The sequence below is a fragment of the Stenotrophomonas sp. GD03680 genome, assembly GCF_029844625.1.
In the GTDB taxonomy this organism is placed as follows: Bacteria; Pseudomonadota; Gammaproteobacteria; order Xanthomonadales; family Xanthomonadaceae; genus Stenotrophomonas; species Stenotrophomonas maltophilia_P.
This window is the reverse complement of sequence record NZ_JAOCKC010000005.1, coordinates 173,015-280,149: the sequence shown is the minus strand read 5'-3', so window position 1 is coordinate 280,149 and position 107,135 is coordinate 173,015. Positions and strand designations below refer to the sequence as shown.

At 64.9% G+C, this 107,135-nt stretch carries 124 protein-coding genes, 6 tRNA genes, 1 pseudogene and 1 riboswitch (1 of these 132 cut by a window edge); of the genes and pseudogenes, 32 read left to right on the top strand and 99 right to left on the bottom strand.

Annotated features, from left to right (window positions below):
* The 9 genes from ubiB to rlmE form a co-directional block, all read right to left on the bottom strand.
* Window positions 1–774 carry the start of a 2-polyprenylphenol 6-hydroxylase gene (gene ubiB / locus N5J29_RS09570; protein ID WP_164152275.1) on the bottom strand. 909 nt of this gene lie to the left of the window's left edge, so 774 of the gene's 1,683 nt are visible here — the first part of the coding sequence; its start codon is at window positions 772–774; its stop codon lies off the left edge, out of view.
* A gap of 34 nt (window positions 775–808) precedes the next feature.
* Window positions 809–1,303: a CinA family protein gene (locus tag N5J29_RS09565; RefSeq protein WP_053520002.1), complete on the bottom strand. Its 495-nt coding sequence runs from the start codon at window positions 1,301–1,303 to the stop codon at window positions 809–811.
* A 120-nt stretch (window positions 1,304–1,423) separates the two neighbouring features.
* Window positions 1,424–2,734 carry a ribosome rescue GTPase HflX gene (gene hflX / locus N5J29_RS09560; RefSeq protein WP_065174932.1) on the bottom strand — a complete coding sequence of 437 codons (1,311 nt, stop codon included), beginning with the start codon at window positions 2,732–2,734 and terminating at the stop codon, window positions 1,424–1,426.
* A gap of 14 nt (window positions 2,735–2,748) precedes the next feature.
* Window positions 2,749–3,024 carry an RNA chaperone Hfq gene (gene hfq, locus N5J29_RS09555; RefSeq protein WP_004152891.1) on the bottom strand — a complete coding sequence of 92 codons (276 nt, stop codon included), beginning with the start codon at window positions 3,022–3,024 and terminating at the stop codon, window positions 2,749–2,751.
* A 96-nt stretch (window positions 3,025–3,120) separates the two neighbouring features.
* Window positions 3,121–4,074, bottom strand: coding sequence for a tRNA (adenosine(37)-N6)-dimethylallyltransferase MiaA (gene miaA / locus N5J29_RS09550; RefSeq protein ID WP_164152240.1), 954 nt, complete (start codon window positions 4,072–4,074; stop codon window positions 3,121–3,123).
* Window positions 4,074–4,970 (bottom strand): dihydropteroate synthase, encoded by an 897-nt coding sequence (gene folP / locus N5J29_RS09545; protein WP_164152238.1) that lies wholly within the window; start codon window positions 4,968–4,970, stop codon window positions 4,074–4,076. The genes miaA and folP overlap by 1 nt, the downstream gene beginning before the upstream one ends.
* 159 nt (window positions 4,971–5,129) lie before the next feature.
* On the bottom strand, window positions 5,130–5,315 hold the full coding sequence (locus N5J29_RS09540) for a hypothetical protein (protein WP_164152236.1): 186 nt from the start codon (window positions 5,313–5,315) through the stop codon (window positions 5,130–5,132).
* A gap of 102 nt (window positions 5,316–5,417) precedes the next feature.
* Complete coding sequence (gene ftsH / locus N5J29_RS09535) at window positions 5,418–7,355, bottom strand: ATP-dependent zinc metalloprotease FtsH (RefSeq protein ID WP_053519737.1); 1,938 nt, start codon at window positions 7,353–7,355, stop codon at window positions 5,418–5,420.
* A gap of 66 nt (window positions 7,356–7,421) precedes the next feature.
* Window positions 7,422–8,054 (bottom strand): 23S rRNA (uridine(2552)-2'-O)-methyltransferase RlmE, encoded by a 633-nt coding sequence (gene rlmE, locus N5J29_RS09530; protein ID WP_065181256.1) that lies wholly within the window; start codon window positions 8,052–8,054, stop codon window positions 7,422–7,424.
* Window positions 8,055–8,119: 65 nt separating this feature from the next.
* On the opposite strand from rlmE, the gene yhbY reads away from it, so the two are divergent.
* Window positions 8,120–8,425, top strand: a complete 306-nt coding sequence (gene yhbY, locus N5J29_RS09525) for a ribosome assembly RNA-binding protein YhbY (protein ID WP_053519735.1) — start codon at window positions 8,120–8,122, stop codon at window positions 8,423–8,425.
* A 13-nt stretch (window positions 8,426–8,438) separates the two neighbouring features.
* The gene (locus N5J29_RS09520) at window positions 8,439–8,813 is read left to right on the top strand and encodes an Mth938-like domain-containing protein (protein ID WP_053519734.1); all 375 of its coding nucleotides are present in this window, start codon (window positions 8,439–8,441) and stop codon (window positions 8,811–8,813) included.
* A 116-nt stretch (window positions 8,814–8,929) separates the two neighbouring features.
* Here N5J29_RS09520 and N5J29_RS09515 read toward each other — a convergent pair whose 3' ends face one another.
* Genes N5J29_RS09515 through surE form a run of 4 tightly spaced genes read right to left on the bottom strand, consistent with a single transcriptional unit; the run spans window position 8,930 to window position 11,787 of the window.
* Complete coding sequence (locus tag N5J29_RS09515; protein WP_164152234.1) at window positions 8,930–9,703, bottom strand: peptidoglycan DD-metalloendopeptidase family protein; 774 nt, start codon at window positions 9,701–9,703, stop codon at window positions 8,930–8,932.
* Window positions 9,700–10,314, bottom strand: a complete 615-nt coding sequence (locus N5J29_RS09510; RefSeq protein ID WP_053519732.1) for a YqaA family protein — start codon at window positions 10,312–10,314, stop codon at window positions 9,700–9,702. Before N5J29_RS09510 ends, N5J29_RS09515 begins: the two co-directional genes overlap by 4 nt.
* Window positions 10,315–10,333: 19 nt before the next feature.
* Window positions 10,334–11,011: a protein-L-isoaspartate(D-aspartate) O-methyltransferase gene (locus tag N5J29_RS09505; protein WP_053519731.1), complete on the bottom strand. Its 678-nt coding sequence runs from the start codon at window positions 11,009–11,011 to the stop codon at window positions 10,334–10,336.
* Window positions 11,008–11,787 carry a 5'/3'-nucleotidase SurE gene (surE, locus tag N5J29_RS09500; protein ID WP_053519730.1) on the bottom strand — a complete coding sequence of 260 codons (780 nt, stop codon included), beginning with the start codon at window positions 11,785–11,787 and terminating at the stop codon, window positions 11,008–11,010. Before surE ends, N5J29_RS09505 begins: the two co-directional genes overlap by 4 nt.
* A 209-nt stretch (window positions 11,788–11,996) precedes the next feature.
* On the opposite strand from surE, the gene N5J29_RS09495 reads away from it, so the two are divergent.
* Window positions 11,997–12,536, top strand: coding sequence for a Smr/MutS family protein (locus N5J29_RS09495; RefSeq protein ID WP_065181254.1), 540 nt, complete (start codon window positions 11,997–11,999; stop codon window positions 12,534–12,536).
* Between the two features lie 10 nt (window positions 12,537–12,546).
* Here N5J29_RS09495 and truD read toward each other — a convergent pair whose 3' ends face one another.
* The 9 genes from truD to N5J29_RS09450 form a co-directional block, all read right to left on the bottom strand.
* Window positions 12,547–13,578 (bottom strand): tRNA pseudouridine(13) synthase TruD, encoded by a 1,032-nt coding sequence (gene truD / locus N5J29_RS09490; RefSeq protein ID WP_164152232.1) that lies wholly within the window; start codon window positions 13,576–13,578, stop codon window positions 12,547–12,549.
* Window positions 13,575–14,072 (bottom strand): 2-C-methyl-D-erythritol 2,4-cyclodiphosphate synthase, encoded by a 498-nt coding sequence (gene ispF, locus N5J29_RS09485; RefSeq protein ID WP_164152231.1) that lies wholly within the window; start codon window positions 14,070–14,072, stop codon window positions 13,575–13,577. The genes truD and ispF overlap by 4 nt, the downstream gene beginning before the upstream one ends.
* 34 nt (window positions 14,073–14,106) lie before the next feature.
* Complete coding sequence (ispD, locus tag N5J29_RS09480; protein WP_074901198.1) at window positions 14,107–14,805, bottom strand: 2-C-methyl-D-erythritol 4-phosphate cytidylyltransferase; 699 nt, start codon at window positions 14,803–14,805, stop codon at window positions 14,107–14,109.
* Window positions 14,802–15,155, bottom strand: coding sequence for a cell division protein FtsB (gene ftsB, locus N5J29_RS09475; RefSeq protein WP_053519725.1), 354 nt, complete (start codon window positions 15,153–15,155; stop codon window positions 14,802–14,804). The genes ispD and ftsB overlap by 4 nt, the downstream gene beginning before the upstream one ends.
* A 4-nt stretch (window positions 15,156–15,159) precedes the next feature.
* Entirely contained in the window at window positions 15,160–16,452 is a 1,293-nt protein-coding gene (gene eno / locus N5J29_RS09470; protein WP_053519724.1) for a phosphopyruvate hydratase, read from the bottom strand.
* Window positions 16,453–16,703: 251 nt separating this feature from the next.
* Complete coding sequence (locus tag N5J29_RS09465) at window positions 16,704–17,051, bottom strand: hypothetical protein (protein WP_164152229.1); 348 nt, start codon at window positions 17,049–17,051, stop codon at window positions 16,704–16,706.
* Window positions 17,048–17,878, bottom strand: a complete 831-nt coding sequence (gene kdsA, locus N5J29_RS09460; protein ID WP_053519722.1) for a 3-deoxy-8-phosphooctulonate synthase — start codon at window positions 17,876–17,878, stop codon at window positions 17,048–17,050. The genes N5J29_RS09465 and kdsA overlap by 4 nt, the downstream gene beginning before the upstream one ends.
* Window positions 17,879–17,968: 90 nt before the next feature.
* The gene (locus N5J29_RS09455) at window positions 17,969–19,633 is read right to left on the bottom strand and encodes a CTP synthase (protein WP_065174923.1); all 1,665 of its coding nucleotides are present in this window, start codon (window positions 19,631–19,633) and stop codon (window positions 17,969–17,971) included.
* A gap of 413 nt (window positions 19,634–20,046) precedes the next feature.
* Window positions 20,047–20,280: a hypothetical protein gene (locus N5J29_RS09450; RefSeq protein WP_053519720.1), complete on the bottom strand. Its 234-nt coding sequence runs from the start codon at window positions 20,278–20,280 to the stop codon at window positions 20,047–20,049.
* Between the two features lie 160 nt (window positions 20,281–20,440).
* On the opposite strand from N5J29_RS09450, the gene parE reads away from it, so the two are divergent.
* From parE to N5J29_RS09435, 3 genes are all read left to right on the top strand, one after another.
* Window positions 20,441–22,330 carry a DNA topoisomerase IV subunit B gene (gene parE / locus N5J29_RS09445; RefSeq protein ID WP_053519719.1) on the top strand — a complete coding sequence of 630 codons (1,890 nt, stop codon included), beginning with the start codon at window positions 20,441–20,443 and terminating at the stop codon, window positions 22,328–22,330.
* Between the two features lie 151 nt (window positions 22,331–22,481).
* Window positions 22,482–23,060 (top strand): GNAT family protein, encoded by a 579-nt coding sequence (locus N5J29_RS09440; RefSeq protein WP_065174922.1) that lies wholly within the window; start codon window positions 22,482–22,484, stop codon window positions 23,058–23,060.
* Between the two features lie 110 nt (window positions 23,061–23,170).
* The gene (locus N5J29_RS09435; protein ID WP_164152227.1) at window positions 23,171–24,667 is read left to right on the top strand and encodes a S10 family peptidase; all 1,497 of its coding nucleotides are present in this window, start codon (window positions 23,171–23,173) and stop codon (window positions 24,665–24,667) included.
* Between the two features lie 247 nt (window positions 24,668–24,914).
* Here the strand turns inward: N5J29_RS09435 and N5J29_RS09430 are convergent, their stop codons facing one another.
* A complete protein-coding gene (locus N5J29_RS09430) occupies window positions 24,915–26,036 on the bottom strand; it encodes an inorganic phosphate transporter (protein ID WP_053519810.1) in 1,122 nt (373 codons plus the stop codon).
* Window positions 26,037–26,049: 13 nt separating this feature from the next.
* Entirely contained in the window at window positions 26,050–26,676 is a 627-nt protein-coding gene (locus N5J29_RS09425) for a DUF47 family protein (RefSeq protein WP_004152833.1), read from the bottom strand.
* Between the two features lie 292 nt (window positions 26,677–26,968).
* On the opposite strand from N5J29_RS09425, the gene N5J29_RS09420 reads away from it, so the two are divergent.
* Together N5J29_RS09420 and N5J29_RS09415 are read left to right on the top strand one after the other, a co-directional pair.
* On the top strand, window positions 26,969–28,273 hold the full coding sequence (locus N5J29_RS09420; RefSeq protein WP_065181250.1) for a hemolysin family protein: 1,305 nt from the start codon (window positions 26,969–26,971) through the stop codon (window positions 28,271–28,273).
* Window positions 28,257–28,910, top strand: coding sequence for an exopolysaccharide biosynthesis protein (locus tag N5J29_RS09415; RefSeq protein WP_053519808.1), 654 nt, complete (start codon window positions 28,257–28,259; stop codon window positions 28,908–28,910). The genes N5J29_RS09420 and N5J29_RS09415 overlap by 17 nt, the downstream gene beginning before the upstream one ends.
* Before the next feature lie 10 nt (window positions 28,911–28,920).
* Here the strand turns inward: N5J29_RS09415 and N5J29_RS09410 are convergent, their stop codons facing one another.
* The 4 genes from N5J29_RS09410 to N5J29_RS09395 all read right to left on the bottom strand — a co-directional run bounded on the left by N5J29_RS09410 (window position 28,921) and on the right by N5J29_RS09395 (window position 31,832).
* A complete protein-coding gene (locus N5J29_RS09410) occupies window positions 28,921–29,418 on the bottom strand; it encodes a pyridoxamine 5'-phosphate oxidase family protein (RefSeq protein WP_053519807.1) in 498 nt (165 codons plus the stop codon).
* A gap of 68 nt (window positions 29,419–29,486) precedes the next feature.
* Window positions 29,487–30,482: an LLM class flavin-dependent oxidoreductase gene (locus N5J29_RS09405; RefSeq protein ID WP_164152225.1), complete on the bottom strand. Its 996-nt coding sequence runs from the start codon at window positions 30,480–30,482 to the stop codon at window positions 29,487–29,489.
* Window positions 30,483–30,630: 148 nt separating this feature from the next.
* Window positions 30,631–31,398, bottom strand: a complete 768-nt coding sequence (locus N5J29_RS09400; RefSeq protein WP_053519805.1) for a sulfurtransferase — start codon at window positions 31,396–31,398, stop codon at window positions 30,631–30,633.
* 68 nt (window positions 31,399–31,466) lie between these two features.
* Window positions 31,467–31,832, bottom strand: a complete 366-nt coding sequence (locus tag N5J29_RS09395; protein ID WP_164152223.1) for a DUF6164 family protein — start codon at window positions 31,830–31,832, stop codon at window positions 31,467–31,469.
* A gap of 69 nt (window positions 31,833–31,901) precedes the next feature.
* On the opposite strand from N5J29_RS09395, the gene N5J29_RS09390 reads away from it, so the two are divergent.
* Together N5J29_RS09390 and N5J29_RS09385 are read left to right on the top strand one after the other, a co-directional pair.
* Window positions 31,902–32,336 (top strand): FKBP-type peptidyl-prolyl cis-trans isomerase, encoded by a 435-nt coding sequence (locus tag N5J29_RS09390; protein ID WP_053519803.1) that lies wholly within the window; start codon window positions 31,902–31,904, stop codon window positions 32,334–32,336.
* The gene (locus N5J29_RS09385; RefSeq protein ID WP_164152221.1) at window positions 32,323–33,570 is read left to right on the top strand and encodes a TIGR03862 family flavoprotein; all 1,248 of its coding nucleotides are present in this window, start codon (window positions 32,323–32,325) and stop codon (window positions 33,568–33,570) included. The genes N5J29_RS09390 and N5J29_RS09385 overlap by 14 nt, the downstream gene beginning before the upstream one ends.
* 50 nt (window positions 33,571–33,620) lie before the next feature.
* Here the strand turns inward: N5J29_RS09385 and N5J29_RS09380 are convergent, their stop codons facing one another.
* From N5J29_RS09380 to N5J29_RS09365, 4 genes are all read right to left on the bottom strand, one after another.
* Entirely contained in the window at window positions 33,621–34,082 is a 462-nt protein-coding gene (locus N5J29_RS09380; RefSeq protein WP_164152219.1) for a GNAT family N-acetyltransferase, read from the bottom strand.
* A 22-nt stretch (window positions 34,083–34,104) separates the two neighbouring features.
* On the bottom strand, window positions 34,105–35,727 hold the full coding sequence (locus tag N5J29_RS09375; RefSeq protein WP_164152217.1) for an FMN-binding glutamate synthase family protein: 1,623 nt from the start codon (window positions 35,725–35,727) through the stop codon (window positions 34,105–34,107).
* Window positions 35,728–35,782: 55 nt separating this feature from the next.
* Window positions 35,783–37,069 carry a nucleotide sugar dehydrogenase gene (locus tag N5J29_RS09370; protein WP_065181245.1) on the bottom strand — a complete coding sequence of 429 codons (1,287 nt, stop codon included), beginning with the start codon at window positions 37,067–37,069 and terminating at the stop codon, window positions 35,783–35,785.
* A 135-nt stretch (window positions 37,070–37,204) separates the two neighbouring features.
* The gene (locus N5J29_RS09365; RefSeq protein ID WP_053519798.1) at window positions 37,205–37,639 is read right to left on the bottom strand and encodes a BLUF domain-containing protein; all 435 of its coding nucleotides are present in this window, start codon (window positions 37,637–37,639) and stop codon (window positions 37,205–37,207) included.
* 131 nt (window positions 37,640–37,770) lie between these two features.
* Between N5J29_RS09365 and N5J29_RS09360 the strand changes: the two genes are divergently transcribed.
* Together N5J29_RS09360 and N5J29_RS09355 are read left to right on the top strand one after the other, a co-directional pair.
* Window positions 37,771–37,857, top strand: a tRNA-Leu gene (locus tag N5J29_RS09360).
* Between the two features lie 152 nt (window positions 37,858–38,009).
* Complete coding sequence (locus tag N5J29_RS09355) at window positions 38,010–38,984, top strand: site-specific integrase (protein ID WP_279924334.1); 975 nt, start codon at window positions 38,010–38,012, stop codon at window positions 38,982–38,984.
* A 455-nt stretch (window positions 38,985–39,439) separates the two neighbouring features.
* On the opposite strand, the gene N5J29_RS09350 is transcribed toward N5J29_RS09355, so the two are convergent.
* Window positions 39,440–39,568, bottom strand: a complete 129-nt coding sequence (locus tag N5J29_RS09350; protein WP_279924333.1) for a hypothetical protein — start codon at window positions 39,566–39,568, stop codon at window positions 39,440–39,442.
* Between the two features lie 177 nt (window positions 39,569–39,745).
* On the opposite strand from N5J29_RS09350, the gene N5J29_RS09345 reads away from it, so the two are divergent.
* Window positions 39,746–40,627 carry a hypothetical protein gene (locus N5J29_RS09345; protein ID WP_154582387.1) on the top strand — a complete coding sequence of 294 codons (882 nt, stop codon included), beginning with the start codon at window positions 39,746–39,748 and terminating at the stop codon, window positions 40,625–40,627.
* 758 nt (window positions 40,628–41,385) lie between these two features.
* Here N5J29_RS09345 and N5J29_RS09340 read toward each other — a convergent pair.
* The 3 genes from N5J29_RS09340 to N5J29_RS09330 form a co-directional block, all read right to left on the bottom strand.
* Complete coding sequence (locus tag N5J29_RS09340; RefSeq protein ID WP_279924332.1) at window positions 41,386–41,895, bottom strand: hypothetical protein; 510 nt, start codon at window positions 41,893–41,895, stop codon at window positions 41,386–41,388.
* A gap of 218 nt (window positions 41,896–42,113) precedes the next feature.
* The gene (locus N5J29_RS09335) at window positions 42,114–42,935 is read right to left on the bottom strand and encodes a DUF4760 domain-containing protein (RefSeq protein ID WP_279924331.1); all 822 of its coding nucleotides are present in this window, start codon (window positions 42,933–42,935) and stop codon (window positions 42,114–42,116) included.
* A gap of 97 nt (window positions 42,936–43,032) precedes the next feature.
* Complete coding sequence (locus N5J29_RS09330) at window positions 43,033–43,653, bottom strand: hypothetical protein (RefSeq protein WP_279924330.1); 621 nt, start codon at window positions 43,651–43,653, stop codon at window positions 43,033–43,035.
* A gap of 843 nt (window positions 43,654–44,496) precedes the next feature.
* On the opposite strand from N5J29_RS09330, the pseudogene N5J29_RS19270 reads away from it, so the two are divergent.
* Window positions 44,497–44,616: pseudogene (locus N5J29_RS19270) on the top strand (SOS response-associated peptidase); the annotation flags it as partial.
* A gap of 27 nt (window positions 44,617–44,643) precedes the next feature.
* On the opposite strand, the gene N5J29_RS09325 reads toward N5J29_RS19270, so the two are convergent.
* The 27 genes from N5J29_RS09325 to N5J29_RS09195 form a co-directional block, all read right to left on the bottom strand.
* Complete coding sequence (locus N5J29_RS09325) at window positions 44,644–45,381, bottom strand: hypothetical protein (protein ID WP_279924329.1); 738 nt, start codon at window positions 45,379–45,381, stop codon at window positions 44,644–44,646.
* A gap of 10 nt (window positions 45,382–45,391) precedes the next feature.
* A complete protein-coding gene (locus N5J29_RS09320) occupies window positions 45,392–47,002 on the bottom strand; it encodes a WD40 repeat domain-containing protein (RefSeq protein WP_279924328.1) in 1,611 nt (536 codons plus the stop codon).
* On the bottom strand, window positions 46,950–47,336 hold the full coding sequence (locus N5J29_RS09315; RefSeq protein ID WP_279924327.1) for a hypothetical protein: 387 nt from the start codon (window positions 47,334–47,336) through the stop codon (window positions 46,950–46,952). Before N5J29_RS09315 ends, N5J29_RS09320 begins: the two co-directional genes overlap by 53 nt.
* The gene (locus N5J29_RS09310; protein WP_279924326.1) at window positions 47,333–47,983 is read right to left on the bottom strand and encodes a hypothetical protein; all 651 of its coding nucleotides are present in this window, start codon (window positions 47,981–47,983) and stop codon (window positions 47,333–47,335) included. Before N5J29_RS09310 ends, N5J29_RS09315 begins: the two co-directional genes overlap by 4 nt.
* Window positions 47,980–50,499, bottom strand: a complete 2,520-nt coding sequence (locus tag N5J29_RS09305; RefSeq protein WP_279924325.1) for a hypothetical protein — start codon at window positions 50,497–50,499, stop codon at window positions 47,980–47,982. Before N5J29_RS09305 ends, N5J29_RS09310 begins: the two co-directional genes overlap by 4 nt.
* Window positions 50,496–50,822: an NlpC/P60 family protein gene (locus tag N5J29_RS09300; RefSeq protein WP_279924324.1), complete on the bottom strand. Its 327-nt coding sequence runs from the start codon at window positions 50,820–50,822 to the stop codon at window positions 50,496–50,498. Before N5J29_RS09300 ends, N5J29_RS09305 begins: the two co-directional genes overlap by 4 nt.
* Window positions 50,819–51,298 carry a DUF1833 family protein gene (locus tag N5J29_RS09295; protein WP_279924323.1) on the bottom strand — a complete coding sequence of 160 codons (480 nt, stop codon included), beginning with the start codon at window positions 51,296–51,298 and terminating at the stop codon, window positions 50,819–50,821. The genes N5J29_RS09300 and N5J29_RS09295 overlap by 4 nt, the downstream gene beginning before the upstream one ends.
* 1 nt (window position 51,299) lies before the next feature.
* Window positions 51,300–51,725, bottom strand: a complete 426-nt coding sequence (locus N5J29_RS09290; protein WP_279924322.1) for a hypothetical protein — start codon at window positions 51,723–51,725, stop codon at window positions 51,300–51,302.
* Window positions 51,718–54,525 carry a phage tail tape measure protein gene (locus tag N5J29_RS09285; protein WP_279924321.1) on the bottom strand — a complete coding sequence of 936 codons (2,808 nt, stop codon included), beginning with the start codon at window positions 54,523–54,525 and terminating at the stop codon, window positions 51,718–51,720. The genes N5J29_RS09290 and N5J29_RS09285 overlap by 8 nt, the downstream gene beginning before the upstream one ends.
* Before the next feature lie 2 nt (window positions 54,526–54,527).
* Window positions 54,528–54,827 (bottom strand): DUF1799 domain-containing protein, encoded by a 300-nt coding sequence (locus tag N5J29_RS09280; protein ID WP_279924320.1) that lies wholly within the window; start codon window positions 54,825–54,827, stop codon window positions 54,528–54,530.
* Between the two features lie 8 nt (window positions 54,828–54,835).
* Complete coding sequence (locus tag N5J29_RS09275) at window positions 54,836–55,144, bottom strand: phage tail assembly chaperone (protein WP_053519619.1); 309 nt, start codon at window positions 55,142–55,144, stop codon at window positions 54,836–54,838.
* Window positions 55,144–55,803 (bottom strand): phage tail protein, encoded by a 660-nt coding sequence (locus tag N5J29_RS09270; RefSeq protein WP_279924319.1) that lies wholly within the window; start codon window positions 55,801–55,803, stop codon window positions 55,144–55,146. Before N5J29_RS09270 ends, N5J29_RS09275 begins: the two co-directional genes overlap by 1 nt.
* A gap of 71 nt (window positions 55,804–55,874) precedes the next feature.
* Window positions 55,875–56,231: a DUF3168 domain-containing protein gene (locus N5J29_RS09265; protein WP_279924318.1), complete on the bottom strand. Its 357-nt coding sequence runs from the start codon at window positions 56,229–56,231 to the stop codon at window positions 55,875–55,877.
* Window positions 56,228–56,731 carry an HK97 gp10 family phage protein gene (locus N5J29_RS09260; protein WP_279924317.1) on the bottom strand — a complete coding sequence of 168 codons (504 nt, stop codon included), beginning with the start codon at window positions 56,729–56,731 and terminating at the stop codon, window positions 56,228–56,230. The genes N5J29_RS09265 and N5J29_RS09260 overlap by 4 nt, the downstream gene beginning before the upstream one ends.
* Complete coding sequence (locus N5J29_RS09255; RefSeq protein WP_279924316.1) at window positions 56,728–57,078, bottom strand: head-tail adaptor protein; 351 nt, start codon at window positions 57,076–57,078, stop codon at window positions 56,728–56,730. The genes N5J29_RS09260 and N5J29_RS09255 overlap by 4 nt, the downstream gene beginning before the upstream one ends.
* Window positions 57,078–57,386: a head-tail connector protein gene (locus N5J29_RS09250; protein WP_279924315.1), complete on the bottom strand. Its 309-nt coding sequence runs from the start codon at window positions 57,384–57,386 to the stop codon at window positions 57,078–57,080. The genes N5J29_RS09255 and N5J29_RS09250 overlap by 1 nt, the downstream gene beginning before the upstream one ends.
* Window positions 57,386–57,865, bottom strand: coding sequence for a hypothetical protein (locus N5J29_RS09245; protein ID WP_279924314.1), 480 nt, complete (start codon window positions 57,863–57,865; stop codon window positions 57,386–57,388). Before N5J29_RS09245 ends, N5J29_RS09250 begins: the two co-directional genes overlap by 1 nt.
* 66 nt (window positions 57,866–57,931) lie before the next feature.
* Window positions 57,932–59,143, bottom strand: a complete 1,212-nt coding sequence (locus N5J29_RS09240) for a phage major capsid protein (protein ID WP_279924313.1) — start codon at window positions 59,141–59,143, stop codon at window positions 57,932–57,934.
* Window positions 59,140–59,787, bottom strand: a complete 648-nt coding sequence (locus tag N5J29_RS09235; protein ID WP_279924311.1) for an HK97 family phage prohead protease — start codon at window positions 59,785–59,787, stop codon at window positions 59,140–59,142. Before N5J29_RS09235 ends, N5J29_RS09240 begins: the two co-directional genes overlap by 4 nt.
* Window positions 59,780–61,039, bottom strand: coding sequence for a phage portal protein (locus N5J29_RS09230; RefSeq protein ID WP_279924310.1), 1,260 nt, complete (start codon window positions 61,037–61,039; stop codon window positions 59,780–59,782). The genes N5J29_RS09235 and N5J29_RS09230 overlap by 8 nt, the downstream gene beginning before the upstream one ends.
* The gene (locus N5J29_RS09225) at window positions 61,036–62,904 is read right to left on the bottom strand and encodes a terminase TerL endonuclease subunit (protein ID WP_279924309.1); all 1,869 of its coding nucleotides are present in this window, start codon (window positions 62,902–62,904) and stop codon (window positions 61,036–61,038) included. Before N5J29_RS09225 ends, N5J29_RS09230 begins: the two co-directional genes overlap by 4 nt.
* Complete coding sequence (locus N5J29_RS09220; protein ID WP_053519629.1) at window positions 62,876–63,154, bottom strand: hypothetical protein; 279 nt, start codon at window positions 63,152–63,154, stop codon at window positions 62,876–62,878. The genes N5J29_RS09225 and N5J29_RS09220 overlap by 29 nt, the downstream gene beginning before the upstream one ends.
* A 282-nt stretch (window positions 63,155–63,436) precedes the next feature.
* On the bottom strand, window positions 63,437–63,775 hold the full coding sequence (locus tag N5J29_RS09215; RefSeq protein WP_279924308.1) for a hypothetical protein: 339 nt from the start codon (window positions 63,773–63,775) through the stop codon (window positions 63,437–63,439).
* A gap of 662 nt (window positions 63,776–64,437) precedes the next feature.
* On the bottom strand, window positions 64,438–64,800 hold the full coding sequence (locus N5J29_RS09210) for a DUF1064 domain-containing protein (protein WP_279924307.1): 363 nt from the start codon (window positions 64,798–64,800) through the stop codon (window positions 64,438–64,440).
* A 166-nt stretch (window positions 64,801–64,966) separates the two neighbouring features.
* The gene (locus N5J29_RS09205; protein ID WP_279924306.1) at window positions 64,967–65,482 is read right to left on the bottom strand and encodes a Rha family transcriptional regulator; all 516 of its coding nucleotides are present in this window, start codon (window positions 65,480–65,482) and stop codon (window positions 64,967–64,969) included.
* A 223-nt stretch (window positions 65,483–65,705) separates the two neighbouring features.
* The gene (locus N5J29_RS09200; protein WP_279924305.1) at window positions 65,706–65,993 is read right to left on the bottom strand and encodes a hypothetical protein; all 288 of its coding nucleotides are present in this window, start codon (window positions 65,991–65,993) and stop codon (window positions 65,706–65,708) included.
* Window positions 65,969–66,397 carry a hypothetical protein gene (locus N5J29_RS09195; RefSeq protein ID WP_279924304.1) on the bottom strand — a complete coding sequence of 143 codons (429 nt, stop codon included), beginning with the start codon at window positions 66,395–66,397 and terminating at the stop codon, window positions 65,969–65,971. Before N5J29_RS09195 ends, N5J29_RS09200 begins: the two co-directional genes overlap by 25 nt.
* 77 nt (window positions 66,398–66,474) lie before the next feature.
* Here N5J29_RS09195 and N5J29_RS09190 point away from each other — a divergent pair, with 77 nt between their 5' ends.
* Window positions 66,475–66,705 carry a hypothetical protein gene (locus tag N5J29_RS09190; protein ID WP_279924303.1) on the top strand — a complete coding sequence of 77 codons (231 nt, stop codon included), beginning with the start codon at window positions 66,475–66,477 and terminating at the stop codon, window positions 66,703–66,705.
* A gap of 2 nt (window positions 66,706–66,707) precedes the next feature.
* Here N5J29_RS09190 and N5J29_RS09185 read toward each other — a convergent pair whose 3' ends face one another.
* From N5J29_RS09185 to N5J29_RS09175, 3 genes are read right to left on the bottom strand one after another with little or no spacing between them, the layout of a single operon-like run.
* The gene (locus tag N5J29_RS09185; protein ID WP_279924302.1) at window positions 66,708–66,878 is read right to left on the bottom strand and encodes a hypothetical protein; all 171 of its coding nucleotides are present in this window, start codon (window positions 66,876–66,878) and stop codon (window positions 66,708–66,710) included.
* Window positions 66,875–67,189, bottom strand: coding sequence for a hypothetical protein (locus tag N5J29_RS09180; protein WP_032129818.1), 315 nt, complete (start codon window positions 67,187–67,189; stop codon window positions 66,875–66,877). Before N5J29_RS09180 ends, N5J29_RS09185 begins: the two co-directional genes overlap by 4 nt.
* Complete coding sequence (locus tag N5J29_RS09175) at window positions 67,186–67,683, bottom strand: glycoside hydrolase family 104 protein (protein ID WP_279924301.1); 498 nt, start codon at window positions 67,681–67,683, stop codon at window positions 67,186–67,188. The genes N5J29_RS09180 and N5J29_RS09175 overlap by 4 nt, the downstream gene beginning before the upstream one ends.
* 179 nt (window positions 67,684–67,862) lie before the next feature.
* Here N5J29_RS09175 and N5J29_RS09170 point away from each other — a divergent pair, with 179 nt between their 5' ends.
* Window positions 67,863–68,075, top strand: a complete 213-nt coding sequence (locus N5J29_RS09170; protein ID WP_279924300.1) for a hypothetical protein — start codon at window positions 67,863–67,865, stop codon at window positions 68,073–68,075.
* Window positions 68,076–68,158: 83 nt separating this feature from the next.
* Here the strand turns inward: N5J29_RS09170 and N5J29_RS09165 are convergent, their stop codons facing one another.
* From N5J29_RS09165 to N5J29_RS09145, 5 genes are all read right to left on the bottom strand, one after another.
* On the bottom strand, window positions 68,159–68,644 hold the full coding sequence (locus tag N5J29_RS09165) for a hypothetical protein (protein WP_279924299.1): 486 nt from the start codon (window positions 68,642–68,644) through the stop codon (window positions 68,159–68,161).
* Window positions 68,641–69,600, bottom strand: coding sequence for a hypothetical protein (locus N5J29_RS09160; RefSeq protein WP_279924298.1), 960 nt, complete (start codon window positions 69,598–69,600; stop codon window positions 68,641–68,643). Before N5J29_RS09160 ends, N5J29_RS09165 begins: the two co-directional genes overlap by 4 nt.
* A gap of 238 nt (window positions 69,601–69,838) precedes the next feature.
* Window positions 69,839–71,272, bottom strand: coding sequence for a replicative DNA helicase (locus N5J29_RS09155; protein WP_279924297.1), 1,434 nt, complete (start codon window positions 71,270–71,272; stop codon window positions 69,839–69,841).
* Window positions 71,272–72,015, bottom strand: a complete 744-nt coding sequence (locus N5J29_RS09150) for a helix-turn-helix domain-containing protein (protein ID WP_279924296.1) — start codon at window positions 72,013–72,015, stop codon at window positions 71,272–71,274. The genes N5J29_RS09155 and N5J29_RS09150 overlap by 1 nt, the downstream gene beginning before the upstream one ends.
* Entirely contained in the window at window positions 72,012–72,221 is a 210-nt protein-coding gene (locus N5J29_RS09145) for a hypothetical protein (protein ID WP_279924295.1), read from the bottom strand. Before N5J29_RS09145 ends, N5J29_RS09150 begins: the two co-directional genes overlap by 4 nt.
* Window positions 72,222–72,878: 657 nt before the next feature.
* Here N5J29_RS09145 and N5J29_RS09140 point away from each other — a divergent pair.
* Together N5J29_RS09140 and N5J29_RS09135 are read left to right on the top strand one after the other, a co-directional pair.
* Complete coding sequence (locus N5J29_RS09140) at window positions 72,879–73,598, top strand: helix-turn-helix domain-containing protein (RefSeq protein WP_279924294.1); 720 nt, start codon at window positions 72,879–72,881, stop codon at window positions 73,596–73,598.
* Window positions 73,586–74,569 carry a hypothetical protein gene (locus N5J29_RS09135; RefSeq protein WP_279924293.1) on the top strand — a complete coding sequence of 328 codons (984 nt, stop codon included), beginning with the start codon at window positions 73,586–73,588 and terminating at the stop codon, window positions 74,567–74,569. The genes N5J29_RS09140 and N5J29_RS09135 overlap by 13 nt, the downstream gene beginning before the upstream one ends.
* Window positions 74,570–74,625: 56 nt before the next feature.
* Here N5J29_RS09135 and N5J29_RS09130 read toward each other — a convergent pair whose 3' ends face one another.
* The 3 genes from N5J29_RS09130 to N5J29_RS09120 form a co-directional block, all read right to left on the bottom strand.
* Window positions 74,626–75,132, bottom strand: a complete 507-nt coding sequence (locus N5J29_RS09130) for a hypothetical protein (protein ID WP_279924292.1) — start codon at window positions 75,130–75,132, stop codon at window positions 74,626–74,628.
* A 12-nt stretch (window positions 75,133–75,144) separates the two neighbouring features.
* Window positions 75,145–75,564 carry a helix-turn-helix domain-containing protein gene (locus tag N5J29_RS09125; RefSeq protein ID WP_279924291.1) on the bottom strand — a complete coding sequence of 140 codons (420 nt, stop codon included), beginning with the start codon at window positions 75,562–75,564 and terminating at the stop codon, window positions 75,145–75,147.
* Between the two features lie 272 nt (window positions 75,565–75,836).
* Window positions 75,837–76,142, bottom strand: coding sequence for an Arc family DNA-binding protein (locus tag N5J29_RS09120; protein ID WP_279924290.1), 306 nt, complete (start codon window positions 76,140–76,142; stop codon window positions 75,837–75,839).
* A 307-nt stretch (window positions 76,143–76,449) separates the two neighbouring features.
* Between N5J29_RS09120 and N5J29_RS09115 the strand changes: the two genes are divergently transcribed.
* The 6 genes from N5J29_RS09115 (at window position 76,450) to N5J29_RS09090 (ending at window position 78,926) form a co-directional block, all read left to right on the top strand.
* Complete coding sequence (locus N5J29_RS09115) at window positions 76,450–77,199, top strand: phage antirepressor KilAC domain-containing protein (RefSeq protein ID WP_279924289.1); 750 nt, start codon at window positions 76,450–76,452, stop codon at window positions 77,197–77,199.
* 243 nt (window positions 77,200–77,442) lie between these two features.
* Window positions 77,443–77,640: a carbon storage regulator gene (locus tag N5J29_RS09110; protein ID WP_229978716.1), complete on the top strand. Its 198-nt coding sequence runs from the start codon at window positions 77,443–77,445 to the stop codon at window positions 77,638–77,640.
* 72 nt (window positions 77,641–77,712) lie between these two features.
* A complete protein-coding gene (locus tag N5J29_RS09105) occupies window positions 77,713–78,096 on the top strand; it encodes a hypothetical protein (RefSeq protein WP_279924288.1) in 384 nt (127 codons plus the stop codon).
* The gene (locus tag N5J29_RS09100) at window positions 78,089–78,340 is read left to right on the top strand and encodes a hypothetical protein (protein ID WP_279924287.1); all 252 of its coding nucleotides are present in this window, start codon (window positions 78,089–78,091) and stop codon (window positions 78,338–78,340) included. The genes N5J29_RS09105 and N5J29_RS09100 overlap by 8 nt, the downstream gene beginning before the upstream one ends.
* Window positions 78,337–78,597 (top strand): hypothetical protein, encoded by a 261-nt coding sequence (locus N5J29_RS09095; RefSeq protein WP_279924286.1) that lies wholly within the window; start codon window positions 78,337–78,339, stop codon window positions 78,595–78,597. Before N5J29_RS09100 ends, N5J29_RS09095 begins: the two co-directional genes overlap by 4 nt.
* A complete protein-coding gene (locus tag N5J29_RS09090; protein ID WP_279924285.1) occupies window positions 78,594–78,926 on the top strand; it encodes a hypothetical protein in 333 nt (110 codons plus the stop codon). Before N5J29_RS09095 ends, N5J29_RS09090 begins: the two co-directional genes overlap by 4 nt.
* Before the next feature lie 418 nt (window positions 78,927–79,344).
* Here the strand turns inward: N5J29_RS09090 and hemN are convergent, their stop codons facing one another.
* Entirely contained in the window at window positions 79,345–80,754 is a 1,410-nt protein-coding gene (hemN, locus tag N5J29_RS09085) for an oxygen-independent coproporphyrinogen III oxidase (RefSeq protein ID WP_164152215.1), read from the bottom strand.
* 44 nt (window positions 80,755–80,798) lie between these two features.
* Window positions 80,799–81,239, bottom strand: coding sequence for a group III truncated hemoglobin (locus N5J29_RS09080; protein WP_164152213.1), 441 nt, complete (start codon window positions 81,237–81,239; stop codon window positions 80,799–80,801).
* A gap of 180 nt (window positions 81,240–81,419) precedes the next feature.
* On the opposite strand from N5J29_RS09080, the gene N5J29_RS09075 reads away from it, so the two are divergent.
* Complete coding sequence (locus N5J29_RS09075; RefSeq protein WP_053520310.1) at window positions 81,420–81,707, top strand: hypothetical protein; 288 nt, start codon at window positions 81,420–81,422, stop codon at window positions 81,705–81,707.
* On the top strand, window positions 81,704–82,750 hold the full coding sequence (locus N5J29_RS09070; RefSeq protein WP_164152211.1) for a 4Fe-4S dicluster domain-containing protein: 1,047 nt from the start codon (window positions 81,704–81,706) through the stop codon (window positions 82,748–82,750). The genes N5J29_RS09075 and N5J29_RS09070 overlap by 4 nt, the downstream gene beginning before the upstream one ends.
* Before the next feature lies 1 nt (window position 82,751).
* Here N5J29_RS09070 and N5J29_RS09065 read toward each other — a convergent pair whose 3' ends face one another.
* On the bottom strand, window positions 82,752–82,988 hold the full coding sequence (locus N5J29_RS09065; RefSeq protein ID WP_019337197.1) for a hypothetical protein: 237 nt from the start codon (window positions 82,986–82,988) through the stop codon (window positions 82,752–82,754).
* A gap of 349 nt (window positions 82,989–83,337) precedes the next feature.
* Window positions 83,338–83,547, bottom strand: a complete 210-nt coding sequence (locus N5J29_RS09060) for a hypothetical protein (RefSeq protein ID WP_053520301.1) — start codon at window positions 83,545–83,547, stop codon at window positions 83,338–83,340.
* Between the two features lie 111 nt (window positions 83,548–83,658).
* Here N5J29_RS09060 and N5J29_RS09055 point away from each other — a divergent pair, with 111 nt between their 5' ends.
* Together N5J29_RS09055 and crcB are read left to right on the top strand one after the other, a co-directional pair.
* The gene (locus N5J29_RS09055) at window positions 83,659–84,060 is read left to right on the top strand and encodes a hypothetical protein (protein ID WP_053520302.1); all 402 of its coding nucleotides are present in this window, start codon (window positions 83,659–83,661) and stop codon (window positions 84,058–84,060) included.
* 22 nt (window positions 84,061–84,082) lie between these two features.
* Window positions 84,083–84,146: riboswitch (Fluoride riboswitch) on the top strand.
* Window positions 84,147–84,227: 81 nt separating this feature from the next.
* Complete coding sequence (gene crcB, locus N5J29_RS09050) at window positions 84,228–84,620, top strand: fluoride efflux transporter CrcB (protein WP_053520303.1); 393 nt, start codon at window positions 84,228–84,230, stop codon at window positions 84,618–84,620.
* Window positions 84,621–84,624: 4 nt separating this feature from the next.
* Here crcB and N5J29_RS09045 read toward each other — a convergent pair whose 3' ends face one another.
* Entirely contained in the window at window positions 84,625–85,458 is an 834-nt protein-coding gene (locus N5J29_RS09045) for an AraC family transcriptional regulator (RefSeq protein ID WP_065175878.1), read from the bottom strand.
* Between the two features lie 133 nt (window positions 85,459–85,591).
* Between N5J29_RS09045 and N5J29_RS09040 the strand changes: the two genes are divergently transcribed.
* Entirely contained in the window at window positions 85,592–86,086 is a 495-nt protein-coding gene (locus N5J29_RS09040) for a DUF6265 family protein (protein ID WP_164152209.1), read from the top strand.
* Window positions 86,087–86,159: 73 nt separating this feature from the next.
* Window positions 86,160–87,239: an alpha/beta hydrolase gene (locus tag N5J29_RS09035; RefSeq protein WP_164152207.1), complete on the top strand. Its 1,080-nt coding sequence runs from the start codon at window positions 86,160–86,162 to the stop codon at window positions 87,237–87,239.
* Here the strand turns inward: N5J29_RS09035 and N5J29_RS09030 are convergent.
* The 19 genes from N5J29_RS09030 to N5J29_RS08940 form a co-directional block, all read right to left on the bottom strand.
* Window positions 87,236–87,505 carry a hypothetical protein gene (locus N5J29_RS09030; protein WP_053520307.1) on the bottom strand — a complete coding sequence of 90 codons (270 nt, stop codon included), beginning with the start codon at window positions 87,503–87,505 and terminating at the stop codon, window positions 87,236–87,238. The genes N5J29_RS09035 and N5J29_RS09030 overlap by 4 nt on opposite strands.
* A 189-nt stretch (window positions 87,506–87,694) precedes the next feature.
* Window positions 87,695–87,768, bottom strand: a tRNA-Cys gene (locus N5J29_RS09025).
* 67 nt (window positions 87,769–87,835) lie between these two features.
* Window positions 87,836–87,911 (bottom strand) — tRNA-Gly (locus N5J29_RS09020).
* Window positions 87,912–88,066: 155 nt separating this feature from the next.
* Window positions 88,067–88,142, bottom strand: a tRNA-Gly gene (locus tag N5J29_RS09015).
* 55 nt (window positions 88,143–88,197) lie between these two features.
* Window positions 88,198–91,509, bottom strand: coding sequence for a hypothetical protein (locus N5J29_RS09010; protein ID WP_164152205.1), 3,312 nt, complete (start codon window positions 91,507–91,509; stop codon window positions 88,198–88,200).
* 155 nt (window positions 91,510–91,664) lie between these two features.
* A tRNA-Gly gene (locus tag N5J29_RS09005) sits at window positions 91,665–91,740 on the bottom strand.
* A gap of 180 nt (window positions 91,741–91,920) precedes the next feature.
* Window positions 91,921–91,996 (bottom strand) — tRNA-Gly (locus tag N5J29_RS09000).
* A gap of 113 nt (window positions 91,997–92,109) precedes the next feature.
* Window positions 92,110–92,739 carry a CDP-diacylglycerol--glycerol-3-phosphate 3-phosphatidyltransferase gene (gene pgsA / locus N5J29_RS08995; protein ID WP_053519958.1) on the bottom strand — a complete coding sequence of 210 codons (630 nt, stop codon included), beginning with the start codon at window positions 92,737–92,739 and terminating at the stop codon, window positions 92,110–92,112.
* Between the two features lie 18 nt (window positions 92,740–92,757).
* Window positions 92,758–94,602 (bottom strand): excinuclease ABC subunit UvrC, encoded by a 1,845-nt coding sequence (gene uvrC / locus N5J29_RS08990; protein WP_053519959.1) that lies wholly within the window; start codon window positions 94,600–94,602, stop codon window positions 92,758–92,760.
* The gene (locus tag N5J29_RS08985) at window positions 94,599–96,011 is read right to left on the bottom strand and encodes a hypothetical protein (protein WP_164152698.1); all 1,413 of its coding nucleotides are present in this window, start codon (window positions 96,009–96,011) and stop codon (window positions 94,599–94,601) included. Before N5J29_RS08985 ends, uvrC begins: the two co-directional genes overlap by 4 nt.
* On the bottom strand, window positions 96,008–96,496 hold the full coding sequence (locus tag N5J29_RS08980; RefSeq protein WP_065175871.1) for a low molecular weight protein-tyrosine-phosphatase: 489 nt from the start codon (window positions 96,494–96,496) through the stop codon (window positions 96,008–96,010). The genes N5J29_RS08985 and N5J29_RS08980 overlap by 4 nt, the downstream gene beginning before the upstream one ends.
* Window positions 96,493–97,266 (bottom strand): 3-deoxy-manno-octulosonate cytidylyltransferase, encoded by a 774-nt coding sequence (gene kdsB / locus N5J29_RS08975; protein ID WP_111186050.1) that lies wholly within the window; start codon window positions 97,264–97,266, stop codon window positions 96,493–96,495. Before kdsB ends, N5J29_RS08980 begins: the two co-directional genes overlap by 4 nt.
* Window positions 97,267–97,341: 75 nt before the next feature.
* On the bottom strand, window positions 97,342–98,361 hold the full coding sequence (lpxK, locus tag N5J29_RS08970) for a tetraacyldisaccharide 4'-kinase (RefSeq protein WP_053519963.1): 1,020 nt from the start codon (window positions 98,359–98,361) through the stop codon (window positions 97,342–97,344).
* Window positions 98,361–100,109 carry a lipid A export permease/ATP-binding protein MsbA gene (gene msbA / locus N5J29_RS08965; RefSeq protein WP_053519964.1) on the bottom strand — a complete coding sequence of 583 codons (1,749 nt, stop codon included), beginning with the start codon at window positions 100,107–100,109 and terminating at the stop codon, window positions 98,361–98,363. Before msbA ends, lpxK begins: the two co-directional genes overlap by 1 nt.
* Window positions 100,106–100,528 (bottom strand): biopolymer transporter ExbD, encoded by a 423-nt coding sequence (locus N5J29_RS08960; protein ID WP_065181236.1) that lies wholly within the window; start codon window positions 100,526–100,528, stop codon window positions 100,106–100,108. Before N5J29_RS08960 ends, msbA begins: the two co-directional genes overlap by 4 nt.
* Window positions 100,529–100,531: 3 nt before the next feature.
* On the bottom strand, window positions 100,532–101,200 hold the full coding sequence (locus tag N5J29_RS08955) for a MotA/TolQ/ExbB proton channel family protein (protein ID WP_053519966.1): 669 nt from the start codon (window positions 101,198–101,200) through the stop codon (window positions 100,532–100,534).
* Between the two features lie 3 nt (window positions 101,201–101,203).
* Window positions 101,204–103,603, bottom strand: coding sequence for a DNA internalization-related competence protein ComEC/Rec2 (locus tag N5J29_RS08950; protein WP_164152700.1), 2,400 nt, complete (start codon window positions 103,601–103,603; stop codon window positions 101,204–101,206).
* Window positions 103,604–103,662: 59 nt separating this feature from the next.
* Entirely contained in the window at window positions 103,663–105,006 is a 1,344-nt protein-coding gene (locus N5J29_RS08945; protein ID WP_053519968.1) for a HAMP domain-containing sensor histidine kinase, read from the bottom strand.
* A gap of 1 nt (window position 105,007) precedes the next feature.
* Complete coding sequence (locus N5J29_RS08940; RefSeq protein WP_065175867.1) at window positions 105,008–105,679, bottom strand: response regulator transcription factor; 672 nt, start codon at window positions 105,677–105,679, stop codon at window positions 105,008–105,010.
* Between the two features lie 137 nt (window positions 105,680–105,816).
* Between N5J29_RS08940 and N5J29_RS08935 the strand changes: the two genes are divergently transcribed.
* Together N5J29_RS08935 and N5J29_RS08930 are read left to right on the top strand one after the other, a co-directional pair.
* The gene (locus N5J29_RS08935; protein ID WP_164152702.1) at window positions 105,817–106,584 is read left to right on the top strand and encodes a MipA/OmpV family protein; all 768 of its coding nucleotides are present in this window, start codon (window positions 105,817–105,819) and stop codon (window positions 106,582–106,584) included.
* 28 nt (window positions 106,585–106,612) lie between these two features.
* On the top strand, window positions 106,613–106,897 hold the full coding sequence (locus N5J29_RS08930; RefSeq protein WP_164152704.1) for a hypothetical protein: 285 nt from the start codon (window positions 106,613–106,615) through the stop codon (window positions 106,895–106,897).
* A gap of 84 nt (window positions 106,898–106,981) precedes the next feature.
* Here N5J29_RS08930 and N5J29_RS08925 read toward each other — a convergent pair whose 3' ends face one another.
* Window positions 106,982–107,122 carry a hypothetical protein gene (locus N5J29_RS08925; RefSeq protein ID WP_164972405.1) on the bottom strand — a complete coding sequence of 47 codons (141 nt, stop codon included), beginning with the start codon at window positions 107,120–107,122 and terminating at the stop codon, window positions 106,982–106,984.
* Between the last annotated feature and the right edge of the window lie 13 nt (window positions 107,123–107,135).

The following is a 107,135-nucleotide window of genomic DNA, read 5'->3' as shown; positions in this document are numbered from 1 at the left end:
ATCGCGGCCCGGAATGCCGTCCACGAAGTCCTGCACGTTCAGGCTTTCGCAGGTCCACTGCCAATGCACGCCGGGAACAAGGATGTCGTCGCGACCTTCAAAGTTGCGTGCGATGCGCTCCGCGTTGCGGCATTCGGCCGCGAAATCGAGTTCGCGCCGCAGCGATACGGTGAACTGCTGCACCACCTCTGCCGGCCGGTAACGGCGCAGATCCGGAAGACGCGCCTCGACGATTTCGGCCAGCCGTGCCAGCAGGCGCAGGTCGGCTTCGACCACGTCACGGATGCCGGGACGACGCACCTTCAGCACCACTTCGCGGCCGTCCAGCAGGCGCGCGCGATGGGCCTGCGCCAGCGAGGCCGCCGCCATCGGTGTTTCGTCGAGGAAGGCGAATACCTGCTGCGGAGGCGCGCCCAGATCGGCCTCCAGCTGCGCGCGGATCTGCGCATAAGGAAGGGCCGGTACCGCATTCTGGAGTTCGGAAAGCTCGGCGATCCACTCCGGCGGCAACAGATCGACACGGGTCGCCAGCACCTGTCCGAGTTTGACGAACGTCGGGCCGAGGTCCTGCAGGGCGCTGCGCACCCGCACCGGCGCGGTCATCCGCAGCAGATGCTGGCGGTCCTCGTTCCAGTGCAGCAGGCGCCCGGCACGCTCCAGCACCGTGGCCAGGCCGATCCGGCGCACCACGTCGCCGAAGCCATAACGGATCAGGACCGCTGCAATTTCCTGCAGCCTCCCCAGGTCACGGACGGTGCCCAGCGTTTCCCACATCATGCGTGCTCCGGACGATTACCGCAGCAGCATGTCACAGCTGGGCGTCGATACCGTGCAATGCCGCAGCGACGGTTTGCCTGCGGATGGCTTCGCGGTCGCCATCGAACTGGAACAGTTCCGCCCGGGCGTATCCGCCGCGGCGCTTCCAGCCGATCCAGACGCTGCCGACCGGCTTGTCCGGGCTGCCGCCACCAGGACCGGCAATGCCGGTAACCGCCACCGCGATGCCGGCACCAGAGTTGATCAGGGCGCCGGACACCATCTCCAGCACCGTTTCGCGGCTCACCGCACCGAACTGCTCCAGCGTCTGCGCACGTACCCCCAGCAGGCGCTGCTTGGCTTCGTAGCTGTAGACCACCATGCCGCAGTCGAAAAACGCCGAGGAACCGGCAATGTCGGTCATGGTCTTGGCGATCCAGCCGCCACTGCAGCTTTCAGCCGTCACAAGCTGCAGCGAGGCCTGCTGCAGGCGCTGCCCGAGTGCGGCAGCTTGGGCGTTGAGGTCGGCGTCGGTAGGGATGGACATCGAGATGACAGTGGGGTGAAGAACCCGCCTGTTGTACCGCAGATCGCAGACGCGTGTCGCGTCCCGGCCGGTACGCGCCCGACTACGCAGCGGCGCGCACCGGGATTGTGCGGCGCTATCTCACCATTCCGGCAGCTTTTCCGGCAGCAGGGCACGGATCGGCCCGCCATCAATGCCCGCCGCGAGTTTTTCGGCTTCGGCAATCGGAAGATCGACCTGCAGCAGCCAGCCCTCCTCGTCTGCCTGCTCGCTGCGGATCACTTCCAGCTGATGCAGGCGCGCGCGCAGGCGGCCCGCATCCGGCGGCAGGCGCAGCTCCCCGGTCACATGCTGCAACCCCAGGCGCTTGCCCAGCACCGCCTGCAACAGCTCCAGGCCCTGCCCGTCACGCGCGGAGATCCAGACCCGCTCGCGGCGCGACTCGTCCGGCACGCCATCCTGACCATCGTGGCGCACTTCGGCGCCCTCGATACGGTCGATCTTGTTGAACACCAGCAGCTGCGGCAGATCACCCGCACCGACCGCAGCCAGCACCTCGTCGACCTGGGCGATGCGCTCCTCGCGGTGCGGATCGGCCGCATCGACCACGTGCAGCAGGAAATCGGCCTCGCGGGCCTCGGACAGGGTCGAGCGGAACGCGGCCACCAGGTCGTGCGGCAGGTCGCGGACGAAGCCGACGGTGTCGGCCAGCACGACGTTGCCACCCGGCACAGCGATGCGGCGCACCGTCGGGTCCAGGGTCGCGAACAGCTGGTCGGCCGCATAGGCCTCGGCGCCGGTCATCGCGTTGAACAGGGTCGACTTGCCGGCATTGGTGTAACCCACCAGGGCCACACGCGGCAGTTCGCTGCGCACGCGCGCACGGCGCATCTGGGTGCGCTGGACTTCGACCTTCTCCAGCCGCTTCTGCAACTGCTCCACCCGCTTCTGCAGCAGACGGCGATCGGTTTCCAGCTGGGTTTCGCCCGGGCCGCGCAGGCCGATCGAACCACCGCGCTGGCGCTCCAGATGGGTCCAGCCGCGCACCAGCCGCGTCGCAAGGTGGCGCAGCTGCGCCAGCTCGACCTGCAGCTTGCCTTCGTGGCTGTGAGCGCGCTGCGCGAAGATGTCCAGGATCAGCCCGGTACGGTCGATCACCCGGCGCTCCAGGAAGCGTTCCAGGTTGCGTTCCTGGCCGGGGCTCAGCGCATGGTTGACCAGCACCAGATCGGCGCCGGTGGCGTCGGCTGCTGCCTTGATCTCATCCAGCTTGCCGCTGCCGATCAGGGTCGAGGGATTGGGACGGTCCAGGCGCGCGGTGATCGTGGCAGCGATGCTGGCCCCTGCCGAGCGGGCCAGATCACCGAACTCTTCCAGCACGTCGTCTTCCAGCTTGCCGAAGTGCGGCTGGATCAGCAGGGCATGTTCACCCTTTTTCGAGCGGTCAAACATTCACCGCTCCGGTCTTACTCGTCTGCTTCATCACCTGCCTGACCACCTTCACCCGACTGCACATAACCACCGCCCGGCCCAACCTTCACATTGCGTGCCGGCACCACGGTGGAGATCGCATGCTTGTAGACCATCTGGCTGACCGTATTGCGCAGCAGGACCACGAACTGATCGAACGACTCGATCGTGCCCTGCAGCTTGATGCCGTTGACCAGGTACACCGAAACCGGCACGCGCTCGCGCCGCAGTGCATTCAAGAAAGGATCCTGCAGCGATTGCCCCTTGGACATTGCTCACTCCTGATTATTGTTCTTATTGGGTTGCCGGCGGCCGCCGCGGCCCCCGAGCCGCCCGCCGGACAGTGATGTTACACGGCTGGCGGCGGTTCAGCGTGCGACGAAGGTCGACACCGCGTCGGCCAGCCGCTCGTGGTCGATATGGGGGTCGAACCAGCGCGCATCAAGCTCACTGCGCAGCCAGGTCAGCTGCCGCTTGGCCAGCTGGCGGGTGGCGAAGATCGCCTTGTCGCGGAAGCCGCCGGCATCGATCCGGCCGTCCAGATGCTCCCAAGCCTGGCGGTAGCCGACCGCACGCACCGCCGGCAGGTCCAGCGGTGCCGCGACAGCGGCCATTTCCGGCATCGCGCGCAGATCGCGCACTTCGTCGAGGAAGCCCTGGGCCAGCATGGCATCGAAGCGGACCTCGATCCGCCGGTGCAGGATTGCCCGGTCGTGCGGCGCCAGGACCAGCTTCAGGGTGCGTACCGGCAGCGGCGCCACGCCGGGCCGGCGCTGCCACTCGCTGATCGGCATTCCCGTCAGTCGATAGACCTCCAGCGCCCGCTGGATCCGCTGTGGGTCTGTCGCATGGATGCGGGCAGCAGCGGCGGGGTCCACCTTCGCCAGTTCGGCATGCAACGCGGCCCAACCGCGCTCGGCGGCCTCGGCTGCCAGCGTGGCGCGCAGGGCCGGGTCGGCCTCCGGCATGGGCGACAGTCCCTGCAGCAGGGCGCGGAAGTACAGGCCGGTGCCCCCGGCCAGGATCGGCATCCGTCCACGCGCAACGATGTCGGCGACGACGCGGCCGGCGTCGGCGGCGAACTCCGCCGCTGAGTAGGTCTGCCACGGATCACGCAGGTCCAGCAGATGATGCGGCGCCTGTGCGCGCTCGGAAACGTCGGGCTTGGCCGAACCGATATCCAGATGGCGATAGACCAGCGCCGAGTCAACGCTGACGATCTCGCCATCCAGCTGCCGGGCCAGGGCGATCGCGGTGGCCGTCTTGCCACTGGCGGTCGGCCCCATCACGGCAATCGCCAGCGGCCGCCGGTCAACCCCCATCAGTCTTCGTCCGGCCAGCTGATCGTCGGCCGGGTGTCATCGCGTGGCGCCGGCACGGCGTCCACCGCCTGCCAGATCTTCAGTGCATCGACGGTGGCGGCGACGTCATGCACACGCACGATACGCGCACCGCGCTGCACGGCAATCAGGTGCGCGGCCACCGACGCCGCCACCCGCTCGGCCGGCGCGTCACGCCCGGTCAGCTCGCCAAGGCTGCGCTTGCGCGACAGGCCCGCCAGCATCGGCACACCCAGTTCCAGAAAACGCTCCGAACGCGCCAACAGGGTCATGTTGTGCGCGGTGTTCTTGCCGAAGCCGAAACCCGGATCGATGACCAGATGCTTCTTCGCGATGCCGGCCATCTCGGCGGCGAACAGGCGCTGCACGAGAAACCCGTGGACTTCGGCAACGACGTCGTCGTAGTGCGGATCGGCCTGCATGTTGCCCGGCTCGCCCTGCATGTGCATCAGCACCACCGGCACGTTGGCCGCAGCGGCCGCTTCCAGCGCGCCGTCCTGGCGCAGGCCGAAGATGTCGTTGATCATGCCGGCGCCGGCGGCCACCGCCGCGCGCATCACCTCAGGCTTGAAGGTATCGATGCTGATCGGCACGGATGTACGCGCCGCAAGCTGCTCGATGACCGGAACGATGCGGCGGAGCTCTTCCTCCACCGATACCGATGCAGCGCCGGGACGGGTCGATTCACCCCCGATGTCGAGCAGGTCGGCGCCCTCTTCCACCAGCTTCAGGCCATGCGCGACCGCGGCTTCCGTGGTGTCATGGTGCCCGCCGTCAGAGAACGAATCCGGGGTGACGTTGACGATGCCCATGACCCGGGCACGGTCCAGGCGCAGGATGCGACCGGCGCAGTCGAGCTGGGGCGAGGTATCGAACATGGGCAATCCTGCAGGGACAACGGCGGGTAGTTTAGTTCGGCAGGGCTGCGCCCTGCACCCGCAGAGGCCAGGGCGACAACAACAGCCAGAGCAACAGCGGGTTTGCTGATGAAAGGCGGGGCCGGTCCGGTTGCAGGGCGTCAGCCCTGCCGACACCCCTCAACGGCGGCGGCGCTTGCGGTCCACGTAGAGGGTCCTGGCAACGCTCAGCACGATGCCGACCGCAATACCCACCACGCAGCCCAGCAGCAGATTGTCGGCCCCCAGGCCCACACCCACACCGACCACGGTGGCGATGACCATCTCGACGGTGTGGGAAATCGGTTCGGGCTTCGGGGCGGACATGCGGGCTCCAGCGTCAGATCGGTTCTTCGGGGTGGGCCGAGGGCCCGGAAACGACGAAGCCGGGTTGCCCCGGCCTCGTCTGATGTCACGTGCAGCGGGCCGTCAGTGCGATTCGGCCGGGCCGGCGATCGGCGGCAGCGGGCGAGCATCACCGCCCTTGTCGTTGCTGCCACCGTCCTTGTTCGACTTGTTCCAGCCCGCCGGCGGCGGCGGCTCGCGACCTTCCATGATGGCATCGATCTGCGGCGCGTCGATGGTCTCGTACTGCAGCAACAGCTGCGACATCGTGTGCAGCTTGTCGATGTTGTCGGTCAGCAACTGGGTGGTGCGGGCGTAGGCCTTGTCGAGGATGTTGCGCACTTCCTCGTCGATGCGGCGCGCGGTGTCGTTGGACACGCTCTTGTGCTGCGTCACCGAGCGGCCCAGGAAGACTTCGTCGTCCTCCTCGCCATAGGCGATCGGACCGAGTTCTTCGGACAGGCCCCACTTGGTGACCATGTTGCGGGCCATCTTGGTGGCGCGCTCGATGTCGTTGGACGCACCCGTGGTGACCTTGTCGGTGCCGAAGATCAGCTCTTCGGCGACGCGGCCGCCGTACAGCGAGCACAGCTGCGACTGGATCGCCACGCGGTTCATCGAGTACTTGTCGCCCTCAGGCAGGTACATGGTCACACCCAGGGCGCGGCCGCGCGGAATGATCGTGACCTTGTAGACCGGGTCGTGCTCGGGCACCAGGCGGCCGACGATGGCATGGCCGGCTTCGTGGTAGGCAGTGAGCGTCTTCTCCTCCTCGCTCATGGCCATCGAACGGCGCTCGGCACCCATCAGGATCTTGTCACGGGCACGGTCGAAGTGGTCCATGCGGACTTCCTTCTCGTTGCCACGCGCGGCAAACAGGGCTGCCTCGTTGCAGAGGTTGGCCAGGTCCGCGCCGGAGAAGCCCGGGGTACCGCGTGCGATCACCAGCGGCTCGACGTCGTCGGCCAGCGGCAGCTTGCGCATGTGCACCTTCAGGATATGCTCGCGGCCCTTCACGTCGGGCAGACCGACCACCACCTGGCGATCGAAGCGACCCGGGCGCAGCAGCGCCGGGTCCAGCACGTCCGGACGGTTGGTCGCGGCGATCACGATCACGCCTTCGCCACCCTCGAAGCCATCCATCTCGACCAGCAGCTGGTTCAGGGTCTGCTCGCGCTCGTCGTGACCGCCGCCCAGGCCGGCACCACGGTGACGGCCGACGGCATCGATCTCGTCGATGAAGATGATGCACGGGGCGTGCTTCTTGGCCTGCTCGAACATGTCACGCACGCGGCTGGCGCCGACGCCGACGAACATTTCCACGAAGTCCGAACCGGAGATCGAGAAGAACGGCACCTTCGCCTCACCGGCGATGGCCTTGGCCAGCAGCGTCTTGCCGGTACCCGGCGGGCCGACCATCAGCACGCCACGCGGAATCTTGCCGCCCAGCTTGGTGAACTTGGACGGGTCGCGCAGGAAGTCGACCAGTTCGCCCACTTCCTCCTTGGCCTCGTCGCAGCCGGCGACATCGGCGAAGGTGACCTTGATCTGGTCCTCGCCCTGCAGCTTGGCGCGCGATTTGCCGAAGGACATCGCGCCCTTGGCGCCGCCGCCGCCGCCCTGCATCTGGCGCATGATGAACAGCCAGAAGCCGATGATCAGGATGACCGGCAGGAAATTCATCAGGATCGCGCCCAGGGAGATGCCGCTGGAGGGCTCCTCCTGCACGATCTCGACGTTCTTGGTGCGCAGCACGTTGATCAGGTCGCGATCGAACGGCGCGGTGATGGTGGACGACTGTCCACCCCGGGTGGTGTAGGTGATCTGGCTGGTGCCGCCGCGCATGTCGCCGCCGAAGGCGACCTTCTGCACGTTGCCGCTGTCCACCTGGTCCAGGAACTGCGAATAGGACGCACCCTGCGCACCGGCCCCGGAGGACTTGGGCGAGAAGCTCTGGAAGACCACCATCAGCACGACGGCGACGACCACCCATAGCAGGAGGTTCTTGGTCAAGTCGTTCATCCTCATTGGCTCCGGTGTTCCTCTCAGTGCGGGCGTTGCGTTGGGGTTGAAACTTACGTTGCGAGCTTACTTCATGTGGGCGCGTTTGCCCTGACCCAAGGCGTACACCTCGGGAGAGCGTTTGCGCGACGCTTCCGGCTTGCGGATGGAGACCTTGTCGTAGCGACGGCGCATTTCACGCACGTAGTCGTCAAAGCCCACACCCTGGAACAGCTTGATCAGGAACGCCCCGCCGGTCTTCAGGTGGTTGTCGGCGAAGTCCAGCGCCAGCTCCGCCAGATGCATCATCCGCGGCTGGTCGACCGCGTCCATGCCACTTTTATTGGGGGCCATGTCCGACAGCACAAGGTCCACCGGCTCGTCCCCGAGCATGGCTTCAAACTGAGATAGGACGGCTTCTTCCCTGAAGTCACCGTGAAGGAACTCCACACCCGCCAGCGGCGGCATCTCCAGGATGTCCAGCGCCAGCACGCGGCCGGTGTCTCCCATCTGTCTCCGAACCTGCTGAGACCATCCGCCAGGGGCGGCACCGAGGTCCACCACGACCATGTTCCGCTTCAGCAGGCGGTCACGTTCAAGCAACTCTTCAAGCTTGTAGGCCGCCCGCGAGCGCATGCCTTCGGCCTGCGCCTTCTTCACGAAAGGGTCGGAGAAGTGTTCCTTGAGCCAGCGCTGGCTGCTTTTGCTGCGGGTTGCCATTGGAAATAGGGGCTGATGGGGCCGTCATGATACCCTGATCCCCCCATTCAACCGTCTTTTCCTGCATGTCCATCGCCCTGACCGCCTCCCAGACCCGTTTCCTGCGCGGCCAAGCCCACGACCTGAAGGCCCTGCTGCAGACCGGCGGCAAGGGAGTGACCCCGGCCTTCATCGCGGAGCTGAACGAAGTGCTGGAGCGCCACGAGCTGGTCAAGGTCAAGGTCGCAGCCGAGGACCGCGAGGCCCGGGACGCGATGATCGGCGAGATCGTCGAAGCCACCGACAGTGCGCTGGTGCAGCGCATCGGTCACGTTGCCGTGCTGTATCGCCCGAGCAGGGAGCAGCGCCAGATCGTGCTGCCGCGCGGCTGATCGCGCTACCGCCATGCAGCTGAACCACGAGCCGCCCGATTACGCCTACAGCCTGCGCGCTGCCGATGGCCGCTCGGCCAAGGTCAATGACACGGTGCTGGCCAGCAGCTTTCTGCTGACGCCGGACCAGCTGGTCGAACATTGGCCTGTCGCCGATGCGGCGGCGCTGACGGTGGCCGACCTGGAACCGGTGCTGGCACTGAGTCCTGCATTGATCGTGCTGGGAACCGGCGAGCGGCAGGTGTTTCCGTCGGCTGCGGTAATGGCCGCCTGCCTGTCGCGCGGGATCGGCCTGGAAGTGATGAACAACCCTGCCGCGGCGCGCACCTTCAACATCCTTGCCGGCGAAGGCCGCAAGGTGGCGGCCGCGTTCATCCTGGAAGGTTGAGGACCACCGCCGGGCATGGCCCGGCGCTACCTTGATGCGCATACGCCGGGCATGGCCCGGCGCTACCTTGATGCACGTACGCCGGGCATGGCCCGGCGCTACCGTACCTGCCTGCGCTAGCGCGCTGGCAGGTACTGCTGCGGATCGACCGGCTTGCCGTTGTAGCGGATTTCAAAGTGCAGCATGTCGCGATTCGCGCCGGTGCGCCCCATCTCGGCAATCTGCTCACCCGCCTTCACGCTCTGTCCCTCGTTGACCAGGCGCTTGCGGTTGTGGCCGTAGGCCGACAGCCACTGGTCGCTGTGCTTGATGATGATCAGCTCGCCATAGCCGACCAGTCCGGCGCCCGAGTACACCACCACACCGTTGGCGGTGGCCTTGACGGCCTGCCCGCTGGTGCCGGCAATGTCGACGCCCTGCTTGGTTGCGTCGCCTGCCACGTAGCGGCCCACGATCGCGCCATCGGCTGGCCAGCGCCAGGCGATGTTGCTCTTCACCGGACCGGCCGGTGCCGTGGCCGGTGCCGTGCTGCCGCCGCTGCGCGGCGCGGTGACCACGGTGGTCGGTGCGCGGCCGCTGCTGGCCCCCGGCGGATACAGGCGGATGACCTGCCCCGGATAGATCGTCGACGGGTTGTCCAGGCTGTTCCACGCGATCAGATCGGCCGGGGTGATGTCGTGGATGCGGGCCAGCGCGTAGATCGTGTCGCCCTTGCGCACGACCACGGTCTGCCCCGGCTTGGCCACCGAAGTCTTGGGCGTAGTGACCGCCGCCCCGCCACCACTGCCATTGGGCCGCACCACCGTGGCAGTGCCACAGGCAGCCACGCCGGAAACCAGCAGCACCAGCGCGCCGACGCGCACTCCCTTGCTCAGACGATCAGCACTCATGCGAACTTCGACCTCCATACAAGCCAGGCGATCAGCACCACCACCAACGCGGTGGCGATCCAGCCCAGCGGTTCAATCCAGCGACGCAGCGCCGCTTCGGCGCGCGCTCCACCGATGCGGATCACGGCAGCGAGCACATACACCCGCTTGCCGCGTCCGATCAGCATGCTCAGCAGGTACTGCGGCATCGGTACGCCGACGATACCCGATGCCCACGTGAAGACCTTCATCGGGATCGGCATGAAGCCGCCCAGGACCAGGAACGTGAACACCGCCCACGGCGATTCGGCCATCTTCTCCTGCACGGTGGTGATGCCCTGTTCGATTGCCGGCAACATGCCCAGCACTTCGAACAACGGCTTGATCGCCTCGAATGCGAAGTGACCCAGCGCATAGCCGACCACGGCACCGACCATCGAACCGGCCAGGCTGAGGGTCGCGAACCACCACCCGCGCCGGGGTTGAGCCACGCACATCGGGGCCAGCATCACTTCCGGCATCACCGGAAAGATGATCGCCTCGAAAAAACTCAGCACCGTCAGGTAGGTCGGCGCGCGTTCGTGCGCCGCCCACTTCATCGCCCGCTCGTACAGCGGTCCGAAAATCTTCATGCAACCCTGCTCCGTGGATTCAATCCAGCATGCCAGACAGCAGCGGCACGAAGGTGACCGGTGCCAGCACGCGCTGTTCGACGCTGCCGTCGGCCCTGCGGTCCAGCTGCACCAGCGACTGTGCACTGGCACCGCCGACCGGCGCCACCAGCCGGCCACCTTCGGCCAGCTGCTCGATCAGTGCGTCGACCAGCGCCGGGGCCGCAGCTGTGACGACGATGGCATCAAACGGGCCGTGCTCCGCCCAGCCGACACGGCCGTCATCGTGCTTGGTGCGGATGTTCATGCCGAGTGCGCGGAACCGCTTGCGGGCCTGCCGCAGCAGGTCGCCGATGCGCTCCACGGTGTAGACCTCCAGGCCCAGTGCACCAAGCACGGCGGCCTGGTAGCCGGAGCCCGTCCCCACCTCCAGCACCCGCTTGGGCGCCACCTGCACGACCGCTTCGGTCATCCGGGCCACCACCCAGGGTTGCGAGATGGTCTGGCCGTGGCCGATCGGCAGCGCGGTGTCTTCATAGGCCCGCGAGGCCAGGGCCTCGTCGATGAACAGATGGCGGGGCACCACCCGGATCGCGTTCAGCGTGGACTCGTCGACGATGCCGGCTTCGCGCAGGCGATCGACCAGACGATCGCGGACGCGCTGTGACGTCATGCCGATGCCGACGGCTTCCGGTTGCAGGCGAAGGCGTGGGCTCATGCCGGCTGGTCCAGCGCGGCGCTGAGACCGCCGACCCAGCTGGCCACTTTCTCAAGCGCCTGATAGCGGGTCAGATCCACCTGGATCGGGGTGATCGAGATATGCCCGGTACGCACCGCGTGGAAGTCGGTGCCGGGGCCGGAGTCCTGCTCGCGGCCCGCCGGACCGATCCAGTACACCTCGTTGCCGCGTGGATCCTTCTGCGGGATGCAGCCTTCGGCGCGATGGCGGTTGCCCAGCCGGGTGACTTCGAAACCCTTGACCTCGGTCCACGGCAGGTCGGGCACGTTGACGTTGAGGATGGTGTCCGCCGGCAGCGGGTCGGCCTTGAGGCGGGCGACGATTTCCACGGCGGCACGCGCCGCGGTCTCGAAGTGACGGGGATCGTGATTGCGGGTCACCAGGGACACCGCCACCGCGGGCAGGCCGAGGAAGCGCCCCTCCATCGCCGCCGAGACGGTTCCGGAATAGATCACGTCGTCACCCAGGTTGGCGGCGTTGTTGATGCCCGACACGACAATGTCGGGTTCGAACTCCAGCAGGCCGGTCAGCGCCAGATGCACGCAGTCGGTGGGCGTGCCGGCCACCGACACGGTGTAGTGATCGATGCGCTTGAGCCGGATGGGCAGGTCCAGGGTCAGTGAATTGCTGGCGCCTGAGCGATCGCGGTCGGGTGCGACCACCGTCACTTCGTGGCCGGCGTCACGCAGTACCGAGGCAAGCATCCGGATACCTGCGGCGTCGACGCCATCGTCGTTACTGACCAGAATTCGCATCTTCGATTTAACCGCTTGATTTTCCAAGAATTCGATTCCGTCACCGTGCGGTGTTGGCGGGACCGTCGTGCTTCCCTGCGGAAGCCGACGACCCTGCAGGGGCATCGTCTATTGTGCCGCATGCGAGCCGCAGGTCCTACCCTGCCGGCGGTCACGACTGGCCTCGCATTGCGATAGGCAGGCCCGCCTCACCGGTTTACCCTGTGCGCATGTCGCATCCAGAAGACGAAGACCCTGCCGCGCTCTTCCGCGCGGCCATCGGCGAAGTGACGCCGCTGCGCAAAGAGGCCGAACCCGCGCCGGCCGCTGCCCGGCCGAAGCCGCGCGCGCGCATGGCCGAACGCGACGAGGCCGAGGCCGCCGGCGAGTTCGCCCGGCTGTTGCGCGACAGCGCACCGCTGGAAGCCGGGGATGTGGCCAGCTACCGGCGCGACGCCCTTCCGCCGCGGCTGTTCCAGCGTCTCAAGCGCGGCCAGTACTCGGTGCAGGACGAGCTGGATCTGCATGGCGCGACCGCAGCGCAGGCCGAGGCCATGCTGCGCCAGTTCCTGCTGGAGGCGCACGCACATGAGTATGGCTGCGTGCGCATCATCCACGGCAAGGGACTGCAGTCCGACGGTGGTGCGCCGGTCCTGAAGAATCTGGTCGACCGGCTGCTGCGCCTGCGCAACGATGTGCTTGCCTTCCATTCGGCGCCGACCAGCCAGGGCGGAACCGGTGCCGTACTGGTGCTGCTGTCCCGGCGCTGATGCAATCCGCTCAGGACTGCGCGGCGTCCTCGACCGGTCCGAGCTCGTGCAGGACCGCGGTGGCGTAGCAGCCCGGCGGCAGCGCGAACGACAGCTCAAGCACATCTTCCGCCAGCCACTGGTGCTGCAGCAGCGCAGGACGCAGGCGCAACGCGCGGCGCTCCTGCTTCAGCCGTGCCTCTTCCAGTCCGGCACGCAGCGCCTTCGATTCCTCGTCGTCGAGCGCGCGCAGTTCGAGCTCGCGGGCTGCGCCGGTACTGCGCAGCTCGCCCTCTCCCCACAACGGCGCGCTGGGATGGATATCGAACCCGGCCAGCCGCGCTGCCAGTGCATCGGTGTAAGGCTCCGGACCAAACACGCTGCGGCTGCCATCCAGCATCCACACCTCACCGTCCAGCGGCTGGTCCCAGACACCCTGCTCCACGCGTGCGGCAAGCACGCGATTGAACAGTGCTGAACGCGCAGCCGACAGCAGCAGCGAGCGCTGGTCCTTGCGCATGCGGCGGCCACCGAACATCGCCAGCGCTGCCGGAACGTTGCCGCCATCGCGGCCGAAACGCTGCTCGCCGAACCAGTTCGGCAAACCACGATCGGCAATCTGCTGCAGGCGTTCGCTGATTGCGACCGCATCGCCGCGTACCTGGCGCAGCACCAGCCTGAAACGATTGCCGGCCAGCGCGCCACGCTGCAGCTTGCGGTTGTGCCAGGTTGCATCGAGCACTTCGATATCATCGCTGGCCAGCAGCGCCAGATCCGGCGCGACGCGCTTGGGCAGATGCACACTGAAGCGCTGGGTGGTGACCGCGTGGCGATCCTTCATCCCGGCATAGCTGACCGCCATCTCCGGCAAGCCAGCCCACTTGGCCAGCACCTTGGCCACATGCACGGTGTTGGCACCGCGCTTGCGGACATGCAGCAGCAGATGCTCGCCCTCGCCCGTGGCCTCAAAGGCCGGCAGCTCGTCGACCTGGAAATCCTCCGGCGTGGTGCGGATGCGCGCCTGCAGCAGCGGCGCACCGAAGGCGAGCGGCAGCGGAATCATACCGCCACCAGCAGGACCACAGCCTGTGCCGCGATGCCTTCACCGCGACCGGTGAAGCCAAGCTTCTCCGACGTGGTGGCCTTTACGCTGACCGCATCCAGTGGCAGCTGCAACAGTGCCGCGATGCATTCACGCATTGCCAGCGCATGCGGCCCGACCTTCGGTCGTTCACAGATCACGGTGACATCAGAGTTGCCGACGCACCAGCCACGCTCACGCAGGAGAGCGTCGCAGTGGCGGACGAAGTCGCTGCTGTCGGCCCCCTTCCAGCGATCATCGCTGGGCGGAAAGTGCTGGCCGATGTCGCCCAGCGCCAGCGCGCCGAGCATGGCGTCACACAGCGCGTGCAGGATCACGTCGCCATCGCTGTGCGCGAGCACACCGTGGCTGTGCGGCACGCGCACGCCTCCCAGCATGATGTGGTCACCCTCACCAAAGGCGTGGACGTCGTAGCCCTGGCCGATGCGGACGGGCGGGAACGGAGCAGTGCTCATGGATGCAACCCTTGCAGCAGGGCCGCGCGGGCGTTCAGCCGGCGCGGCGGGAAAGTACGAATTCGAAGCGGTCCAGGTCGGCGGGCGTGGTGACCTTGAAGTTGTCCTCGCTGCCTTCAACCAGCAGCGGGCGCTGGCCCTGGCGTTCCATGGCCATGGCTTCGTCGGTGACGTCCACGCCGGACGCAGCGGCGTCGGTCAGCGCGCGGATCAACTGATGGCGGCGGAACAGCTGCGGGGTCAGCGCGCGCCACAGGCGCTCGCGGGGCTCGGTGCCGTCGATGCCACCATCGTCACCGGCCCGCTTCAGGGTGTCGCGTACCGGCGCGGCAAGAATGGCCCCGACCGGATCGGTACGGCCAACCTCCAGCAGGCGGCCCAGGTCGGCCAGCGACAGATTGGGCCGCGCGGCATCGTGCACCAGCACGAACTCATCGGCGCGGACGCTCTCCGGCAGCGCAAGCAGGCCGGCCAGCACGGAGGCGGCGCGGGTCGCCCCGCCCGTGCAGGTCAGCACCGGCTTGCCTGCCCATTCGCTCCAGCCCGGCCAATCCGCGTCATTCTCGCCGATCACCACCATCGCGCCGGCAACGGCCGGGTGGGCCAGCAGTGCCTGCAGGGTGTGGGCCAGCAGCATCTGCCCGCCCGCCTGCAGATACTGCTTGGGCAGTGGCGCACCGAAGCGGGCGCCACGACCGGCAGCGGGAACGACCACCCAGATCGCCGCGCTCATGGCACGTCCGCCGGGTGGTCGCCCGCCTGTTCGGGCATCGGCACCGGCGGCTGCGCCGGACGAACCGGCGCGTCGTCGACCACCCGGTAGAACTTCTCGCCGGGCTTGATCATGCCCAGCTCACTGCGTGCGCGCTCTTCGATGGCGGACTGGCCTTCCTTGAGGTCCTTCACTTCGGCAGCCAGCGCATCATTGCGCTGCTGCAGACCTTCGTTGTCCCGTTCCTGGCCGGCAACCTGGGCTTCGAGCATCATCACTTCCCCCGAATTGCCCGGGCCGAACCAGAAACGGTACTGCAGCCATGCCAGCAGCAGGGCCAGCACCAGCAGCAGCCAGCGCCAATCGCGCATGGCCTCAGCGCTTCAGCGAAACGAACGCGTCACGACCGGCGTAACGCGCGCCGGCACCGAGGGCTTCCTCGATGCGCAGCAGCTGGTTGTACTTGGCCACGCGATCGCTGCGGCACAGCGAGCCGGTCTTGATCTGGGTGGCAGTGGTCGCCACGGCGATGTCGGCGATGGTGGTGTCTTCGGTTTCACCCGAACGGTGCGAGACGACAGCGGCATAACCGGCACGGTCAGCCATGGCAATCGCTTCCAGGGTTTCACTCAGGGTGCCGATCTGGTTGACCTTGATCAGGATGGCATTGGCAGTACCGGAGTCGATGCCCTCCTGGAAGATCTTCGGATTGGTCACGAACAGGTCATCGCCCACCAGCTGCACCTTCTTGCCGATGCGATCGGTCAGCAGCTTCCAGCCCGCCCAGTCGTTCTCGGCCAGGCCGTCCTCGATGGTGATGATCGGGTACTGCGCGGCCCAGTCGGCAAGGAAGTCGACGAACTGCTCGGAGGTCAGGCGCTTGTTCTCGCCGACCAGGTTGTACTTGCCGTTCTCGAAGAACTCGCTGGAGGCCACGTCCAGACCCAGCAGCACGTCCTCGCCCGCGGTGTAGCCGGCCTTGCCGATCGCTTCGAGAATGGTGTCCAGCGCCTCGACGTTGCTGCGGAAGTCAGGCGCGAAGCCGCCTTCGTCACCGACCGCGGTGCTCAGGCCATGCCCCTTCAGCACCGACTTCAGCGAGTGGAAGATCTCGGTGCCGGCGCGCAGCGCTTCGGAGAACGAGGTGAAGCCGACCGGCAGCACCATGAACTCCTGGAAATCGACGTTGTTGTCGGCATGCGCGCCGCCGTTGATGATGTTCATCATCGGCACCGGCAGCGACGGGGTCACGCCGGTCCTGCCGGCCAGGTACTGCCACAGCGCCTGCTTGCTGGATGCTGCGGCGGCGTGCGCGGCCGCCATCGAGACACCGAGCAGCGCGTTGGCGCCCAGACGGCCCTTGTTCTCGGTGCCATCAAGGTCGATCAGGCGGCGGTCCAGGCCGGACTGGTCGGTGGCCTCGAAGCCCTTCAGCGCGGCAGCGATGGTCGTGTTGACGTTGTCGACAGCCTTGCGCACGCCCTTGCCCAGGTAGCGGGTCTTGTCGCCGTCACGCAGCTCGACCGCTTCCTTTGTGCCGGTCGAGGCGCCGGAGGGAACCGCGGCACGACCGAACGAACCGTCCTCCAGGGTGACTTCGGCTTCCAGCGTGGGGTTGCCACGGCTGTCGAGGATTTCACGGGCGTGGATGCTGCGGATCGTACTCATGGTCGGGCCGGTTACCTGTATGGAGAGGGGGCGACAAAACGAATGCCGCGTGATTATCCCCGGCTGCCCGCCCGTTGCCAAATGGCGCGAACGGCGTCAGCCCCGGCTGGCCCCCGCCCCGGCAGCAGCAGCGATACCAGGAGCACCCGCAAAGCAGCGGCCATGGCCGGACAGACGGTGCCATGCCTGCGTCGCCAGCCTGAGCGCGATCAGGCCCTTGGGCCAATCGCGTGCAGACGTGCTCGTATTCATCACAGCATCCCGTAGGACAGCGCACCGAGCCACAGCGAAAGCAGGACAACCGCCAGCCCGGCGGCCACCTTGCCGCGATTCAGGCGCCAAGCCAGCACGGCGGCAGCGATGCAGCCGCCGGCAGTCAACAGTTCGCCAGCCAGCAGCGCCATGAAGTACGCCCGCAGATTGAGCACGCTGCTGCCATCACCCGGGGACCGCACGGACGCTGCGCCGATCAGCACCAGACCGAACACGCCCGCCGTGAACAACCCCGCCAGGCCCAGTGCGATCAGGCCCCACGGCCACTGTTTCCAGTGCCGGCGGCGACGCTGGGTTTCCAGCGCCGTCCATGGGTCAGACTTCACGCGAAGCGTGAGAAACCGTGCTTCTTGGTCACCGCATCGAGCTCCATCAGCGTTTCGAGCAGTGCTTCCATCTGGTCCAGCGGCCATGCGTTGGGACCGTCGGAGAGGGCCTTGGACGGGTCAGGATGGGTCTCGGCGAACAGACCGGAGATACCCACCGCCACCGCGGCCCGGGCCAACACCGGCACATGTTCGCGCTGGCCGCCGGAGCTGGTGCCCTGCCCACCCGGCAGCTGCACCGAATGGGTGGCGTCGAACACCACCGGGCACCCGGTCTCGCGCATCACCGCCAGCGAACGCATGTCGCTCACCAGATTGTTGTAGCCGAAGCTGGCACCGCGTTCGCAGACCATGATCTGATCGTTACCGGTCGCCTTGGCCTTCTCCACGACCGGCTTCATGTCCCAGGGCGCCAGGAACTGGCCCTTCTTGATGTTGACCGGCTTCCCGGCCGAGCACACCTTGCGGATGAAGTCGGTCTGGCGAACAAGGAATGCCGGGGTCTGCAGCACATCCACGACCGAAGCCACTTCGTCCATCGGGGTGTACTCATGGACGTCGGTCAGCACCGGCACGCCGATCTGCTTCTTGACCTCGGCCAGGACTTTCAGCCCCTCCTCCATGCCCGGGCCGCGGAAAGCGGTACCAGACGTGCGGTTGGCCTTGTCGAAGCTGGACTTGAAGATGAAGTTCACACCGAGCTTGCCGGTGATCTCCTTCAGCTTGCCAGCGGTATCGAGCTGCAACTGCATCGACTCGATCACGCAGGGGCCGGCGATCAGGAACAGGGGCTGGTCCAGCCCCACTTCGAATCCACACAGTTTCATGGCGTTTCCTTAGAGTTGTCCGCTACATCGAACGGGCCGATGCACTTGGTTCAAGCGAGCAAGATGGGGCCTGGCGGGCCCCATCGCAAGTCAGGCGCGCGCTTCCTGCAACAACTGGCCACCGGCCTTGCGCTCGCGTGCGGCGCGGATGAAGCCGATGAACAGCGGGTGGCCGTCACGCGGCGTGGACAGGAACTCCGGATGCGCCTGGCAGGCCAGGAACCAGGGATGCGCATCGCGCGGCAGCTCGACCACTTCCACCAGGGTGTCATCCATCGACTTGCCGGCGATCACCAGGCCGGCGTCCTCCAGCTGGGTGCGGTAACGGTTGTTGAACTCATACCGGTGGCGGTGGCGCTCGGCCACCACGTCCTTGCCATACAGCTCACGCGCCAGCGTGCCCGGCTTCAGGCGCTGCTCCTGCAGGCCCAGACGCATGGTGCCGCCCAGGTCACTCTTGTCGTCGCGCTTCTCGACGTCACCGGCAGCGGTGCGCCACTCGGTGATCAGGCCGATCACCGGATTTGGCGACTGGCGATCATTCTCGGTGCTGTTGGCACCTTCGAGGCCGACCACGTTGCGCGCGTAATCGACCACGGCCGCCTGCATGCCGTAGCAGATGCCGAAGTACGGCACCTGGTTCTCGCGGGCGAACTTCGAGGTCAGCACCTTGCCTTCGAAACCACGGTCGCCGAATCCGCCCGGCACCAGGATGCCATCGACATCGGCCAGCGCGGCCATGTCCGTGCCTTCCAGGTCCTGCGCTTCCAGCCACTTCAGATTGACCCGGGTACGCTGGCGCAGGCCACCATGCTTGAGTGCTTCGCCGACCGACTTGTATGCATCCTGGTGGTCGACGTACTTGCCGACCACGGCGATGGTCACCTCGTCGAGCGGATGCAGCGTGGCGTCGACCGCGTCCTCCCACACCGACAGATCGACAGGACCGGCCTTGTCGGCCAGCTTCAGCTGGTTGACGACAATCTCATCCAGGCCCTGCGCATGCAATCCCGAAGGGATGCGATACAGCACATCCACGTCCGGCACGCTGATCACGGCGCGTTCGGAAACGTTGGTGAACTGGGCGATCTTGCGACGCTCCGAATCGGGCACGGCCTGCTCCGAACGGCACAACAGCACATCCGGCTGGATGCCGATCGAACGCAGCTCCTTCACCGAGTGCTGGGTCGGCTTGGTCTTCAGTTCGCCGGCCGCGCCGATGTACGGCACCAGGGTGAGGTGCATGAACAGCGCCTTCTCCGGACCACGCTCGGTACGCACCTGGCGGATCGCCTCCAGGAACGGCAGCGATTCGATGTCGCCGACGGTGCCACCGATCTCGACCAGGGCGACGTCATAGCCTTCGGTGGCTTCGTCGATGCAACGACGGATCTCGTCGGTAATGTGCGGAATGACCTGCACGGTCGCGCCGAGGTAATCGCCGCGACGCTCCTTGCGGATCACGTTCTCGTAGATGCGACCGGTGGTGACCGAATTCTTGCGGCTCAGGCGCGTCCGCACGAACCGCTCGTAGTGGCCCAGATCGAGATCGGTCTCGGCACCGTCGTCGGTGACATAGACCTCGCCGTGCTGGAACGGGCTCATGGTGCCCGGATCAACGTTGATGTAGGGGTCGAGCTTCATCATCGTGACCTTCAGGCCACGGGCTTCGAGAATGGCGGCCAGCGACGCAGCGGCAATGCCTTTGCCGAGCGAGGACACCACGCCGCCGGTTACGAAAATCAAGGGAGTCATGGCTGCAAGCATCCTGTCTGGAAATGGAAAACGACAGCGCCACGCACGCCCTGGGGGCGGACATGGCGCTTGAAGGGGGTTTTCCGGTTCGCTGGGGCAGCGAGGGAGGTGCCGATCCGTGCGGCGGCTGGCGCCAGACGGCAACCATCGCGCGAGGTCGGGGCAACCGCGCCGGTCACATCGACCGTCACCTGCGACCCGCATTGCTGGAGGCCACGCATGGCCGTGCCAGCCCATTCGCAAATGGTGGACACGCACTACTCCCGGAAAGCCATAGTTTACAGATAGATGGCCGCCAACCCAAGAGGCTTGTGCAGGCCGACCGAACGAAAAACGCCCCCTTGCGGGGGCGTCGCGTCTCCAGAAGCCCGCTTCTACAGGGCTTCCGTGGGAAAGGGAGGGTGCGCGTGCGCTCAGCGCTTCTTGCGCGCCTCTTCCTCTTCTTCCTGCTGCGGAACCGGCTGGCCCTTGGCCTTCAGCTCCGCATTGGCCTGCGCGCGGCGCTTGGCCTTGGCGTCGGCTTCGGCCTGTGCCTTGTCGGCCTGGTCACCCTGCTGCGGGGCCGGCTGGCCGGCGTTCTGCGCCATCACCAGCGGCACCGCAACGGCGGCAGCGGCCAGGATCGCAATGGTCAGCAACTTCTTCATGGAGTCCTCCTCGCGGTATGGCTGGGACATGGGGACGCTGGCGTCCGGATTCCAGCGGCTGCCATTTTACCCCCTCCCCGGTGGCGAGGCTGAACCGCAGGCGTGCAAATTCGCCGCCCAGACCGCACACTTGCGCGTCGCTCCGCGCTTTAGAACATAGATGAACGCCCGCTATAACGCCGCCGATATTGAAGTCCTGTCCGGCCTTGACCCGGTCAAGCGCCGTCCCGGCATGTATACCGACACCGCGCGCCCCAACCACCTGGCGCAGGAAGTGATCGACAACTCGGTGGACGAGGCCCTCGCCGGCCACGCCCGCTCGATCGAGATCACCCTGTACAAGGACGGCAGCGTGGAGGTCAGCGATGACGGCCGTGGCATGCCGGTGGACATCCATCCGGAAGAGAAGATCCCGGGTGTCGAGCTGATCCTGACCCGCCTGCACGCGGGCGGCAAGTTCAGCAACAACAACTACACCTTCTCCGGCGGCCTGCACGGCGTCGGCGTCAGCGTGGTCAACGCGCTGTCGACCCTGGTGGAGGTGCACATCAAGCGTGAAGGTGCCGAACACCGCATCACCTTCCGTAACGGTGACCGCGCCACGCCGCTGGAAGTGGTGGGCACGGTCGGCAAGAAGAACACGGGCACCCGCGTGCGCTTCTGGCCCGACCCGAAGTACTTCGATACGCCGAAGTTCGCGGTGCGCGCACTCAAGCATCTGCTGCGCGCCAAGGCGGTGTTGTGTCCGGGCCTGACCGTGAAGCTGACCGACGAAGCCACCGGCGAAGTCGACACCTGGTACTACGAGGACGGCCTGCGCGACTACCTGAAGCTGGAGCTGGGCGAGCGCGAAATGCTGCCGGCCGACCTGTTCGTCGGCAACCTGAAGAAGGACACCGAAGTGGTGGACTGGGCCGTGGCCTGGCTGCCGGAAGGCGAGCTGGTCCAGGAAAGCTACGTCAACCTGATCCCGACTGCCCAGCACGGTACCCACGTCAACGGCCTGCGCACCGGCTTGACCGAGGCGCTCCGCGAGTTCTGCGACTTCCGCAACCTGCTGCCGCGTGGCGTGAAGCTGGCGCCGGAAGACGTGTGGGACCGCGTGTCGTTCGTGCTGTCGCTGAAAATGACCGATCCGCAGTTCAGCGGGCAGACCAAGGAACGCCTGTCCTCGCGGCAGGCCGCCGGTTTCGTGGAAGGTGCCGCGCACGATGCATTCAGCCTGCTGCTGAACCAGAACGTGGAACTGGGCGAGAAGATCGCGCAGATCGCCATCGAGCGCGCCAGCGCACGCCTGAAGACCGAAAAGCTGGTGGTCCGCAAGAAGGTCACCCAGGGCCCTGCCCTGCCGGGCAAGCTGGCCGACTGCATCAGCCAGGACCTGTCGCGTACCGAACTGTTCCTGGTGGAAGGTGATTCGGCAGGCGGCAGCGCCAAGCAGGCACGCGACAAGGATTTCCAGGCGATCATGCCGCTGCGCGGCAAGATCCTGAACACCTGGGAAGTCTCCTCCAACAGCGTGCTGGCCTCGGAAGAAGTGCACAACCTGGCCATCGCCATCGGCTGCGATCCGGGCAAGGATGACATCAGCGGCCTGCGCTACGGCAAGGTGGTGATCCTGGCCGACGCCGACTCGGACGGCCTGCACATCGCCACCCTGTTGACGGCGCTGTTCCTGAAGCACTTCCCGGCGCTGGTCGACGCCGGCCACGTGTTCGTGGCAATGCCGCCGCTGTTCCGCATCGACGTGGGCAAGCAGGTCTTCTACGCGCTGGACGAGGAAGAAAAGCGCTCCATGCTGGACAAGATCGAGCGCGAGAAGATCAAGGGCGCGGTCAATGTGACCCGGTTCAAGGGCCTGGGCGAGATGAACCCGTCGCAGCTGCGTGAGTCCACCATCCACCCGGACACCCGTCGCCTGGTGCAGCTGACCGTGGACGATCGCGAGCAGACCCGTTCGCTGATGGACATGCTGCTGGCCAAGAAGCGGGCGTCTGACCGCAAGGGCTGGCTGGAGACCAAGGGCGATCTGGCGTCGCTGGAAGTCTGACCCCAGCGCGGGCCGGGGCCGTTTCCTGTCGGGAAACGGCTCTGGCTGCATGGCCTGGCAGTACCGCTTCAGGCCGCCCACCGGGGCATTACACCCCCATCGGCAAACCCTGCGGGTGCATAATGCGCGCTCATCCGCGTGGACCACCGCATTGCCCAGCCACTCGCTGCTGTTCCCCGGCCTGCCCCTGCACAGCACGCGGCTGGTCCTGAGCCCGATCCGTCGTGATGACGCTGCTGCGTTGTTCACGCTGCAATCCAACCCGGCGGTGATGCGCTGGTGGAACCATCCTGCCTGGACACGGCCGGGCGAAGCCCGCGAACAGATCGACGACGACCTCGCCGCACACGCCATCGGCACCCAGCTCAAGCTGGCCGTGCGCGAATCGCTGGAAGGGCCGTTGCTGGGCATCTGCGTGGTGTTTGCCGTCGATCGCGATGCTGCGCGTGCCGAGATCGGCTATCTGCTGGCACCTGAGGTCCAGGGCCGGGGCTACATGCATGAGGCGTTGCAGCAGGTGCTGGCCTACCTGTTCCGGACGCTGCGCCTGCATCGCGTCGAAGCCGAGATCGATCCGCGCAATGCGGCCTCCGCGCACGTGCTTGAACGCCTCGGCTTCCATCGTGAGGGCCTCCTGCGCCAACGCTGGCGCATCCAGGGCGAGTTGGCCGACTCGGCTGTGTACGGGCTGCTGGCCGATGACGAAGCCGCGACCGCCCTGCCCACTTGACCCAATCTGGCCGCAACCGACGACAACGCCCGGCCATGGCTTTGGACACATACGGCGCGGCACCCTGGAGGCCTAGCATCGAAACCCCCTTCCGCTGCCGATCCGGTGCCATGAAGTTCCTGCTGCACACTGCCGCGCTCTGCGTCGGCCTGCTCATCGCTCCTGCCAGCGTGCTGGCCGCGCCCGCCGCCGAGTCCAAGCCCGATGCCAGAGACGACAGGGCCGAAGCACCTGCGCCGCCGGCCGACGCCTCCACCCGCCAGAGCATCCGCCTGGCAGGCCGCACGCTCGACTACACCGCCACCGTAGGGACCCTGCCGGTACGTGACGAGAAGGGCAAGGTGATCGCCGATGTAGTGTTCACCGCCTACACGATGCCCGGCAAGGACCGGCCGGTGACCTTCGCGCTCAACGGCGGGCCCGGCGCGTCCTCGGTGTATCTCAATCTGGGCGCCATCGGCCCGAAGGTCGTGACCTTCGGCTCGGAGGGCGACAGCGCGTCGGCGCCGGCCACGCTGCACGACAATCCGGGAACGTGGCTGGACTTCACCGACCTGGTCTTCATCGACCCGGTCGGCACCGGCTTCAGCCGTGCCCGCATCGGCGATGACGAAGCCAAGAAGGCACTGTACAACCCCAGTGCCGACATCGAGTACCTGTCGCGATCGATCTACGACTGGTTGCTGCGCAACCAGCGCATGGCGTCGCGCAAGTATCTCACCGGTGAGAGCTACGGTGGCTACCGCGGCCCACGCATCACCCACTACCTGCAGACGCGGCTGGGCGTTGCGATGAACGGCCTGGTGCTGGTCTCGCCGTACCTGAGCCCGACCCTGGAAGACAACGCCGACGTCTCGCCGATGGCGTGGATGCAGACCCTGCCGTCGATCGCAGCGGCGCACCTGGAGCGCCAGGGCCGCCTGACCGACGCGGCGATGCGCGAGGTGATCGAGTACACCCGCGGCGATTACGCCACCGCCCTGATGAAGGGCCGCAGCGATCCGCAGGCCACCGAGGCGATGCTGCGCCGGGTCACCGAGCTGACCGGGCTGGACCCGCAGTTCGTGCGTCGTGCCGGCGGCCGCCTGGAAACCCAGGCCTATCTGCGCGAAGTGTTCCGCGACAAGGGCACGCTGGGCAGCCGCTACGACTCGAACGTGACGGCGTTTGATCCGTTCCCGAACGATCCGGAACAGCGCGCCAACGATCCCCTGCTCGACAGCATCATCGCGCCGACCACCACCGCGATGGTCGACTTCGTCACTCGCGTGGTGGGCTGGAAGGTCGATGCGCGCTACCAGGCATTAAACTACGAGGTGAACCGGCTGTGGGACCGCAACGGGGACCTGCGCCAGGGTGCGGTGACCCAGCTGCGCCAGGCGGTGGCGATCGATCCGAATCTGCAGGTGCTGATCGCGCACGGCTGGAATGACCTGTCATGCCCGTTCATGGGCTCGATCCTGACCGTGGACCAGATGCCGGCGATGGGCAGCAACCCGGACCGCGTGCAGGTGCGCAGCTACCCGGGCGGGCACATGTTCTACAGCCGTGCCGACAGCCAGGCGGCATTCCGCAAGGATGTGCAGGCACTGTTCCAGCGCAACTGAGGGGTTCGGCCGCGCCTGCGGCCCGGCGCCCGCTGACGGCAACGGCAACGGCAACGGCAAAAGCCGGGTTTCCGTGGGCTGGCGAGGTTCCTGCTGCTGTTGGTGGGTGTCGACCTTGGTCGACACGCTGGATACGGAAAAACGATCTGACCATGAAAAAAGCCCGCCGGAATCCGGCGGGCTTCTTCATTTCCGGGGTCAGATCCCTATCTGCAGGGAAAGGGCTCTGACCCCAGGGTTGCTGGCATCAGGTCCAGCCGAACAGCTCGAACAGCTTCAGGATCAGGTACGCACAGCCGCCTGCCGCCGGGATGGTCAGGATCCAGGCCCAGACGATGCGCTCGATCACGCCGAACTTCAGCGAACGCGGATTCTTGGCAAAGCCCACGCCCATGATCGCGGTGGAGATGCTGTGCGTGGTCGAGACCGGCATGCCGAAATGGGCGGCCAGGGTCAGGATGGTGGCCGAGCTGGTCTCCGCCGCGAAGCCGTGGATCGGATGCAGTTTGACCATCTTGTGGCCCAGCGTCTTGATGATCTTCCAGCCACCCGAAGCGGTACCGGCGGCCATCACCACCGCACAGGTCAGCACGATCCACATCGCGATGCCGTCACCGGCCTGCGCATCCGGGTGCATGAAGGCCAGCCAGGACGGCAGGTTGTCCAGTGCACCGGTGGCTTCGGCACCGATCAGGGTCATGGCGATGATGCCCATGGTCTTCTGTGCGTCGTTGTGCCCGTGTGCGAAGCCCATGTAGGCGGCCGAGACGATCTGCGCCTTGCCGAAGAAGGCATTGACCCAGCGCGGACGGGCCAGGCGGCCAATCGCACCACCGATCCTGGCCAGACCGGCAATCAGGCCCCACAGCAGCACCATCACCACGATGCCCAGCAGGAAGCCGGCAATCGGCGAGGTGATCATCGGCACGAACACCTTCCACAGCAGGCCCTTGTTCTGCGCCCAGCTGCCGAGCCGTTCGGACCAGATCAGCGCATCCCAGTTGTTGTGGGCGGCCGCCAGGCCGGCGCCGCACAGGCCGCCGATCAGCGCGTGCGAGGACGAGGACGGCAGCCCCTTCCACCAGGTGATCAGGTTCCAGATGATGCCGCCCAGCAGGGCGCACAGGATCACCTGCGGGGTGACATCGACCACGTTGGTGTTGAGCAGGCCCGACGCAATGGTCAGCGCGACCGCGGTACCGGTCAGGGCACCGATCAGGTTCATGAAGGCGGCGAGCATCACCGCCCAGCCGGGCGAGAGCACCTTGGTCGCCACCACGGTGGCGATGGAGTTGGCGGTGTCGTGGAAGCCGTTGATGAACTCGAAGACGAGCGCAGCCAGGATCACCACCAGGACGAGGGTCAACATGCGGCGGCGTCCGTCAGCTGTTCTTCAGCACGATCTGGTACGCCACCACGCCGGCCTCGCGGCAGCGGTCGATGGCTTTTTCCAGGATCTCGAAGAATTCCTTGAGCAGGAACATCTGCAGGTTGTCCAGGCGCCCGGAATAGATGTCACGGTACAGCTCCAGCATCAGCCGGTCGGCCTCGTTCTCCAGCGAGCGCAGCTTCTCGTTGAGCGCGGTCATCCGGTCCAGGTTCATGTGGCGCAGGTCGGCCACCATCTCCACCACCACGCCGGCGGCCTGCTCCAGCATCGCCGCGCGCGGCGCGAAGTCGATGTGCTCCAGGTGGGTCGTGGCCAGCGAATAGCGATCGGCGAACTTCTCGATCTGCTTGGGGATCTTGTACAGCGCCGACCCCAGCGCTTCGATGTCTTCACGCTCGATCGGCGTCATGAAGCTGTCCACCAGCGCCTGGCTGATCTTGTCCGACGCCGCACGCTCGCGCAGGCGGGCCAGCTTGAAGGCGTCCAGCGCGGGCTGGCGGTCGGCCTCGCGCAGCATGGAATGCAGCGCCTTGGCGGCGTCGGAGGCCGCGACGGCAGCCTCATCGAGCAGGGTGTAGAACTGTTTGCCGGAACCGAAAATGGTCTGCAGAGAGAACATTGAGAAACCTGTCAGCCGTCGCGGGAAGGACGGCACCGGACGGAATTATGACGGCTAGATGACCATCTCGGGTATCCCCGCCCCCTTTCCGGGGGTGGAACCCGCCAACCTGAACAGGCAGTTGCCACCTTGCCACGGCCCTTTGCTAAGATGCCAGCGCGCCCTCGGGCGCACCTTATGGACGACGACCCTTATCCCCCAGCGCCGCGCCGGACTCTGCTCCTGAGCGCCTGCCGCCATCGCAAGCACCCGCCCTCCCTGCCACCAACCGGGGACGACGCCCGTGTTTGAAATGATCTTGATTGTCTTCGCGCTGGTTCTGTTGAACGGCTTCTTCGCCATGTCCGAGATGTCGGTCATGACCTCGCGCAAGAGCCGTCTCAAGCAGATGGCCGGCAGCTCCAAGCGCGCCGCCAAGGCCCTGGAGCTGTCCGAAAAGCCCGAGAGCTTCCTGTCCACGGTCCAGATCGGCATCACCGTCATCGGCGTGCTGACCGGCTACCTGGGCGGCGACGCCATCGGCGACGCCATTGCCGGCTGGCTGCAGGGCCTGATGCCCGGCTTCACCTACGCCTCCCAGGTCGGCACCACGCTGGCCGTGACCCTCATCACCTTCGTGACCCTGATCTTTGGTGAGCTGGTGCCCAAGCGGCTGGCCCTGACCCGCTCCGAGACCATTGCCAGCCTGGTGGCCATGCCGATGAGCTGGCTGGCCAAACTGGCCCTGCCCTTCGTCTGGCTGCTGTCCAGGACGACCCAGCTGGTGCTGAAGGCACTTGGCCTGGGCAAGGACGAAGCCGCCTCGGTGACCGAAGAGGAGATCCGCATGCTGGTGGCCGAAAGCCACGAGGCAGGTGTGATCGACACCCATGAGCGGGACATGATGAACCGCGTGATGCGGCTGGGCGATCGCACCGCCGACAGCCTGATGACGCCGCGCAACCGGATCGCCTGGCTGGACACGCAGGCCGGCCTGGACCGCAACCTGGAAATCATGGCCGAGCATGAGTTCTCGCGCTATCCGGTCTATCGCGACAACGACATGGATGTGGTTGGTGTGCTTGAACTGAAATCGCTGGCGACCCGCATGGCACGCGGCGACAACGCGCTGTTCCAGACCCTGCGCGAGCCGTTGTACGTTTCCGAGTCCACCCATGCGATGAAGCTGCTGGAGATCTTCCGGGAAGAACAGCAGTCGATGGCGCTGGTCGTCGACGAATACGGCGAGATCCAGGGACTGGTCACCATCAGCGACCTGATGGGCGCAGTGGTCGGCCGCCTGCAGGCGGTGGAGAATGCCGACGAGGACGCACTGGTGGTGACCCGTGAGGACGGCTCGCTGCTGGTGGACGGCTCGCTGCCGGTGGACGACCTCCGCGAGCTGATCGGCAGCAACGAGCTTCCCGACGCCGAAGAGGGCGACTACTACACCCTGGCCGGCATGTGCATCCACTACTTCGGCCGCATCCCGCACGCGGGCGAGTACTTCGACTGGGCCGGCTGGCGCTTCGAGATCGTCGACCTGGACGGTGCACGTGTGGACAAGCTGCTGCTGCGCACGCTGTCGGACGAGCAGGCCGATGAGCTCACCGCCTGAGTCCGGCCCGCGCGACGCAGCACCTGCCTATCGCAACGAAGGCATCCGCACGCTGCTGGAAATGTTCGCCTGGGGTGATCCGGCCCAGCACATGAAGCTGGGCCAGATCCTGCAGGATCTGCAGCAGAGCGCCTTCGGCGTTTTCCTGTTCGTGGCGATCCTGCCATCGTTCATCCCGATTCCGGGGCTGGGCGGTGCGGTCAGTGGCCCCCTGGTGATCCTCATCGGCCTGCAGATGCTGTGCTGCATGCGGCGCCCCTGGTTGCCGGGCTTCATCGCCCGCCGCGGGCCGAAGCGCGGCACCATGCACCGGTTCCTGGACCGCATCGACCGCCCGCTGCGGCGCTTGGACCGCATGCTCAAGCCACGCCTGCCGCAGCTGCTCAAGCCGCTGCCGGCTCACGCGTTCACCGGCGCACTGCTGGTCCTGCTGGGCATCCTGCTGTCGCTGCCGATCCCGTTCACCAACTATCTGTTCGGCTTCCAGCTGCTGCTGTTCTCCCTGGCCCTGCTCGAGCGCGACGGCGCGCTGATGCTGGTCAACTGGATCGGAGCATTGGCGGCAATCGCGTTCTTTGGTTTCAGTTCCGGCCAACTGGTGAGCTACACCGTCGAACTGTTCCAGCGCTGGTTCTGAACCGGGCCCATCAACGCAGGTCGACGAAACCGTTGTCGGCAAGCTGGCCTGGCTCATCCTGTACCGCAGACAGCACGAACGTCAGCGCCCTGCCCAGCAGCGTGCCCGGTCCATCCCAGTACTCGGCCGATTCAGCCTGCACGTGGATGAGCCGAAGGTTCGGATCGTCCTTGCCGCCGGGGAAGAACAGCTTCATCGCTGGCGACCACAGCGCTTCCACCTTGGCTCGATCGTCGACGATGCGCGCATTGCCCGCCACCGACACATAGGTGTTCTTCGACGTCGAGGCGTAGGCCACGTTGACCCGCGGATTGAGTGCGATCTCCGCCACCTTCGGGCTGTCGGCTGCGGTAGCGAACCAGAGGTCACCATCGAAGGCGACCTGCTGGGTACCAAGCGGACGGCTGTACAGGCGACCATCGACACCGACCGTGGTGAACATCGCCACCTCCACGTCCTTGATCAGTTCGGCCAGTTGGGCGATGTGTTCTGCGCGGGAATCCGACATGGGGAGCTCCAGGGGTAGGGAGCCCCCATCAGACGCGGAAGGTCTGCAATGCGCCGTGATGCAATCGTTCAGCCCGCGTGGCGATCGTGCCACGCCCGCATGGTCAGCTCGAACGAGCGCAGCCTCGCGCGATGGTCATACAGATTGGCGGTGAGCATCAGTTCGTCAGGTCGATGGCGTTCGACGAACGCGGCGATACCCTCGGCCACCTGCTGCGGATCACCCAGCACCGTGCACTCCAATGCCCGCTCGACACCCAGTTTCTCGTGCGGCTCCCAGAACGATTCGATGTCGTCGATCGGTGCCGGGATCTTGCCGGGACGCCCCCGGCGCAGATTGACGAAGCTCTGCTGCTGGCTGGTGAACAGGCGGCGCGATTCGGCTTCGCTGTCGCTGGCCACCACGTTCAATGCCAGCATCGCGTGCGGTTGCTTCAACGTGGCCGAAGGACGGAATTCGCGGCGGTAGACTGCCAGCGCCTCATCCATCGCGTCCGGGGCGAAGTGCGAGGCGAAGGCGTACGGCAGCCCCATCGATGCCGCCATGCGCGCACCGAACAGGCTGGAACCCAGGATCCACGTCGGCACCCGCAGGCCGCCGCCAGGCACGGCCTGCACCGCCTGACCGGGCTGGACCGGCTCGAAGTAATGCAGCAGCTCACGCACATCCTGCGGGAACTGGTCAGCGCTGTCGAAATAGCGCCGCAGCGCGCGGGCGGTCGGCTGGTCGGTGCCGGGCGCCCGCCCCAGCCCCAGATCGATGCGGTCCGGATAGAGCGAGGCCAGCGTGCCGAACTGCTCGGCCACCTGCAGCGGCGCATGGTTGGGCAGCATGATGCCGCCTGCACCGACACGGATGCGCTGCGTGCCACCGGCAACGTGCCCGATCAGCACGGCGGTGGCCGCGCTGGCGATACCGGGCATGTTGTGGTGTTCGGCCAGCCAGTAGCGGCGGTAGCCCAGCGCATCGGCATGCTGGGCCAGTTCCAGCATGTTGGAGAAGGCGGCGGTGGTATCGCTGCCCTCGCAGACCGGGGCCAGGTCGAGGATCGACAACGGGATCATCAGGCGGTTTCCGTCAAAAGATCCCCTCTGCATGGGGTCGGCCCGGCACGGCGGCCAGTGCCGGTGGCGGGACGCTGATTCCTGCCGGGCGGGTCAGCTCCCCAGGTGGACCGGACAGCCGTGCACGACCGGCGCCCGGGACAGCCGCTCAGAAGGCGCTGGGGCGTGGTTCCGGCAGCGGCTCATCCACCAGCGGCCTGAGCTCCGCATCCAGCGCCACCCGTTCGTCGAACACGAAACAGCGCCCGTCGTAGCCCTCGCCGCCCACCTCTTCGAAGTAGCCGAGAATGCCGCCATCGAGCTGCAGCACGTTGTCCATGCCGTCATTGAGCATCCACAGTGCGGCCTTCTCGCAGCGGATGCCACCCGTGCAGAAGCTGACCACGGTGCTGTCCTTCAATGCGTCGCGGTGCGGCGCCAGGGCCTCCGGCAGATCGGTGAACTTGTGGATCGGCAGCACCAGCGCGTCCTTGAACGTGCCGTACTCCACCTCCTGCAGATTGCGGGTATCGAGCATCACCACCGGCTTTCCCGCATCGTCGTGGCCCTGCCGCAACCAACGCTGTACGGTGGCCGGATCGACCGCCGGCGCGCGTGGATAGGCCAGCGGCTGGCCGTCATCGCGGCGGAAACTGATGATCTCCGGCTTCACTCTGGCCTTGAGCCGCGCGAAGGGCTGATGCTCGCTGAAACTGGTCTTGACCCGCATTCCGGCCAGACGCGGATCCTCACGCAGCGCCGCGTAGAAGCCCTCGATGGCGGCCGGGGCGCCCGCCAGGAACAGATTCAGGCCCTCGCCCGCCACCAGGATCGTGCCGCGCAGCCCAGCCGCTTCGGCACGCGCCAGCAGTTGGTCGCACAGAACCTCGGGGGCGTCGATGGCGGTGAAATGATAGGCGGCGGTATTGGCGATCATCCGCGCATTTTAGCGCCTGGCCGCCACCGGGTCAGGCCCCGACGTCGATGATCGGCGGCTGGAGCGCCCTACCCCCGCAGCAGCATGAACGGCAGCAGCACCAGGGCAGCAGCGCCCAGCATCGCCAGCAGTACCAGCACGACATACAGCGGCCGGCGCCGCAGCAGGCTGCCGAAGGTCTCGGCCGTGCCATCACGCAGGGCCTGCTCACGCTCGGCCCGGATGCGTGGCGCGCGCTCGGCCTGGTACTCGGCCATCAATGCCTTGGCGTGCGCATGATCGCCGTCCTCGCGCAGCCACAGCCCGCCATTGGAAATGCCCCAGGGACTGGGCTCGGTGCGGTACCAGGCGATGCCGTGGCGATCCAGGAGCGTGCAGACGTCGGCGTATTCGTCATCGCCGACATTGCGCAGATTGAGCAGGAGTTTGGCCATGGCGCCATGATACCCGGCGCCGATGCGCTACCCTTGCCGCCCTCGCCCTGCGCCCGACGGAGATGCCCGATGCGCCGACTGCTGCTTCCCCTGTTGCTGTCCCTTGCTGCTGCCGGCTGCTCGATGGAGCCGTCCGGCCCACCACCGGGAGGCACGCTGACCACCTTCGAGCGCATCGACACCCAGCCCGGTACCGGGGCCGAAGCGGTGGCGGGACGGAAGGTCACCGTGCACTACACCGGCTGGATCTACGACAACCGCACCGAGAGCAAGCATGGCAAGACATTCGACAGCTCGGTCGGACGCGGCCAGCCGTTCACCTTCGTGCTCGGTGCCGGCCAGGTCATCCGCGGCTGGGATGAAGGCGTGGCCGGCATGAAGGTCGGCGGCAAGCGCACCCTGATGATCCCCCCGGACCTGGGCTACGGCAGCCGTCGCGCCGGCCCGATCCCGCCGGGCTCCTCGCTGGTGTTCGATGTCGAGCTGCTCGATGTCCAACCCTGATCGACATGCACCGCGCCGCGTGGCTGTCGTCGGTGGCGGCCCGGCAGGGCTGTTCGCTGCCGAGCGCCTGCGCGCCGCCGGCCTGGAGGTGGACCTCTATGAAGCCAAGGGTTCCCCCGGTCGCAAGTTCCTGATCGCCGGCAAGGGCGGGCTCAACCTGACCCACTCCGATGCGCGCCCACTGTTCGACAGCCGCTACCGCGAGCAGGCCGGTGAAGTCGGCCGCTGGCTGGACGGGTTCGACGCGCAGGCACTGCGCGACTGGGCCGCCGATCTTGGCGTGGAGACCTATGTCGGCAGTTCCGGCCGCGTGTTCCCGGTCGATCGCAAGGCTGCGCCCCTGCTGCGCGGCTGGGTGCGCCGCTTGAAGGAGCAGGGCGTACGCCTGCACGTGAATCACCGCTGGTGCGGATGGGCCAGCGACGGCGCGCTGCGCTTCAACACCCAAGACGGCCACCTCGACGTGCACGCTGATGCCACCGTGCTGGCGCTGGGCGGCGGCAGTTGGCCGCACCTCGGCAGCGACGGTGCCTGGGTGGCACCGCTGCAGGCACGCGGCGTGGACATCGCACCGTTGCAGGCCGCCAACTGCGGATTCGACGTTGACTGGACGCCCCTGTTCGCCCAGCGCAATGCCGGTGCCCCCTTGAAGCCAGTGGTGGCGCACTGGATCGACCTGACAGGCCAACCACGGTCACTGCAGGGCGAATGCGTCGCCAGCGACTATGGCATCGAAGGCAGCCTGATCTACGCGCTGGCGGCCGACCTGCGCGAAACCATCAACCGCAAGGGTTGTGCGCCATTGTGGCTGGACCTGGCGCCGGGTCGCGATGAAGCACGCCTGCTGGCCGATCTGTCGCGTCCACGCAAGGGCCGCAGCTTCGGTGAACACCTGCGCCGCCAGGCCGGGGTGGACGCAGTGAAAGCGGCACTTGTGTTCGAGCACCTCGGCAAGGATGCGGGCCAAGATCTTGCAGCGGTCGCAGCGACGCTCAAGCGCCTGCCGCTGAAACTGCTGCGCCCGCGGCCGATGGCCGAGGTGATCAGCACGGCCGGAGGGGTAAGGCTGGACGCGCTCGACGCAGGGCTGATGCTGCGTGCCCTGCCCGGCGTGTTCTGCGCTGGCGAAATGCTGGACTGGGAGGCGCCGACCGGCGGCTACCTGCTGACGGCCTGCTATGCCAGTGGCCTGCGCGCCGCCGAAGGCGTGATCCAGTGGTTGGCCACACGCTGAATCGCCTGTGGTAGCAGCGGGCGGGGCTCGGCGCTACCGGAAGCAGCGCCTCACCACGGCCTTCGCATGCGTACAGAGGCGAGTGGTACCCCGCTGGGATGGGGATAGATTTCCTCGCGTTCGCGGATGAAACCCTGCCGCTGATAGAAGGACACGGCATTGAGCGAGGCCGACAGCACCACCTCGCGCCCCGGATCGGCCAGCGCCAGCAGACGCTGCATCAGCGCCTGGCCGATACCCTGTCCGCCACGATCCGGATCGACGAACAGCGCATCCACCTCATTGCCATCGATATCCAGCACGCCAAAGCCGAGCAGCTCGCCCTGCCCGCCTTCGGTCACCACGCAGCCGCCCTGCGACAACAGCCGCGGATACTGCGCCGGCGGCGGCGACGCCGCCCAGGGTGCGATCACCTCCGGCGGATAGTGACTGCTGCAGGTCTCGCGCACGCACCGCGTGCGCAGGGCCCACAGCGGCGTGACATCGTCGATCGTCCCGGTCCTGAACTGCATGCAACCTCCGTGTGGAATCCCATCACCGCGACTTGCTGGCTCTCAGCGCCTGGATCCGCGCCGGCGGCTGGAATGAATCACTGCGCGCATCTGCCCAGAACGCATGGAATACCGCGTGATCCGGCACCCGCCGCAGCAGTTCTCCCGGCTCCAGATAGCGATACAGCGTCGCCAGCGAGCGGATCTCCACCGGCGACACGCGGCGCAGGATGTGCTCCGGCCCCAGTTCGGCCGGATCATTCAGGCCGGCCGCGCACAACAGCTCCTTCAGGGCATGCAGCGTGTGCTCGTGGTAGCTGTGCACGCGCGTGGCCTTGTCAGGCGCGTCGAGGTGCTTCCAGCGCGCCGGGTCCTGCGTGGCGATGCCGGTCGGGCACTTGTCGGTGTGGCAGCTCAACGACTGGATGCACCCCAGTGCGAACATGAAGCCACGACCGGCATTGCACCAGTCCGCGCCGAGCGCGATGGTCCGGGCAATGTCGAATGCGCTGGTGATCTTGCCGGCCGCACCGATGCGGATGCGCTCGCGCAGTTCCAGCCCGACCAGGGTGTTGTGGACCAGCAGCAGCGCCTCGTGCATCGGCACGCCCACATGATCAACGAACTCGGCCGGTGCCGCGCCCGTGCCGCCCTCGGCGCCATCGACAACGATGAAGTCCGGCAACAGGCCGGTCTCCTGCATCGCCTTGGCGATGCCGAACCACTCCCAGGGATGGCCGATGGCCAGCTTGAAGCCGACCGGTTTGCCACCGGACAGTTCGCGCAGGCGGGCGACGAACTGCAGCAGTTCGACCGGCGTGGAAAACGCCGAGTGCCGCGACGGAGATACACAGTCCACCCCCATCGGCACGCCACGGGTCACGGAGATCTCGGCCGTCACCTTCGGCGCGGGCAATACGCCGCCATGACCGGGCTTGGCCCCCTGGGACAGCTTGATCTCGATCATCTTCACCTGGTCATGGGTGGCGTTGGCGACGAACCGCTCTTCGCTGAAACCGCCCTTCTCGTCGCGGCAACCGAAGTAGCCCGAGCCGATCTCCCAGACCAGATCGCCGCCCATCTCACGGTGGTACGGCGAGATCGAGCCTTCGCCCGTATCGTGATAGAAGCCGCCACGGCGTGCGCCTTCGTTGAGCGCGCGGATCGCGTTGGCCGACAGCGAGCCGAAGCTCATCGCCGAGATGTTGAACACACTGGCCGAATAGGGCTTGGCGCAGCCTGCGCCGATCAGCACACGGAAATCGTGCCGGGCGATGGTGGTCGGTGCCAGCGAATGGTTGATCCATTCGTAGTCCACCGCATATGCACTACGCAGCGTGCCGAACGGCACCGTATCCATCTCGTTCTTGGCACGCTGGTAGATCAGTGCACGCTGCTGGCGCGAGAAGGGCACGTCTTCCAGATCACTCTGCACGAAATACTGGCGGATCTCCGGGCCGATCGATTCCAGCCCGTATCTGAAGTGCGCCATGACCGGATAGTTGCGGCGCAGGGTGCTGCGCTTCTGCAGCAGATCCCAGGTCCCCAGCGCCACCATCGCGGCGGTCAGACCGACGCCCCAGTACCAGGCAGGCCATATCGTGGCCAGCCACAGGCAGACGGGGAACATCAGGATGGCGAGCAGGTAGACGATATACCGGTGCATGGCGTTCCTTGGTTGCAACTGCAGCCGAGTCTACCGCGCCCGCCATCATCAACGCCTACAGGCGATCGTCGACCACGCTGCGCGGCCAGGCCGATTTCACGTCATACACCAGGCCGCCGGGCGCCAGCAGGCCGCGGATGCGGGCTTCATCCATCGCCTTGAAACTGGCATGCGCCACTGCCAATACGACCGCGTCGTAACAGCCGGCCTTCGGCTCGGCCAGCCACCGCACACCGGCATCGGCCAAGGCCGCCGGGCCCACCCATGGATCGCTGACATCGACCTGGGCGCCTGCGTCTGCCAGGCGCTGCGCCAGCTCCAGCGCACGACTGTTGCGCAGATCGGGGCAGTCTTCCTTGAAGGTGACGCCCAGCACCAGCACGCGCGCCTGGGCCGCGGTCCGCCCGCGCTCGGCCAACATGGCCAGGACGCGCATGGCCACGTGCTCGCCGACACGGTTGTTGACCTGCCGCGCGGTGTGGATGAGGTCCGGGTGGTAACCCACACTTTCCGACTTGTGCAGCAGGTAGTAGGGATCCACGCCGATGCAGTGGCCACCGACCAGACCGGGACGGAACGGCAGGAAATTCCACTTGCTGCCCGCGGCGTCCAGCACGTCCTGGGTATCGATGCCGAGACGGTCGAAAATCAGCGCCAGCTCGTTGACCAGGGCGATGTTGACGTCGCGCTGGATGTTCTCGACCACCTTGGCCGCTTCGGCAACGCGCATCGATGGCGCCGGGAAGGTGCCTGCGTCGATGATGCGGCGGTACAGCCCATCGACCACCGACGCCACCTCCGGTGTCGAACCCGACGTGATCTTGCGGATATCCGCCAGACGGCGCTGGCGGTCCCCCGGGCTGACCCGCTCCGGACTGTAGCCGCAGTAGAAATCTTCGTTGAATCGCAGGCCCGAACCCTGCTCCAGCAAGGGCACGCAGACTTCCTCGGTCGTGCCGGGATAGACCGTGGACTCGTAGATCACCAGATCGCCGGCGCGCAGATGGCTGGCGATCAACCGCGTCGCCGAGCGCAGGGGTTCCAGATCAGGCTGCTCGTAGGCATCGATGGGCGTCGGCACGGTGACGATGTACACGTTGCACTCGTCCAGCCGCGCAGGGTCGCTGCTGTACTCCAGCTGGCGTGCAGCGGCGAGTTCCCCGGCCTCCACCTCCAGCGTGTGGTCCTGGCCCGCGCGCAGCTCGGCGATGCGTTCGGGGTCGATGTCGAAGCCGAGCGTCCGCTGTTCCCGGCCGAAGGCCACGGCCAGTGGCAGGCCCACGTAACCCAGACCGATCACCGCGAACCGAGGCGCTTCCGCCGCCGACACCGGCACGCTCATCAATGTACCCGCCATGCCGGCAGCGACGGATCGCCCACTGCCGCCGCTTCGGCCATCACGCTCATTCGCTGCCCACTCCGGGAAGTCTTCGCAAGAGGGCTACAGCGTAACGGTGTCAGGACCTTGTCGCCAAGGTCAGGAGCCCAGTGCGACCGCGGCAGGCTCCAGCTCGCCATCGGCCCCGGTCCAGGCCTGCAGCAGGTGCTCGAACCCCACGCTGCCCAGCGTCAACCCCGGCCACGCCTCACCGACGATCTGTGCCAGCAGCTCCGCCTCGATGCGTCGCGTCCCCATGTTCCAGCGGGGGAACGCCCGCTGCGGCACGGGCGCCCGGCACAGCACCTTCAACTGGGTATGGCTGCGGGCATTGAGGATGCGCGGGAACACCGAATCGATACCATCCTGCGGACCTTCGAGATACTGCAGGAAGCGCGCACCGTCGAACATCAGCACCCCGGTGACGCCAGCCACGCGATTGAACGCCGTGGCATCGGCCAGCAGGCGGTCAAGATCGGATGTCCGCAGATCGGCGCGGGCATCGCTGACGTAGGCGATCGCGTAGAGCGACATCAGGTGGCTCCCCCCCTGGGAACGATGGTCGGGACTATGGCATGAATGGGCGCTACAGTTAAGCGCGCCGTGCGATGCCCGGCCGCCGGTGCTGGAGCCCCCGCTGGGCTACAATCGGCGCCGCACTGCAGGCCCGGATGGCGAAACTGGTAGACGCATCGGACTTAAAATCCGCCGACCGCAAGGTCATGCCGGTTCGATTCCGGCTCCGGGCACCATCGCACGTTTCGGGGAGCCGACGTGTTCGCCACGATTCACCCCGATTCGGCGCGCAATCAGGCACTTAGGGTGATCCGAACTTCCGCGATCACCACGATTTGCCCGGACTTGCCCGGCTACTCTCCCCAAAAATTCCCCATATGATGCGGCCATGGCCAGCATCCAACGATCGGGGAACAAGTGGCGCGTGCAGGTGTACGTGGCAGGCGTTCGCGACTCGACTACCAAGCACACGAAGCAGGAAGCTGCGAAGTGGGCTCTTGAGCGAGAGGCGGAGCTTCGAGGTGGGAAGCTGCCAGACAAGTCACTGCGCGAAGCGATGCGCCGCTACGTCAAGGAAGAGGCGCCCAAGCGAGCTGGCGAACGGTGGGAGGCGGTCCGCATCGCTGCTTGGGAACGGGCGCTTCCGCTCCTGGACCGGCGCATCGCGGCGATCGACAGTTCGGACATCATCGCTTGGCGAGATGGAAGACTGAAGCAGGTCAAGCCTGGGACGGTTGCTCGCGAAATGAACCTGATGCGGTCCGTATTCGAGACGGCGCGCCGGGAATGGAAGTGGATCAAGCAAAACCCCATGTCGGACGTTCGCTGGCCGCAACAGCCTAAAGGCCGCGCGCGACGCGTATCTCCCACTGAGGAAGCCGACCTGATCGCAGCGTTCGGGCTCGAGACGGGTCTGTCGGCGGAAACGGCCACCCAGCGGACGGGCTTGGCGTTCCTTCTAGCGCTTGAGACCGCAATGCGGTCAGGTGAGATCCTGTCGCTGACTTGGCCGAACGTGCATCTTTCCGAGCAGTACGTGCACTTGCCAAAAACCAAGAACGGCGACGCGAGGGATGTACCGCTCAGCCGGCGGGCCTGCGAGATCCTGAGAGCACTTCCCCTTGGCTTCGGGCCCGTCTTCCAGCTCAAGTCTGCCGTGCGAGATGCGCTCTGGCGAAAAGTTCGAGACTCGACGGGCCATCGCGAAGTGCACTTCCACGACAGCCGAGCCGAGGCCATCTGGAGGCTCTCTAAGAAGTTGGATATCTTGCAGTTGGCTAGAATCATCGGACATCGAGACCTCAAGTCTTTGATGATCTACTACCACGAACCTGCCTCTGAGATCGCCCGCCAGCTGGGGTAATGTTCGGCCTCGATACTACCGGGCGACCTTGCCTTATGAGGGAGTGACATGTCCGTGTACAGCAATGTTCTCGAGACGAACTGCGCCTAAGCCATGCCAGGTCACCTCGCAACCACCACACACACTTTTAGCTCTAGACAAGCTTTTACGACACGCAACTGTCCATCAATCTGGCGCCTGTTGTGCGCCCGATCAGCCTCCGACGCCCACCCCGTCCACGCAATGGCTTACGGGGGCAGGGTCGCGACGAAGTAGTCGGGCTTCCCAACCGTGCCCCACTGGCGGACGGCCAGGCGGACCAGGTCCTTTGCGCGCATAGCGTCGACGGGGGAGGTTCCACTGTGGACGTAGTAATCGACCCACCCATACTCGTTCAACGGCTCCACGTCGCACGACAGGTGCAGCAGGAAGTCGGCATCCTCCCGCTCGTCATCCGGTGGCTCGATCCCCAGCCGCTAGCGCAGTTCGTGGGCCAAGCGCCGTGCCGGCGTCCTCATGGTGTCAACCACGACGATCCCGTGGGCCACCAGGTCGTCGGCGATCATCGTCGTGGAGTGCGGAGAGCGGAAAACTGGAATCTTCATGCGACCGCCATTGCTGGGAGGGTGGACTGAATCGTGCCCTTTCGCTATCCCACAGCCTGAGACACCTGGGGTCCGGAAGCTCCAAGCGCTACCCATCAAAAGTTGCTACCTCATACGCATCGAAGGCATGATGATCGGCCACCAAAGGCCGGTGCGAATGATACAAGGAGTAGTAGCTTGCGTATTGTAGGAATGGTTCTTGCTCTATGTGCAGCAATGACAAGTGGTCAACTGATGGCGCAGACAGGGCTACCAGAGATCACGATGTGTGACGGATGTCCGGTTAGCCAGAAGCTGCAACTTGCCAGAGAGAAGTCGCAGGGTCTCGGGTTTGAGTTGATCGGAGATCGCACTACCGGTGAGGTCAAAGGCTGGATCGTCAACCATATCGATCCCGCAGGCGGTATACCGCTCGGCGTCCATCCCGCCGATCACCAGATTTCAGAGGCGGTGAAGCGTCAGTTTGCGGCCTACTCAGCTGTCTATCGTGAGCGACAGAACACGGCGCCCATTGAGATCACTGTGAACCTCGCCAACGCGCGTGTTGCGAGCCGAGCAATGGTCGTGACAGCTGCCGATTTGCCAGCCGCGTTTCCAGACTCGGCATTCGACGTGACCGAAGACGGTGCTGCGCGCGCCAGCCTGATCAATTGGATGAAGGACACCAACAACTGGGAGAACAACCTCACCTCGCAGGCTATTCTTTACGCGCGCATGACGTTGCTAGAAGGCCGCGCATGGTATTCCGGCCTAGACTACCAAATCACCATCACCGCCAATTTTGCTGATGGCGGCAAAGTGGTTCTTAGGTACAACTCTACAACCCAGCAGGTCGAGTTCGTGGAGGCAAGAGACTCGGTCGGCAACCTTCTCTCGATCGTCTCTGATCAACCTGTTCCGGTTGACTACTCCTGGTACAACCGACCTGAAGCTAAGAATCAGCCTGACTACCACCGGGGCATTCAGTGGCTAAACGCGCGCGGAGTGATATCTAGCGGTGGAACTGTGCGTACAGGAACCGTGATCGTCGGCGGCGTGGTCAAAGTCCAGGAGAAATGACCTGATGGCGTCGTCAGCTTCAAGACTGATCCCCTATCTGCCATTCGCACTGGCCCTGGTCTGTTCAGCAGCAGCTGGCGGCGCCGGTTCTCTAGGCGCCTTCTACTATGCAATCGGGTTTGTGATGTTGCTCATTGGGCAACTTATATGGGTCAGGGCTCATTCCCCTACATCTTATGGTAGAGCGTTCACGCTGTTCGCATTTATCTGCATAGCTTCCTTGGCTTACTTCCTACCCTCGCTCCCGAAAGGGACGTCACAAATCACCCAGTCGCAGCTTCTGTCAACTGGATTGTGGGCGGGGACGTCTGTAGTGATCGTTCTGCTCGGTCAGATGCTTGCGAGGCGAATGAACTGGAGGCGAGGAAATTGTATAGCCCTGATCACTGTTCTCGCCGCCTTTTTGAGTGTAGGAGTGGCATGGATCCACACGCCCTCACAAAAGCCGCCGATCAGTGCTGCGCTGCTGCCTGTCGCAGGCTTCTGGCCCGGTGTTGCCGACGCGATCGGGGGAGACCCCATCGAAGTTGACTTACCGCGACGGCATCAGCCGGTCGAGTAATCTGAAAGCTCGGGCAACAAATTCCAGTCGAGCTTCCGCGACTGGGGGCAGAGACGACCGACCACGCCAACGAGGTGGTGGGATGGCGCCGACACATGCCAGCAGGAACAAGGCGGAGGCGGCATATCGCCGCGGGCAGCTTCTAGACAAGCGCCGCCCACTCAGGGAGGAATGGGCAGCGCACTTCGGCCTCAGCTCAAACGCCGCGCCGTAGCTGCTGCAGCGCCGCCCTAACCCGCAGCTTCTGAGGATCCCTCGCCCTGGGCTTGGTAGCTGCCGGCGGATTGCGCGGCTCCAGCGCCTCTTTGATTCGTGTCAAATCCAGCACCCCAGACTCAGCCAGGCACCGGGCCTGTTGCTGCTGCGCGCGCGTAGGCGGCAGGCCGGGCAGTGGCGGGGGCAGCCGGATCGGGGTGCTATCCGTCAGCCGGGCGACGGCCTCGCGCAGGGGCAGCTCGGGATAGAGCCTGGCCGCGCACCAACGCTCGGCGTACCGCTTCGCCTGCCGGACGCTCGCCGCGCGCACTTCCTTTACCTGCCACATCTTCTGGCCTTCCATCCACAGGCGTACGCCGGACCCGCCATCAGCGATGACGCTCGCTGTCTCCCGGCCGTTGTACCAGAGCGCCCAGCGCTCACCGGTCTGGACCCAGCCAGAGGGGATCGGGGTGGTGCGGAAACCGTGGTGGCCGTGCGAAGCAAGCATGGCCGGAAGGATACGACCGGCGGTCGCAGCTGCTGCGACTTACATCAGCCGCCGCATGAACTAGTCATGCAAGCTGGTCCACAGCTCAGTAAAAGCAATGGCCCCGACATGCGGGGCCATTGCGGTTGAAGGACAATTCCTCTTTACCAGCCGTTCTTGTCATTCATAGTGCGCTCCTACTTCCACGGGGGTAAAAATCTATGATGTTCGTCGCTACGTCAGCCACCCGGAACAACACTCTGGATGCCGTTAGCGGCATCCCTATTGAGCTTCGCGTTCGCTTCTTTTGTGTCTTCGGCTTTGCGTCGCTCAGTCCAACTTCCAGCAATCCGCTCCAACTCTACGTAGGTGCGGAAATCCTCGGTCTCCTTCCTCGTTGCGAGGATGTACGGCTTGAAGACCGCCCAAGTTCGGATGATACGGGTTGCTTCTAGGCCATAAGCATAGTCTTCATTCAGAAGTTTTGCGTGAATTGCGCCGCAAAATTCCTCGAACTCATCCAAATACTGGGCTACAACGGCATCGTGGTTAGGCGACCTCTTGATGCATTTGACCGCATTGTCGTCCATCGGTTCCCCCTTCTTCCGGGCATCGCTGAACCCGCAAGTGTTGGACACATGGCTCAATTGCCGGCGAACCTGAACGGTGATCAGGTCGCCGAAATACTGATGGTAGGTAAGCGCACTGTTGATCGCTGCCGTGTGAGCGGCCTGAGCGGCCGTCGTCCTGATCTGGCGAGCGATCAGAACCAGTGATAGCAGACCCACAACCACCGCACCGGTTTGGACCACAGACATTGCAGCCGATACTGAACGCTGTTCAGATGGGATCATCCAGATGACTACGCCCACCACTACCGCGACGCAAAACGCGAACACGGTGGCGAAGCCCTTCATCTCAGACACAGATGAGATCCACTGAAAGAATCCGCCGCTGGCTACTCGAACTTCCTTGCTCACAACGACACCGTCCATTTTTGTGAACGCGACATTAACACAAAACACGCCGTCTGCAAGGTCGTTAGCGGCGAGTGCGCTCACGACTTTGGAGGTAGCCGTCAACCAGGATCCACGTGATCAAACCCTCCGTTCCGATACTTTAAAGCCATGTGTGGCCGACTCGTGTAGCCCTCAGCGCCTAGTCTCCGATCGGCCCGAGGTCCTTCACTACTGCCTGGCCCTTCTGCAGGAATCCGAGTAAGAGCCGGCCACCGGCCACCCGCCGCCCTTCAACTGCGTTGAGGTAGCTCGCCTGTAGGCGGCCGGCCGCCAAGATCTCTGCTTGAGCCATGCTCGGGGTTAAGCCTCTGAGCGGCTCACCTGGCGACGCCAGCTGACCAGTGATCGGCTGTACTGTCGCCGGTCGACCGTCGGCATTCTTCAGGTGCGCGGTCGCCACCATCCGGCTTTGCTGTGGCGACCACCCGCCCAGGACGATCTCCGTCCCCAGCCGCTCAACAGAGAGACCGGCCTCGGCCACCGCCTCTTCGTACTTGGGCCACAGCTGGTCGATGACCGAGCCGAGCTCAGTACTCAGCTTTTCCAGCGTGAACTCCGCCCGGAAGCTCGCCTGCAGAGCCAGCTCGTAGATCCGGAGAAAGAACTGGGTAGATCCCCTCGCCGCCAGCAGGAGGTTGTGCTGTGGGATCAGCAACATCTTGGCGCCAGCCGACTGAACGCCGGTGAGAGCGTCCTCGGCAAGCGTATCAACTGCAACGACCATCTGCTCGCGACTGAGTAAGACGTTGAGGATGCTCATAGGGTGATCCACTGGCGTTACAGAGGACTATGGGGGGAAGGTAGACCCAAGTCCATCTAAGGGCAGACGCAAGGCGTGAAGGGGGGCGCAAAGCGCGGCATGATAGGCGTCACACCCCCACCCATTCAAAAACAAATGCCGAACACTGGACTGTTCCAGCTCAACTCAGTCGAGGGAGTCAGGGACGAAGATGGAGCTTTGATCCAGGTCACTCGCATCGACGCGACTTGCATGCAGTGCGGAAGATGGTTCGCAGCAACAACCGAACGCAATCTGGAGGACGTCAATGGAGCGGCGATCCTCAGCTGCCCAGCTTGCAATAATCGGCAGGCGATAAGCCGCGACCGCCTGCAAGACTTTCAGTAACCCTAGTTGGCGGGCCGCATGCCCGAGCTATTCGGAAGACTCCCCGCCCCGATGCACGCGTGATATGCGCCAGCCACCATGCGACTTGAAGTAACCGGTGTCCCCGGTAAGCGAGTATCTGAGTCCCACCCACGCCGAGGTAAGGACTGGTGTATGCCAACCGCGTGCCTTCCGATAGGCATAGCGAAACGCGTCCATCACCGGAGACTCAATCGTCGGATGCGACGGCTAGCCAGGGATTTGCATCCCCAAACGATTGCATGGACGAGAGCAAGCAATGCACCTGCGGCCAACGCCGGGCCGGCGAGGGAAATGAGAAGATTCACGGCGGCGGTCCTACAAGCCCGTGGGGGGAGTGAGCACGGCCAAACGCCCGGGCATTGAGCGTCCAGCAGTCCCCCTACCGCTCTGCTTCAAACATCGCTGCCCAGGCGTGAGCGCGGCGTGAATTCCCAGTAGTCAAAGCCGCGCGGCTCGCACAATGCGATGGCGATGCTGCTGGCCAGCGAGCCCCCATCCATGGAGGCCTACCGGGTCAGTCGGGCGGTCAACACGCCCAGGAACAACCGCGAGGATCTGCTGCAGCCGGTGGCGTGAGCCAGCCCCGCGCCGAGGCCGCTACGGTCAGATGTCGATGCCGCTGGTCGCCAGCGATGCCTTGACCGAGGCGTACATGTTCTGGATCGTGGCCTGCGCCAGCACCCGGTCGAACCAGTAGGCCGACAGCGCGCCGCGCACGCTCTGGTTCAACGTGCCCGCCGAAGCGCCCAGGATTCGATGCGTGGCGATGCTGGCCGGCAGGGTCGCGTTGGTCACCTCCGCCATGCTGCCCGTGCGCGGCCGGTACAGCCGCAGGATGCTGGCACCTGCACCGGGACGGTTGTCGAAGGTGCCGACCACCATCTCCCAGCGATCACCGCCATCCTTGGGCAGGCTGGCCGCGTAGTTGGTGCTGCCGGCGCGCGCCAAGGCGACCAGGTTCCCGCCGCTGCTGACACCGATGCCGGCGGAGTCACCGCCCGAGGTGTTCGCGTTGCCCATCAGCGTCTGGTTGACGCCGCCGGCGGTCTGCCGGAACACGGACATGAACGACAACGGCAGGTTTGCGGCCGCAGGCACGTACAGCGCAGTGCCAGTGGCCACCGAGACCGATTGCGAGTCGACCTCGTAGGAACCCCCGTTCGAGAGCTGCGCATCCAGCCCGGCCGCGATGCGGTTGTTCAACGTGAAGTTCAGCGTCTTGGCCAGACGGAAGTGGCCGTCCGGCACCACGCCACCCCAATCGATCGGCGGTTCCAGGTCGAGGATGATCGTGTCCGGGAACGAAGCCGGCGCGGCGTACTGGCGAATGATGGTGGGCATTGGGTCGTCCTCACAGATAGTTGTACTTGCAGGCCAGGGCCAGCGGCGGGTTGGCGGAAAGGTGGAAGCCGCCGTCGTTGACGGTCAGCAGGCTCTTGGCGTCCGGGTCGTACCAGATGCCCTCGATCGACTGCGAGCCCTTCAGCGTGTGCGTTTCCAGCAGGTCCATCGTGTCGGCGTCGTAGACCAAGGCCTGGCCGTCCACGCCATTGGCGCCCACCGTGGCCCACAGGCGGTTTCGTCCCTGTTCGTAGTGCAGCTGGTCGGCCTGCGGGTGGATGCCCGTCTGGGTGCGAAGCACCGACCCGTCCGCGCACGACACCAGCCGGATCGTGTTGGTGCCCTCGTCCGGGGTGTAGATCGCATCCAGGTCGGGCCGGTAGGCGATGCCGTTGAGGGTGTGCGACACCACGATCTCGTCCAGCAGCTTCACGCCGGCCAAGGAGATGTGGCGGATGATCTTGTTCGTCTTGTCGGCAAACCAGATCGTGTCGTCGGAGGTGTCCCAGGCCACGCCCTGAATCGACTGGATGCCCGGGAAGGCAGCTGTGTTGCAGGGAATCTCCCAGAGGATCCGCCGCATGTCCGGCGAGGTGCACACGATCGAGCACAGGAACGGCGCCGTCTGGCCACCCGAACTCCCCTCATAGGCGCGACCGTCGTTGCCGACCAGCCTGCAGCCCAGCCACTTCCCCGTGCTGATCACGTCCAGGCCGGTGCAGGTCCAGCCGCCGCTGGCATTCTCTCCCTGCGCGCCGTTGGGGAGCGATGCCTGATCCACCAGCACGAACTGCGTTGGCTCGGGCGTACCGCTCGGCCACTGGGAACCATCGGCCCAGAGAATCCGGCCCACTCGCCCTACACTGTCGATCTCCACCAGCAGCGCGTTCGCCAGGTAGCCCGCCAGCCCCTGCGCCCACTCCTGGTAGTTCCCGTGCCAGTCGATGCGACCGTCCACCGCCGCGGTGCTGGAGTCCACCATCGCCACCGTCATTCCGCCCACCTTCGTTCGAAGAAATTCCCGGGTGCCATCGGCATGCACGGCAAATGCAACATTTGCCTCCGGATCCTGGTCGATTTCCAGATAGCCCCCCGGCACCGTTGAGACGAACCGACCCGCGATCGCTTCCACTTCGGCCTTGCTCGCCTTGGACGCCAGCACATTGGCGGACAACCACTCCCAGCCGTCCGGATCAGCCGTCCTTTTCACGTATCGTCCGGCATTCGGCACGATCTGGCCGCCCGGCTTGATGGGGTCCACGTGCGACCCTGAATCAGTCTCGGGCGAAATGTCGGCTCCAGTACCGATCGCAGCAGCGGTGCCCGGCAGCTCCGTGATCAATCGCTGCCACGTCGACTCCGCGATGACTCCACCGCTCTGCCCTGCCTTCAACGCGTCAATGTCGGCCTTTGCCGATTTGGGCAGCGGCAGCTCGCCAACCGGGAACACGGCCAGTTTCCGCCCTGGCGTCGCGCCGACCAGTACATCATCCACTCCGGCCAGCCGCCGCGGGAGGTCCGCCGCCGGAATGACCTGCCGCCCGTCAATTGTCGTCATCGTGCAGTTCTCACAGTACGGCCGAGGCGTCGACGGCCCCGGTGTTGAAGTTGGCCAGCGCAAGCGCCTGACGAATGCTCACGTCCAACAGCACCTGGTCGGACCACATCACCAGCTGTGGCGTCTCTCCCAGCAGCGCGAGCAGCACGTCACGGGCAACTTCATCTGCCTTCGCTGGGCGCGGATCACTGTGCTGGAACTCGCGCTCGATTGCCTTGCCGTCGGCGCCGACCAGCGGCATCCCTGCCGCGCTGACGGCGCGAGCACGACCGCGGAAGAGAATCTGCCCGCCCTGCAGCGTGCGGGTACAAATCACGGCCACCAGGTCCCCGGTGTCCAGCTCGACCACGGTCTGGCCGGCGTCGACGGGAACACCCTCCTTTTTCACATAGCTCATATCGGTTGCTCCTCGAATGCCGGGTTCTTCGCTCCACCACTACCGCCGCCGCCGCCGATGCTGCCGCCACCACTGCCAGAAGACCCGGCAGGTGGGAACGTGATCTGCAGGGCGGTGATCGCCACGTTGCCGTTGGTGTTGGCCGTCTCCACGATGTTGGTCGTCACTCGCAACTGCCGGCTTCCGCCCTGCAGCTGCGGGTCGTAGTAGTAGAGATAGACGGTGACCTTCTGCCCTGCTGCGCCGGTCAGGCTGGCGCTGCTGGCCGCGTAGGCCACCTGCACCGAGCCGATGACCAAGGTGCCGGCCGTGACGCTGATGGTGGCCACCGACGCGCCTTCAGCATCGCTGGACGCGGCGAAGGTCACCGATGTGGTCATGTCCCACATCGACTGCTGATTCCCAATGTTGGGCAGAGCCGCCGCACCGACGCGGTTGGTGTCTGGCACGTTCACTTCCACGTCCACCCAGTCCGACGCACGACCATTCACCCCTATGGAGCGCATCTGCAGCTCGTAGGGCGTACCTCGCTGCAACTCTCGGACCACAAACACCTGACCGGCCACCTGGCTGCGGTACTGCCAGGCGGTGTCCGGTGCGCCCACCTCTCGAACGCGGAGCTCGTACGACGCGATAGGGACCGTCATCGCGCCATCTCCACCGTGTTGTAACCGTGGCTGGGGGCAGTGCCGATTCTGACCACCGCGGTCGGGATGCCCGCATCATCGACTTCGTCATTGACCGGATCCGACACCGCCACGGTCACCTTGGGAGCCGCCGGCACGCCGTAGTCGCGGCCGCTGATCTCGCTGACGATCGACTCCGGCGGGTTCTTCCAGTACGGGTCCACACGCGGGTCATAGGCCACGGCGGTGAAGGAGGACGAAAGATCCTCGGCATAGCGGACACCTGTCACGATCAGGGTTGCCATCTCCACGCCGCGCTCGCCAAGCACAACGCGGTCACCGGCCACGATGCCCGCTGGGCGGCTGTCCAGGTAGAAGATGTCGCTGAACGGACTGTGCGGACGGCAGTTCACCTTCCGCTTCCCGCCACCGGAGGTACGGGTCTGGATGCCATAGAGCTTGGTCGGATCGGTCTCGATCTCGGTGTCCAGCACCAGCGTTGCGCCCGACCCGTCCGGTGTGCCATCGACCAGGCTGACCACGCGGCCCCAGCCCGTCCCCCACTCTGCCACGTCATGAGCCACGTCAATCACGTCGCCGCGGACGATTCCCAACCCCGAGATGTCGGTGGTGAAGCTGTAGACGGTACTTCTGAACTCTCCCTGCGCCAGGTGATACCGCCCGATGCACCACGCTTGCTTCGCGAGCATGGCCCAGTCCAGCCGAAAGGTCTCAAACAGCGTCGCGGCAGGATCGCTGGACGGGTTGCCTCTGGCGTCCTTACCACGATAGCTGTAGCCGTCCCGCGCCACGATGATTTCATCGTCCTGCCAGTCTGCTTCCGGATTCTTGAACTGAACCCGCAGCGCGTGCGGCAGATCGATGAACTGGCGGCTGGCGCTGAACGACGTGATATCCAGCGGGGAGAGCTCGGCGGTGGCTTCGGAGACGTTGCGATCGAACACCACACAGTAGCGCCCATCACGGTTTCCCAAGTCCCCGAGGCCAGCGCTCAGAACCTTCTTCAACAGGTCATGGGCGGTGATCGGCGCATCCACCACCATTCGGCATTCCAGTCCGTTGGTGTAGCAGTGAGCCGCGAAGTCCGCAAACGAGTTGAGGTCGATGCGCGATGCCGGCACATGCTCGGACAGCGCGGGCGACTGGGTCATGAGCCAGTAGGCGATCCACGCCGGGTTCCGCGTCTTCTGGTTCGACCACGTGTTGGTGCCGCGGTTGTAAACCGGGATCGTCGTCTGGGCCAGCACGCTGAACGTCTGCAGGGTGCCCGACAGCTGATCGGTGCCCAGCACCCGCACGTTGAGTTTCAGCGTCCCGGTGGTGCTCGGATCGGTGTAGCGGATGCTGCGGAACGAGGTCCAGATTGCGCCGTCGGCCCAGGTCCGGGTCGTCTGGTTCTTGCGCTCCACGCGCGTTACCCGCACCTCGTACTGACCCGTGTCCACGTCCCAGGCGATGCCGGAGGCGAAGGGATCGCGCGTCTGATCCCAGCTCAGGAACAGGCCGGGTGCAGGCGCGGTGGTCGGATACTCGCTGGCACCGGGCGTCCAGGTGCTGAGCAGCTTCGAAAGACGCGGCGAAGCAGGAGCCAGCCACGTCGAGCCGCCCACCGGGCGGTACTCAACCCGCCACAACACCCACATCGGCCAGCCCTTGTCCAGCGAGTCGCCGAACACCTTCAGGCCGTTGGAGAACAGCAGGTCCAGGCTGATGGCGTCCACGCCAGGCGCCGTCGTGCGGGTCACCTGGTCGCCCTCGGTGTTCATGGTCGCATTGACCGCCTGCTCGTCAATGTCGTTGGTGTACAGCTTGGCCGGCGCCGAGCCCGGCCAGCTCAGTTCCCACCAGAACGAGTTGTAGCTGCTGACAGGGGTGTCCCCAATCCGCATATCCGACACCGTGATAACCCCGAAGCCGAGATCGAACATGCAGCACTGGTAGGCGTTGTGTCCCACCACATCGGTGTACGGCATGGCCGCGTGGGGCGGATACAGCCGGTGCTCGCCAAGCACCAGAGGAATGACCCCATAGGGATTGATCTGGTTCGAGCTGCCGGTCAAGGCGTTCCAAGTCTTCGCCGACTCCGATCCACCGCCTGACGTCATCGGCACCGACACGAGCGCATTTACTGCCAAGGAGGCAGCAAGGGTGATTCCGGATGCGATCGCGTTACCCGCAGCGGCACTCCAGCCGGCTCCCTTGGCGAGCGCAGCACCCCAGCCCGGGGCGTAATAGGCGACCACGATCATCGCCACCGCCGCCAAGATCTGGCGCGCGCCGCCCTTGGCCAGGCCCTGCCGCAAGACATCAATGCGGGCGCCGGGCTTGGGTCGCACTCGGCCCCAAGCGTGGCGAGGAATCACGTACCCTCCCACCCTGACGACCACGTCGGGCGATATCCGCGCACCGCTGGCCACTTCCTCCAGCATCTGCTGTAGCGACTGCCCTGCCGTAGCAAAGGAAATCCCCGGCACGGCGAACTCATGAGCACGCAGATGCAATTGCGTCTGGCTCATCCATAACCTCCTACATAGCGATAGAAGCCCGAAATACGGGCCTCCCACAACGGCGAACCCAGGCGCTCGACGCGGCTGGTCATGCCCTCCTCCACGTGCAGGAAGTCGCCACTACCCAGACAAACGCCCACATGCCACGGCCGGCCGGCGTTGTTGAACACCACCACGTCCAGTCGCTCCGGCACTTCAACCCTTACCCACCCTCTCGCATCCTCGGGCGCGTCCACGACTGGCATAGGGATGCCATGCTCGGCCATCACCTGCCGGACGAACTCCCGACAGAACTTCTCGCCCTGGTAGGGAATTCCAACCCAGCGCCTCATACGAACAGCCCCGGAGAGGTGGAGGGGGTATACGTCTGCGCCGGAACCCCCTGATTGAGGAAGTCCTCCTGGTAGCCGAGCTGTACCTCCAGTTCCATCAGGTCGAAGTCGACCTGCAGCACCGAGAAGGTGAATGGCCCCATCTCAACCACGCTGGGCTGGCTCGCCAGCACGGCTTCGAGCCGTACCTGCGGGCGGGGGCCCTGTAGCGTCTTGATTTGCCGAGTAATCTCGCGGTCCACGTTGTCAATCCGAAGAGCGACCTTCGGCGTCGCATCATCGGTGTCGTCCGGGAACGACGCCTCAAAGGAGCAGGGATTCCACACAGCACTGCCGCGCACCACCGGTTCGGTATTGTTGACGATGCGGATCGTCTGCAGATCCGGGTGCGTAATGGTCAGTAGACACAGCCAAGCCTCGGCGGTCTCCTCGGCCAAGATCGATTGAGCTGCAAGTGATGAAAGGATGCGAGGCATGTCAGGTCGCCGGCCAGTTCTTGTTGTCGTAGAAGTCCAAGGGGAAATGACCATCGACTCTAGAGAAGCGCTCCAGCACCAATGCGACCTCCCAATAATTCGCACTCACCGGCCTCGCTGTTGGCTTGCCCATGAAGCGGTAAACAGCGACGTTGTCTGCGGACTCAGGAATGCGAAAGTCACGCCAGATGAAGCGCGCGGTCCTCCTAAGCGTCGTGAGGTAGAACCCGTTGAGAACCTGAAACTGTGCTCGGGTCAGGAGGAGCGAAACCTTCACCGCATCGGGAACCAGGGTGACGCGGGGCCGGCGCTTTGCCGGCCCCGCTTGCATCGTCGTGGAGATCACGCCTTCGTCGCCGTCGTCCTCCGAGTAGCCTTCGACCAATGGCGATGGAAGGCTCGACGGCCATCGCGCAAGTTCAGCCACGGCTTACCCCCTTGCGGCGCAGCCCAAACGCCTGCTCCTGGGCTTTTGCTACGGCGCCACCGCGCGCAATATCGCGGGCGACGATGGATATCACCCACTTCTCTCCATCGAACTGCACGTCCTGTGGCTGGACGTCCATCTGGCTCCCTCCCTCGTTGATGACGTTGATCTTGATGTTCGGCGCCTGGCTTCCCGCCAGGCCGGCTCCCACGTGCGCCGATACGCCAAGTCGACCGTCTGGTCCTCGCCGCAGTGGCATGATCGCTTCCGGCCCCGCCTCGCCAAACACGCCTGCACCTTTGGCGAAAGCGAATAGCTGCGGAGAGCTGTACACACCTCCTGAGTAGGAGGACAGGCTGGGCGATGTGTAGACGCCGCCCAGCGCGTTGCGTCCGATGTTTGCAAGAAGGCCGGCGTTGATCTGCTGGGTTCCTGCGGTTACCGCTGCGCCGCCAGCTGCGGTAACTCCTCCACCCCAAGCCCCAGAGAACAGGTTTGCGATGCCTACCACCGCCTGCTTTGCCGCGATACGCGTCAGGTCGGCGATGATCGAGTTAGCAAGATCGGAGAACCTCAGCTTGCCCGTCATCGCGAACTGCACCAGCGCATCCTCTGCCCCTTGGAAGGCGCTGGTGAACGCTGACTGGCTCTGTGCAGCGGCGTTGCTCGCGTCGTTGGCGTAGTCCTCGAACGCAGCGCGCGCGCCGTTTCTCCAGTCTCCCATTGCCGCAAGCCGTCGTGCCTGATACTCATCCTCAAGCCGGAGTTGCCGGTCACGGTGGTCGGCCGCGTTCGCAGCGAGCTTGTCCCACTGATCCTGATCGGTGGCCACCTGGCGGTCGCCCAAGCGCTTCAGCTCGTCCTCATACTCCCGCTGCACGTCCATCTGTCGGCGCAGCTGGGCAACGGCGTCCTGGCCTCGGCCGTAGCTCATCAAGTCCAGCTCGTTGCCCCGTCGCCGCGACTCTGCCTGCTGGTCGAATATGGCCTGCTGACGGGTGAGAGCCTCCAGCGTCTTCTTCTGCTTGTCCTTGGCCTCGACCAGGTCGCCGGTAGTCTTCAGCTCCTCCAGCATCGTCCGGATGCGCTTTCGATCCGCCTCCGGAATCTTGCTCCCCAGCCGGTCCAGCTCCTCCAGCACCTGCACCCGCAGTCGCTGACTGACGGTGAGCTTCTCCTCGCTGCCGGCCTGCTCCTTGTTCAGTGCTACCTGCTGCTGGATCCTCGCAACGATTGCTGTGGCCGGATTCGTCTTGGAGCCGCCAACGCGGCGAGCCTCAGCCTCCTGGAACTGCTTTCGCGATGCGGCGACTTCGCGGTCGATGTCGGCCTGATCCTTGCCGAGCTTCTTGCCCAGAGCAACGATGCGCGCCTCTTCTGCGAGCTGTTTCTGCCGCTTGGAAAGATTCTGTCCTGCAAGCCGGTCCCACTCCTCTTGCGCCTTCTTGCGCTCCTTAATCGCCTTAGATTCGGCTGCGCTATCGATGGCCTGCTCAGCGCCATCAGCGTAGATCCCTGCCATTCGGACTGTGGGCTTAGAGGCCAGGCCCCAGTAGCGCTCGGCGAAGCTGTTCGCAGCACCAAGCAGATCAGCGGCAATTCGGAACTGCCCCATCACTGGTGTGACCACGGCCGCGCCCTTGGCAACGGCACCCTTGTCTGTGCCGACATACCTGGTTGCGAGGCGGTCCGTCAGATCGATGTAGCGCCCAAGTTCATTGAATGCTTCGCTCGTGCTCTTCTTGACCTCCTGCCACCATAGGGACGTTGCCGAAAGTGAATCACGCGCCCTCGTGGCCACATCATCAAGGTTGTCGTAGTAGATGCGGACGGCGGCCGACACGGCCTCCTGCTGCCTTCCCTCCTCCTGAAGGGCGGTCACTCGATCCAATTGAGCGCGCGTGAGGAAATGCTCGGCCTCGTTGAGCTTGAGCAGACCCTTCACTGGATCCTTTGCCAGCTCCTCGAACTTCGCAATGGTGGTGTCTATGCTTTGTCCGGTGGCGCCCTCCATTTCGGCTGCAGATTTCGACACCAGTTGGAACTGTTCGCCGGTGAACCGGCCCGACGCGGCCACCTGTGTCAGAGCCGCTAGAGCTTTGCCCCGCGTGACGCCACCCAAGTTATCCATCTGCCGCGCGAGGACGGCGATCTGATCGGCGCTGGTTCCGGCGTAGTTTCCAGTCGTGATGAGAGCAAGCTCTGCTTGCCTCTGGGCCTCCCCGACCTGATACCAGGCAACACCTAGCGCGGCCGTTGCAGCGGCCGCAGCAGTGAGCGGGTTGATCATCGACAGCAGCTGCGAAGCCAAGGCCGCCGCTGCCGGCCGGATCCCGCCGAACATGTCCTTTAGCTGGCCCCCCTGTTGCAGGAACACTGTCAGCGGGTTCTGGCCACCCTGCAGGCTGACAGCAATGTCCGTGATCTGCGCCGGCACACCACGCATGGCGGCGGCCTGCTGGGCTGCGCTGACGCCGTACGCGTTCAGTTCCTTGCCGGAGCGCTTGGCCGCCGCTTCCGCGCGGGCGAGCTTCTGCACAATTTCATCCAGCACCGGCCCGCTGGTCCGCAGCGCGGCGTTGTAGGCCAATTGCTGGGACCGGGTCATGCCCAGCGTATTGGCCTGCCGCACCAGCGTATCGACCCGCGCCCGCTCCGCGCGGGACAGCTGCTGATACTGCTCCTGAGCGCGGCTCGACATGTCGGCAACACCACGCTGTGCTGCCGTGATGGCACTGTCAAACTGCGCAGTATCGACCACCAGGTCGATCCGGGCTGCGCCCAGTGATGGCTCTGCCATGATCAGTCCTTGTTGATTTCGGCCAGGGCTGCGCCCTCAATAATGCGCATTGCGGCCATGACCTCGGCCCGGCGATCACCGATCAACCCTTCGCGGTCCAACTCTTGGAACACGACGTTGTAGTCCAGGCCAAACGGCCCTCCGGCGCTTGCACGCCACTGGGTGGAGACCCGGGAGAAGATTTCGATAGGCAGCGAGCACTCGGGCCACAGCTGCACCTCTGGCGGCTGGTAGTGCTTCGCTTTGAGGCCGACTTGTGCGAGCTCGGCCTCGGTGGGGGCGCGCCAGTACAGCGCCCCCACCGCCTCGATCAGTTTCCCTTGCGGGCCACCTGGATCGCCTGCGCGTAGCCGGTGATGATCACCGCATCCAGGCCGATCTGCTGCTGCAGGGCCTCATCCACGCCGGCCGTATCCAGCGCCACGTCGGCGTCCCACTCAGCCACCATGTCGAGGATCGCCTGCGTGGGCGTGGTCTCCTGTGCAGCCAGGCGCTGCAGGAGCGCGGTGTAAGCCTCCTGCGTCATGTGCCGGTAGCTCAGGTTGAGCTTCTGCTCGCGACCGTGGCCGACGATGGTCAACGATGCCTTGAAGGTCTCCGGAGCCTTTACCTTGAACATCAGGCGCCCTCCACCAGGATCGAGTCAGCCAGGGCCGTGAACGTTGCGGTGGTCCCCATCGGGGTGTTGGCGGTCATGGTCGGGTCGCCGTCGTAGCTCAGGTAGCCATACCAATACAGCACATCGCCGCCGAGCAGCTTCGCACGCAGGACCACCGGTTCTCCCTTGGCGTCGGCGGTCTTGAGGGCCGGATACCAGGGCTTGGAAGGGTCGTAGTACAGCGGGATGGTGATGGTCTTGGCGTTCTTGAAGGTCGGGATCTGGATCTGACGGCCGGTCGGATCCTCCAGCAGCGTGCCCGTCCAGTACTGCTGCTCGCCGCCGGCAGTCGTCGGGTCTCCCTGCTGGTCCAGGTCGATGAACTCGCCCGCTTTACGCAGGGTGCCAGCGCCGCTGGTTCCCGGATAGATGACCGTATCAGTGGTGTCAGTTCCAAGCAGCTCGATGGCATCGGCCAACTCGGCACCGGCACGGGTCACTCGATTGTTGAGGGCTGGCCAGCCGGGGATCGCCAGCACGACCACGTCGTCGGTGTCCACCGAGTTCGCCGGAATGCTTGCCAGTGCCGGGGATGCCTTGGAGATACCGGTGGTCGCGATGGCTGCGGGAACCACGGGTGCGAAGCCGAACTGGGTTCCCTTCGGGAGCTTGAGTGCCATGTGTTGTGTTCCTCTGGTTGAAAACGAAAAGCCCGGCACGTGGCCGGGCGGATGCGGGTTTAAGGCAGTTGCTACGGATCAGGGAACCAGAGCCCGAAGTCGATGCGCGCTCCGTAGGCCTTGATGGACGGCTCGTACATGGCGACTGCGGCACCGTAGGGCTCACAATGCGGCACACCGGTGCAGACAGCGTCCTCTATTCTGCGGATCAGCGTATTTGCTTCGGGCCGGGACTTTGACCATACGGTTATCTGGACCCGCGCATGCTTATGGTCCGGCATCGATCCTTCAAGGAACCACAGCGCCTGGCCGCCGACCTGCTGATAGAGCGCCAACGGGAAGACCTGCTGGTCTGGCGGCACATCGGGGTAGAAGCGTCCTTGCACCAGGGGGGCGATCAGCGCATGCAGGGACGGTTCGTAGCTCATGGACCTCCCCCTCGCGCTTCGCGCAGCAGTTCGGGAAGCCTCTCCCGCCCTCTTTCCAGCATCGCTGCCTGCGCGCGCGCCAGGGATGCCTCATACCCTGGTCGCACGAAGGGCTTGGCCGGCACCCACTTTGGCTGCGCCAGCAGCGCGCCGAGCGTCCAAGAGCCGTCCTTGTCCTTGTAGACCGCGTGCGTCTGCCAGTGTCCAAACTCGACCAGATGCCCGTGCGGCGCCTTCTTGGCGTTCCAGGAGACGGAATACACCTGCTGGACGTCTGTGGAGCGGCCGTCGCGGTACGCCAGATAGATCGCGTCGCGGAGGCTGCCGGGCCGCAGGCTCCCGCCCTCCTCCGTACCGACCGGCGCGCGCAGCTTCACCTCGTCCCGAATGACTTGGCCGCCGGCAACACCCATGGACCGCGCAAGGCCGATACGAGCCTCGAGCAGCGCCTCCAGCCCCTTGACCGCCTCGGAGAAGTCCACGTTCGCCTTGATGCTCATCCGCTGTTCCCTCCCTGCTCGGTGATGATGAAGGCGCGATCCTTGCGACGGAGGTCACGAGTGATTCCCTTGACCTCAAACACGAGTCCCTCGTAGAGGATCCGCATGGTCGCGTCGATCCCCAGCTCCTTCACGGTCTGATACCTGGCCATGAAGCTGTATCGGGAGATTGACGCCGGCACTCCGCCCTGGAGCCCGGATCGGATGGCTCCAAGGCCGGTCTCACCAGCGATGCTGACCATGATCTCGTCCACAAGCTCCCAGCCTTGGACGGGTTGACCCCAGTCATCAGTGCCGGAGGCCGGCCGCTCGACGCGAACCTTTCGATTGAGTAAACCGGCGCGCATCAGAATGACTTCCTGTACCAGAGGAGCCGCTCAACACCGAACTGCACGTCATTCGATACCTCGCCGATCACAACCGCCTCTCGGTTGGCGACCCAGTGGCCCACCAGCAGAAGTGCAGCTTGCACCACGTCCGGCGCCAGGTTCATCTCATCCGGCCCGGCTGGCTCACCCTCGACCAGCTTCCGGTCACAGTGCTGCTCGATGTGGGCCAACGCGGCCGCCACATACTGCTGCAGCAGGACGTCGTCCACGTCGGCAACGATGTTGCACTGCTTGCGCACCAGATCCAGGTCGAGGGTGACGGCCATTAGGCGGGATCCTTGTTCTGGGCTTCGGCCAGCACCGCTGCCAGGCGAGCAACGCCCCAGCGGCGATCGAACTCGACGCCGGCGGCCTCCAGCTGCTGGATCAGGAGCGCTCTTTCATCAGCGCCGACCTGATCGGTTGCCGGGCTGCCTGCGGCGGCATCGGCTACAGCGCCGGCCGTGCCAGCTTCACCAGATGCAGCACCATCGCCCGCCGGTGCGCCTGTGCCTGGACCTGCGTCGGTACTGGTAGCTCCGCCCACACCGTCGCCCTCGCCAGCCTTCAGTTCGCTGGGCTTGGCCGGCTTCGTCTCCTGCGGTGCGGCACCTTCGTGGACCTGCACCACCAGGCCCTTGCCGACCAGCGCGTGTCCGTATTCCGGATCCACGCCGTCGAACACGTCGCCGGCCTTCACATCGGCGGACTCGGCGTTGAGCTTCGGGGCGTCGCCGCGGAAGCCCCATTTGGCTTTGATCTTCATTTTCCTGCTCCGTATAGAAAGAGAGAGGCCGGCGCGCGGCCGGCCTCGTCCGGGATCAGCTCGCTATTACGCCTGCGGCTTGAAGCGGCCCTTCACGAATGCCTCGACGCGGCGCTTGGCCAGGCCCAGGCGCTCCTCCACCAGCAACACGCGCTGGTTCTTCACGAAGTCGTCGTTGATCAGGCCGACCTTGAACAGGAAACTCATGCGGTCGTAGATCGTGGCGCCGCGCTGGAAGTTGGCGACCAGGAACTCGCCACCGGTGGTGGCGCCATCGCCTTCGTCCATGCTGTCCGAGGCCACGACCGGCCGGCCCCAGAGGATCGGGGTCACGAAGCCCTGCAGGTTAGCGAACAGGTAGCGGTTCTGGCTGTCCTTCTCCAGTTCGATGTTCATCCAGTCCAGCTCGGTCATCACCGTGGCGTCTGCCGACAGCTTCGACTGCTTGCGCACCTGGTAGATCGCGCGGCGAATGGTGTCGATCGACGTGTCGTTTGCCTTCGACAGGTCGTCATCGAAGACCGTGGCATCGGTCATCAGGCCCGGCAGATTGTTGCCCAGGCCATCACCCTTCAGGATCTGCGCCTCCTCTTCCAACTTCAGGTCATAGCGCAGCAGCTGCTGGAAGTAGCCGAACATCTGCGGCACGTCGTCCAGGGTCTCGTCGGTAACCGGGATCCAGACGGCCAGCTTCTTCACCAGGTCGGTCTTCTGCTCGAAGGTGACGTTGCTCTGCGGCTTGGCCGAGCCTTCACCGACCGGGCCCGCGCCGCGGGTATGCAGCAGCTCGCGGAAGTAGGTGTAACTCTGGCCAGTGACCGAGATAGACGGGATCAGGTCACGGATGCGCAGTTCCTGGCGGATTCCAGCCTGGATCGTCGGGTCGTAGTTCGGCACGACGATGCCGGCGCTGGTGACCGCCTTGGTCTCCTGCATCGCGGCAAGATCGTCCTTCTTGATCTCGATCTCCGCTGCCGACTTCTCCCGACCCATCAGCGACTTGTACTCGTCGTTGCCCTTGATGAAGTCGATGAAGCCCTTCTTCTGGCCCGGCTGGCTGTTCAGGCCGACGCCCTTCTCTTCCAGCTTCAGCACCTTGTCCACCACCTTCTGAATCTCGTCGGTGGCGGTCTGGATCTGCTTCTTCAGATCCGTGGTGACCTGGTTGCCCTTCTCGATCTCGGCCGAGGCGCTGTCGTACTTCTTCTGCAGGCCGGCGAAGCCTTCCTTCAGCTGCTTCTCCAAGCCCTCGCGGATCTCGATGATGTTCTCGCTCATGGGTTCATACCTTTGAAAATGGATTCGATGGATGTGCCGAGTTGCTTCAGCTGCTGCACGGTCTCCGTGTCCCCGATGCCACCGTCACGGTGGATCGCGGGAAAGCCGAGCGAGGCGACGGCCGCCGCCTCTTTCTGGGACAGCCCCATGCGTTCGCGCAGGGCCGATTCAAAGGCGCGAACGTCGGATTTGACGCTCATCACCTGGGCTTCCGGGTTCATGCCGAAGGGGACGACCGATGCCTCCCACAATTCGGCCTTCTTGATGACGCGAACCCGCCGTCCTTCGCGGGTTTCCATCGCGTCCTCCAAGGTGTTGAAGCCGACTGACATTTCGTCCAAGGTGCCGGCCTTCATCAGCTCGTAGGCGTCCTTGGCATAGCTGACGTTGAGGTTGACCTTGCCCTTCAAATGCAGGCCGTTGCCGTCCTGTTTGAACTCGGCATCGCCGATCAGGCGGGTCAAGTTGTGGTACAGCGCCAGGCGCAGTCGGCCAGTCCGCGTCGTCTTCACCTTGACGAAGGCACCCGGGAGGATCAGGTCCTCGCCGAGATCCACGTTGTTGAACACCGAGGCATAGCCCTCGAAGTTGCCGGCATCGTCTGCCGCCTTTACCTCGAACGGGCAGGAATACTTGCTAAGCATTGGCGGGATCTCCCGTTGGGTCGTCTTCACTGGAATCGGGCTTGTTGCTGGTCCACCGTGTGACCTGGTTGTATTGCTCGCCTTCCAGCACAGGCAGGTTCTCCTTCACCCTGACCTCGTTGATGGTCATCCAGCCCGATCCGCCGGAGCCGCCTAGGGCCGTCTTGTAATAGGTGGAACGGGCACCGCTGTCGGCGCGCAGCAGGCCCTCTACAACGGCCTCCACGAACATGTCGCCATCGGCGAACAGCTTGTCGTTGATCTCGCTCTCGATCGCGTCGAGGTAAGGCTTCAGGCCGAAGGTGACGAAGCCGCTGGTTTGCTGCTCCAGATTGGAGCCCAGCACGGACGTGGAACGAGCGCGGTTCGTCAGGTACAGCGGAACGCCCCAGATGCCGGCGAGCGCCTCCTCTTGGAACTGCTGCGATTCGATGAACTGGCTGTCTTTCTGGGTTAGGCCCGCCGGCGTGATCGTCGGCCCGCCCTGCAGGATTGCCATCTTGCCGAGGTCGTCCACATCGCCCTGGCGGATATCCGGCAGCTTCGCCTTGATTTGCGCCTGCTGCTCCTTTGTCAGGAAGCCGGGATAGATGATGTATCCGCCAGTAAAGCCCCCCTTGCGCATGAAGCGGGCCGACCAGTCCTGCGCAGCGCGCGCCAAGCCGATGGTTTCCGCTTGGTACTCGACTGGCGACAGGCCAGCGATGCCGTCTGGACTGAACAGCTTGAAGTGCAGCATGTTCTGCGGCGAGACCGGCGTTTCGTTGCCGTTGATTGTCGCCCAATAGATCAGGCCGTCGTCGGTGTCGATGCGGACGCTATCCACCGGCACGGGAATCAGGCCGATCCATCCACCATCGTCATCACGTTGGATGATGGCGAAGGCATTGCCGCGCAGCGCCATGTTCACCACGACCGCCTTGATCAGGTCCAGCCACTTGATGAACGGATTCGGCTTACTCAGCAGGCGAAGCAGACGGCGCCTCTGCGGGCTGCTGCCCCTGACCAGCTGGCGGAGGCCGCCCGCGTCCTCATACAGCTTCCAAGGCAGCCCCGCGGCGGACTCGGACAGCACCTTCACACATGACCAGACGATGCTGACCGTCAGCGCCTTCTTGGGCGTCACCCGGACACCCGCCTTGGTGCCTCGGCCACCGGTGGATAGGTCGACCTCCACGTAGTTGCCGGTGGCAGGGTCGTCGTATCCGAAGAACCGCCAGCTCAGCGGGTTGTACCAGCGAAAGGTAGTCATCCGATCAGTCCAAAGAAGCCGTTTTCGAGGTAGTCGTCTATGCCGCCAGCGTCCGGCGGCATGGCGTGTGCCGCACCGATAGCCATGCAAAGGGCCACGGCGGCGTCGATCTTGTTTGCCGACCTCGCCTTCGACAGCCAGCTGTTGCCCCAGCGGTCCGATTCGATGACGGCGGACATGATTGCGGACACAAGAACAGGGTTGCGACGCAGGCGGAGGCGACCTTCCAGCAGTGCCTCTTCCAAGAGGCGCAGCGATCCAGGCATCCACATGCCCTCCGGCGCCGGTTGCCCCAGCTGCTCTGCGGCCTCGACCGCGGCCTCCAGCGGCTTTCCCTTCTTGCAACCACCCTGCGGGTGCTCGGCAAAGGTCACCGACAAGCCGATGTCGTTGACCTCCTCCTCGAAGCGCCGGAATGCGTAGCGGTCGTATGCGACCAGCTGCACGTCATACCGGTTGTCGTACTCGGCCATGACCTGAGCCACATGCCGGAAGTTGATGGCCTGCCCTTGTGGCGCGTGCAGGTGCCCGCCATTCACCCAGGTGCGGTAAGGCAGCTTGTCCTGCAGCTGGCGGGCATCCAGCGTGTCCCCGGGCGTCCAAGCCTCGATCCAAGCGTCGAACGTCGGTTTCTCGATGACGAGCTTCTCGCCCTCGACTTCAACCTCCACCGGGACAGTGCCGGTCTCCACAATCGCCGCCATCGCGGTGATATCGCGGACTTGTGACAGGTCGAGGCCGAGGTAGACCTTGCGGCCCTCATGCATGCGCGGGTCGAAGTCGGCCAGCGCCGGTTCCAGCGTTGGTCGCGTCATCCAGGCGGTCTCCGCATCGGTCCACACACAGAAGTGCAGACGAAGAATGCCGTTCAGTGACCCGGGGATGGCCTTGGCTTGCGCCACGACATCCGCCAAGTACTGCTCGGTGATAGTTACCCCCAACAGGGGATTGGCCTTGGCCCAGCAGCGGGGATCCTCGAGCGGGTCGTCCCCGTCGTCCAAGCTGCACACGTAGCTGAAAGTTCGGTCATCGATCACGTCGCCAACGAAGGACGGATCGTTCACCGCCTCGGTGTGGCCGGCGGCGACCTTGACCGCATGCTCGTGTTCCTCCCAGCACACCGAGGTCCGGTCGCTGCCGGAGTTGGTGATCATGAAGAGCAGCGGCTCGCGGCGGAACTTGAAGCCGCGCTCCAGCATTTCGATGATTCGCCGGTCGGGGAGCTCGTGCACCTCATCGACTAGCACGAAGAACGGTCGAGGACCGGAGCCGGTGCGTCCCGTATCACGCGACACCGGACGGAAGAAGCTCGCGCTGGCGTGGTGCGCCATGCTGAACTCTCGTCCCTCGCCGCCCGCGAACTCGATTCGCTTGGCCAGAAGCGGCGACTTCTTGACCATCTTCACCGCGTCGGCGAACAAGATGCCCGCCTGCTCCTTCTTCGCCGCTGCCGAGTAGATCTGTGCGCCGGCCTCGCCTGCGGCAGTCATCCCCAGCAGGCCCAGCCCGCCAGCCAGAGGGCTCTTTCCGTTTCCCTTTCCCTGCTCGATGTACGCGCGACGGAACCTCCTCAGGCCGTCGGCGCCCTTCCAGCCGAAGAGCGAGCCGATGATGAACGCCTGCGAGGGGTGCAGCTCAAACTTCCGGCCCTCAAACTGTCCCTCGGAGAGCATCAGTACGTTCTCAAAGTACCGGAAGGCGTACTCCGCAGCCGCGTGATCAAAGTAAAGGCCCCGTTCGGGGCCTTCGATCAGATCCTGCAGGTGGCGCCGGCAGGCGTTTCGGACATGGGGTCCTGCAACGATCCGGCCAGCCACCACATCCAACGCATACGCCTTAGTGCGGTCGGCCGGAGCTCGGGCCACCGAAGAATTCTTCGCCCTGGTCGTCTTCGTCACCGCCATGCGAGACCTTCGATTCATCCACAGGTGTGGCGCCGAGCTTTGAGAGGATCGAGCTCAGTGCCTGGGTTGCTGAAACGCCGAATTCGGCTTTGGGATCCTCCATGCGCGCGGTCCATAGGCAGGCCAGCCGCAGCAGTACCCGGTGACCTGCGTTGAGCCATGGCATTTCGGCCGCGAACTCTTTCCACGCCCGCTTCTCGGCGGCGGTCATCGTCTTGTATGGGTCACCTAGGGCTCGGGCACCGCCTGGCTTCCTTCTGCCGGCGTGGCGACCTGGGTTCTTGATGGCCGCGCCGCTGACGGCGGCCTTCGCGACCGGCAATCGGGGCCTTGCCATGAAATTCCTCTGAAAACACGCGATTTTTGAACTGAACTCGCCCCGGCTGGGGTCGTCCCGTGAATTGTGGATACGCGAATTTAGGGGGACGGTCGGTCTAGCCCGGTGGAAATGGCATAAATTCACCCCCCCTGTGGAACATGGACGTGGAACGCGTCAGCTGGTGACCGGCCACCCGTCTTCGTCGCACCCCCGGACCTGCACCGCACCCCGCTCCAGGCGCGCCTGGTCGACGTTGTGGCAGTCGGCGCACTGGCTGTCGAAGGGTCCAGACCAGAACATCTCCTCCGTCTCTCCGGCAGGGTGGCCGTTGGTGTGGTTGCACACCGTGGCGACCGTGACGTGGCCTCTCGCCTTGCACCTGCTGCACAGCGTCTCACGCTCCAACTGCGCCTTGCGCGTGCGCTGCCAGCGCGCGGTGCCATACAGGTGTGCGAAGGCGCTGCCGCCTGTCTGCCGGGTCCTGCTGCGGCGCGGGGTCGGGCCTGCCGCCATCAGTACGGCTTCCCTTCCAGGTGGACGCGCGCAAGCTCGGCGCCTTCGTCCTGCACCGGTGCGCCGCCCTCCACGCCGGAAGCCTTGGGGACGGACGGTTCGTTATCCTCCGATGGACAGAAGTCGTACTCGGCGTTGAAACTGTTCGTTATGGAATCGGGCAGTGGAAAGGGCACGGACAATGTCTCTTGACGGTGGTGTTCGGTTCAACATGTGGGTAGATGCATACGGGAAGTGGCGCTGGCAACTGCTAGCCGCCAACGGCAAGAAGATTGCAGTTAGCCCACACGGATACATTTCTAAGTGGAAGTGCATCGCCGCGATACGCCTCGTGACAGCTGCGACTGCTGACGCTCCGATCTGGAACCGCAGGGACGCAATATGGGAATGCGACTAAGGGAGAACAGTCAGCTCAGGACGATCCCGACCAAGCACTCGATACGGGCATCGGTGCTGCCGTCAATGCGTACAGCCAAGTCCTCAATCCGTACTACGTCCATCTTTGGCCCTCGTTGTCCGCAGCACCAGGCCGCGACGTATACACCACTCGACCCGCTCCCAGTCCGGCTCCATGCCTGTAGCCCTGGCAAACCAAATCACAGCGGCCAGATACCAGCGCAACCACCACCTCATGTGGACTGACGCAGTCACAGTCGAGTGCATCAGAACTCCTCCACTTCCCAGCCACCGCCGTCGCGCTTGCGCCTGACCTTCACCGCGATGAAGCGGAATGGGTACATGGCTGCGGCAATCTTGATCTTGGCGCGGGCATCGTCCTGCCAGTGCCCCTTCACCTCGTGGCACTCGACTACGCCGTCAGCAGCCACCACCGCAAAGTCTGGGGTGTAGAACGCGTTGTCGGCCAGGCGCAGCTTCAGGCCCTCGAACTTATGCCAGAGGATCTGGCCGGATGCCTCCAGCGCGCGCAGGCGCTCGGCATAAGCGGCTTCAGTCTTGTTGAGCGCTCCGGCTTTAAGCCTTCCCAGCGCCAGCATACGGCGCCCTGCTCCAACCTGGCCGGCCATCATTCCTCTCCTGGTGGAGCGGTCGGGCTGCGTTCCGGCGGCGCCGGCATCGGGTAGTGGCGCCGCTGTCGCTCCCCGCACCAGTACCGCACCGTGGCGCAGACGGCATCCACGATGACGCACAGGCCGATGATGGCAGCGACGTACACCACTCCCTCAACCCAGCTCACAGCGGCAACCCACTGCTGAAGGTCAGACTCAGCTGCGGATCGAGCTGCTGCAGCCGTTGCTGGTGCTCCACCTTCCGGCGCTTCCAGCGGTTCATGTCCTTGGCGCAGTTGGAAACGTGCTCGCGCTCTTGGCGGTACTCCACATACGCCACGTTCCAGCGCTCCATTGCACCCGATGCCTGGGTGCGGATGAACTCGGCCATGCGGTTGAAGGCGTCGATGAAGGCAAGCTTCACCCGCAGCGCGCGATCGCCAGTGAAGCCCATGACTAGCATCATGAAACCGTCCTTGGTCATCTGATAGGCATCGTAGGTTTCACCGTTCTGGCTATCGATGAAGGGGGTATGTGCAAAATTGCGCGCACCCCAATCCGGCAGCTTCTTCAAAAGCGCTCGGATCTTACGCAGGACGTCTGGATGCCTCTTGCCAAAGCTCGGCGCGACTCTACGGCTATCCGCCACGGGCTGACCGTCGGCCAGCATCACCATGTCCTGGATGGAGTCGATGTTCATTACCTGCTCCTACCGGATCTGCCTGGAGAGAGAGCGCGGCCAGCCTGTCGGGCAGGACGACAGACGTTCGGTAGCGAACCTAGGCCGCGCTGGAGACGATGTGCCTCACCAGCGAACTGTGTCGCTGAGGCAACATGGATCAATGGTCGACAACAGTGCTCAGTGCTTGCGCCGGCCCATTGACAGCACAGGCGTACGTGCTATGGCGGTCGACCAGCCGCCCTCATGGTTTGTCTTTGGTGCCCAGCTTCTCGATCGCGCCCATGCGGCTGTCGCAGTCCTCCAGGGTCAGGAGGTTGGCGTTGTAGGCAGCGACGACAGCCTCCACGGTGCGCGAGGTGGCGCGCTTGGCCGGGCAGCGAGCCGTAAGGGCCGCCGGCACAGCCACGATGCGCTCGACCGGGACATACACCACCTTCGGCAGATCGGGCTTCTCAGCCTTGCTGCAGCTGCCGAACCCGCACAGCGGCAGGGCCGCAGCCACGATCACAGCAACGGAATGGCGTCGCATAAGTTCTGCTCCAACTGCTGCCGGCATCCCGGCTGGTTCTTGGCCGCCTGCAGGGCCTGCTCGGCCAGGGTGGCGCGGCGCTTACTCTCTGCCGCCGCCGCTTTCGCCTGGCGTGCAGCTTCATCGGCTGCCGCCCTCTGCCGTGCAGCAGCATCGATCGATGCTTGGGTCTGCCGGTTCACCTCCTGCAGCAGCTCGCCGGCGGCGTTGGCCGCGCGCAGGTTCTCGGCAGCCTGATCTCGGGCGTCGTCGCGCTGCTTCTCGGCCTTGGCGATGCTGGCCTGGGCCTTGGCGGCCGCACGCTCCTCACCGCGCTGGCAGCCCGCTACGAACAGGCCACCGGCCAGCGAAAAGGCCGCCAGCACCTTGAGCAGGTCGGCGTATGGGCGTAGTGGGTCCAGCATTGGGCACCTACATGAATGGGTCGCCCTGGTTGGGGTACGCTGCGAGCGCAAACCACACAGTCCCCAAGGAGGGCGAGATGAACGAGATCGAGAAGATGCAGTTGGAGCGACAAATGAAGGAGGATCGCGAAGAGCTCGAGATGCGCATCTGGTCAACAGAACTTGCAATTGGCCTTCTTGCGAGAGAGCTCCTTCAGATTTCTCCGGAATCCAGACGTAGGTTGGATCTAGCCATCAAAGGGGCAATCCTCCCGAGGACGCGTGGCCAAGAAGCGCTCCAATTGGCTCGGAGTTTGCTGAAGGTTTGATCTCAGGGACGCCGGCCCTGGCCGGCGTCCCTGGAACGATCAAGGGCAGCCGCAAGCTCCTTTCGCTCTTTGGCAGAAGCTGAGCGCGCAGCTTCACGCGCAGCCAACTCTGCGGGCGAATAGGCTGTCAGCCAGTTACGGATCCAGATCCTGGGATTCCACTTGTCGTTCATTCCGAACCTCCTGCTCTTATCGTGTCGCTGTCCGGGTCAAAGGGCGGGGGCTCCAAGCCGGCCGCTCGCATCAACCCTTCCAGCCGGTAGATGTGGCGGATCAGGCGAAGCTCCCTGGCTTCCATCCGCCCAACTCGCTCGCCCAGCCGGGTCACTTCTTCGCGCATCAGCTGGATCACGTTGACCTCGGCCCCTTCCCTGGCGGTCTCTACGAACTGCTTGCGCCACCAGAGCGCTACACCGCCGGCGCCTACCATCAGGCCGCCAACTGCCGTGCCAATGGCCTGCCAGTCCACGTCGACCCCGATCATGGCGCCACCGTCCCGCCGGCCCTGCTGTACACGGCCAGCAGGTCGGCAAGCTTCTGTTCGTGCTGGCCGTAGCCCGCGCCCGGCAGGCTCGCCCAGATCTTGCGGACGGCCTTGATAGCGTCCTCGATCTTGCCCGCCTGGATCAGCGGCAGCGCGTGGCGCTCCCGGATCTGCTGCAGCGCAATCAGGTCCTGGCTCAGCGGCGAGAAGTCCTTCAGGCCCAGCGTCTTCTTGTACGCGTCGAAGTAGCGACGCAGCAGCTGATAGCGGCCTGCGGCTGTCGACTGGATCTTGAGCTTCGGCAGGTCCACCAGCACGCGCGGGTGGTCGGCATAGCTCTTGAACAGTTGGCCGCCAACGATCACGTCATAGCCGCGATCCTTGGTGGGTTGCTTGCCGTTGTCCGTACCTTCGGACCAGGCGAGCATCGAGAGGAAGGCGCAGACGTTCACACCACCAGCAGCCGCTGGGGTGATCTCAGGGGCGCTGGTCATGCCAGGAATCTCCGTTGTTGGTGGCAGCGGGTCGGGGAAGATGCCGCTTCTCTACGCTGCTGACTGGTGCCCGCCCCTACTAACGGACGGGTCTGTCGGGGTTGCCCCCGAAACAATTACTTCGTTCAATGTGCCTGCCGCCCCGGCACCATCCCCCACTAAGCAGGAAGCTTGGCGACATGAAATCCGAAAACCTCGCGCGAGAACTCGCGCAGATCAAGCTGGCGCTTGCCGCAGCACAGACCGCGCTGGATGACATTGAACGGATCTGCGAAGACGCCCACGACGTGAAGGTCCAAAGCGGTGAGGCGGTGACTTTCCGCACCGCTGCGCCTGAGTTCCGGCTCAACTCGATCCAGCGCCGCCTAGCTCAGTACCGCCTGGGGCAGTAACGGAAACGGCCCGCCGTGTGGCGAGCCGTTTGGTCACGCGCAGAAAGCGCATGTTGGGATTTTGAGGGGTGTTTTTCGTCCCGTCAAGCGGCTTCGTGGAAAAGCTGGGCTTTGACCTTCCGAAGCGCCGTAAAGCGCTGTTCCTCTAACCAGGCCCCTGCCGCCCTGACTCTGGCCTCGAGCTTCTCACGGCGTGAGAAGATCAGGTAGGCGTACTCGCTGTAGGCGGAACTGCTGACCTTTCCACCTGCCATCTGCTGAATGGCCAGGGCACCACCAAACCTAGTCAGGACGATTTGCTCACGGGTGTCGCCCTCCTTCCTTTCGGCATCCTCCCACTCCCTCAGCAATGCAGCCTGGTGTAGAAGCGTCGAGCCGTAGTAGGTCTCCAGCGCCATCACCCCCACACGGCAGCCCAAGTGTGCCGCTGCACCTACGGCGGCGGCAACGTCCTGGTCCGTGAATCGCGGAAGCCCTCCAACCAAAAATCCATCCCGAAGGTCACGGTAGGCAGATTTCCCCATCAGGGCGGCGATGCGCTCTTCTATCGGTCGCTTGTCAGTGCTCATCTGGATACCCCGATTACGATCTTGGTGACGTTGTACTTGCGACGCAGACCCGCCTCAATTCTTTGGATCCAGGCCTTGGGGTCGCCTTCCGCACCTGAGCGCTCTATCGCAAGCCTTCCCATCCGGCTACGGTCTTTCCAGTCATTGACCAAGAAACAGGCCGCGGTCAAATCGGAACTGAGAAAAGCATCGATAGCTCGAACAGCGTCCTCTGCTGCGGCAACTGAGCTGTCGGTTCGCGCCAACCCAGCGCCCAATGCCCTCCGCCCCTTTTGTCCCCCACTCTCAATTAATGCGTCCGCTTCGTCGTAGAGCTTACGAAGCGCCCTCAGATCATCCGCCATTGGCGTCACGTAGGAAGGTTTGCAGACTGCGATGGACGAGATCGGAGGAAGCTGAATTCGAACGATCCTGGCATCCCTGATGACCTCTCCGTCGCTATCCACCTCCGCTGGAGTCCTGCCTTCGACCACGACCTCACCTGAAGTCCTGGCTAGTTCCTCGAGTCTGGACTGATTCCTGCGTCCCACCGCTTCCATGAAGCCCTGCAGCGCGCGGCGGCGGCCGTCAAGGCGTTCGAACGCAGCCGCCACCGCAGCCCTGGCGCTATCCCTGTCGGTCAGAAGCTCGGCCAGCCGTTGCTTGGCAGCTTCGTCATCGATGCTCTTCTGCGCTAGGTTGATATCGCGCATGATCGTGCTATCGGCGTCGTACTTCTTCTTCGCGCAATCCCCGCCGATAATGGTTAAGGCTCCTCCGGACACGCGTGCCACCCAACCCTTTTTGTGGGGCGTCCTACAGAGTGTTCCACTCTCCTTGAGTGAGCAGCAGTGCATCTCCTCCTTTTCAAAGGCGTACCAGCCGACCAAGCCGACGTAGCTCTCCGCCGAGATGGGCTGTTCCTTTTTAAAATCCGGTAGAGCAGAAACTTCAGCCCGACTCTTGAATTGCTTCATGACTAGATAGCTCCTTGCAGCAAGGAAGGCGGAGTGGATGTGAACGGCAGAAGCTTCATGGACCCGGTCTTGGTTTGGATGATAATCGTACGGAATCGCGGTCTCTGAGATTGGTACGCCTCAGCGGTGGTAGACCGCTGTCCCCGATCCCTCCACAACAGGCGGTCGAGCCGATCCGCCTGTTGGTCCAGGGTGTCGGCGAAATGCCTGAGCGCTTGGGACCCCGTTGGAATGAAGGTCATCGACCGATCCCCCCGTAGGACCTACGGCCAGGACCATAGCTGGTCCGACGCGGCGGTTGATCGTCGTTCGCGGCCTCCGGTTTACGCGGCATCGGCCCGTCCCAATTGTCGATCCGCATCTGATCGAAGCGGTTCTGCAAGCTGATCCTCTCGCCGGCACGGATGTTTCGACCCTTCGCAAAGTGCATCTCCACGACGCCCTGCAGGTGGGTCTTTTGCTCTGGAGTGTCGTAGTAGTCCTCCCGGTGAAGCAGCACCACAACGTCGGCCTTCTGTTCCAGCTCCCCCGATTCGCGCAGGTCTGACAGGGTCGGTCGCTTCTCATTCCGCCCCGTGACGCTGCGATTCAGCTGAGCCAGAGCAACAAGTGGGATCTTCCACTCTTTAGCGAGGTCTTTCCCCTTCTGGAGGATCCGGCCGTACTCGAAGCGTGCCATGCGAGGATCCACATCGAAGTCGTGGATGTGGTCGAGCACCAAAAGCTGCAACGGCGTGCGCTGATGCATACGCCGGGCGCGCGCCTCGAACTGGCGCACGTTGATCGAAGCTGTGTCATCGATGTAAAGCGGCGCCGCCTTGAGATCACGGATCGTCGGAGTCATACGGTCCAGGTAGAGCTCACTGTCCTCGTACGTGGCCGATGGCTTGATCACCCAGTCATGAGGAATGCGGCCCACGCTTGCGACATTCCGGTTGTGACAATCATCGATGCTCATTTCCAGGCTGAACATACCGACGGTGACGCCGCGCAGGGCGTTGAAGACGGCAAGGTTAAGGGCCGCGATGCTCTTGCCCATGCTGGGCCGGCCAGCGATCAGATACGCCGTCGACGGTTGCAGCCCATGGGTCACCCGGTTGAACTCCGCCCAAGGCGATTCAAGCCCGGTCAAAGCGGCGCCCGAGTGGTAGCGATCCTGCCACCGCCTCCACCATCCAACCATCGTCTCTCCGGCAAGCCGAAGTCCGCCGCGTTGGGCCGGCTGCAGCCCGGCAATGTCCTGCGTCAGCTCCGCTAGGAGTTCGGCGAACTCGCGGCCGTCCTGCTGCCGGGCAGATTCCACCGCTTTGCGGCCAACGTCAGCCAAACGACGACGGCCGGCGTATTGCACAACGATCTCCGCATACGCGGCCACGTTGGCAGCCGACGGCGTCGTGCTGGCCAGCTCCGTGATGTACGTGCCATCGCCGACCAGCTCCAGCTTACCCCGCGATTCAAACCACTCGCCAATGGTCACCGCATCGAACGGGCGGTGCTTCTCCGCCAGCGTCCGGATCGATTCGAAGATCAGCTGGTGATCGTGGCGATAGAAGTCCTCAGCAGACAGCGTGTCCGACACAAGCGGCCAGGCTTCCGGGGCCAGCATCAGTCCACCGAGTACCGCCTGCTCTGCCTCAACGCTATGCGGCGGGAGATTGGGGTCAAAGCGCATCAGCCCTGCTCCCCTTTGCGATTGTTGTGGTAAGTGCCTTCGATCACCTTCAGCAGGTTCTCTTCTGACTTGATCAACCAAGGCAAGGACACCTGGAAGCTGTTCACTTTGCCCATGAGGTAATCGCTGTCCCGCATCCACTCGAACAGACCACGCCACCATTCCACGGTCTGCCGGCACGGTTCTTCCTTCCAGCGCGCACGCAGATGGTCCTGCCGCTTCTTGCTCCACCCTCTCACCTCAGGGCAGTTCGGCAGCTCTTTGTGGTAGGCAGCGATGATTGCTTCATGTGGGCAGCCACCAATTGACTTGGCTCCGAGCAGATCCTTCTGCCCCTCCTCTCCCTCATCGGCATCCATGTCGCCGTCAGGCGACGTATCTGTTTCTACTTCCTGTTTAGATTCCTGTTTTGTAGTGCTGTCAGCACCCACCCTGGGTGCTGTGTGCACCCACCCGTCAGTGCTGTCAGCACCCACCACCCCCAAATGGAGGGTGTAGTGGTTGGGCAAACTCACGCCCTCGCGCGTCCTACGGATGATGGTAAGAAGACCTGCGGACTCGAGACCCGAGATCGCACGCTTCACAGAATCGGCGCTCATGCCACAATCCGTGGCGAGCTTCTTATGGGATGGGTCGCAGCGCCCTGTGTCCGCATTTGTGCGGTTGGCCAGCATGATCAGGACCAGCTTCTGCTGGGCCGGCAGCTTCCACTTTACGGCCCAGGCCATTGCCTCAAAGCTCATGCCGATACCCCCGAGACTTCCGGGAAAGCGGCCAACATCAACGTGGCGAAGGCCCCCAGGTGCTCCGCGGTGATCCAGCGCTTGCCAGACATCTGCTGGATCCACTCCAGCGCCTGCTGTGGGCCGGAGCAGTAGAAGTCGTAGGCAGGCTCATCGCCCCCACGGCTGCGGTCGTAGACCTCCACGGCAATGCGGCCGTCAGGCAAGCGCTCCTGCAGGCGGACCAATGGCCTCGCCTGGCGCTCCTTGTTCCTCTCAACGGCATCGTTTATGACCGCGCTGATGTAGCGCGGACCGGATTTCGGGTTTTCCCGAGAGGTTGCGTGTGGCATAGTGGCCTCGCTCTGAACGAAGCCTCCGCGCATGTCTGCCCGACAGCGGGGGCTTCGTCGTATCTGGACGATGGACGCCACAAGGGCATCCGCTGATCGCGCCAGACACCACCGCGGCCACTACCTCGCGATTGATGTACGCCTGCTCCATGCCCGTTCGAGCGGCCTCCTGCCGGCTCGTTTCCCACGCGGTGCGTTGAAGCCCTTAGTCGCGCGGCCCTTCAGTCGCGCTGCTCGGCGGGTAAAGATCAGGACGGAGGTCCTGCCGGGTTACCGCCCCTTCCGTCACCAGCTCGATCGGCCGCCAACGCTTGGGAGGGACAACAACCGTCCCCTTCTCCCACATCGAAATCAGAGCCTGGGTCGCAGGCGAACCGGCTGCGGCCAGCAGCCTTGCAAAGGCCTCCTGGCTCAGCCCCGTACTTTGTCGGTAGGTGACGATGTCCATAGGCAAATAATAGGGGCACTACTCAATGGAAGCAATAGTGCCACTCCTTGTTTTTTGGATTTTTTTACATTAGCGTTGTTGATATGAACACCCGCAAAGCCAAACCAAGCGCCCAGGACCTAACCGCAGCGGCGAAGCTCAAGGCTATCTGGTCCGAAAGAGCCAGACGGAGAGGCCTTACCCAAGACAAGCTGGCGCAAGAGCTCGGTATCACCCAAGGGGCTATAAGCCAGTATCTCAATGGGCGTATCCCGATGAACTACCGGACGCTTCGGGCCTTCACCGATGCCTTGGGAATCGTGGAGACCGACATCCGGTCGGACCTGCCAGAGCAGCAGCTCAATGCTCCCTCCGCCCCTGCCGAGGAGTACCTAGAAGTATTGGCGCTGCCTCAATCTGCGGGTCTGACTGACGGCTCCGAGGCCGAGGAGTACGCACAGGCGAACGCAATGAAGTTCCGCAAGTCCGTACTGCGACGTAAGGGACTCCTTACCCGGCCCCTTGCGGTCTTCTACGCCCGGGGTCGATCGATGGAGCCGGTCATCGCCGACGGGGATTCCGTCCTACTGGATCTCTCAGAAGCAGAAGTCGTTCATGGGAATCTCTATTTAGTTCAACTGTGCTGCGCCGATAAGGTGGAGTACTGCGTCCGGCGAGCCTTAGTGCTCGACGACACGGTATTCTTCAGTAGCGAGAGTGTTGAGCATGGCCACGCTTGGCGAAAGCCACGCAAAGCCGATTCAGAAGATGAGCCAATCAGGGTCATTGGCAAGGCCTGCTGGATCGGCGGATGGTCCGATTGAACAGAACAGGGAGGGACAAGATCGCCATGAATAAAGGAAGCAAGAACAACGAGTTAACAGCTCATTTCCCCCCAAAGGTCGCCGACCCTAGACAGGGCCAATTGAGCTTGGGGATCTCGAAGCAGATCGAGATAGATGGCGTTGGTATGGGAGTTCTGTCGGACGGAACTCCGTTCCTAACGGGTCGCGGACTGGCGAGCCTGTGCGGCGTTACCCACCGTGCCATTCAAGACATATCTGATGAGTGGATCGAGAACGTCCAGAAGCCTCGTGTCACGGCGATCAAGGCCATCCTTCGGAAGCGTGGCATTGAGCGTGAAACCGCATACGTTGCAATTACTCAGCGCGGCGGAACCTTCTTTGCGTACTCGGATGCTGTGTGCCTCGCAGTGCTTGAGTACTACGCGTTTGATGCCGGCTCAAATATCAAGCAGCAAGCTCAGACGAACTTCCGAGAACTTGCGGGCCAAGCGCTTCGTGACTTCATCTACGCACAAGTAGGGTACGACCCAAATGCGTTGGTTCCGGATGTATGGAAGATCTTCCACGATCGAGTTTCGTTGACCTACAGTGCGACGCCGAAGGGGTACTTCGGAGTGTTCAAAGAAATCGCAGACATCATCGTCGCATTGGGCCAGGCGGGCCTTCACATTGATCCAACTTTCGTACCTGATGGGAGCGTAGGCAAGCATTGGTCTACACACTGGACGTCCATCGGCGGAGATGAAAGATTCGGAGAGCGCCGGAGGTACGGCCACAACTTCCCAGAGTATTTCCCCCAGGCGGACTCGAACCCTCAAGATGCCTGGTGCTACCCCAATGACGCGCTTGGGGAGTTCAGGAGATGGATTGAGGACGATTACGTTGGAAAAGGGAAATTCGGCAGGTACTTAGATACAAAGGTTAAACAGCGATCTCTGCCCCCCTCGTTTACTCAGCTTGCAATAGCGGCATTGTCCCCCGCTGATTAGAGGAAGGCCCCGCCAAGCGGGGCCTTTTTTCTCAGTGCCACTCGGCCCACTCGTGACTAGCCGAGCGCCCCCTGCAACAACGGCAACGCACGGTGCCAGTTGTCCATTCCGGCGTCCAGCAGCTTCAGCACCAAGTGCTTCGTTGCTTCGCCTGGCAATTCGCGCAGGTGGTCCAAGAAACGCTTCTTCTCGGGTTCGGGAAGGTCCGAGGCGAGCACCTTGGATTCGATGATCGCTTTCAGCGTGTCCTCGTGGAGCTTGACGGTCATCACACCCAAAATCGCGCCCAGTCCGCCATCTTCAGCTAAGAAATCCAAGCCTTTGTGCGTTAGCCGTGCTCGGGTTAATGAGTTCCCCATCTCCCTAGGGCCTGTGTACTCTGCCTCGATCAGGCCATGATCGGCCAGATACGCAACGTTGAGATCGAGATCTTGGATCTCGATGTGCTCATACAGAACGTAAGCCACAACGTCCTGTGGGTAATCCTCAGCCAAGCGCTCAAGCACTCTCTTCTGAGCTTGGCGGTCAAGCCGCGTGCGCCATCCATGGTTCAGCTCGTTCATCAGTCTCCGCTCTTATTGGTGGTCATCTGAGGGGTCTTGCTCTACAGACTTCTGCGCCGCTATGCCCAGACGGATCACCTCGGTGACCGCCTCTTCCAGAGTGAGGCCAGCGTGCTCAGCAGCTCGCTGGAATTCCTTGAACTCTTGTGAGCTTAAGCCAACTCTCGCGAATGCTACATCTTCGTCCCCAGCGACGAGTTCAATGATTCGGACCTCTTCGCCGTCTCGCAGATGCTCGAGCGGCATCGCGAGCGCCTCAGCCAATCGAACAAGCACTCCAGGACGCGGCAACGCTATGCCCTGTTCGTAGCGAGATATCTGGCTGTAGTTGATGCCAACCAACTCACCCAACTCGCGCAGCGTGAGCCCTCCGCGCTCACGCGCTTCTCTGAGACGTTCGGGAAAGCCCGGCTTGATGCCACTAGTAGTCATGGCACAAGCATAGGGCAATCTCAACAAAACTCAAAAAAAAGCTTGACACCGGCCAAAAGCTCAACGAGACTCAACTCAACGAAACGCAACAAGGATCGCTAAGCCGTGAAGAGACAGCTGGTGCTGAACATCCCAATGGAACTGCGGACTTGGCTTGAACTTATCGCCAGGGATCAAAGCCGTTCGCTGAACTATGTAGCGACCCAAATGCTAGAAGCCGCGAGGCGGTCAGAAGAGCGCCCACGTCAATGCCCGACGCCTTAGAGCGTGGGCTAAGCCTTCTTCTTTGGGGCAGCTGGCTTCTGGTAGCCAGGCCCGTTTTGCAGGCGCCCCTTGAGGTTGGCCATCAAGCCACTCCCCCCCTCGGTGAACTCAATGATGCCGCTATCTAGTAGATGCGTGAGCACATCTGAGACCAGCTCACGTCCAACTAGCCCTTGCGGGTGGGAAAAGCTTTCTTGCAGGCGATACACGATTTCGGCCGTGAGAGTCCGGCCTTTGTCGTCAGCAGCCGCCTTCAAACGATCTCGAAGTTCGGCAGGTAGACGGAAGTTCACTTGAGGGTCATTCGTAGCCATGACTAGAGCATACATAGCAAAGTGCTTGACAGGGGATAACCAAGCAGTATGCTTGGACCAAGCAACATGCTTTAACCCCAGCTCGCCTCCAGCTGTTGCCAGGAGCGAGCAAATCAACATTCGTGTCCCGATCGAATTGAGGCAGTGGCTCAGAGCGGAGATGGAACGAAATTGTCGAAGCCTCACTAGTGAGGTCGTGGTGGCCATTCGGGAGAGAAAAGCACGCCTTGAACTGCAGAAAAATGGCGGAGGTGCCAGCAGTTAGAAGCCTCCCTATGGAAATCACACTACATGAGGAAACTGTTTAATGAACGAACTTATTCCCATCAGCGAGCACTCCATCAACGCGGCGAGAGTGCGGGTCTGCCCTGCTCGAGCGCTCCACAAATTCCTGCAAGTGGGTAAAGACTTCTCCACTTGGGTCAAGGCAAGGATCGAGCAATACGACTTCGTTGAAGGGCAGGACTATGTTGTTTTTGATCCCCCCAAAAAGGGGAACCAAGCGCGTGGAGGAGACCGACGCTCAAAGGAGTACTTGCTAACCATTGAGATGGCAAAAGAACTGTCAATGGTCGAGCGAAACGAGAAGGGTAAGCAGGCTCGACAGTACTTCTTGGAATGCGAGCGGAGAGCCAAGACTGCCATCGACCCGATTTCAGTGCTGGGTGATGCGACTGCGATGCGCAGCCTGCTCCTGACCTACACCGAGAAAGTGATCAGCCTGGAGCAGACAGTCGCAGAGCAGGCTCCGCAAGTGGCCACCCTACATCGGATTGCTGCGGCTGATGGCTCACTGTGCATGCGAGATGCGGCCAAAGCTCTGCAGGTGCGTCCCCTGGATCTTCGGCGGTGGCTAGTGGCTCACGGGTGGATATACCAGCGCCCGGGCCACAACGGCTGGCTGGCCTATCAGGACCGGATCCAGCAAGGGGTCATGTGCCACAAGGTTACGACTGTCCAGCGCGAAGACGGGAGCGACAAGATCGTTGAGCAGGCCAGGATCACGCCTAAAGGCATCGCTCGAATAGGCGCAGAACTCGCCAAGGCGGCGGCATGAATCCTAACCCCCCTTGTCAGAGCGGCAGTTACGACACGCCGCCAAGTCGATCGTCCTCTACGCTTCTTCGTGCGGCCTGGATGACTCTAGGCAGTGCAGCAGCAGTGCTTATTCCACTACGAATGATTGAGATCGCAGCCGCCCACACCCCAAACGTCGTTCTTTGCGTCGCTACAACGAACGACGCACATACCCCGACTTTTGCATTTTCACACACGTCCCTGAACCAAGGAAACCTGAAAGATGAGTAAGGAAAGCCCTACACCGGCCCACAGCAGCGATCACCCGCTGGCCGGCTGCCGCGTCATCAAGCAGTTCGAAGAAGGCGAGATCCATATCGGGGACAACATCCACTTGGTAGTCCTCGCAGCGCGCGAAGGAAAGGCCCGCATTGCAATCAGGGCACCTCGCAGTCTGGAAATCTCCGCCCCAAAACAGTGACGGCCCGAGCGCGCCAACGCTCGAGCCGTCTGCCTAGTCGTACCCATCTCCGCGAAGATCAAGGAAGCCACTATGGCGAACCACAGTGTACCCCCCTCCCCAGCCGCTGATGCAAGCAGGCTCGCAAACGGCGAGCACTACCTGAGCTCGATGTGGAGGGGCAACCCTCTTTCCGACTGCCTGACCAACCGCTTGGTCCGGATCGACCAGAACACGAAGGCGGCCATTGCCATCCTGGACGTCATCCGACGCGACTTCACATCCAAGCAGGATCTGCGAGATACCTGCGAGGAGGACGAGCGCGTGCTGTATGTCCCCCTCACTGAGCATGTCGTGGACTGCCTCATGCTGGGCCTGGAAAGCCTCCTCTCCGAGTCGGAGGACCTGCTTACTTATGTGCGTGACAACGAGCGGGACGTGTGCCGCCAGCCGCTGAAGGAGGCCGCCCGTGTCTGACACTCCCCTCACCAAAGAAGAGCCGTTCAGCCTGATCCCAGTGCAGGAAAATGCCCCGCTACTCAAGGTCTGCGCCGGGATCGACACAATGCACAGTGACCTGAAGGCCAACATCTACTTCGACTATGTCCATCGGCAGTTGAGCAACATGGACAGCGACCGGATCACCGATGACGACTTGTTCGTCTTCGCTGACCTTCTCGAAATGTGCAGGGCGCTGCGTTACGCCGGAGGTGCCCTATGAGCAATGCGGCCACGCCGGAAAAGACCAAGGAAATCGAAATCCCCGGATCGCCGCTTATGGTGGTATCCGGACAGGACCTGGACGTAGCACTGAGCAAAGCCAGACTTCTCACCGATCACGTGCAAGCCCTGCTGTGGCAAGGCATGCGAGATGCCGATGGCAAGGACGTCTCGTTCGGATACGACGAGGTCGTAACGATGGACTTCCTTCTCGATATTGCGACCGGCCTGTATCGAGCCGCAGGAGCCGAAGCATGAGCATCTTCGATGACTTGGTCGATTTGGCCCACCTGGAGGCCGAGCCCGACTACCAGATCTCCGCCAAAGCAGTCAGGGACATCCGACGTGCAATCACGTTCGGGATCTTTGCCGCTGCCGACGGGGCCAAGATCAACCAAGCCCGTGCATCGGCACAGATGATGGGGCAGGAATGGCCGGAGGTCGCCCGTTCGGTGGCACCTGGAGACTCCTTCGAGCAGACCATCCAAGAGATGGCCGGGGCACTCCTGTGGCTGGAGTACGCGTCGCACCTGCGCAAGCCTACCGCGGCTCCGACCATCTTGGATTCGGCTGAGGAGGCGCCGTGATCGAATCGCCTGCTCCTGACCCGACCATCACGGTCCTGGCCGCGATGATCGAGGGCGAACGCTGGCTCAGCGCGGACTCCTGTGCCGTCCTCTTGGGGCTCACGACGCCGGACGGGAAGCCCAACCGGCGCGGCTTCCTCGAAAGGCTTGCCTGCCGTCCCAGCTTCCCTGCCCCACTTCAGATCGGAAACGAGAAGAAGTGGAAGCGGTCGGAGGTCCTACGTTGGGCCGATGACGAGAGGAGGAGCGGCGGCTAGACCGCCGTTCCCGGCACGTTGGCCCCCGAAACTGCAGGACTGCCCAGATTTTCCCCAGAATCCCCCGAACCCCTTGCAGCACAAGGGGTTCTGATTCCGGCTCCGGGCACCAGGGCTTTCGGGCAGAATGCGACACGCAGTGGCGTGAACCTCCCGACCGCTCAGATCGCGCGCGAATAGCGCGGCTGCTCGTGCGCTGCACGCAGATGGGGATCGAAGCACATCGCCAGCAGGCGCAGAAGCGGCCGGCCGCGTTCGCTGGCACGGACCACGCCATCGCGATACTCGACCAGGCCATCGTCCTGAAGCCGTTGCACGGCGCACAGGTCCTCGGCGAAGTAGTCGTCGAACACGATGCCGTGGCGATCGCCGAGCGCGCGTCCATCGACCTCTCCCTGGCACATCAGCTGCTGGATCAGGTCTGCGCGCAGCTGATCGTCGGCGCTGAGCGCCACGCCACGCCAGACCGGCAGCTGGCCCTGATCGACCGCACTCTCCCAGGACGGCAGGTCGCGTGGGTTCTGGCTGTAGGTCGCACCGATATGACTGATCGCGCTGACGCCGAGGCCCAGCAGGTCGGTATCGGCATGGGTGGTGTAGCCCATGAAGTTGCGATGCAGCTGGCCAGCGCGCTGGGCGCGCGAAAGATCCTCTTCCGGCAGCGCGAAATGATCCATGCCGATGTACTGGTAGCCCGCTGCGGACAGCTGCTGCACGGCAAGTCCCAGCAGCGCAAGCTTGTCCTCCGGCGAGGGCAGCGCGCGCTCGTCTATCTGCCGCTGCGCGCGGAACAGATGCGGAAGGTGCGCGTAGCCATACACCGCCAGTCGGTCCGGTCGCAGTGCAAGCACCTGCTCGAGAGTGCGGCCGAATCCTTCCTGGCTTTGTCCCGGCAGCCCGTAGATGAGATCCACGTTGACCGATCGCATGCCGCTGTCACGACAGGCATGCAGGATGTCCAAGGTCTGCTGCACACCCTGCACACGGTTGATCGACGCCTGGACCGAGGGATCGAAGTCCTGCACGCCCAGGCTGGCGCGATTGAAGCCCAGCCGTGCCAGCATCGCCACGTCACGCGTTTCGATGAAGCGTGGATCAAGCTCGATCGAGAAATCGCGCTCGGCCGAGCAGCTGAAGTCGAAACGCCGGCGAAGGCCGTCGATCAGCGTGGTCATTGCCTCGGCGTCCAGGAAATTCGGCGTTCCGCCCCCCAGGTGCAGCTGGATCACCTCACGGCCTTTCTGGAACTGCGGCGCCAGCAGATCGGCCTCGGCCAGGACCCGTGAGACGTAGCTGTGGCCACGGCTTCGATCACGGGTGATCACCCGGTTGCAGCCGCAGTAGAAGCACGGGCTGGAGCAGAACGGGACATGCACGTACAGCGACAGCGCGCGCGCCAGCAGGTCGCTGTCCGCGATCGCCTGGCGCAGTGCGGGCGCGCCGAAACCATCGTGGAAGTGCGGAGCGGTCGGATACGAGGTGTAGCGCGGTCCGGGCCGGTCATGCCGGCGCAGCAGATCGGGGTCGAAGGTCCAGGCCAGGCCGCCGGCAGCGGGAGAGAACGTGTCCATGCCGCCAGCATCGCGCCGGACAGTCAGTGCCGCCTTGACCCAGATCAATCCCGCGCAGGAACGCCCAGCACCGGCAGCGCCAGCTGCGGCCAGCGCAGCATCTGGTACCGGCGCCAGAACGTTTCCGCAATGCGCGCGGCCACATCATCGGCCAACGCCTGCATCGGTGGATTGCCGCATTCGGCGGTGGTGCGCCGGAACAGCGCGAGCCAGCGGTCGAACAGGTCCTTGTCCAGGGCGATGGCCATGTGCTTGGACATGGGCGATCCCTTGAAGCGACGCGTTCCCCTGAGCATCGCGGACCAGAAATCCACCAGTTGCGCCAGATGCCCGGGCCAATCGTGCACATGTGCGTCGAACACGGGGCCCAGACGCTCCTCCTCACGCACGCGTGCATAGAAGTCGTGGACCAGACGGGTCACGTCCTCTTCGGTACACAGCGCGGGCGAGGCGACAGGAGGGACGAGTGATGGCGTAGCGTTCATCAGAGGCACCAGGCGATTGCCGGCAGGGTGCGCCAACCGGCCGGCACCGCCGTTGATCCAGATCAATGTCGGCGCGCGTGGGCGCGCCTAGGCTGACATGCCTGCAGGAAACATGCCCTGCGGATGCTGCGCCAGCCATGGCGGAGTATACGCGCCGCCCCCTTCCCGACCCGCGACCGCATGAATACACCCACTTCGTCCCCGCGTCAGCGCCTGATCCAGCATTGGGGCGCGATCCTCTGGCCCAGTTTCATCGCCGCCGGGCTGGCCAGCGTGGTGTTCTTCGCTTTCGTCGACCCGTTGCGCCTTCAGGCCATCAGTTTTCCGGGCACGGCGATCAGTCGCGAACTCGGCTACACGGTCGGCTTCTTCATGTTCTGGGCGGTGACGGCGCTGTCCAGCGCGATCACCGGATATCTGCTGCGGCCGATGCCGGCAGACGCAGATGATGAGCTGCCTCTGGGATGAACGCACTAAGGCCCCCTTCCCCACCGTGGCGATGGCGTGGCGCACTGCGGCTCGGTGTGCTGGTTGGCTTCCTTGGGCTGCCCTGGTTGCGCTGGGACGGCCGCCAGGCGCTGCTGCTGGACCTGGACGCACGTCGCTTCGACCTGTTCGGCTGGACCCTGTGGCCCGACGACGTTGGCCTGCTGCTGGGCCTGCTGCTGGCGCTGGCGATGGCACTGGCGCTGTTGACCCACCTCGCCGGCCGCATCTGGTGTGGCCATGCCTGCCCGCAGACGGTGTGGAGCTACGTCTTCAGCCTGATCGACAGCTTTCTTGCCCAACGCCTGCCACGCGCCCTGGCGCGTCCTGCCACGCAGGCCGCATGGTTACTGCTGTCGCTATGGACCGGCATCACCTTCGTGGGATTGTTCAGCCCGATCACCGGCCTCGTCACCGCCAGTGTCCAGGGCGGCTGGAGTGGCTGGGAAACCTTCTGGGTGCTGTTCTACGCGGCAGCCACATGGGGCAACGCCGGTTTCCTGCGGGAGCAGGTCTGCCGTTCGCTGTGCCCCTTCGCGCGCGCGCAGCCGTTGCTGGTCGACCCCCAGACCCCCCGGATGCTGTATGACGCGCGCCGCGGCGAACCCCGCGGGCCCCGGCCCGCTGGCCTTGGCGGCGTGATCGGCCGCGGTCGCGGCCTGCTCGATCCGACCTCCGCGCAGGACTACGTGTTCCGCGCCGCGCACCCATGGCTGGCCGGCCCCATGCCCACCTTCAGCGCCGACCGCCTCGGCGACTGCACCGATTGCGCGGCCTGTCTCCACGCCTGCCCGATGCAGCTCGACATCCGCCAGGGCCCGCAGGCCGACTGCCTGGCGTGCGGCGCCTGCCTGGATGCCTGCGAGCAGCAACAGTCCCGGGCCGGTTTCGGCCCGGGACTGATCCGCTACTGCAGCCCGCAGACGATGGCAGGGCAGCCGCGGCGCGGGTGGCGACCGCGAACCGTGGTCCTGGCATCGTTGCTGCTGGTGCTGCTGAGCGCTGGCGCCTGGCACCTGCTCTGAATCAGCGCGACCCGTTGGCGTGCGGAGGCACCAGCTGGGCACGCCGTACGATTCCGAGCTGCTCGATGATCAGCGCCATTTCATTGGTCACTTCCGTGCGCTCGGTCCCCTGCGGGACCAAGCGGTCCAGCACCTGCTGGTACGTGTCCCAGAAGGCAGGGCCGCATCCGTGTTTGTGATAGCTGGCTTCCAGTTCGCGGCGTACCCGTTCAGCCAAGCCATGCATGCCGTATTCCATACGACCTCCGTTGGACTTGTCCTGCATCGTTGACGGTCTACCGACTCACTTGCGTGCTGAAAGACTCCCGGGCTTCACGACCGGTTGACCTCAATTAGCCACAGATTTCACGACAGGTCAATTACATGCGGCGACTTTTTCGATTGAAATTATTAATCGTTCACATAACGGTCTGTGATCGGCACAGGCAAAAGAAGGGGCCGATCCCGACGCCGTGGTGCGTCCGTCGCCAGGGCAGCTTCGTGGCGCGATCAATCGCAACGCGGGTTTCGATCAATTTTCCCTATATTGATAAGCATGCTTAACACATACCGCAAAGCGTGCTAAATACGACATTTGCAGACGCAACCTAGCTTGATTCGTCTTCAGAGGCCTCAGCCCAAGGGAACAGATCGGGATGGCGCTGGTGGAGGATGAACTGTCGCAATGGAGGAATGGGCGCTTCCTGGGGCCATTGCGACACGGCTGATCGCGTTATGCCAAAGAACTGCGCCAGCTCGGCGTCGGTCTGGAATCCCAGGCGCGTGCGCACCTGCCGTTTGCTCCAGAAATCGGTCATGGTCGGTCCTGTCGTTAACCAGACTTATTCTTGCGGCAAGGATTCTTTCGCTTCCACGCGTTAAGCTGGCTTGCATAGATGAATACTCTCGGCCAACGACTCGCCATTGCCATGAAGAAAGCCGGGCACCCACGCCCGGCCGATCTGGCCCGCGCCGCCGCTTCAACGACGGCGACCATCAGCAACTGGCTCAACGACCACGTCAGCCCCTCACATGTGAAGGCCGAACAGCTGTTCCGGATCGCCGACGCAGCCAAGCTGGATGCACGCGAACTGCTGTACGGCATCCATGGGCGGGGCGTCGGCGAACGCACCAGCTATTACATGCCCAGCGAAGCGCACCTGGATGTCTGGCAGGATGCCTATGAACTGGTGAGCGTGCTGGTCGCCGAGAAGGGCCTGGAGATCGACCACCGGCGCCACGCGGCACTGGATCTGCTGGCATTTGAACTGTTGATGGATGGCGTCAGCCGCAGCAGGGTGGCGCGCGTGGTGATGACCTCCCTGCCCTGACCGGGTCGGCGCTGGTAGCATGGGGACCGATGGGGATGGGGCTCCCCCGATAACCGCCAGGCATGGCTGATGGCTCCTGCTGTGACGAACCGGGCGTTCGTCGATGGCAGGCCGTGCCCGCCATCGCGTTCGCCTCCGCATCTGCGAACACGTACTCGAGGCCCGCCATGCAAGCACTGAACAATTACGTCCTGGTCTTCCTGGGAGGCGGCGCCGGCGCCTGCCTGCGCCATGCCTGCAACCTGATCGGCACGCGGTTCGCCGTCGGCAGTCCATGGCCCTGGTCCACCTTCCTGGTCAACATCAGCGGCGCCCTGCTGATGGGGGCGGTCGTCGAGGCCTTCGCCCTGCGCAACGGCGCATCGCCGCAGCTGCGGCTGCTGCTGACCACGGGCATCCTGGGGGGCTACACCACCTTCTCCACCTATTCGCTGGAGATCGGCCTGCTGCTGCAACGGGGGCAGCACGGACTGGCCGCGCTGTATGCAGGGGGATCGATCGCACTGGGACTGGCCGGCCTGTTCGTGGGCATGAAGCTGGCCCGCCTGGCGCTGGGCTGAACGCTCAGGCTGCCGAGGTCCGCACCTGCCCCCGCCACTGCCGGGGCGATTGCCCGGTGTGCGCCTTGAACGCACGCGAAAGCGCCGCTTCACTGCCGTAGCCCACCTCGTCGGCAATCCGCTTCAGCGGTCGGCCCTGCCGCAGGGCCTGCTGCGCCAGGCCTACGCGCCAGCCCTGCAGGTACTGGCCGGGGGTGGTGCCCATCGCCTCACGGAAGCTCGCCGCGAATACGCTGCGCGACATTCCTGCGACGTCGGCGAGGTCTTCCAGCGTCCATGCCTGCGACGGCGCCTCGTGCATCGCGACCAATGCCAGACGCAGGCGCGGATGACCGAGGCCAGCAAACAGACCGCCGCGCATCTCACCGCCTTCCATCAGCTGCCGCAGCACCTGGATCATCACCACCTCGAACAGACGATTGACCATTGCCGCACGGCCACAACGCTGCTCGAACGCCTCCTCGAACAGCATTTCCAGCACCGCATCGCTGCCGTGCAGGTCCGCCAGTGGCAGGCAGATGAAATCAGGCAATGCGGCACTGATCGGATTGAGCCGGCCGCCTTCGAAATGCAGGTTGGCGCAGGCCATGTCGGCACCGAGGTGCGGGTCGGTCTGGAAACGGTGGGGCATCGGCCTCGGGTACAGCAGCAGGCTGGGCACCTCGACCTGCACGGTCTGTTGTCCATGGCTGACCTGCACCGGTCCACGCCGTACCAGATGCAGCTGGCCGGCTTCGTCCTCCCCTTCCAGGCTGTTGATGCCGCACAGTGCACCGGCGTGGAAGACCGACGCAGTGACCGCGAAACGCTCAAGCAGGACGGCCAGGCGATCCACCATGTCGGACTCCAGGGCAAGCAGAAGGGGGAGGAACCTGCAGATCGTATCGAATTCGGCGTCATTGTGTGCGGCGCTGGCCGCCGGCGCTGCGCGGCGCTATACAGGGGCCACCGTCCCGCGCATGGAGCCCACGATGTCGAACCGGATCGCCCGCGCCGTGTTGCCTCTGCTGCTTTTCGCCACCCATGCGCAGGCCGCTGCAACCGCAGACATTGAACAGCTCGGCTGGCTCTCCGGCTGCTGGCAGCTGGACGGGCAGCCACCTGGAGCCGGTGAGCAGTGGTCCACCGTGGCCGGCGGAACGATGTTCGGCAGCAGCCGCAGCCTGCGCGACGGGCGCACCGTGGGTTTCGAGTTCATGCAGCTGCGCCAGCACGACGATGGGCGGCTGGTGTTCACCGCGCTGCCCTCCGGCCGCAACGCTACTGATTTCAGTGCCGTCCGGGTGGAGGCCGACGAGGTCGTCTTCGAGAATCCGGCCAATGATTTCCCGCAACGGATCACCTATCGCCGCATCACTGGGCAGCGCCTGCACGCACGTATCGAGATCGCACAGGACGATCCGGCACAGGCCATGGATTTTCCGATGCACCGCGTCGCCTGCGGCGGGCCGGTGATGCCCCCCTGACCTGACGCATTGCAGCGGGCACGGCACCGCGGCCGGTTCTATGCTCGGCGTATCACCTGCCCGGATGAACACGATGCGTGCCCTTCTCCGACTGACCCTGGCACTGGCCCTGGCGTTGCCTTCCGTTCCGCTGCTGGCGGCGCCGCCCGCCCCGCCACGCATGCTCAGTGGCGAGCTGCAGGGTGCGCCGTGGCGCCTGGACATCCCTGCGGACTGGAACGGCGATCTGGTGATGCTGGCGCACGGTTACGAGCCGGTGGGCACGCCACGCGAATCGCCGATGGCCGCCAACGAGGCGACCGCGCCTCTGCTGGCGGCCGGCTACGCGGTCGCACAGAGCGCCTACGCGAGCCAGGGGTGGGCGGTGGCCGATGCCATCAATGATGTGGAGCGCCTGCGTCAACACACGCTGGCCGGTTTGAAGGGCGTGCGCAATACCTGGCTGCTCGGTTTTTCGATGGGCGGTGCGGTGACCGTGGCCAGTCTCGAACGGCATCCGGCCCACTACGCCGGTGGTGTTTCGCTATGCGGCGCCAACCTGTCAGGCGAGCAGCTGGCCGGCGACCTGCTCACCACCGTGGTCGCGTTCGACTACTTCTTCCCGCATGCCGAAGGACTGCCTGCTGCTGGCCTGGCATCCAGCGAAGCCGCTTCGGTACCACAGGGCGAGCTGTACCAAGGCATCGTCAACGCCCTGCAACGCGCGCCGCACTCCGCTGCACTGCTGGCCGCACAACTGCAGGTCGCATCCGATGCGCTGCCCGGAACGATCAGCCTGCACGCGCTGGTCCTGCACGAACTGGCCAAGCGCAGCGGCGGCATGCCAGTCGGCAACATCGGCGTCGTCTATCGTGGATTCGGCGATGACGTCGCGTTCAATGCAGGGGTGCAGCGCATCGCCGCCGTTCCCGCAGCACAGGCGCGTGTGCGCAAAACACTCGGATTGACCGGCGCGCTGAAGCGGCCGCTGGTGATTCAGTTCAACAATGACGATCCCACCATCGCACCGCGCATGCAGGAACGCTATCCGCAACTGGCCGCGCACGCGGGTGCGACGCCGTTGCCGCGCGTACTGCCCGCAGCAGGCACGGGCCACTGTGGCTTCTCCGGAGAACAGGTGGTCGCGGCCCTGAAGGCTGCCGCGATGCGCTAGCCGCCCAGCGTGCCCATGGTGAAGGTGTAGCCGCTGCTCATCAGGAACTCACGCATGCGCATCTCGGCACGACGCGGCGATGCCAGGTTGGCAGGCCCGTACAGCGCGTAGACCACACCTGCCCCCTCGATGGCCTCGCGCCGGACCCCGCAGTGGCGGGTTTCCGAAGCGGTGCTCCAGCCATCGCGCAGGCGCTCCGGTCCGATCGATTGTCCGTTCATCAGCCGGAATGTCAGCCAGCGTACTTCCGTTGTGGGTTTGCTCATTGCCGATCCACCGCCTGTCCGCCACGCGCCATAGTCTCCCTGCCTGCCATTGCCGCGCCCGAAGGCCTGTGCACTGACCATACCGCCTTGCCATGTCGTGGGCGGCTGAGACTGGGATGTCAGGCACGCTTGGCAGCGCACGATGACGGCGCAAAAAAAAAGCCCCGACCGAAGTCAGGGCTTTTCAATTGGAGGCCTCAAGCGGAATCGAACCGCTGTAAACGGATTTGCAATCCGGTGCATAGCCACTCTGCCATGAGGCCAACGTACTGCGCGCCAGGAATGGAGCCCCTGACATGACAAAACCCCGCGATGGGGCCTGTCGGAACATGGAGCGGGAAACGAGACTCGAACTCGCGACCTCAACCTTGGCAAGGTTGCGCTCTACCAACTGAGCTATTCCCGCATAGGCTGTCATGATACCGGAAGCCCGGAACTCACACCAGCGATTTCACACCTGATTTCACTTTTCTGACTGCGCGAAAAGCCTTGTGGCTCAACGGGCCCCGCCTTGCCAAGGGCGGGAGAAAAACAAGGCCCCAACCGGGGCCCTGTAGAATCTGGAGCGGGAAACGAGACTCGAACTCGCGACCTCAACCTTGGCAAGGTTGCGCTCTACCAACTGAGCTATTCCCGCAGATTCTTCGACCTGCGTCGAAGGAGCGCCATTGTGTCGAAGTTCCTTCACGCCGTCAACCGTCTTCCGATGGCGTGCGACGCGTGGCTTGGTCCACCGGGGCCCGCTGCCAGATCGCATACAGCGTTCCGACGATCTCCATTCCCTGCTCGAATGCCGAGAATCTGGCCTTCACCTTGCGGGGGCGGCGGCGCAGGTCGTCGCTGGCCATCAGCTCGCCAGACCGGTCGGCAGATGCCGCCTGGGCCTTCTGCAGGTACTGCTTCTCGAGGTACTTCTCGATCCCGGGAAGGTTCGACAACAGATGGGCCCCGTTGTGCCAGGGCATCAGTACCGCAACCAGGTCGTTGCGTTCTGCGATCTGGATGGCGATGTCCAGGAAGGACTCCACGATGGACCGGAGACAATGCGTCGCAAGCATGTCTTCCATGGGATTGATCGCGCGGATGATGAGGCAGCTCCCGGAAGCGTGCAGGGACGGCACGACCTCGATGTTCACCATGGCCATGCCCGCCAATCGTCGCTGCCTCGGATCGAATACGACCAGGTGGGCGTGGCGCGCCTCCTGCCACATCGCAACGCGATCGCGTGAGCATAGATTGGCGGCATGCTTGGCGAAGTACGCCGCCGGGTGCTTGGTCAACGTCGCCTGCAGATGCGTGCACGATCCGGAAGGGTCCGGGCGGCCATACCTGCCCTTCTCGCGCTTCACCCAGCGCACGCACACATCCAGAACGTTCTTGCGCATCTGCGCGAAGGCCTGATCCAGTGACATGACCGGTACCGTGCTGTCAGCGGACGGCGACGGCGGCAGCAGCCGCTGCAGCAGCTGCCCGGCGTCATCGGGAGCGAGGCCATGCAGAAAACGCTGAGCATGTTCGTCGAGGGCATCCGGCAATGCGCTGTTGAACAACCGATCCAGCTGCTCCAGGTACGCGCTGGTCTGCGCACCGTCCTCCGGCATACTGGCGACCTCGCTGAAGGTGCTGCGCCGCCACTGGAGGATCTCCGGATCATTGCCTGCGGCAGCCAGCAGCAGGCCGAGATGGGCGGAGACCGACCACGGATCCCGCGCGGGATCCAGCAACCGCTTCGATCGCAGGTCACGGAACGTTCGCGGCCCCTCATCCGGGCCGTGCTGGAACCGCGTCGCATGTTCGCTGGCGCGTTTCAGTGCCAGCAAGCTGCTGCGCTCCAGCACGCCTGTGCGTTTTCTGATCGAGCGTTGCCAGGCCATCGGATGGAACGGCTCCAGCCTCCATCCATCCAGGTGCGACTGGAATCCGCGTGCCGCCGCCCAACTTCCACGGACGACATCGACGGACGTGCGGTAGACCATCGAAATGAGCTCCGCATCCACCTCGTCCAGCTCGGCTGACGTTGCTCCCTGCCCGGCCAGCAACTGCTCGACCGCGGGCTGTAACCGGGCCAGCCTGTCCTGCAGTGCTTTCATCGACGTTCCGCCTGCGCGAAGGACCGATGCGAGCAGAAGTCCGCCGGTTCCCTCCAGCATCGCGGGCAACTGCGGCAGGAGGCGCGCCATCTCTTCGCGACGCCGCGTGGCCAGCGCATCGTAGTAGCGCGCCATGGCATCTGCATCGACGTTTCTCTGCGGGCGCGGAACCACCTGGTGTGCCCGTCGTTCGACCACCTCCAGGACGCATCGATGGTTCTGCATCATGAAGCCGAAGTTGTGGCGCTGGAAGGCGTCATCCGCCAGCAGCCGACACAGTTCGGGATCGCTGCCGCCCCACCAGGTCGCCCCGTGCAGGCCCCGGGTAGCGAAGTACCAGTCGCGCAGCGCTTTTACCGAATCCAGGCCTTTGTCTTCAACCAGGTAACGCAGCAGTCCCGGACCGAGGGACGCCAGCACTTCCAGCTTCCGCAGCTCTGCAAAATCAGCAGGCGCAATGGCCGAATGCAGGTACTGGAATGCGTCCAGGCTCCCCTGTGCAAGCATTCGACCCACCCATTCGACCAGCACATCGACGTCCATGCCCGCTGTGCGCCCCGCAATGAGGGTCAACCACGCGTCCAGGCGATCGGCGTCACCGACGCGATAGCAGGCCTGGAACGCAACAACGTGGCCCGCTGCACCGAGATCATGGCGAACCAGCACCTGCAGGAATCGATCCAGCCGGTCGGGCCGTCGCAGATACTGGCCGCAGGCGCCCAACTGCGTGAAGTCGAGGCAATGAGGTGCTGCCAGGAGAAGGTCGATGGCGGCCTCCACATCTTCGGCCGGGGCATCATCGCTCAGCTCGGCCAGCAACCGACAGCAAGTGGCAAGTGCATCAAGGCCTGCACCACGTGCGATCAGATGATGGGCGATCCAGTCAGGGGGTGGAGCATGAAACCCCAGGTAGCCGCGCAGCGTGTGGATATCTGCCGGTGTGCATGCGCCGGCTGCCCCCAGCACCCAGGCCCACGTCTTCGTCGGCGTGCGCCACAACAGATAACGTGCAGAATCGAATACCTCGTGCACCGGCGCAATGCCGGCACCGGCCAGCAGTGTCAGATTCGCGGCCAGACGCGCCGCATCAGATTCTTCCAGGTCGACATCATGAAGGCGCGCCAGGTGCGGCCGCGCAACGCCCGCAAGCATCAGCTGGCGCACAACGGAACGCACCGGCTCGCGCTGCGTTCGCCGCGGCCGCCAGCCGACGCTCCATGCCCTGTGCGCGGTGTGCGCGGACTGCAGCCACTGCAGCTCTTCCTTGTGCTGGATGATGCCTTCATCCACCATCCACCGCGCAAACCATCCAGGCGCTTCAGACCGTCCAGCACACCGGTCGAGGTCCGTCAGCCGACGGAGGCCCAGGCGATGGGCAGCGATGAGCCAGCCGGCATCCCGCAGCTGCAGCGCCCGCAGTTCTTCCCACGACGTGGCTTCGAAGCGGCGCAGGGCGATGTCCAGGCTGCGGCTGTACATGCGTGCTTCCGCATGCAGGAACAGCCGTGCGTGGAACTGGCAGTACACGTACTGGCGGCCCTCGAACGTCCGGATCCGCGACAGCGCGTGTCGCACGTACCTGAGCACCCACGGGAACGGCATGAACACCTGCACCAGAAGCGGCCACCCGCGGCCCTTGCCAGGATGCAGCGCGATGTCCGCCGGAATGCCCAGCGCACGGCGCGCCATGTCTTCCTCGGTGACCACAGTCGGGTCTTGCCCGCGCAGCGCATCGGCCACTGCGATGCGGAAGCCACGGATGCGGTTGCGCGGTGCTTCGGGCCGGTCATCCGTCCGCTCATCGTCGATGTCGTCGTGGAACGCACCCGCGGATCGTCCCCGGCAACCCTCCAGCATCCGATCACGGTACGCCCGGTAGGCGGTCTGCCCACCGTCCTGCCTCGTTTCGTGCACAGCCTCCATCTGCCAGCCCTTGCCCCGCTCCCTGCGTCACCCCGACGACTACAGCGGATGATATCCATTCGGCCCGGTCCGCAATGGCGGGCAGGAGGGTCCGGCCTGACCGGAAACGAAAAACGCCCCCTTGCGGGAGCGTTCTTTCTTGAATCTGGAGCGGGAAACGAGACTCGAACTCGCGACCTCAACCTTGGCAAGGTTGCGCTCTACCAACTGAGCTATTCCCGCAGATTCCGTTCGACCTGCGTCGAAGGAGCGCTATTGTGTCGAGATTGCAGCAATGCGTCAACAGAAATCTCGTCGGCGATTCGCGTTTTCCGTTCAGGTTCGGATGAGCGGAAAGCCCGGCAATCCAGGGCCGGCACGACATAAAAAAAAAGAGAGGCCAAAGGCCTCTCTTTCAGAATCTGGAGCGGGAAACGAGACTCGAACTCGCGACCTCAACCTTGGCAAGGTTGCGCTCTACCAACTGAGCTATTCCCGCTTGGGAGGCGAAATTCTACCCATTCTGGAAGGGGCGTCAAGGCCTTTTTTCAACCGCGCGCATCCAGCAACCAGCGCGCTTCGCAACCTGACGGGCATCCCGTGTGCCGCGGATCAACCGTTGCCCAGCTTCTTCTGTCGTGAGCGCTCGCGTGCGGCACGCTCGTCCTCGCGCAGGCTCGGCCAGGCCGCGTGCAGATACTGCAGGCCGGACCACAGCGTCAGCACCGCCGCGATGGCCAGCGTCCAGTCACCGATGTGGAAGATCGGCCAGCCCATCCAGATGTCCTCGACCGCCACGCTGGGCGCCACCGAGTACAGCAGGCACAGCAGCGCAACCATCTGCGCGGTTGTCTTCACCTTGCCGATCATCGCCACCCGCACCTTGGCACGCTGGCCAAGCTCGGCCATCCATTCGCGCAATGCCGAGACCGCGATTTCGCGGCCAACGATGACGGCGGCCCAGAACGCCATCCACGGCGTCGGATGCCCCTGCACGATAAGGAACAGCGCCACCGCCACCATCAACTTGTCCGCCACCGGGTCGAGAAAGGCGCCGAACGCCGATTCCAGCTGATAGCGGCGGGCGATCCAGCCATCGAGCCAATCGGTGATCGCGGCCAAGCCGAAGATCGCCGCCGAAGCGAAGTTGGTCCAGGTGTAGGGCAGGTAGAACACCAGCACCAGCACCGGGATCATCACGATCCGCAACAGCGTCAGCCAGGTGGGCAGGGTCAACTTCATGCTTGCGCGCTTCTCTCTCTAATCGGCCGCATCGGGCGTGGCCAACCCGTGCAGGTTAGCGTAGATACGGGCCGCGAGGGCATCATTGATGCCTTCCACCTTGGCGATCTCCGCTTCACCGGCCGCCTTCAGGCCGACCAGCCCACCGAAATGCTTCAGCAGGCTGGCACGACGACGCGGGCCGATGCCCGGGATGTCTTCCAGCCTGCTGGTCATGCGCGCCTTCTGCCGGCGGCCGCGGTGACCGGTGATGGCGAAGCGGTGCGCCTCATCGCGCACCTGCTGGATGAACTGCAGGGCGGGATTGGCGGCACCGGGGCGCAGCTCGCGGCCGTCGGGCATGACCAGCGCCTCATGACCGGCGCGGCGCTCCACGCCCTTCGCCACGCCCACCAGCAATACGCCCTCCACGCCCAGGTCGGCCAGCGCTGCCTGCGCCTGCGCCAGCTGGCCGGCGCCACCGTCGATCAGCAGCACGTCGGGCAGTACGCCCTGCTCTTCCACGGCACGGCGGAAGCGGCGGTCGATGGCCTGACGCATGGCGGCATAGTCGTCGCCCGGCTCGATGCCGCTGATGTTGTAGCGGCGATATTGGGCACGCACCGGACCGGCCGCATCGAAAACCACGCAGGACGCCACGGTCGCCTCACCCAGCGTGTGGCTGATGTCGAAGCACTCCACGCGCTTGACCGGCTCGGCCAGGCCCAGCATCTCGCGCAGGGCTTCGCTGCGTACGTGTTGCGCGTTGCGGCTGTTGAGCTCGGTGGCCAGCGTCAGCTGCGCGTTGCGGCTGGCCAGCTCTACATAACCGGCGCGCTCGCCGCGCACGTTCCACTTCAGCTGCACCTTGCGCTCGGCCGAAGCAGACAGCGCGGCCATCAGCAGATCGGCATCCGGAATCTCGCGATCCAGCAGGATCTCGCGCGGTGGCTCGAACTCGATGTAGTACTGGGAGACGAACGCCGCCAGCACTTCCTGCGGGCTGTCCTCGCCATTGGTGCGGGGGAAGAACGGGCGGGTGCCCAGGTTGCGCCCATCGCGGAATGCCAGCAGCAGCACGCAGGCCTGCGATCCCTGCATGGCCACGGCCAGCACGTCCAGGTCGGCGGCGCGGCCATCGACGTACTGGCGGGTCTGCATGCTGCGCAGCGACGAAATCAGATCACGCAGGCGCGCGGCCTGCTCGAACTCCAGTGCTTCACTGGCAGCCTGCATCTGCTCACCCAGTTCCCGGGTCAGCTCATCGCTCTTGCCTTCCAGGAACAGCGCCGCGCGGCGCACCGACTCGGCATACTCGCCTGCCGGTACCAGCTCGACGCAGGGGGCACTGCAGCGGCCGATCTGGTACTGCAGGCACGGCCGTGAGCGGTTGCGGAACACGCTGTCCTCGCAGCTGCGCAGCTTGAACAGCTTGTGCATCAGGTTCAGCGTCTCGCGCACCGCGGTGACACCCGGATACGGCCCGAAATAGCGGCCGGGGATCGCACGCGGCCCCCGGTGCAGGGCGATGCGTGGCCATTCCTCGCGGGTCAGCAGCACGTGCGGGTAGGTCTTGTCGTCACGCAGGGAGACGTTGTAACGCGGTGCCAGCGACTTGATCAGCTGGTTTTCCAGCAGCAGCGCCTCGGCCTCCGAGCGCGTGACAGTCACATCCATCCGCGTGATCTGCGAGATCATCGACATGATCCGCGCGTTCTTCGGGCTGCCATTGAAATAGCTGCCCACGCGGTTGCGAAGCGCGCGTGCCTTGCCGACGTACAGCAGGGTGTCGTCGGCGGCGTACATGCGGTACACCCCGGGGGCGGTACTGAGTTGGGCCGCGAAGGCCTTGCCGTCGAAGGCCGGGACGGGGACGTCGGTCATTCGCTGATCGGTACTTCGCTGAGTACACCACTGTCAGGGTCGAAACGCAGCACGGCGTGCGCGTCGGTCTCGGCGATCCACACCGCGCCCGCGCCCACGGCCAGGCCGGCCGGGCCATGCAGGCGCCGTGGCAGCGGTTGTGTGGTCAGTTCGCCGCCGCCCAGGCGCAGCGTGCGCAGGCGACCGTTGCCGGTATCGGCAATCCACAGCAGCGGTGCGCCCGGACTCAGTGCAATCGCCTGCGGGAACTGCAGGCTGGCGTGGGCACGCGGGCCGTCGGCTTCACCGAAGCGCCATGTGCCCTGCCCGAGCAGCGTCTGCACCAGATCCCCACGCAGCTGCAGCGCGCGGATCGAAGACCCCAGCGCGTCGGCCACGTACAGGACCTGTTGTACTACGGCAAGCGCGGTGGGTTGCGCGAAGGCAGCCAGATGCCCACTGCCGTCACGCTCGTCGATCGCGCCACTGCCGGCGCGCCATTGCAGGCTGCGCTGGCCGAGGTGGTAGCTCCAGATCCGGTTGTCACCCGCCATGGCGATATGCAGCTGGTTGTCGGCGATGGCGAGGCCGACCGGATGATCCAGCGGCACCTGCCGCGGCTGGGCGACAGGCCCTTCCACCGGCGCGCCCGGGCGTCCATTGCCGCACAGAGTGTCGACCAGACCGGTCAACAGGTTGATCCGGCGGATGGCGTGGTTGCCGGTGTCGGCGACGTACAGGGCGTCGCGCTCGAGCACCAGTGCCTGCGGCCTGTGGAAGGCGGCCTCGGCCAGATTGCCATCCATGAAATCCGCGGTCCCCAGCCCGAACTGACGAAGCACGCGGCCGCCATGGCTGCATTCGAGAATGCGGTGATGGCCGCTGTCAGCGATGTACAGGCGCTCGCTGCTGACCGCCAGGCCCAGCGGAAAGCGCAACGCATGCCGCGGCTCGGGGTGCAGCTCGTTGCCACCGCGCGGCGGGGCCGAGGGTGCACCCTCGCACAGTGCGTTCAGCGCGCGCTCGAGCTCGCCGGCAGCGCCCTGCCCGACCAGCCGCTGCCGCTCGCGTCCCTGCGCGTCGAGAAGGATCAGGGTCGGCCACGCGGTGACACCGAAACGGCGCCAGCCGTCCCAATCCGCATCCAGCAGTACCGGGGCGGTCAGGCCCTGGCGGCGCAGCAGTTTCAACGCGGCATCGGCGTCGCGCTCGAAGTCGAAGCGCGGCACCTGCAGCACCAGCGGCTGCAGCTTGCCCGGATGGCGCGACAGCCATTGGCCGAACTCGGCCAGGCGTTGTGCGCTCCAGGCAGAGGCAGCGTTGACGAACAGCAGCGCGACCGGCCGGCCGCGCAGTTCCGCCAGGGTGCAGGGGGTGGCATTGAGCCAGGTGGCGAACTCGGGCAGGTCCGGGACAGGCTGGGCGTTCATGCCCTGATTATGCCGGAGTCGACGTCATGCAACAGTCGTGCCACCGCACGTTCTGCCGCTTGGTCAACCAGGGTCCAGACCTGCTCGAAATGATCGCTGCCACCGGTGTACGGATCCGGAATGGCGGCCGCGCCCTGCCCGCCTGACCATGGCAGGTACAGGGCCAGGCGCTGGCGCTCCTGCGCGGTGGCCAACCGTCCGGCATCGCGCAGGTTGGCCTCATCGGCGCAGAGAATCCAGTCGAAGCGCTGGAAGTCATCGGCGCGCAGCTGGCGGGCACGCAGCCCGCTGATGTCAACGCCATGGCCGGCTGCGCAGGCGATCGCCCGCCGGTCCGGCGGCTCGCCCACGTGCCAGTCGCCGGTGCCGGCCGAATCGACCTGCACTCGGCCGGCCAATGGGGATGCCTCCAGGCGCGCGCGCAATGCCCCCTCGGCCATCGGCGAGCGGCAGATGTTGCCCAGGCAGACGACCAGCAGCTTCATTGCGGGGTCATGGCCCGCAGCACCGCCTCGGCCCGCTCCAGGTCCTCCGGGGTGTCGATGCCAGGCGGAAACGCTTCAGGCGAGATGGCGACGCTGATCGGGAAGCCGGCTTCCAGCACGCGCAGCTGCTCCAGCGCTTCGATCTGCTCCAGCCGGCCCGGCGGCATCGCCGCGACCTGCTGCAGGAAGCCGGCGCGGTAACCGTAGATGCCGATGTGACGAAGCCACTGGTGGCCTTCGGGCAGGGCCTCGCGGCTGCGTGCGAAACCGTCCCGGTGCCAGGCGATCGGGGCGCGGCTGAAGTACAGCGCCTCGTTGCGCACATTGCGCACCAGCTTGACCACGTTCGGATCGAACAAGGTCTCGGCGTCCTCGACCGTCGTAGCCAGGGTCGACATCGGCGCCGCGCCATCGACCAGCGCCTCGGCCACGGCGCGGATGCCGGCCGCCGGCGCGAACGGCTCATCGCCCTGCAGGTTCACCACCACGGTGTCGTCGTCCCAGCCGGCGATGCGCGCGCACTCGGCCAGGCGATCCGTGCCGGATGCATGCGATGCGGCGGTCATCGCCACCTTCACTTCGCCCAGGCCCGCCAGTGCGTCGGCGATCCGCTGATCGTCGGTGGCCACCCATACCTCGCGCGCGCCAGCCAGCAGCGCACGGCGCGCCACATGCAGCACCAGCGGATCGCCGCCGAGCAAGCGCAGCGGCTTGCCCGGCAGCCGCGAGGCGGCATAGCGGGCGGGGATGGCAACGACGAATTCAGTCATGCGGGCGGTACTCGGCAGGCTCGTTACAACGGGAATGTGGCCAGCGGCGCCTGATTGCAAGCGTCGCCCGGCCGCTCAGTTCGGTCGCAGCTTGTCCAGGCGATCGGTCAGCGCCACCCAGAACGCGGCAGGCAGTTCAGCGCGCAACGGCACGGCGTAATGCCAGTCATTGCCGAACGCGCGGCACTTCACCGCGTCCTTCTCGGTCATCAACACCGGCAGCTGGCTGCCAAAGGACAGTTCCTGCGGCTGGTAGGCATGGTGATCGGCGAAGGCATGCGGCACCACGCCGATGCCGCGCGCGCGCAGCATGTCGAAGAAGCGCTGTGGATGGGCGATGCCCGCCACGGCATGCACGCGCTGGCCCTTGAAATAGCCCAGCGGGCGCGCACGCCCCCCCGCGAGAGGCTGTGCGGTGTCGATATGCAGGGCCATCGGCCATTGACCGAATCCGCAGGCCTGCGCCGCGCCGTCCTCATCCGTCTGGCCCAGGTTGACCACGCGGAAATCGCACTCGGCAGCGCGGCTGACCGGCTCGCGCAACGGGCCGGCCGGGATCATCCGGCCGTTGCCGTAGCGGCGCTGCGCATCCACCACTTCGATTTCGATGTCACGGGCCAGCCGGTAGTGCTGCAGGCCGTCGTCGCAGACGATCACATCGCAACCGGCCTCGATCAGCGCACGGCCCGCCGCCACCCGATCGCGATCGACGCGCACCGGCACGCCGGTCTTCCAGGCAATCAGCACCGGCTCATCGCCGCCGGTTGCAACCGGCGTATCGGCCTTTACCCACTGCGCCTTGTCGGCGTTCTCGCGGCCATAACCACGGCTCGCCACGCCTGGCGTCCAGCCGGCCGCGCGCAGCCGCTCGACCAGGGCGATGGTCAACGGCGTCTTGCCGGTGCCGCCAGCGGTGATGTTGCCGACCACGATGACCGGCACCGGCAACGTGTGGCGCTTGCGCCAACCGCGCTGGTACAGGCGTCGCCGCAGCGCGGTGACGCCCGCATACAGCGGGGCCAGCAGGCGCATGGGCCATGGAACCGAACTGCCGTCATACCAGTACGGCGGGGTCTGGGTACCCTTGCCTGCCATCAGTCCTGCCTTTCGCGGAACTGCATGCTGTGCAGGTGCTGGTACAGGCCACCCATGGCAAGCAGCTCATGATGGGTGCCACGTTCGACGATGCGGCCGTGATCCATCACCAGCACCTGGTCGGCGTGCTCGATGGTGGACAGGCGGTGGGCGATCACCAGCGTGGTGCGCTCCGGCATCAGTCGCTGCAGCGCGTCCTGCACCAGCCGTTCGGATTCATTGTCCAGCGCCGCGGTGGCTTCATCCAGGATCAGGATCGGCGCATCACGCAGGATCGCGCGGGCGATCGCCAGGCGCTGGCGCTGGCCACCGGACAGCAGCGCACCGTTCTCGCCCACCGGCGTCTGCAGCTGCTGTGGCATGCGTGCGATGAATTCCCAGGCATTGGCCGCTTCGGCCGCGGCACGGATCTGCTCGTCGGTCGCATCCATGCCATAGGCGATGTTGGCAGCGATGGTGTCGTCGAACAGCATGACCTTCTGCCCGACGATCGCCACCTGCCGGCGCAGGTCAGCCAGCGGATAGTCATCCAGGGGTACGCCGTCCAGCCGGATGACGCCGCCATTGGGCTCGTAGAACCGTGGCACCAGCCGGATCAGGCTGGTCTTGCCGCTGCCGGAACGACCAACGATGGCGGTGACCGTTCCGGGCCTGGCAACGAAACTGATGTCATCCAGGGCGATGCCGCTGTCTTCGCGATAACGCAGCATCACGTGCTCGAACGACAGTTCACCGCGTACGCGCTGCACGACATGCGTGCCGTCGTCGCGCTCGACCGGCATGTCGATGATGCCGAACAGGCGCTCGGCCGCCGCGACGCCACGCGAGATCGAGGTCTGCACGCTGGTCAGGCGCCGCAGCGAAGGGATGATCGCCATCATCGAGGTCATCAGGCCCATGAACTGGCCCGCATTGAGCTTGCCGGCCAGTGCTTCGCGGGTGGACACCCAGACGATCACCGCCAGGGCCAGCGCAGCGAGGAACTGGACCACGCTGGACGCGGCGGCACGCGTCACTTCGACTTTCATGTTCAGCGCGAGCATGCGGTTGGCCAGGCGCGAGTAACGGGCGATCTCATGCGCCTGCGTGCCATGCACCTTCACTTCCTGCTGCGCGGCGAGCGACTGTTCCGCCGTCTGCGCCATCGTGCCCATGCCGTCCTGGATGCCGCGGCTGATGCGGCGGTAGCGCTTGCCGACATAGGACACGATGCCGCCGATCAGCGGCACCACCAGCAGCATCGCCAGGGTCACCTTCACGCTCATCTGCAGCATCACCACCAGCATGGCGATGATGGTCAGGGTGTCGGCGACCACGGTCTTCAGTGCGTCGGCGCTGGCCTGGGTGACCTGCTCGGTGTCGAAGTTGAGGCGGCTGACCATCACCGGCGTCGCCTCGTTGTCGAAGTGCGAAGACGGCAGGTGCAGGTACTTCTGCAGAACCTGCTCGCGCAGGTCGCGGACCACGCTGCGCCCGGTCTTGGCCAGCGTGTAGTCGCTGACCCAGGTGGCCAGGCTGCGCATCAGGAACAGGCCCAGGATGGTCAGCGGCAGGATCACCGCCATGCGCGGCTCCGGGTTGACGAAGCCCCGGTTGACCAGCGGCTCCATCAGCTTGGTGAAGTGATAGCCGGCCAGTGCCTCGACCACCATCGCGATGACCGCGGCCACCATGAACACCCAATAGGCCCGTGTATAGCCCAGCAGGCGTTTGTAGATCGGCCACACCGGCGCGTGTTTGGAACTCATGGACGCACCTCTGGCGCAGTGGCGATTGCAATACGGCGGAAACCGAGCTGACCGAGCGCATCCTGCGCGGTCACGACGGCCTGGTAGGGAGTACGCGCGTCGGCACGCAGCAGCACGGTCTGTTCGCGATCACTGCCCGCCACAGCGGCAATGGTCTGCTTGACCGACTCGACGTCGCTGCGCAGCACTTCCTGGTCATTGATGAAATAGCGGCCATCGGCATTGATCAGCACGCTCAACGAACGCGGTGGTTCATCGGTGTGCTGCTGGCTGGCCGTGGGCAGCTGCACCTGCAGCGTCGAACGCGCATCGAAGGTGGTGGTGACCACGAAGAAGATGATCAGCACCAGGATGACATCGATCAGCGGTACCAGATCGATATGCGGCTCATCCTGGGATCGGTCGTTGCCGATACGCATCGATCAGGCCTTCGCCGGGGCGGGCGCAGCGGCACGTGCAGCCGATGCCGGTGCGGGCGCCATCACGCCGGGACGACCATCGAGCGTATCCAGCAACGCGCTGGCTTCCTGTTCCATCTCCACCACGTAGCCGTGGATCCGGCCCTTGAAATAGCGATGGAACATCAGCGCAGGAATCGCCACGATCATGCCGGTGGCGGTGCAGACCAGGGCCTTGCCGATGCCACCGGCCAACTGGTTCACATCGCCCACGCCGTGGTCGAGGATGCCCAGGAACATCTGGATCATGCCGATCACCGTGCCGAGCAGGCCCAGCAGCGGGCCGGCCGAGGCAATGGTGCCGAGCGCGTTGAGGAACCGCTCCATGCGGTGTACCAGGTGGCGGCCGGTGTCCTCGATGCGCTCACGGATCTGGTCGCGCGGACGATTGCGTGCTTCCAGCGCGGCGGCGAGCAGCGCTCCCAGTGGCGAGTTGGCACGCAGCGTCTGCAGATGGGCAGGGTCGAGCTTGCCGCGCGCAGCCCAGTTGCGCACTTCCTGGCCCAGCCCCGGTGGCAGCACTTCAGCGCGCCGCAGGGACCAGAAGCGCTCCAGGACGATTGCCAAAGCCAGTACGCCCAACAGCAGCAGCGGCACCATCGGCCAGCCACCGGCCTTGACCAGTTCCCACACGTTTCAACCCTCCGGCCCAGCGGCCGCCTGTTCGATCGGCGATAGGATAGCAGCCGACCGCGCCCGCCCAGCGGCATCCCACCACCGGGCCGCATGGATGCGCTGTTCACGCAGCTGCAGGCCTTGTGCGCCAAGCCATATGCGGATGGCGCCGGATTCGGCCGTAGCCAGCACTTCGGCGCCCACGGCGCGCCAGCGCTGCACCACGTCACGTTTCGGGTGGCCAAAACGGTTCTGGTGCCCGGCCGAGACCACGGCCAGTCGGGGAGCCACCGCTGCCACCCAGGCCGGATCCGAACTGCCCCCGCTGCCATGATGCGGCACCAGGACCACGTCCGCGCGCAGCTCGCCGGGCGCCCGCTCCACCAGGCGCCGTTCGGTCGCCGCGCCGATGTCGCCGGCCAGCAGGATCACGCCATGTGCGCTGGCGATGCGCAGCACGCAGCTGTCCTCGTTGCCGGCCGTCGGCGCGTCGGGCCCGGGATGCAGCACCTCGAAGTCCACCCCGTCCCATCGCCAGCGAACGCCGCGATGGCAGCTGCCGGCACCGTCGAGGCTGCTGCCTGGGAGTGCCAGCAGCTCCAGGTGCGGCAGCTGCCGGCGCAGCCGCGGCAGTGCGCCGGTGTGATCCAGATGGTCATGACTGAACACCACGCGACCGGGCGGCACCTGACCCAGCGCACGTACGGCCGGCAGCAGGACCCGTTCGTCGCCATCGCCACCGATCGCAGGGCCGACGTCGTACCACAATGCATGCCGTGCCGTGCGCACCAGCACCGCCGTGCCCTGCCCGACATCATGCACCAGCAGCTGCACCTCCCCGGCAGCCGGTATGTCACGTGACGGCCATGACAGCGGCAGGCACAGCAGCGCGCCGGCCAGCACGCCGCCGGCCCCGCGCGGCAGCAACCACCAGAACAGGCCCGCCAAGGCCGCTGGCACGGTCCACGCCGGAGCCTCGGCCAGCCACCACATCGCCTGCGGGTGGTCTGCCAGCGGCTGCAGGGCCTGCCAGCTGAGGTCGAACAGCCAGGACGCTGCGCGCCAGGGCCATCGTCCCGCCCCGCTGTACAGGGCATCCAGAGCGGTGCCAAGCAGTGCCAGTGGCACCACCAGCAGGCTCCACCACGGGATGACCGGCAGATTGACCAGAGGCCCCAGGCGCGCGGCGCCTCCGAACAGGGCCACGCACAGCGGCAGGAGGCCGAGACTGGCCACCCCCTGGGCCGCGAAGAAGGCCTGCAGGCGGCTCCCCACACTGTCGGCGCTTGCCGTCGGCAGGCACCACAGCAGCCAGAGCACGCCACCGAAGCTGAGCCAGAAGCCGGCCGACAGCACGGACAGCGGTGCTGGCAACAGCAGCACCAGGGCCGCCAGTGACACGGCCTGGACCACGTCGGGAGGTCGCCGCCCCCCGCGTGCCAGGGCGATCAGCCCGATCATCAACGCCGTGCGTACGGTCGGCAGTTCCGCGCCGGCCACCAGGGCATAGCCGGCCGCTGCCAGCGCGGCGGAACACGCAGCGGCCTGCGGACGCGGCCAATGACGGGCCAGCGACGGCAACAGCCACCACACTGCGCTGCACAGCAGTGCCGCGCAGCCACCCACCAGGCCCACGTGGAAGCCCGAGATGGCGATCAGGTGGGTCAGCCCCAGCGCACGCAACTGATTCCAATCGGTGTCGGACAGCCATCGGGTATCGCCCAGCGCGAGCGCGCGGATGAAGCGCGATGCGGGGCTGGGAACCTGCATTGCAATCGCATCGCTGCTGCGCTCGCGCCAGGCCAGCAGCCCGTCCGGCGCCTGCAGTTCACGCGCACTGCCCGCTGCACGCACCGTGCCGTGACCGGCAATGCCCGCCAGCACGGCATGACGTTCGGCGTCGAAGCCGCCAGGATTGATCCGCGAGCGTGGCGCCCGCAGCCGCAACGGCAACCGCCACTGCGCCCCCGCACGGACCTGATGACGGCCCCCACCCTCAACGCGCGTGCGGGTTCCGGGCCATGGATCGCTCCAGGTGATCTGCAGGCGCTTGCCCGCCAGTGCGGGATGCCCCGGTGCATCGCCGACCTGCAGGACGAAACGGGTATGGCCGCCCGCCGTTACCGGCAGATCGACGACGCGCCCGCTGACCACGGCATCGCGGACCGGCATGGCCGGCGGCAGTTGCTGCTGCAGCGTCCATTGACCATGCAGGGCCGCCCACGCTGCGCCGAACAGCAGCGCGGCAACCGCGCGGCCGCGCCACGGCAGCGCCCACCCCAGGCCGGCCACGGTGCTCGCCAGCGCGCAGCTCCAGAGCGGTGGCAACGCGGGCAGCAGCACGCACGCCAGGGCGCCGCTGACGAACGCGGCAGTGCAGACCCCGCCAATGGGAGCGGGCAACGGAGTATCGGCGGCCATCGCATCAGCCTGCCGCGTGCTGCCCCTGTCCTCCTATCAGGCAACGACCCGCGCAGCGGTCAGCGCCGCACGCTGCCGCGATGGAAATTGACCCGGAAGCTGGCGCCGCCGCCGACGGCTTCACCCACACTGACCGAGCCACCGTGATGCTGGACGATCTCCTTGACCAGGTGCAGGCCCAACCCGCTGCCACTGCCCGCCGCACGCAGTCGATGGAAGGGCTCGAAGATCGCCTCGCGGTCGCCGACCGGCACGCCCGCGCCCTGGTCGCTGACTTCCAGCAGACCGGTCCGGTCAAGACGTACGCAGATCGTGCCACGCCCGCCGCCATGGACGATGGCGTTGTGCACCAGATTGGCGATGACCCGCCCCAGCGCCAGGCTGTCGCCGTGGATCCACACCGGCGTCTCTGGTGCGTCCACCTCGAAACCGTAGCCGGCGCCCACCACCAGCGGAGCCAGTTCGGCCGCCGCTTCGCGCACCACCAGGGCCAGATCCAACCGTTGCATCGCACTGGTGTTGCGATCCAGCCGCTGCAGATCCAGCAGGTGCTCGGCCACGTTGCCCAGGCGAGCAATGTCGGTCAGCAACTGCGATTTCAACTCGCCCTGCGGCAGCTGCGACAAGCGCGCCTGCACCACGGCAATCGGCACGCGCAGCTCATGCGCGGCATCAGCAAGAAACTTGTCACGCGCCGCATAGCCCTGCTGCACCTTGTCGATGGCATCGTTGAACGCCTCCACCAGCGGTGCTACCTCGGTCGAGACCAGCTGCGCGTCCAGCCGCGCGCCCGGCTGGCCGATGTCCAGTTCCTTGGCCTGCTGCGCGGAGCGTCGGACACCTCGCATCGCGCGGTGGATCACGGTCGGCATCACCAGCAGGGTGACCACGATCAGCGGCAGGAAGAACCACAGGCCAATCAGGCGCAGCACCATCAGCGCGCCATCCAGCAGGCCGCCCTTCGGTGCGCCCCCCACCATCACCGTGATGCGACGCCCGTCCTCGTTGCGGATCATCACCCGCGCCACGTCCAGATAGGGCGGCACCAGTGAACCCAGTTCGGTGGCACCCAGCGTCGGCAGCCGCGCCAGCAGCGGCGCATGGATCGCCGGTACCTTGCCACGCTCGAGCCAGGCTCCCCGGTCATCGACGGCGGCGAACCAGAGGTTGCCACCGGCGCGCGCATCCAGCTTCTGCCAGCGTGCCTCGTCCAGCGCCAGGCCCCCATCCTGGCTGTGCACGGCCTTGGCCACCGCCTCGGCGGTGAACATGTCCATGCCCCAGGAATCCTTGTCACCCCAGGTGAGGATCAGTGCGACCACGGCGAACAGCACGGTGAACGCCTGCGCCAGGAACAACCGCCAGGCCAGGCCGAGGGTGATCGATCGGATCGGTCGCGCCATGTCAGGCCTCCGCCAGCAGGTAGCCGACGCCGCGGATGACATGGATCTCCACGCCAGCGCCCGCCTGTTGCAGCGCCTTGCGCAGTTTGGAGATGTGCGCATCCAGCGCGTTGGACTGGATCTCGTCATCGAAACCGTAGACCGCCGCCTCCAATGCGCTGCGCGTGACCGTGCGCCCCTGCCTCATCGCCAGCGCCTGCAGCACCAGCACCTGGCGGCGCGGCAGTGCCAGTGTCTGGCCCTGCACCTGCGCCTGCAGCGATTCGAAGTCGAATTCCAGCTGCCCAAGCCGCAGGCTGGGGGTGACCATCGCCGATGGCCGACGCGATACCGCGCGGATGCGTGCCATCAGTTCTTCGATCGCCACCGGCTTGACCAGATAGTCATCGGCACCGACATCCAGGCCCTCGACCTTGTCCGACAGCGTGCCCTTGGCGGTCAGCATGATCACCGCCAGATTCGGCCGCAACGTGCGTGCGGTGGCGACGAAGGTGGCACCATCGCCGTCCGGCAGCTGGCGGTCGAGCAGCATCAGCTGGTGCACCGGTTCGCGCAACGCGATGGCGGCTTCGGCGAGGCTGCCGACCACGTCGGCGACCACGCCCTGCCGCTCCAGCCCGGACTGCAGGGCCCGCGAGAGGTCGGGATCATCTTCGACCAGAAGAATGCGCATGGAGGTCTCTGCTGCGGGAAACGGTTCGGATCATTGTGCCAGCCAGGGCCCCGTCGCGCTCCGTATGCATCGACGCAATGTTGCGACAATGTTGACACCGCAGCATGCAGCCTCATCCCCTGCAAAGCTGTCGATCGATGCCCTTGTCGCCCTCTGCCCTGCTGCGCCCGATGCTGTTCTCCGCCGTGCTGTCGATGCCGCTGCTGGCCCAGGCGGCGGAACAGACACCCGGCGTGAAGGCCGGGATCACGGTCGGCGCGACATCGGGCGCCTACGCGCACTACGACGTCAAGCCATTGGTCGTGCCCGCCCTCTCCTGGCAGGGCGAGCGCTTCTTCGCCAGCCCCGGCTCGCTGGGCATGTACCTGTACAAGGGCGAGGGCCTGCGCCTGTCGGCGGCGCTCACACCCTACACGCTGCGCTTCAAGACCGATGACGTGAACGATCCACAGCTGCGCCGCCTGCACAGCCGGCAGATGTCGGCGATGGGAGGCATCAATGCCGAATACAGCGCCGACTGGGGTATCGTCGAAGCCAGTGTGATGCGCGAGATCAGCGGCCATGGTGGCGGCCTGGAATCAAGCCTGTACTACAGCTATCCGCTGCAGGCCGGTCGTTTCACCTGGGTGCCGAGGGCCGGAGTGGTGCATTCCAGTGCGCGCCTGCTCGATTACTACTACGGCATCAGCAACGAGGAAGCACTGCGTTCGGGCCTGGCCGCCTACAGCCCCGGCAACGCGACCTCGCCGAGCGTGCAGATCGCGGTCAGCACGCCACTGGGCAGCAGATGGCGCGCAACCGGCGTGGTGGCCAACCAATGGTTCGGCGATGCGGTCAAGGACAGCCCGATGGCGCGCCGTGGCAGCCAGGCATCCGCCTTCATTTCCCTGATGCGTTCGTTCTGAGCGAGCGCTCCCCGGACGAGGAATCCCCATGGCCTCCCCCAGCCCCGCAACCGATGCGCACGCGATCCTGCGCGCCCCCGATCTGGACAGCGCCGAACGCGCGTATCTCGGCCTTCTGCCGGACCTGGACCACGTCGATGCGCTGACCCGTCGTGCAGTGGGCCTGTCGAAGGTAGCCGACGCGGCACGCGGCTACGCCCTGTCGATGACCCTGATCGGCCTTCGCCTGCAGGAACTGGAGATGGGTGAGCCCTGCACGACGGAGCACCGCCAGGCGACACTGCGCAGCCTGCGCCAGGCCTTCAGCGCCTGACCGCCCCCCAGAACGGCACCCGTCCGCAGCCGATGCGGGCCACGCGTGTCCGAGTGTGCGGCACGCCGGCACGCAAGTGCGCCATCAGCGGCAGGTCGTCCAGGCCAGCACGGCACACAGGATGGCCACCCAGACCACGGCCTTGAACGTGCCTGCCAGCATGTTGCCGCCGAACAACAGGTCGAGCAGCGGGTTGGGCCTGGAAACGGGAACGTGATCGCTCATTGCAGCTGCTCCT

Excerpts from the sequence above, each read along its gene's own strand:
- N5J29_RS09565 (WP_053520002.1), bottom strand. The coding sequence starts at position 1,303 with ATGTCCATCCCTACCGACGCCGACCTCAACGCCCAAGCTGCCGCACTC.
- hflX (WP_065174932.1), bottom strand. The coding sequence starts at position 2,734 with ATGTTTGACCGCTCGAAAAAGGGTGAACATGCCCTGCTGATCCAGCCG.
- hfq (WP_004152891.1), bottom strand. The coding sequence starts at position 3,024 with ATGTCCAAGGGGCAATCGCTGCAGGATCCTTTCTTGAATGCACTGCGG.
- miaA (WP_164152240.1), bottom strand. The coding sequence starts at position 4,074 with ATGGGGGTTGACCGGCGGCCGCTGGCGATTGCCGTGATGGGGCCGACC.
- folP (WP_164152238.1), bottom strand. The coding sequence starts at position 4,970 with ATGTTCGATACCTCGCCCCAGCTCGACTGCGCCGGTCGCATCCTGCGC.
- N5J29_RS09540 (WP_164152236.1), bottom strand. The coding sequence starts at position 5,315 with ATGTCCGCCCCGAAGCCCGAACCGATTTCCCACACCGTCGAGATGGTC.
- ftsH (WP_053519737.1), bottom strand. The coding sequence starts at position 7,355 with ATGAACGACTTGACCAAGAACCTCCTGCTATGGGTGGTCGTCGCCGTC.
- rlmE (WP_065181256.1), bottom strand. The coding sequence starts at position 8,054 with ATGGCAACCCGCAGCAAAAGCAGCCAGCGCTGGCTCAAGGAACACTTC.
- yhbY (WP_053519735.1), top strand. The coding sequence starts at position 8,120 with ATGTCCATCGCCCTGACCGCCTCCCAGACCCGTTTCCTGCGCGGCCAA.
- N5J29_RS09520 (WP_053519734.1), top strand. The coding sequence starts at position 8,439 with ATGCAGCTGAACCACGAGCCGCCCGATTACGCCTACAGCCTGCGCGCT.
- N5J29_RS09515 (WP_164152234.1), bottom strand. The coding sequence starts at position 9,703 with ATGAGTGCTGATCGTCTGAGCAAGGGAGTGCGCGTCGGCGCGCTGGTG.
- N5J29_RS09510 (WP_053519732.1), bottom strand. The coding sequence starts at position 10,314 with ATGAAGATTTTCGGACCGCTGTACGAGCGGGCGATGAAGTGGGCGGCG.
- N5J29_RS09505 (WP_053519731.1), bottom strand. The coding sequence starts at position 11,011 with ATGAGCCCACGCCTTCGCCTGCAACCGGAAGCCGTCGGCATCGGCATG.
- surE (WP_053519730.1), bottom strand. The coding sequence starts at position 11,787 with ATGCGAATTCTGGTCAGTAACGACGATGGCGTCGACGCCGCAGGTATC.
- N5J29_RS09495 (WP_065181254.1), top strand. The coding sequence starts at position 11,997 with ATGTCGCATCCAGAAGACGAAGACCCTGCCGCGCTCTTCCGCGCGGCC.
- truD (WP_164152232.1), bottom strand. The coding sequence starts at position 13,578 with ATGATTCCGCTGCCGCTCGCCTTCGGTGCGCCGCTGCTGCAGGCGCGC.
- ispF (WP_164152231.1), bottom strand. The coding sequence starts at position 14,072 with ATGAGCACTGCTCCGTTCCCGCCCGTCCGCATCGGCCAGGGCTACGAC.
- ispD (WP_074901198.1), bottom strand. The coding sequence starts at position 14,805 with ATGAGCGCGGCGATCTGGGTGGTCGTTCCCGCTGCCGGTCGTGGCGCC.
- ftsB (WP_053519725.1), bottom strand. The coding sequence starts at position 15,155 with ATGCGCGATTGGCGCTGGCTGCTGCTGGTGCTGGCCCTGCTGCTGGCA.
- eno (WP_053519724.1), bottom strand. The coding sequence starts at position 16,452 with ATGAGTACGATCCGCAGCATCCACGCCCGTGAAATCCTCGACAGCCGT.
- kdsA (WP_053519722.1), bottom strand. The coding sequence starts at position 17,878 with ATGAAACTGTGTGGATTCGAAGTGGGGCTGGACCAGCCCCTGTTCCTG.
- N5J29_RS09455 (WP_065174923.1), bottom strand. The coding sequence starts at position 19,633 with ATGACTCCCTTGATTTTCGTAACCGGCGGCGTGGTGTCCTCGCTCGGC.
- N5J29_RS09450 (WP_053519720.1), bottom strand. The coding sequence starts at position 20,280 with ATGAAGAAGTTGCTGACCATTGCGATCCTGGCCGCTGCCGCCGTTGCG.
- parE (WP_053519719.1), top strand. The coding sequence starts at position 20,441 with ATGAACGCCCGCTATAACGCCGCCGATATTGAAGTCCTGTCCGGCCTT.
- N5J29_RS09435 (WP_164152227.1), top strand. The coding sequence starts at position 23,171 with ATGAAGTTCCTGCTGCACACTGCCGCGCTCTGCGTCGGCCTGCTCATC.
- N5J29_RS09430 (WP_053519810.1), bottom strand. The coding sequence starts at position 26,036 with ATGTTGACCCTCGTCCTGGTGGTGATCCTGGCTGCGCTCGTCTTCGAG.
- N5J29_RS09425 (WP_004152833.1), bottom strand. The coding sequence starts at position 26,676 with ATGTTCTCTCTGCAGACCATTTTCGGTTCCGGCAAACAGTTCTACACC.
- N5J29_RS09420 (WP_065181250.1), top strand. The coding sequence starts at position 26,969 with ATGATCTTGATTGTCTTCGCGCTGGTTCTGTTGAACGGCTTCTTCGCC.
- N5J29_RS09415 (WP_053519808.1), top strand. The coding sequence starts at position 28,257 with ATGAGCTCACCGCCTGAGTCCGGCCCGCGCGACGCAGCACCTGCCTAT.
- N5J29_RS09410 (WP_053519807.1), bottom strand. The coding sequence starts at position 29,418 with ATGTCGGATTCCCGCGCAGAACACATCGCCCAACTGGCCGAACTGATC.
- N5J29_RS09405 (WP_164152225.1), bottom strand. The coding sequence starts at position 30,482 with ATGATCCCGTTGTCGATCCTCGACCTGGCCCCGGTCTGCGAGGGCAGC.
- N5J29_RS09400 (WP_053519805.1), bottom strand. The coding sequence starts at position 31,398 with ATGATCGCCAATACCGCCGCCTATCATTTCACCGCCATCGACGCCCCC.
- N5J29_RS09395 (WP_164152223.1), bottom strand. The coding sequence starts at position 31,832 with ATGGCCAAACTCCTGCTCAATCTGCGCAATGTCGGCGATGACGAATAC.
- N5J29_RS09390 (WP_053519803.1), top strand. The coding sequence starts at position 31,902 with ATGCGCCGACTGCTGCTTCCCCTGTTGCTGTCCCTTGCTGCTGCCGGC.
- N5J29_RS09385 (WP_164152221.1), top strand. The coding sequence starts at position 32,323 with ATGTCCAACCCTGATCGACATGCACCGCGCCGCGTGGCTGTCGTCGGT.
- N5J29_RS09380 (WP_164152219.1), bottom strand. The coding sequence starts at position 34,082 with ATGCAGTTCAGGACCGGGACGATCGACGATGTCACGCCGCTGTGGGCC.
- N5J29_RS09375 (WP_164152217.1), bottom strand. The coding sequence starts at position 35,727 with ATGCACCGGTATATCGTCTACCTGCTCGCCATCCTGATGTTCCCCGTC.
- N5J29_RS09370 (WP_065181245.1), bottom strand. The coding sequence starts at position 37,069 with ATGAGCGTGCCGGTGTCGGCGGCGGAAGCGCCTCGGTTCGCGGTGATC.
- N5J29_RS09365 (WP_053519798.1), bottom strand. The coding sequence starts at position 37,639 with ATGTCGCTCTACGCGATCGCCTACGTCAGCGATGCCCGCGCCGATCTG.
- N5J29_RS09355 (WP_279924334.1), top strand. The coding sequence starts at position 38,010 with ATGGCCAGCATCCAACGATCGGGGAACAAGTGGCGCGTGCAGGTGTAC.
- N5J29_RS09350 (WP_279924333.1), bottom strand. The coding sequence starts at position 39,568 with ATGAAGATTCCAGTTTTCCGCTCTCCGCACTCCACGACGATGATCGCC.
- N5J29_RS09340 (WP_279924332.1), bottom strand. The coding sequence starts at position 41,895 with ATGCTTGCTTCGCACGGCCACCACGGTTTCCGCACCACCCCGATCCCC.
- N5J29_RS09330 (WP_279924330.1), bottom strand. The coding sequence starts at position 43,653 with ATGAGCATCCTCAACGTCTTACTCAGTCGCGAGCAGATGGTCGTTGCA.
- N5J29_RS09325 (WP_279924329.1), bottom strand. The coding sequence starts at position 45,381 with ATGCCCACCATCATTCGCCAGTACGCCGCGCCGGCTTCGTTCCCGGAC.
- N5J29_RS09315 (WP_279924327.1), bottom strand. The coding sequence starts at position 47,336 with ATGAGCTATGTGAAAAAGGAGGGTGTTCCCGTCGACGCCGGCCAGACC.
- N5J29_RS09310 (WP_279924326.1), bottom strand. The coding sequence starts at position 47,983 with ATGACGGTCCCTATCGCGTCGTACGAGCTCCGCGTTCGAGAGGTGGGC.
- N5J29_RS09305 (WP_279924325.1), bottom strand. The coding sequence starts at position 50,499 with ATGAGCCAGACGCAATTGCATCTGCGTGCTCATGAGTTCGCCGTGCCG.
- N5J29_RS09300 (WP_279924324.1), bottom strand. The coding sequence starts at position 50,822 with ATGAGGCGCTGGGTTGGAATTCCCTACCAGGGCGAGAAGTTCTGTCGG.
- N5J29_RS09295 (WP_279924323.1), bottom strand. The coding sequence starts at position 51,298 with ATGCCTCGCATCCTTTCATCACTTGCAGCTCAATCGATCTTGGCCGAG.
- N5J29_RS09285 (WP_279924321.1), bottom strand. The coding sequence starts at position 54,525 with ATGGCAGAGCCATCACTGGGCGCAGCCCGGATCGACCTGGTGGTCGAT.
- N5J29_RS09275 (WP_053519619.1), bottom strand. The coding sequence starts at position 55,144 with ATGTTCAAGGTAAAGGCTCCGGAGACCTTCAAGGCATCGTTGACCATC.
- N5J29_RS09270 (WP_279924319.1), bottom strand. The coding sequence starts at position 55,803 with ATGGCACTCAAGCTCCCGAAGGGAACCCAGTTCGGCTTCGCACCCGTG.
- N5J29_RS09265 (WP_279924318.1), bottom strand. The coding sequence starts at position 56,231 with ATGAGCTACGAACCGTCCCTGCATGCGCTGATCGCCCCCCTGGTGCAA.
- N5J29_RS09260 (WP_279924317.1), bottom strand. The coding sequence starts at position 56,731 with ATGAGCATCAAGGCGAACGTGGACTTCTCCGAGGCGGTCAAGGGGCTG.
- N5J29_RS09255 (WP_279924316.1), bottom strand. The coding sequence starts at position 57,078 with ATGCGCGCCGGTTTACTCAATCGAAAGGTTCGCGTCGAGCGGCCGGCC.
- N5J29_RS09250 (WP_279924315.1), bottom strand. The coding sequence starts at position 57,386 with ATGGCCGTCACCCTCGACCTGGATCTGGTGCGCAAGCAGTGCAACATC.
- N5J29_RS09245 (WP_279924314.1), bottom strand. The coding sequence starts at position 57,865 with ATGAAGATCAAAGCCAAATGGGGCTTCCGCGGCGACGCCCCGAAGCTC.
- N5J29_RS09240 (WP_279924313.1), bottom strand. The coding sequence starts at position 59,143 with ATGAGCGAGAACATCATCGAGATCCGCGAGGGCTTGGAGAAGCAGCTG.
- N5J29_RS09235 (WP_279924311.1), bottom strand. The coding sequence starts at position 59,787 with ATGCTTAGCAAGTATTCCTGCCCGTTCGAGGTAAAGGCGGCAGACGAT.
- N5J29_RS09230 (WP_279924310.1), bottom strand. The coding sequence starts at position 61,039 with ATGACTACCTTTCGCTGGTACAACCCGCTGAGCTGGCGGTTCTTCGGA.
- N5J29_RS09220 (WP_053519629.1), bottom strand. The coding sequence starts at position 63,154 with ATGACCGCCGCCGAGAAGCGGGCGTGGAAAGAGTTCGCGGCCGAAATG.
- N5J29_RS09215 (WP_279924308.1), bottom strand. The coding sequence starts at position 63,775 with ATGGCGGCAGGCCCGACCCCGCGCCGCAGCAGGACCCGGCAGACAGGC.
- N5J29_RS09210 (WP_279924307.1), bottom strand. The coding sequence starts at position 64,800 with ATGGCCGGCCAGGTTGGAGCAGGGCGCCGTATGCTGGCGCTGGGAAGG.
- N5J29_RS09205 (WP_279924306.1), bottom strand. The coding sequence starts at position 65,482 with ATGAACATCGACTCCATCCAGGACATGGTGATGCTGGCCGACGGTCAG.
- N5J29_RS09200 (WP_279924305.1), bottom strand. The coding sequence starts at position 65,993 with ATGCGACGCCATTCCGTTGCTGTGATCGTGGCTGCGGCCCTGCCGCTG.
- N5J29_RS09195 (WP_279924304.1), bottom strand. The coding sequence starts at position 66,397 with ATGCTGGACCCACTACGCCCATACGCCGACCTGCTCAAGGTGCTGGCG.
- N5J29_RS09190 (WP_279924303.1), top strand. The coding sequence starts at position 66,475 with ATGAACGAGATCGAGAAGATGCAGTTGGAGCGACAAATGAAGGAGGAT.
- N5J29_RS09185 (WP_279924302.1), bottom strand. The coding sequence starts at position 66,878 with ATGAACGACAAGTGGAATCCCAGGATCTGGATCCGTAACTGGCTGACA.
- N5J29_RS09180 (WP_032129818.1), bottom strand. The coding sequence starts at position 67,189 with ATGATCGGGGTCGACGTGGACTGGCAGGCCATTGGCACGGCAGTTGGC.
- N5J29_RS09175 (WP_279924301.1), bottom strand. The coding sequence starts at position 67,683 with ATGACCAGCGCCCCTGAGATCACCCCAGCGGCTGCTGGTGGTGTGAAC.
- N5J29_RS09170 (WP_279924300.1), top strand. The coding sequence starts at position 67,863 with ATGAAATCCGAAAACCTCGCGCGAGAACTCGCGCAGATCAAGCTGGCG.
- N5J29_RS09165 (WP_279924299.1), bottom strand. The coding sequence starts at position 68,644 with ATGAGCACTGACAAGCGACCGATAGAAGAGCGCATCGCCGCCCTGATG.
- N5J29_RS09160 (WP_279924298.1), bottom strand. The coding sequence starts at position 69,600 with ATGAAGCAATTCAAGAGTCGGGCTGAAGTTTCTGCTCTACCGGATTTT.
- N5J29_RS09155 (WP_279924297.1), bottom strand. The coding sequence starts at position 71,272 with ATGCGCTTTGACCCCAATCTCCCGCCGCATAGCGTTGAGGCAGAGCAG.
- N5J29_RS09150 (WP_279924296.1), bottom strand. The coding sequence starts at position 72,015 with ATGAGCTTTGAGGCAATGGCCTGGGCCGTAAAGTGGAAGCTGCCGGCC.
- N5J29_RS09140 (WP_279924294.1), top strand. The coding sequence starts at position 72,879 with ATGAACACCCGCAAAGCCAAACCAAGCGCCCAGGACCTAACCGCAGCG.
- N5J29_RS09135 (WP_279924293.1), top strand. The coding sequence starts at position 73,586 with ATGGTCCGATTGAACAGAACAGGGAGGGACAAGATCGCCATGAATAAA.
- N5J29_RS09130 (WP_279924292.1), bottom strand. The coding sequence starts at position 75,132 with ATGAACGAGCTGAACCATGGATGGCGCACGCGGCTTGACCGCCAAGCT.
- N5J29_RS09125 (WP_279924291.1), bottom strand. The coding sequence starts at position 75,564 with ATGACTACTAGTGGCATCAAGCCGGGCTTTCCCGAACGTCTCAGAGAA.
- N5J29_RS09120 (WP_279924290.1), bottom strand. The coding sequence starts at position 76,142 with ATGGCTACGAATGACCCTCAAGTGAACTTCCGTCTACCTGCCGAACTT.
- N5J29_RS09115 (WP_279924289.1), top strand. The coding sequence starts at position 76,450 with ATGAACGAACTTATTCCCATCAGCGAGCACTCCATCAACGCGGCGAGA.
- N5J29_RS09110 (WP_229978716.1), top strand. The coding sequence starts at position 77,443 with ATGAGTAAGGAAAGCCCTACACCGGCCCACAGCAGCGATCACCCGCTG.
- N5J29_RS09105 (WP_279924288.1), top strand. The coding sequence starts at position 77,713 with ATGGCGAACCACAGTGTACCCCCCTCCCCAGCCGCTGATGCAAGCAGG.
- N5J29_RS09095 (WP_279924286.1), top strand. The coding sequence starts at position 78,337 with ATGAGCAATGCGGCCACGCCGGAAAAGACCAAGGAAATCGAAATCCCC.
- N5J29_RS09090 (WP_279924285.1), top strand. The coding sequence starts at position 78,594 with ATGAGCATCTTCGATGACTTGGTCGATTTGGCCCACCTGGAGGCCGAG.
- hemN (WP_164152215.1), bottom strand. The coding sequence starts at position 80,754 with ATGGACACGTTCTCTCCCGCTGCCGGCGGCCTGGCCTGGACCTTCGAC.
- N5J29_RS09080 (WP_164152213.1), bottom strand. The coding sequence starts at position 81,239 with ATGAACGCTACGCCATCACTCGTCCCTCCTGTCGCCTCGCCCGCGCTG.
- N5J29_RS09075 (WP_053520310.1), top strand. The coding sequence starts at position 81,420 with ATGAATACACCCACTTCGTCCCCGCGTCAGCGCCTGATCCAGCATTGG.
- N5J29_RS09070 (WP_164152211.1), top strand. The coding sequence starts at position 81,704 with ATGAACGCACTAAGGCCCCCTTCCCCACCGTGGCGATGGCGTGGCGCA.
- N5J29_RS09065 (WP_019337197.1), bottom strand. The coding sequence starts at position 82,988 with ATGGAATACGGCATGCATGGCTTGGCTGAACGGGTACGCCGCGAACTG.
- N5J29_RS09060 (WP_053520301.1), bottom strand. The coding sequence starts at position 83,547 with ATGACCGATTTCTGGAGCAAACGGCAGGTGCGCACGCGCCTGGGATTC.
- N5J29_RS09055 (WP_053520302.1), top strand. The coding sequence starts at position 83,659 with ATGAAGAAAGCCGGGCACCCACGCCCGGCCGATCTGGCCCGCGCCGCC.
- crcB (WP_053520303.1), top strand. The coding sequence starts at position 84,228 with ATGCAAGCACTGAACAATTACGTCCTGGTCTTCCTGGGAGGCGGCGCC.
- N5J29_RS09045 (WP_065175878.1), bottom strand. The coding sequence starts at position 85,458 with ATGGTGGATCGCCTGGCCGTCCTGCTTGAGCGTTTCGCGGTCACTGCG.
- N5J29_RS09040 (WP_164152209.1), top strand. The coding sequence starts at position 85,592 with ATGTCGAACCGGATCGCCCGCGCCGTGTTGCCTCTGCTGCTTTTCGCC.
- N5J29_RS09035 (WP_164152207.1), top strand. The coding sequence starts at position 86,160 with ATGCGTGCCCTTCTCCGACTGACCCTGGCACTGGCCCTGGCGTTGCCT.
- N5J29_RS09030 (WP_053520307.1), bottom strand. The coding sequence starts at position 87,505 with ATGAGCAAACCCACAACGGAAGTACGCTGGCTGACATTCCGGCTGATG.
- pgsA (WP_053519958.1), bottom strand. The coding sequence starts at position 92,739 with ATGAAGTTGACCCTGCCCACCTGGCTGACGCTGTTGCGGATCGTGATG.
- uvrC (WP_053519959.1), bottom strand. The coding sequence starts at position 94,602 with ATGACCGACGTCCCCGTCCCGGCCTTCGACGGCAAGGCCTTCGCGGCC.
- N5J29_RS08985 (WP_164152698.1), bottom strand. The coding sequence starts at position 96,011 with ATGAACGCCCAGCCTGTCCCGGACCTGCCCGAGTTCGCCACCTGGCTC.
- N5J29_RS08980 (WP_065175871.1), bottom strand. The coding sequence starts at position 96,496 with ATGAAGCTGCTGGTCGTCTGCCTGGGCAACATCTGCCGCTCGCCGATG.
- kdsB (WP_111186050.1), bottom strand. The coding sequence starts at position 97,266 with ATGACTGAATTCGTCGTTGCCATCCCCGCCCGCTATGCCGCCTCGCGG.
- lpxK (WP_053519963.1), bottom strand. The coding sequence starts at position 98,361 with ATGGCAGGCAAGGGTACCCAGACCCCGCCGTACTGGTATGACGGCAGT.
- msbA (WP_053519964.1), bottom strand. The coding sequence starts at position 100,109 with ATGAGTTCCAAACACGCGCCGGTGTGGCCGATCTACAAACGCCTGCTG.
- N5J29_RS08960 (WP_065181236.1), bottom strand. The coding sequence starts at position 100,528 with ATGCGTATCGGCAACGACCGATCCCAGGATGAGCCGCATATCGATCTG.
- N5J29_RS08950 (WP_164152700.1), bottom strand. The coding sequence starts at position 103,603 with ATGGCCGCCGATACTCCGTTGCCCGCTCCCATTGGCGGGGTCTGCACT.
- N5J29_RS08945 (WP_053519968.1), bottom strand. The coding sequence starts at position 105,006 with ATGGCGCGACCGATCCGATCGATCACCCTCGGCCTGGCCTGGCGGTTG.
- N5J29_RS08940 (WP_065175867.1), bottom strand. The coding sequence starts at position 105,679 with ATGCGCATTCTTCTGGTCGAAGATGATCCCGACCTCTCGCGGGCCCTG.
- N5J29_RS08935 (WP_164152702.1), top strand. The coding sequence starts at position 105,817 with ATGCCCTTGTCGCCCTCTGCCCTGCTGCGCCCGATGCTGTTCTCCGCC.
- N5J29_RS08930 (WP_164152704.1), top strand. The coding sequence starts at position 106,613 with ATGGCCTCCCCCAGCCCCGCAACCGATGCGCACGCGATCCTGCGCGCC.
- N5J29_RS08925 (WP_164972405.1), bottom strand. The coding sequence starts at position 107,122 with ATGAGCGATCACGTTCCCGTTTCCAGGCCCAACCCGCTGCTCGACCTG.